Raw genomic sequence first — 106,335 nt, 5'->3', positions numbered from 1 at the left:
GCGCGAGAAAGAGTTTCTGCCCGCCGCGCTGGAGATCTCGGAGACGCCGCCGTCGCCGATCGGCCGGGCCATCCTGTGGACAATCATCGCCGCCGCCCTGATCGCCCTCGCCTGGAGCATCTTCAGCTTCGTCGATGTGGTCGCGGTCGGAGAGGGCCGACTGGTGCCGACCGGGCGCCTACGTAGCGTCGAGGCCGCCGAGGCGGGCGTCATCCGCGCCATCGACGTGCGCGAAGGGCCAGCACGTCACGGCGGGCCAGCCGCTGATCGAGCTGGACCCCACCTTGGCCGACGCCGATGTGGACACAGCCCGTGCGGAACTGGCTTCGGCTCGTCTGACCCGCGCCCGTGCCGACGCGATCCTGGGCTACCTTGCTACAGGGCGCATCCAGTTCGTGGCCCCCGAAGGCGCTGAGCCCGCCGCCGTCGCCGCTGAGCGTCAGGTGGTGGACGCCCGCATCCGCGAGCATCAGGCCAATCTGGCGGCCCTCAGCGCACGCCGCTCCGGCGCGGCGTCGGCCGCCCTGACCTCGGCCGAGAACATCGCTCGTTACGAGGAAGTCCAGCCCTTGGCGCGCCAGCAACTGACCGCCCGCCAGGATCTGGAACGCCGGGGCTACGGCGCCCGGCTTCGTGTGTTGGAACAGGAGGAACGCTACATCTCCGTCAGCCGCGAACTTGCGGCAGAACGTCACAGGGCGGCGGAAGCTCGGTCGCAGGTCTCGATGATCGACCGCGAACGCGCACAGGCTCTGGAGCAGTTCCGTGGCCAGGCGGCGCAGGAGAAGGCCGAGGCCGAGGCCGTGGTCGCCACCCGTACCGAAAGCCTGACAAAGGCCGACCAGCGCCAGTCACTGCAACGCCTGAAAGCGCCGGTTTCCGGCACGATCAACGAGGTGTCTGTCACCACCCTGGGCGAAGTGGCCGAGGCCGGCCAGGCACTGGTCACCCTGGTGCCTGACGGCGAAGACCTAATCGTCGAGGCCCTGATCCTGAACCGCGACGTCGGCTTCGTGCGGCCGGGCATGCGCACCATCGTCAAGCTGGAAGCCTATCCCTTCACCCGCCATGGCAGCCTGACAGGCGTTGTTGAGCATGTTTCGCCCGATGCGACGGTAGACGAAACGCGCGGACTGGTGTTCCCTGCGCGCATACGACTGGTTGCGTCGAGGTTGCGCACCGGAACGGGGGAACAAGCCGTGATGCAGCCAGGCATGGCCGCGACCGTGGAGATCGTCACCGGGCGCCGGCGGGTAATCGACTATGTGCTTTCGCCGATCGCACGAGCTGTCGGGACGGCGGGGAGAGAGCGATGAGAACGCAGCGCGCCTACAAACGGGTCGTTATGATCCCTCAAATTGTACTGATCAAACTGTGCCTGTCTCTGAGCTTACTCAGTGGATGTGCTCACGAAGGTCGGGTAGGCGTTGATAGCTCTCTTCTAGAAAAAGCCATGAGCGTTCAATCTGCGTGCCATTTTGTCGATATCGACGATTACAGCAATAATGCAACGCGATGCATACGCGCATACGCTTCGGTGTCGAACAGCTTAGAAGATCTGGCCGAGCAGGGTACGGCATCTGGAGGTCTTCCCAAGCACGTAATCAGGGAAGTCGTGTTGGTCGCGAACATGCTCATAAAATATGAGCCTTCTCAGTCGGTAAGTACTGTATCCAATACGCGATCATCGATCATTACAATTGTCGATATGGCTGATGATCCAGTTAGACTCGATCCGCACTATAGATCGCCGATCTGGCAGCTTAGTAAAACGCAGTAAAGTCAAATTGTATCATTCATAATGAAATAAGGGGGGCACGTGGGGCTTCGTGAAAATCGGCCGCGTTGGACGGCAGGAACACCTGTAACGATTTCCGCAACTGATACAGCATCCTTGTTCGGCGGCGTAGCGACTATCACAGCGCTGCCTTCAACACTCTCTGGCGTGAGAATGACCTTCGCTCTACCTGCGCCGGCAGGTTGGAGCGGCGCGCGCACGCTGACCGTCGACGTCGTCGGTAATACGAGCAGCTTGTCAGACATCTCTCTCAATACCTGGTTAGGCGCGTTCTTTTCAGACCCTGTAATGCAGTCTCTGATGAACGGCGACACGCCACCAGGCATGCCCGTAAATCAAAGCGGCGGGCAGTACGACCGGCTTGTAATTTATCTCGGCCCAACTGTATCCGGCAACGGTGCAGCAACCCTAAACCCGCCAAGAACAATAAATGGTACTAGAGTTGGTCGGATCGTTGTAGACGTCAACGATTTCAAAGATGGAAATAGTTGGTCATCAGACTCAAGAGGTAGATTACTATATGCAATCGGTCATGAGCTGATCCATCTCGGCGGTCGAAATTACGGCCATGAATATCAGAACGTCTATAACCTTATGGGAAACGTTACGCCGGGTGGCGTGCAAGCTTGGCTTAATCAATATGGCAGCAATTTCAATTTTGCTGCTGACAACGGCTATGCCCATAGTATGCCGCTCATACGAAGGATTGCAAACGAGATTGGCCTTAATGCCTCTCAAAGACGTTTTATTGAAAGGTACTACGAAAAGGAAATTTTAGACTCTGCACGAGTGGGTCTCGCGTTTTCCCGTGAAGCATTTGCGAGAAGAATCTTCCAGACTCCCGGCTTGACTGACGGAGATGTTCAATCGCTACTTCAGGTTGAAGTTTCTGCTGTGGCAAATGACGGCTCTGTGAGCAGCCAAAAGCTGTTTCGGATAAAATCTGGAGTGAATACGGCCGACGGCATTCAGCAGTCCGAAATTGAAGTTCGACCAGGGTTGGTCACACCAAGTAGGCGTGTGTCTGATATGCTGAATAGAACGCCGAGCGCAGTACCGCCATCACCGCTTGAAGTCTCCAGTGATGATGCTTTGGCGGAGTGGAGAATTGACCTTGATTCCGCAGTGCAAGAAGGGAATTGGGAGCGCGTTTCTTATCTTATGAGGGAAGCGGAGCGTTGGTCTGGCTTGGGCCGCATTTTGGGCAGCTCGCTTGGAAAGCTGATCGCTGGAGAAAATCAGGTCGGCGTATTCATTAGCTCAACGGTACTTAGCGCTTATGGTGCCAACCTCGCTCGTGAGTTGGTTTACCAAAGCGGAGGATTGATGAGCGCAATGAACAATGCGCTACGCGTGACCCTCTCCCCGACTGGGCTGTCCGAAGCATTTGTCGGCAGCGGCATCGGTACGGTCAGTGCAATGCTCACAATGGAAATTGCGGACGTACTGGGGTTGGATGGTGATGTCGGAAGCGTATTTTCCGCAGCGACGGGATCTGTCGTCAATCGGGTTGTTCACAACGTCCTGACAACCGGCAACATAGCAAATGCCTTTTCCGGCTTGAAACCAGCTGGATTTTTTGACACGCCCACGATCGGCAAAACCGGGCAAATCTCAGGTGGCGTGGGAGCGTTTGCTGCCTCTGCGGTGGCAGCCTTTATAGGGGCAAAGCTTGGCAGTTACATCGTTTCGCCGACCACTCAGGCAGGCGGTGTATTGTCGAGCCTCGGCAGCGCTGTAGGCGCATGGGCTTTTTCAACGATTGGTGTAAGCGGCCTAGCTGCTTCGGTCTCCAGTAGTTTGCTAGGGTCTGCCACTTCATGGATTGGCCTGAATATCCTGGCGCCGGGGATAGGATCTCTAATTGGTTTTGTAATAGGGGCGTTTGTAGGGAATCTATTTGGCAGAAAGAAACCAAAAGTTCCTACGGCAAATGCGGAAGTTTATCTGGATGGAAGTGGTCAAGTATACACCATTGGAACTATAAGTTCGGCAAATGGCGGAAATGTAGCGCTTGTGAAAGACATGGCGCGTCAATCGTCTTTGACGTTGAATGTTCTGGTGAATACCATCGCAGGCGTAGTTCCTTCGATTGTATCGGGTGGAATCAATCAAATATACGGACACAGCGGCAGTCAGCTTTGGGTTCAACTTGGGGGGTCTTATGCGCAGAAGATCAATTTCAACTCGCCAGATGAAGCGGTCGAGTACGGGGTCGTCAGTGCTATAAAATCTACTACAATCGTAGGGGGGAACATAATTCTAAAAAGGGCTCTGTCGCTATCTGAAGAAAAGTCTATAGTAGGAATTACCGGTGACCTGAAGATTGCAGAAGATTATTCAACTTACTTGCGATACAAGAGTGTTATCGATGCCTCTATACGTGAGCCGTACGAGAGGTTGTCGGTAGCGGATAGATCGTTTTATGATTTAAACCGGGACTTGTTTGCAAAAATCGCGCTCGCCGGCGCTGTTCCATTGTCAGCTCAAGACAACGACTGGCGACAGCAAAATTCCTCTACAGTAGATCGGATTTTAACAGCCTTGCGTCCCACCGACTTTGCGGCTGGGTGGATGCTTACACTTCAGCGCGCCAATGAGTTAGGGCTAGACAAGTGGACTGTGGGGGACTTCAACGGTGGCCTGCAAGGCTTCCTGACCAGCATGGGTCTATCGGCCTACGGCGCGAACTTCGAGGACGTGCGGGTCAGCGACCTACTTGGAGGCATGACCCTGTCGGTGAAAGGACCGACCGTCCAGGACGGTGTCTTCTCCATCCTGCCCCAGGCGCTGGACAAGCCGCTGGGCAACGACCTGTTGAACCCGCACTGGGCTCAGAACTCGGCCGGGTGGTGGATGGCGACATGGCAGGCACCGTCTGCCGAACATGGCGTTAATCTGAATTCCGACTGGTCCGGTTCCGGCAACGATGTGTTCTGGTCGCGCATGAATGGAGCGACGACAAATGGCGCACTCGTCGATGTCCGCTCGGAAATGATCGCGTCTGTTGGCGGGGCCGCCTACGAATTCAGCGTCAAGGCGGCGCAGCATCGCGGGACGGCGCAGATGTTCGTCGAGTTCTACGATGCGAACCAGAATTGGCTCGGCTCGCAGATTATCAACGGGTCAGCCAGGGTCTACGGCGGCTGGCATGGCGACCTCGCCAACTTTGACACGATCAGCGGCCAGATCACTGCTCCGGCGGGTACAGCTTATCGCCGGATCGGCCTGCGGCTCGTGGCAAATGGCGAGAATGACCCCTACGCCTTCTTCACCCAGCCTGTGACGCGAGAAGTCGGCGGCGCCGCCATCGACTGGAGCGCCGACGGCAACGCCATCCGCATCGATGACCTAGCGAAGATCGGCTACACCAAGCTGACCGAAGGCAATACGGCGGGTCGAGACTTCCTGGACTTCTCGCAACGCACAGGGGCGGTGGGCTGGAGCGACTGGAGCGAGCACACGACCGAAGGGCATTGGGAATGGCAGAGCTGGGGGCCTCAACCTGAGGTGCCGACCGTGCCGATGGACCCCGACGGCGGCGGTAACGGCGAATACGTCTGGGTGCCCGGCCAAACCTATGTCGTGTCGGGCGGCGACGACATCGTGATCGGTAGCCGCTACGGCGACTATCTGGCCGGCGCGGCGGGCTGGGACTGGCTGGACGGCGGTGACGGCGACGACACCATAGATGGCGGAGAAGGCAATGACGTCCTCTTGGGCGGCGCGGGCGCTGACCGTCTGATCGGCGGCGCTGGCGACGATTATCTCGTCGGCGGCGCGGGCGACGACAATCCTTGGGATGGCAACCCGAATGCCGGCATGTGGGGCGGGAATGGTAACGACACCTTCGTCTTCGCGGGTGGTCGCGATGCCGCGTTCGGGGAAGATGGAGATGATGTATTCCTGATGGAGCAGGACGGTTACACGCCAGGCCTTGAAGCGAGCGGTAATCATGATTGGTCCAAGATGGACTACGTCGACGCCGGCGCAGGCTCGGACACCATCTCCTATGAACGATTCACGGCTCCGTTCGCCCATAATCTGGATGTGAACTTCTGGCCTTGGGCTACCAACGCAAGCGCGATGCCGGTGGGTGGCATCAACGGAGTTGTCGTCTACCTCGGTAATCACCCCGCGAGCTGGAACAATGGCGACGCATATTGGGCGGACGCCAAATACATCATGGGCGACTGGATAAAGGGCGTCGAAAATGTCACCGGCAGCCGTTTCAACGACTATCTCTGGGGCGACGCCGGAAACAACATCATCAAAGGCGGCGACGGCGACGACTTCCTCGATGGACATGACGGCGCCGACATTTTGGAAGGTGGTGCTGGAGCCGACTATCTTACCGGCGGCGGCGGCGGAAATGACACCGCATCGTATGAAGGTTCGAACGCTGGCGTGTTCATCGACTACACCACGGGCGAAGCCTTCGGCGGCCACGCCACAGGCGACAAATTCCATAACATCCAGAACATCCGTGGATCTCGCTTCGCCGATGAGCTGAAGGGCGACGCTCAGAACAACCGTATCGAGGGCCTAGCCGGCGACGACTGGATCGTGGCGACCAAAGGTGCCGACACCTACGATGGCGGCGAAGGCCTCGACACCGTCGACTATTCGACCGGCTTCTCGTCAGGCAATGCGACATATCAGGTGTGGGTCGAAGGCGGTTACTGGGAGTACGATTGGTGGCTCCAGCAAGACGTCTGGGTTTCGACGGGCGAAGGCCATTACGAGACTCAGACCGGCTATCGTCAGGGCCTGCAAGTTTACGGCGGGGTGGCGAACTGGCGTGCCGATGATGGATCGGGCGGGACGCACAGCCTGATCGGTGTCGAGCACATCATCGGGACATCGGGCGATGACTACATCGCCATGACGGAAACCGACGACTACATCACCGGCGGCAAGGGCAATGACACGCTCGCAGGCGGTGGCGGCGGTGATACCTACTATTTCGACGTGGGCGACGGCGTCGACACGATCAACGACAACAACGTCGGGACTAACGTAGTGTCGTTCGGCGCTGGCATCGGGTTCAACCAGCTGACCTTCTCCGCTCAAGATGGAGCCGGAGGTCATCTGACGATCTACTACACCGCCACGGACTCGGTGCGCATCAACGGCAACATGCCCACGGTGAGCCAGGGCAAGCTGGCCTCTGCCGATGACAACCGGATCAAGACCATCGACATGAACGGCTCTGGCCAACTCGATGTCTCGCAGTTCGAAATCTATCGCGGCGGTTCGGCCTGGGGCGATACGATCAGCGGCATCCGTACGCTCGGCGATTTCATCGCCGGCTTCGGCGGCAATGACACCATCTACGGCATGCAGCCGGGCCAGTGGGAGGACCACGGCAACATCATCATCGGCGGCGCCGGCGATGATACGATCTACACCTCCGCCGGCGATGATCAGTTCGCCTTCGAGCGAGGATCCGGACGCGACACGATCAATGACACCGGCGGCGAGGACACTCTTGTCTTTGGTCCCACTGTTACTGCCGACGATGTAATCTACAAGGTGATCGGAAACGACCTATACATCGGTATCGCCGAGGCTGGCTCACCCAATCTGGAGGCTCACCAGGTCGCCGACTACGTCCGGGTCGTGAATGGCGGCGTGAAGTGGGAGGATGCCTACGTCGGCGGAGCGTCCTTCAACACCGTCGAGTTCATCAACGCGGGCGGAACTTGGATCGACCTTCGCAAGCTCGATCTGAACTGGACAGTCCAGTATTCTTACAACGGCGGCGTCATGCCGATCGTCTTCGACCTGAGCGGAGAGGGTCTTGAGCTCACCGGGGTCGAGTCTTCGAACGTGGTGTCGCGCTTGGCTTCCGGACAATACGCCCGCACCTCCTGGGTCGGTCCGACCAACGGCATCCTGGCCTTTGACCGCAATGGCGATGGTCAGATCAACAACCTAGCGGAAATCTCGTTTGTCCAGGATCGCGAAGGCGCCAAGACGGATCTGGAAGGCCTGCAGGCTTGGGATACCAATGGCGACGGCAAGCTGAACGCCTTGGACGCAGGCTGGTCGAACCTGAAGATGTGGGTCGATCGTAATCAGAACGGCCGCTCAACGGAGCAGGAACTACGAACACTTGAACAGGTGGGCATCACCGAGATCGATTTGAAGGGCGTGGCGACCGGCAATACCGCCGCCACGACGCGCGACAGCTTCGTGCACAACACCCTGTCCTTCACCTGGGCCTCCGGAGAGAAGGGAACGGCCTATGACGTGCAACTCGCGCGTCGCCTGCTCAACGAACTGGGTCTCTCTGCTGAGCAGGTTCGGGCGGCCTGGGGCGATGGTTCGGCCACGGGCGAACTTGGGCGGCTTGCGTCCAATCCAACCGTCGCCGCTGCAGCGCGTGCCGTGTTGGGAACTCCGACCGATCCGGTCAGCCCCCGATCAAACTTCGGATTCGGTCGCGAAAACATGGCGGTGCTTCGCGATGATGCAGACTGGGGCGCAGGGTTCGTTGCTGACCATGCCCTGGATGACGGGGATCAGAGCGTCGATGTCTCCGTCGACTTCAGCGATCACGACGGTCTTTATGCCGACGATGAGGTCCGTTGGTCCGATGTCTTGAACGGCACGATTTCCAATGGGGGAACCATCAACGACACCGACGCGCGTGTTCGAGCGACGCTTGAAGCGCTGCAGCAGTCCGCGGGCCGCGGGGCTTTCGGCCAGTCCTTCGGTCGGCCGGAGATCGAAGACCCCTCGGCTGCCATGGTCCCTGTGGGGGGGCAGTCTGAGGGGCAACGCACTTTCGCCCCCTCTTCTGTTTCGAACGCTCAGATTGGAGCGGCGGAACGTGTCGATGCCTTTGGCGTGGACGGGCGACCGTCCAGCTATGGTCAGCTGTTCGACGTGGACGATGCGGCCAACCTGCTGAGCGCCGTTTCGGACGGCGACGATGTCTGGGCGCCGGCGGAGTTCAGTCGGGCGTCGATTGCGCAAGGACGCGAGTGGTGGCGGTCGGCTGTCGTGTCGCCAGAGGGCCTGCCGATGCTGACGCCCTTCGCCACGCTCGATCAAGCTTCCGAGATCGAAGGCGGAAGTCGTTCGTCGTCGGCGTCGCAGCATCAGCAACTCGTCCAGGCGCTGGCAGCTTTCGGTCCGAAGACCGGAGGCGGAAGCTCGGCGATCTGGAAACGTTCCGGTGAAGTCGATGCGGACGCCCTGACCGGCGTTGCATCCGACAACCGCTGGCGGTTCGCCGGACCGTCGCGTATCCACGCCTAAGCCTTCTGTTCGAGTAGCCGTATGACCGACACCAACCCTGCCCCCAAAACCGTCGCTCAGATGCTGGGCGAGATCACCTGGCTGATGACCCAGTCGCCGATCCACAAGCAGCTGTTCATCGGCGATCTGGAGTGGTTCGCCATGCCGGCCATCCTGGTCGAGCAGTTCCGCATCTTCTATGGCCCCAACAGTCCGGCGGCCGTGGCGCTGTGGGCGATGGTGTCCGAGGACACCGAGGAGCGATTGAAGGCTGGCGCGCACAAGCTTCGCGCCGACGAATGGCAAGGCGGGGATCGACCGTGGCTCATTGAGTTGATCGCCCCGTTCGGCGCTCAGGACGAAATCCTCGCCGACCTCTCCAACACCGTCTTTGGCGGCAAGCCGTTCAGCTTCCATACGGCGACGCCGGACGGTCAGCGCGTGGTGAAAGTCTATGAAGCCCCCGAACCGTCGACGCTCAACTAGGGTCTGGGCCGCCGCCGGATTGGCGACGGCCACAGGCCTGGCCGCCTGCCAGAGCTTGATGACGACCGTTCCCATGTCGGAACAGCTGGCGCCACTGGACATGGCTTTGTCTGAGGCTCCGGACGCCGTGGAAGCGCGCGCCAACAGCGGGGACGGACAGGCGCAACTGGCGATGTCGATCGTCTCCAGGTACGGACTGCATGGTCGAACGCCAGATATTGTCGCTGCAGGCCGGTGGCGAGATCAGGCGCTGGCGAACCAACGGTTCATGCCGATCACCCAGTACACGGCCGCCTTCAACGGTTCGCCATCTCGGGTGAACATCATCAATGTTCCGGTTCAGGCCATCTCGGCCGCCCAGTGGCAGGCAGTCAATCGATGCGTCATTTGGCTAAGCGGCGATCCGGCCGTCACTTCAGCCGCCTGTGGCGGCCCCGCCGAAGCCGAGCGACGCAAGGTTGCGTGGGCCACCTTTGCACGTGGACTACACGGTAGTCGCCAGATTATGTCGGCTCCGGTGGGATCGCCCTCCCGCACCCAAGTTCTAACCCGCTATTCCAACCGGATAGCGGTTTTTTTCACGCCCGGAGTCCACACCTCAAATCCACCCGTGGAAGCCTCGTGGAAGCACCCGGCGCGCAAATCCAGGCAGGGCGGGGGTTCGGATCACGATGGCGAGAGGCTGGTGGCCATCGGCGGTTGCTCTGTGGAGAGCCAAATGCGACGCTTGGCGCGACTGAGGAGCTCATGATGACTGACACGCCGACCGAACATGCCGGCGCAGCCGTTCTGCTGTCCCTGACCTCCGACATCGTCGTGGCGTTCCTGGCCAACAACAAGGTCGATCCAGTTGCGGTCCCTGAGGTCATCAGCGCCACTCACGCCGCCTTGGTCCGGCTAACGGCCCCACAGGTCGAAGCGACCACTGAGACGGCTTCTGAGGTGCCGAACCGTGCTGCCATTCGGAAGTCGGTAACGGAGGAGGGGATTGTCTCCTTCCTGGATGGCAAAATGTACAAGACGCTGAAACGGCACCTCAGCACGCGGGGCTATACGCCGGACAGCTACCGTGAAGCGTTCGGGCTGCCGGCCGACTATCCGATCGTAGCGCCCGGCTATTCAGCGGTCAGATCCGCAAAGGCGAAAGAGATCGGCCTCGGGGTAAAGCGCAAAGGTGCTCCGCCAAAGAAGAGCGCCAGACGAGCGTCCTGAAGCCTACACGGGCAGGTGCCGATGTGCAGATGCTCGAAGCTGTTTGGTATGTTTTTCCATCCGAGCCCGGAGCTAACAGTCGAAACTCGAACCGTTTCGGGCACGCATAACGACAGACAACTCCATTTTAAGGAGCGAGCCCCACTCCTAGGCGGCGGGCCTGAGCGAGCACGGCACTCGCCGATGCGGACGCCTGAGCCCGGTTACACCGCCTTAAGCAAGCGTCACAGCAGCGAAGGGATCGCACTTGGATGACCTTTGCTCGCAGTAGCGATCACTCCTGTTGCGCCATTCCGCCCGCCGATTGCCTAGATCTCTTGACTTGAGAACAAATAAAGAACATTATCTCTGGCCGCCATCAATCCGCGAACGGCGCTCGCTGTGGTGGTGTTTGGGATCAAGTGCTGCAATCTTGCGGTCGGGGTTGGGCCGAATCGGCCCTCGAAAACGACTGGGTCTGGAATGACTAACCAAATCATCAATGTCGCCGTCCACGACCTAGATCGGGGGGAAGACGGCTTTCGGATCAGGATGGGAAACGACCATCTGACCGTCAGCGGGACCACTCAACGGGTGGTCGATGAACTCTACGATCTCTACAGCCGCCGCGCCTCAAAATCTCACGGCAAGTTCTCGACCGCAGAGACCGCTGCTCCGACAGAGCGCCAGCTGAAGGACTATCTGGACGACAAGTCCGACTTCGCCGATCTCACCGGCAAGATGATGGAGACCCTCAAACACCAGGCAGGAACACGAAACGCGGCCCAAGGCGGGCACGTCTTTTTCGCTCATTTTAGCCGCGACGGTCGCCAGTTCCTACTAGTCGCCATCTTGAACGACAAGCTCAGCGCGGCACTCACCAAGACCTATGATGTCGCCGATGTGCAGCACCTCGATATGGAGGGTTTTCGCTTCGCGGGTCGGATCAACCTTGCCGGCTGGGCGGCTGGGGAGGAGCGTTACATCGGCTTCCTCAAGGGGAAGGGTAACGTCTCCGAATACTTCATGGAGTTCTTGGGCTGCGACAACTCCGTGCAGGTCAAGCAGGACACCACCGATCTGGTGAAAGCACTGAAGGGCTACGCCGACGATCAGGGCATGGTTGGGGAGGCCCGCGACGCATTTCTTGGAAAGGCCAAGTCAATCTGTGACCAGGCCTCGCGTAATCGCGAGGAGATCGAATTCGAAGCCTTGGCGAATGAACTTGCCCCCAAGGCGCCGCAGGCACTTCTCGCGGTGTTGACCGATCCGGAGCGCAAGCTGAATGATGGCTTTGTTCCGGATCGCCGCGCGCTCAGCTCGCTGGTGAAGTTCAAGGGCAAGACATCCCAGTGGTCGGTCGAGTTCGAACGAGACGCCTTGACCGGCGGAAAGGTCCAATACAATGCCGCAGAGAATACGCTGACGCTTCTCGATCTTCCCGATGACCTGACGGCACAGCTCAGACACGAGCTGGTGAAAGATGCCTAGGCTTCGCTTCGAAGACCTGCTGGAGCTTTACCGGCACACGGTATTCGACCCCACCGGAGACGAGGGAATTCTGACGATCGCGAGCCCCCACGCGCTCGCGAGCCTGCAGTTGATCGAAACCGATGAGGCAGCGGGCGACGATGCCAATCTGGCGGTGCTGGTCGATGGAGCCAACCTGTCCGTCGGCCAGACGGTCCGGGTTCGGGTCGGCGCGCCCCGGATTGGTTTGGGGCTGCTGGTCCGTTCCGTCAACGACCTCCTCAAGACGCCCGAGGCGCGCGTGGCCGAGCCGGCGGCCTACTTCATCATTAATGGCGGAATCGATGCCCGCAAGACGCCAGAGCCCGCCCTGATCGAGACGTATCGCCAAGTTCTAGCCGTCGTCGATCTGCTCTCAAAGGCGGCGGCCTACCTCGACAAGACGCGGCAGGAGCTCGTGTTCGTCCACGATGGCAAAGTGTCCGTTCCTATCCGGTACGATCAGGCGGTGCTGGAGCGCGTCTCGGCCACGGCGATCAAGGGCTTGCTGGAGAATTTCCGGGACGATGTCCATCAGGATCAAAAGCTCGCAATCCTTGAAGATGCGATCGTCCAGATGATTGAGGGCCAATCGACGACCAAACGGTTTGTCTACCTTCTGGATAACCTGGATGCTCTGACGGAGAGCGTTCGCAAGGGCTACCGCCTGTTCGCGTCCAGTTTCTCCTACAAGAAAATCCGGGGAGAGATCGAGGCCGCGAAGGTCGATTATGTCGGGAAGATCCACAAGACGCTCGTCGACATACAGGTCCAGTTGCTCAGCGTTCCAGTCGCCACGATCATCGTCGCTTCCCAGTTGAAGGTTAGCCCCGGCTGTGGGGTCGAGTTCTGGACGAACATCGCTGTGGTGGCAGGCGCTTGGGTATTTCTCTGTCTGTTATTGATCGCCATTACCAACCAATGGGTGACGTTGAGCGCCATCCATCAGGATGTCAAAGCGCAACAACAAAGGCTTGAGCGGGACTATGCAGCGATTAGCTCAGAGTTTCTCAACATATTTCAGGGCCTTCTCGGGCGCATCCTGTGGCATCGTGTCGCCTTGGGCGGGATCGGCTTCATCGCGGTCTTAGGTGCGTTGTTCGCAACCTACGCCTACGGAAAACTTAACACAGCGCCGGCCGCTTGCCTCACCTCGGCTATAAACGCCAGTCCTCTGAAAACCCCTACACATCCGGCGCCTTCAACGCTGGCCAAACCGCCACTGTTCAGTCCAGTCCCGGTCGGAAATCTGTCCGCGAGTGCGGTGACTGCCCAGCCGTCTGTCTCAGGCGGCAAGGCAGCTAGGATCGGCACGCCTCCCGTCTCTGACTAGCGCCGAGCCCCGATGCGCCTGAAGTAGCCCACCGGCACCAGCAGTGCCAAAACCTTTGTGAATGTCCGATGTTAGGATACGGCCGAACTTCTGCTTCTGGCGCGTCTAAGACATCAGTTCGGGATTGACCTGCTATCAGTTCCTGAGACCTGTCGGTCTTTCAACTCATCAATGCGACGCGACGCTTCAGCCTTCGTCAGGCCTTCCTCGAACGCATCTGGCGCACCCGTCTCTTCTGACAACGTCTTGAGGTAGGACGTTTGGGCACCAGTCATCCCATCGTCTCCTGAAACCCAGTCCGACGGGTCCTTTTCCGTGTTGCCGGTGGGATGGGGGTCCATCTTGGGATTGTGCGCATCTGTCATAATGATCTCCTGTGTTCATGTAATGTTCTTCTTGAGTTAGCGTTCCCCAATGCGGTGCGGTCGCTGAGACGCGGGCAGCCACGTCCGAATGTTCGGGCGAGGCCAAGGGCTCGCCCCAGCCTGAGCCGTCTAGACAGGGTCGCCGAATGGGCGACGTGCTCATGGAGCCTGTCTTGTCGTCTTACTTGCCTGAAGTATCGCTTCCGCGCCGCCGGGGGCGTCGTGCCGACCCGATCATTCTACACCCCGAACCGCTCTGGGCGCTTGAGCAAGACCCTGGCGATTTCCACACGGCGCTAGACGCCCAGATCAGCCGTCACGGCGATTCTTGCTATCGCCTGCACAAAGCCGTCATGGCCGCCGGGGCGCCGATCGACCACCACGCCATCGTCGCCTGGCGGCGCGGCGCCAAAACCCCGCAGACGGCCGCTAGCTTCAGAACGCTAGCCGCTATCGAGCACAGATATCGTCTTGAGCCCGGCTACTTCGTTGGCCGAATGCGGCGACGCGGTGCGATCCGTCATCAAACGCCCAAGATGGTCTCGGCCTCTGAATCCAGAAGGCTGGCTTGGCACCTGCCTGACGACTTCCTGACTAGAAGCGCGACGGAGCAGGCTGAAATCGTGGAGTGGGTCCGTAAGCATATCATCTCGGGCGGGACGGAGTATCGCCGCTACCAGTCCGAGGCGGCCCGCCACCGGTTCGGCTTTCGGTTTGACGGCAATGGCGCGTCATGGCTCCAGGCTCCGCCTCAACTCGCTCAGGAGATCGCTGCCCTTCGACGCTTCAAATCCTCAACCCTCACCGACATCGGGTTCGAAAGGTCGGGCGTTTGGGGAGAGGAGACAGCGGCTCAGCGGACGGAGCATCTTGCCCTGATGTTCGGAGCGATGGCCGCGCCCCGTGAGGGCGATGTGCGGGGTCTGGACGTGCCTCCTGAGATGCTGACGCTGGGCCTGCTCGTCTTTCCGGCGGTGTGGGACTGGTATGTCCAATGGCGTGAGCAGCGGCGCGGCTTCTACACCGGCTGGGAAACGGAGATGCTGCTTCTGGCGGCGGCCTTCACGCGAGAGCGGACGGGATGGCTCAGGCAGAATCCAATTTTCGCCGATCGCCTGGCGCCGATCCAAGGGCTGGTCTCAGAACAGGATATCGCAGCGGCGAAGGCCGATTGGGACGCTGTCTGCGAAGTCGGCCACAGGCATACGCTTGCGCGAGCGCGCGAAGTGCAGCGGGTTGCCCGTGTGCATCGCGATCCCTTCGAACCCATCTTGCCGATCCTGGAGGCGGCAAGCCCGGTCGGAGAATATCGCAAGATCGCCGACGAGGTGCTTCGTCAGATGCCGAATGATCGGCGCTATCCGCGCGTGGCAGCCGAGGCGGTCCGATCATTTCTGCTCATCCGACTAGGTCTGCACCTGGGCCTTCGTCAAAAAAACCTGCGCCAGCTTCTCGTCACGCCGCGCGGCGAAATGGGCCGTACCGAACGAGAGTTGGAGACAAGCAAACGGGGGGAGTTGCGGTGGTCGGCGAGAGATGCCGGTTGGGAGGTCTTCATCCCGTGCGCCGCGTTCAAAAACGCGGACTCTGCCTATTTCTCCAAGCGACCCTATCGAATGGTGTTGCCGGACCTCGGAGGACTTTACGGGTACATCGATCGGTATCTGAAGACGGACCGACCCGCACTCCTTGCGGGCGCGTCAGATCCCGGAACCTTCTTCGTGAAGACCGTCAAGCGGACCAGCCGGGACGCCGCTTTCACACAGTCTGGATTCTATGAAGCCTGGCGTCTGACCATCCAGCGCTATGGTATCTATAATCCCTGGACCGAGCGCGGAGCGATCCCAGGCTTGATGTCGCATGGTCCGCATAGCGTGCGCGATGTCCTGGCGACCCATGTGCTGAAGCGGACAGGTTCCTATGAGCAAGCTAGCTACGCCATCCAGGACACGCCGGCCACGGTCGCGGCTCACTACGGCCGCTTCCTGCCGCAGGACAAGGCGGCCCTGGCCGCCAGGATCCTAAATGAGGTGTGGGCGGAGTAGTCGGGGAGAGGGAGGCTCAACCCTCTTTAAATGTGGCGGGGACAGATTGCAGTGATGAGCCGCTCTCGCCGTCGTCGTCCCCGTCTTCCGTCGCCTCCCATCAAGAGGACACGCCGTCGCAGCCATCCTTGGCGCTTCACAGTCGCCGTCGCCGGCGTCGCGGCGGCGGCGTTTCTGACGGTGGTCTATTGGCCCTTGGACGACAAACTGGAACACCTAGACCCAAGGCTGGAGCAGATGCTGGCGGTGGAGCCAGAGCCGGGGACGGCAGCGCCGACCGCCGACCGGTTCGTCTGCGACGTAGCCTATGTGAACGATGGCGACACGCTCCGCTGTGAGGACGGGACACGCATCCGACTTCATGCCGTGGCAGCGCGGGAGAGCGACGAGACCTGCTCGCCCGGCCATCCCTGTCCCGCTGCATCCGCCGCGTCCGCAACGGCTGAACTTCGCCGCTTGGCCGCGAACCGGACCATCACCTGCGAGCGCATCGGCCAAAGCTACAACCGGGTCACAGCGATCTACTGGACGCCCGCCGACGTGGAGATCAATTGCGCCATGATCCGCAGCGGGACGACGGTGGTGTGGGACCGCTTCAACCGCGAGAGGGCGATCTGCCAGTCCTAAAACGAAGGGCAGGGCAAGGCCTCCCCCATCACTCCAGCGCCATCGCCAGCCGCCCCGCGATCCGCGTCGAGGCCATCAACGGAAAGTCAGGCGTCGTAGGGCTTCAAGAGGCAATAAGAAGCGAAAACGCACAGCGCGAAAACAGTATAGACCGTTCTCATATCTGGCTGGTCGTGATCCTGCCGTTTCAAGGGCGATAGGCGATCTTCCGGTATCGGCTGTTCGCCGGAGCATCCGAATGGCGCTGGCCTAGACCGAGCAGCCGGCGTCAGACCTGCGGTCGCCGTGTCAGCGTCCGGCGACGCATAAATTTGTCGCCGTACGCTGACAACTGAGTTTGTCGCCGTACGCTGACATGATATGTTGTCAGAGGCAGGTGGAGCGCTGGCGTGTTTATTCGTTCGGCGATGGAACTGGGCGCCGCCGTCAAAGCGCGCCGCAAAGCGATCGGAGAAGATCAGGCGGCTTTGGCGGCGCGCATCGGTGTGTCGCGCCAGTGGATCAGCGCCTTGGAAAACGGCAAGTCCACGTTGGAGCTTGGCCTCGTTCTGCAGACTTTGAAAGCTCTGGATATGCCTCAATCCATCTCGTCGGACCAATCGACCCACGCCGGCGCGCCGCTCCCCCGTACCGACCTCAATGCGCTCATCGACGCGGCGCGCCGTCGATGACGGACCCTGTCCTCATCCTGCTGCTGAATGGGCGTCGTGTCGGCGAGGTCCGTAGAAACGGCCAGAAACTCTCGCTCCACTACGATCCCGCGTGGCGCGCCGATCCGGCTGCATACCCCGTCTCTCTATCCATGCCGCTCGCATCGCTGGACCACTCCCACGCCGCGATCACCGCGTTTGTCTGGGGCCTGCTGCCTGACAATGAACAGGTTCTCGATCGATGGGCCCGCCAGTTTCATGTCTCGGCGCGCAATCCCTTCGCACTGATCGGAGCCGTTGGAGAAGATTGCGCCGGCGCAGTTCAGTTCGTGACGCCCGAGCGAGCGGACGCCCTGATGCAGGGCGGAGAGGACGACATTCAATGGCTAGACGACGATCAGATCGAAGACCGGCTTCGAACGCTCCGTCAGGATCAAGCCGCCTGGCGTGATCGACGAGACCACGGGCAGTTCAGCCTTGCCGGAGCCCAGCCGAAGACGGCCTTGCTGCGGCAGGACGGACGATGGGGCGTGCCGTCGGGGCCGCAACCCCACGAGCCATATCCTGAAGCCGCCCACCGGCGCCTTCGACGGTCAGGCGGAAAACGAGCATTTCTGCCTCCGTCTGGCGGCGCGTCTCCGTCTGCCTGTGGCCTGGTCTGAGGTCAGGCGTTTCGGCGAAGAGGTCGCCATCGTCGTGGAGCGATACGATCGACAGGCGGTCGATGGCCGCCTGCTCCGTATCCACCAGGAGGACCTCTGTCAGGCCCTCGGCGTTCCACCCACGCGGAAATATCAGGCCGACCGAGGCCCCGACGTGCGGCGGTGTGTGACTTTGATCCGCGACCAATCGAGCGAACCCGGCGAAGACGTGGATACCTTCATTCAGGCCGTCCTGTTCAACTGGATCATCGGCGGCACAGACGCTCACGCCAAAAATTACGCCTTGCTCATCGCGGAGGAGGGGCAGGTGCGGTTGGCGCCGCTCTATGACGTCTCCAGCGCTTTACCCTATGGCGGTCTTCAGTATCAGCGGCTCAAGCTCGCGATGAAGCTCGGCGGTGAATACTATCTTCGCGATATCGGGCCGCGTCACGTCGCCAAGATGGCGGCAGAAATCCGACAGGATCCCGCCTCCCTGATCGCTCGCGCCAGGGCGATGGCTGACCAGATCGTCGGCGAAGCGCCCTCGGTCGCCGCCGATCTCGCCGCAACTGGCCTGACCCACGCCTTGATCCCGCGTTTGTCGGCCCTTCTCGTCGACCGGGCGACGCGGTTGTCGGCAGATCTCGCGGCCTGGGGCCCGAACTAGACGTCGCCCGAACGGTTCGGCGGGAGGTCAGGCCGATTGCAAATCGGCGGACCTCCCCTTTCAAACAGACGGGGCGTCGCTTTCAATGAGGCGCGGCGCCTCGCAAGCCCCGGGTTTGGGAACGGTCGGCGTCGCTCAAAGTGTCTGGAAAGCCATCTCGCAAACGCGTGGCGACATGGCCGACGCGCCTCCCGGAGGAGATCCGCGCGCGCTGACGGGACGCGGCGACAATATTCATCGAGATCCTGCCGCCGGATCTTCCTCTGTTCGACGACCGTTGAGGTTAGGGCGTTGGGATCGGCGGGACTGAGGCGGCGACGGCCAAAAGGCGTTTGAGTGGGCGACGTCTTAAGACACTCCGCCCACCTGCCGACGAATTCTACCCCGAATGAATCGCCTTCATGCACGACGTCGATTCTGCAAAGAATCGACGCTGGATCATCGCGACAAAAATATATTCGTGGACTGAGTTGACGTCCTGTGGATGGTTTTGCTTGCTGTGAATTGTCAACGCCGATCTCACGGCTTGGCTACAGGAACTCAAACTATGCGACGTTTACTTCAACGTGGCCTGTCGGCCGCGACGGTGACTTGCGGCCTGTTCTTTGCGGGACAGGCCGTGGCCGGCGGTTCCGGCATGCCCTGGGAGGGCCCGCTCCAGCAGATCGTGGAGTCGATCACCGGCCCCGTGGTCCAGGCCGCCGCCGTCGTGGCGGTCGTGCTGTTCGGCGCCGGGGTCGCCATGAGCGAGAACGGCTCGTCCATGCGTCGGGGGCTCGGCATCCTGTTCGGCCTCTCGATCGCCTTCGCCGCCTCGACCTTCTTCCTGCAGTTCTTCGGCTTCGCCGGCGGGGCGGAGATCGCCTGATGTCCGAGACCGCGTCCGATCGTCGACCGCCTGGTTGGGACCTGCCGGTCGCCGGCGCCCTGACCGAGCCCGTGACCCTAGCGGGCATGCCAAGGGACTACGCCATCCTCATGGGCACCGTCGCGGTGGTGCTGGGACTGGCGCTGCGGATCTGGTGGCTGGGCCTGCTGTGGTGGGCGGTCGCCCACGCCGTCGGCCTCTACGCCGCTCGCGCGGACAAGCGGTTCTTCGATGTCTTGAGACGCCACCTGGCCCTCCCGGGCCATCTCGATGCGTGAGGGCTGACATGCGCTTCCTGGACGAACATCGCCGCCGGCCCGCGCTCCTGGCCGATCATCTCCCCTGGGCGGCCATGGTCGCCCCCGGGGTGGTGCTGAACAAGGACGGCTCCTTCACCTGCGGTTTCCGTTTTCGGGGACCGGATCTCGAGTCGGCCTCGGACCTGGAGCTGATGTCGGTCCGGGCGCGGCTGAACAACGCCCTCAAACGTCTGGGCAGCGGGTGGTGTCTCCATGTGGAGGCGCGTCGACGTCCCGCTCAATCCTATCCGCAGAGCGACTTCACGGTCGCGGCGGCCTGGCTGGTCGACGCCGAGCGCCGCGCCCTCTTCGAGACCAGCGAGCCGGCCTATGAGACCGACTATCGCGCGGCCCTGACCTGGCTGCCGCCCGCCGACCAGACCCGTCGGGTGGAGCGGGTCCTGTTCGACGGGGCGGATCCGGCGCGCCGCGACTGGCGCTCCGCCCTGGACGCTTTCGCCCGCGAGACGGCGCAGATCGTCGACCTCCTCTCCGACGCCCTGCCCGACGTCGCCGGGCTCGATGACGGAGAGCTCCTGACCTGGCTGCACGACTGCGTCTCCCCTCGAAGCATTCGGCTCCGGCTGCCCGCGACGCCGATGTTCCTCGACGCCTGGCTGGCGGACGCGCCCCTGCTCGGCGGCGTTGCGCCGACCCTGGATGGTCAGACCCTCAAGGTGGTCTCGGTGCGGGGACTCCCGGCGAGCACGCGGCCAGGCCTGCTCGACGCCCTGGGCGCCTTGCCGTTCCCTTATCGCTGGAGCGCCCGCTGGATCGGCCTGGACAAGGCGGACGCCGAGGTCGAGCTGGTCAAGCTGCGCAAGCGGTGGTTCGCCAAGCGCAAGGGTGTCGGGGTCCTGCTGCGCGAGGCCATCACCAAGGAGGAGGTCCCGCTTCTCGATACGGATGCGGCGGCCAAGACCGACGAGTGCGACGGCGCGCTCGAGGCGCTCGGCGCGGACGCCTGCGCCTACGGCTATCTGACCACGACGATCACGGTCATGGCGCGCGACCCCGAACGGGCGGCGGAACAGGCCCGGGCGATCGAGGCGACGCTCAACGCCCAGGGCTTCGTCGCCCGAACCGAGGACCTGAACGCGGTCGAGGCCTGGCTGGGCTCCCTGCCGGGCGAGCCCTATGCCGACGTCCGCCGCCCGCTCGTTTCCACCCTGAATCTCGCCGACCTTCTGCCGGTCTCGGCGGTCTGGGCCGGTCCGGCCTCGGACCCGCGCCTGCAGGGGCCGCCGCTCGCGGTCGCTCGGACAAGCGGATCGACGCCGTTCAGGCTAGCCCTGCATGTGGGCGATGTCGGCCATGCGATGGTGGTCGGACCGACCGGCGCGGGCAAGAGCGCGCTGCTCGCCTTTCTCGCCCTTCAGTGGTTCCGCTATCCCGAGGGGCGGGTCGTGGCGTTCGACAAGGGCCGCAGCGCGCGGGCCGCGGCCTTGGCCGTCGGCGGGCGCTGGCATCCGCTCCAGCCCGGCGGCGCGTTCACCCTCCAGCCTCTGGCGCGCCTGGAGGACGACGGCGAACGGGCCTGGGCCTCGGAGTGGCTGGCCGACGCGGTCCGGATCGCGGGCCTGGAGCCGACGCCGCGCATCCGCGCGGAAATCTGGGCCGCGCTCGGCGCCCTGGCCCAGGCCCCCGTGGCGCAGCGGACACTGACCGTCTTCACGGCCCTGGTCCAGGACAAGGCCGTGGCCGCGGCCCTGGAGCCCCTGACGCTCAAGGGGCCGCACGGCGCCCTGATCGACGGCGTCGCTCCGGAAGACGGGACGTTCGCCGCCTTCGAATGCTTCGAGCTCGAGAGTGTGATGGCGACCCCATCGGCGGTGGGGCCGGTGCTCGCGGCCCTGTTCCACGAGATCGAGCGCGGCTTCGACGGTCGGCCGACCCTGTTGATCCTCGACGAGGCGTGGCTGTTCCTCGGCGAGACGGGCTTCGCCGCCCGGATCCGCGAGTGGCTGAAGACGCTCCGCAAGAATGGCGTGGCGGTCGTCTTCGCCACCCAGTCGCTCGACGACATCGTGCGCTCGTCGATCGCGGCGACCCTGATCGAAAGCTGCCCGACCCAGATCTTCCTGCCCAATCCTCGCGCCCTCGAGCCGGCCTCGGCGGACCTCTACCGGATGTTCGGGCTGAACCGACGCCAGCTGGAGCTGATCGCCTGGGCCACGCCCAAGCGCACCTACTATCTGCGCCAGCCCGACGGGCGGCGGCTGTTCGACCTCAAGCTCGGCGGAGCCGGGCTCGCCCTCTGCGGGGCCGCGTCCCCCGACGACCAGACCCTTATCGAGCGCGTGCTGGCGGCGCTCGATCCGGCCGATCCGCGACCGGACCGCTTCGCCCGCGAATTCCTCAAAGCCAAGGGAGTCCATCATGTCGACAGCGTCTTCGACAGCTTCGACCCGGCCGTCGCCCCGCGTCTCGCGGCCGAATAGCCGCCGCTGGCTGTGCGGGCTCGCCGCGCTGGCGCTGACGCTCGCGGCGGCGCCCCAACCGGCCCGCGCGCAATGGGCGGTGTATGACGCCAAGGCCGATGTCGAGGCCATGCTCTCGGCCGCGCGGCAGATCGAGAGCCTCGCCAACGAGAGTCGCGCCCTGGCCAATCAGGCCCGCAGCCTCGCGGCGTCGCCCTATAGCCATCTCGCGGAGTCTTCGGAGACCCTGCGCGACATCGGCGCGCTGGCGCGCACGGTCCGGGGCGCGGCCTCGACCCTGGACGGCGTGCAGCGGCAGTTCGCAAATCTGTACCCGGACGATCTGTCCCGCTCGGACCTCGCGGCCCTCGGCGCCGAACGGTCCACGACCGCCCGCCGGACCGCCGAGGACCTGGCGCGCACGGCGGCGCAGCTGGAGCAACTGGCCCGCAGCCGCGACGGCCGGCTGAGAGGCGCCCTGGCCGCGAGCGCGGCGGCGGAGGGCGAGACGGCCGCGATCCAGTCATCGACCCAGATGCTGTCGGTCCTCGCCGAGGACCTGGCGAGCCTGCGGACCGTGCTCCTGGCCCAGTCCCGGCTGATGGCCGAGGGCGCGGCGCGCCAGGCCGCCGACCGCGACGCCGCGGTCGAGGCGCGCCGTCGCTTCTGGGGACGCGAGACCGCCACGCCGGCCGCTCCGACCTTCAACCCCTTGTCCCGCGCCCGGGACTGAGGCGCGCTGTCATGGCCGCCCCCGGAATGGAGACCCCGAACGAGTTGATGGTGGTGTTTTCCAACACCGTCACCGCAGGCTTCGACGCGCTGTCCGGATCGGTCAACGGCGTCTTCGGTCTGTTGATCGCGCTCGTCGTGGCCCTGACCGGGATCCAGTGGGCGCTCTCGCCCAATCGCGAGGTGCTGGCGTCTGGCTTCGGCAAGGTCCTGCTGATCGGCGCCTTCGCCTGGATCATCAACGACTGGCAGGCCCTTTCCGAGACCCTCTACGCCGGGTTTCTGGAGCTGGGTCTGACGGCCGGGGGCGGCGCCCTGTCGCGCGAGGAGTTCCTGAACCCGGGCGCCATCCTCCAGCAGGGTTGGGAGATCGTGAAGGCCCTGGGAGAGACGCCGGCGCCGGTCGAGAACCCGCTCGACGTCATGGGCAATATGGCCGACGCCCTGATCCTCGGCCTGGCGATGATCGGCGTCATGCTGGCCTTCGCCGTCCTGGCCCTGCAGATCATCGTCTCCCTGCTGGAGTTCAAGATCGTCACCCTGGGCGGCTTCGTCCTGCTGCCGTTCGGCATCTGGAACAAGACCGCCTTCCTGGCCGAACGGCCCCTCGGCTATGTCGTCTCCTCGGGGCTCAAGGTGCTCGCCCTGGCCATCGTGGTCTCCGGCGCGCGGACGATCTTCGATCAGCTGCAGCCCTCCGCCAATCCCGACATCTATGAGGCGCTCGCCATTCTGGTCGCCGCCCTGCTGCTGGCGATGCTGGCGATCTTCATCCCCAATCTGGCCTCGGCCCTGGTGACCGGCGGCCCCGCGCTCGGGGCGGGCGCGGCCCTGACCGGAGGGCTCGCCGTCGCCGGGGCCGGGGCCCTCGTCGTCGGCGGCGCCGCGGGCGTCGGGGCCCTGGCCGGACGGGCCGCGGCGGTCAGCGGGTCCTCCCGATCCGCCGCGGGCGCCGCCTCCGGGGCGCGGCCCTTGGGGGGCGGCCCGTCCACCGGAGGCGCGCCTTCGGGCGGCGGACCCCGGCCATCCCCGAGCCCCGGACCCGGATCGGGGTCAGGCGGTCGCGCGCGCGCTCCGGCGCCGTCCAGCACCGACGCCGCACCGACCTCGGACGCTGCGGCCGGCCCCCGGTCTCCCACCCCTGCGCCGTCGGAGGCGCCGCCGCCTCAGCCGGAGCCGTCCGCACCGAATCCGGTCAAGGCCGGCGCCCAGGCCGAGACCCGGTCCCGGCCGTCCCTGTCCGAGGACCGGCCGTTGGGCGGGGCGCCGACGGGGGGACGCGCCGCCGGCCGATCCGCCGCCCTCCAGGCCTTCTTCATCGCCAACGCCGGTCGCGGCCTGATGCCGGCCGGCGAGAACAGCGGCGCCCTCAAGCCCGCCGTCGGATCCGAGGATTGAGCATGCATCCCTTCTTCAAGCCCAAGCGCGCCCTGACCGCGTCGCCCGAGGCGACCCCCTACCAGAGGGCCGGCCAGATCTGGGACGACCGGATGGGCCTCTCCATCGCCCATGCCCGCAACTGGCGCCGCATCGCCCTGGCCAATCTCGCGCTGGCGGTCTTTCTCGGCGCCGGTTGGTGGGTCCAGGCCGATCGGGCCGTGGTCCGGCCCTTCGTCGTCGAGGTGTCCGACTGGGGCCAGACCCAGAAGATCACGGCCCTGGACGGCCGGTATGCGCCCACCGAAGCCCAGACCGGTTATGCGCTCGCCCAATGGATCCGGGACGTCCGGTCCAAATCGATCGACCCGATCGTGATCCGGCAGAACTGGCTGCGCGCCTACGATCTGCTCACGCCGAAGGCCTCGGCCTTCCTGAACGACTGGGCTCAGGCCAACGACCCGTTCGCCCAGGTCGGTCGGGAAGCGGTCAATGTCGAGGTGCTGAACGTGGTCCGCCGCAGCGAGCGCACCTTCGACCTGCAATGGCGCGAGACCCGCTTCGTGAACGGCCGGCAGGCCGGGGCCGAGCGGTGGCGCGCCCTGATCACCGTCGCCCACCAGCCGCCGCGCAACGAGGCCGAGCTGATGCGCAATCCCCTTGGCCTCAAGATCGAGGATGTCTCATGGACCCCCGACGCTTCCTGAGCGTGACCGCCTTGTCGGCCGCCGCCGCGCTCGCGCTGTCCGGCTGCGCCCCGCTGCGAGGGGCGGACGCCGACCCCGTGCCGCCGTCCCAGGCGATCACGTCCGAAATCCCCACATCCGAGGTCGGACCGGAGCCTTTCCCCTCGTCGCAGGCGGACGCGGCTCCGCCGCCCATCGAACCGGTCTCCACGGCCCGCCCCTATCTCGAGGCGATCGCCCAGGCGGAGACGCCGCGTCGGCGTCGGCTCCCGACGCCGGCGCCGGAAACCCCATCCGGACGCGCCGCGATCGCCCAGGCCAACCGATCCGCCCGCGCCGCCTCGAGCGCCGACGGTTTCGTGGGCGGGGTCCAGGTGTTCGGCTGGTCAGAGGGTCGGGTCTACGAGGTCTGGACCGCGCCCCTGAGGGTCACCACCCTCACCCTGGCGCCGGGCGAGACGGTCACCGCCAAGGCGGCGGGGGATACGGTGCGCTGGCAGATCGGCGAAAGCCAATCGGGCGCCGGCGCCGGCGCCCGGACCCATGTCCTGATCAAACCCCTGCAGGCGGGTCTGGAGACCAACCTCGTCCTGACCACCAGCCAGCGAGTCTATCTGCTGACCTTGCGTAGCGGCGGCGCCGACGCCTTCAACGCCGCCATCGCCTGGGACTATGGCGTGGCCGCCCCGGGCCGTCCGGTCGCCGATCCGCCGTCGGGCCTGCCGCCGGTCGATGTGGAGGCCGCGACGCCCAAGGGGCCCCTTGACGCGCGCTACAGGATCGAGGCGCGCGGCCGGGCCCCGCGCTGGGCTCCGACCGCCGCCTTCAATGACGGCGCGCGAACCTTCATCACCCTCTCGCCAGGGGCTGCGATCGACGAGGCGCCGGCCCTCTTCGTCCGGGCCGGCGAGGATCTCCAGCTGGTCAACTATCGGCAGGTCGACGGCGTCCTGATCGTCGACCGCCTGTTCGACCAGGCCGAGCTCCGGCTCGGCGACCGTCGTCCGCAGATCGTCCGTATCCGACGCCTTCCGGGGGCCGCCCGATGACCGGTCCCGATCTCCCTGCAGACAAGCTTGGCGACGACGTCGCGCCGCCGCCGTCCGTGACGGCGCCGACGCCCAAGGCGCCCCCGCCGCCGCTGATGGGCCGGGCGCCGCGGCCCGGCGCGATCCGGATTCGCAAACCGGTCGTCCAGGGTGCGGTGATGGTCGCCGCCCTGCTTGTGTCCGGCTCGCTCGCCTGGGCCTTCGTCGTCCAGCCGCAGATGACGCGTCAGGCCCGGAACGCCGCGAACGCCGAGGGCGCGGGCGAGGTCCGGGGCAGGGTTCGACCGTCGGAGCGGGTCACCGATCAGCCGGCGAGCTATGACCGGCTTCCGCAGGCGGACGTCCTGCCGGAGCGTCGGGGGGCAACGCCAGACGACTCGGCGCCCGCATCGTCGAGGACGTCCGCGCGTGTGCCGGCGCCGTCCTACGCCGCGACGTCGGGCGGGCCGAGACCGGCGGACCAGGCCAGGGCGTCCAGCCTGTTCTTCGCCGGCCTGACAAGCGGAGCCGCCGTTCAGGCGGCAGGCGAGCGATCGGCGGCGCCGCCGTCCTCGACAATGCGGGACTATGGCGCGATCTACAGTCCCCACGGCCTCCTGGCGCCGGTCTCGCCTTATGAGCTGAAGGCCGGCGCGATCATCCCGGGCGTGCTGCTGACGGCGGTGGACACGTCGCGGCCCGGTCCGGTCGTGGCTGCGGTCAGCCAGAATGTGTCCGATTCCGTCACCGGTCGCCATCTCGTCGTGCCTCAGGGGACGCGCCTGATCGGGCGCCACGACGGCGAGAGCGCCCACGGCGATCGGCGGGCCTTCCTGGTCTGGGATCGGCTGATCCTTCCCAACGGCAAGAGCCTGATCCTGTCCGAAGAACCGGGCGTGGACGCGCAAGGCGCGGTGGGCGTGCGGGGAGACGTGGATCGTCGGCTTGCGCCGCTCGGCGCGGCCACCCTGTTCGCGGGCGCCATCACGACCCTGGGCGAACGGGCGCGCGGCGGATCCGAGGATCGGTCGTTCGCCGCCAGTGCGGGGAGCGCCGCCTCGATCGAGGCCGCCCAGGTCGGCGGACGGCTCGTCGATCGCGAGCTCCGCGTCCGGCCGTCCATACGCGTCCGGGCGGGCGCTTCGGTCCGGGTGATGATCACGCGCGACCTCATTCTGGAGCCGTATCGCCGATGACCCGTCTCCGTCGTCTTCTCGTGACGGCCGTGGTCCCCGCCGCCGGCCTCCTCGCCTTCGGCGCGGTCGCGGCGCAGCGTCCCGGCGTCGTCCTGATCAATGAGAGCCCGAGCCTGCCTCGGGGCGTCTATGTCCGCATCGACGCTGGGAACCTCGGGCGTGGCGCGGTGGTCGCCCTTCGTCAGCCCGAGGTCGTGCGGCCTTATCTCGCGCGCCAGGGGATGCCCGCCGAGGTCCGGCTGATCAAACGGGTGGCGGCGACGGGCGGCGACGCGGTCTGTTCGGACGGCCGGCGGCTGATCGCGCCGATGCGCACCGTCCGCATCCGCGCCCGGGATCGCGCAGGCGTCGCGCTTCCGGCCTGGCGCGGCTGCCGCCGGCTCGCCGCCGACGAACGCCTGGTGCTCGGCGATACGCCGTCCAGCCTGGACAGCCGGTATTTCGGGCCGGTGAGGACTGCCCAGATCGAGGGCGTCTATCGGGAGATCCTGACATGGTGAGCCGCAGATTCGCTCTCGCCGCCGTCGTCGCCCTGACGGCGGCGCCGGCGGCGGCCCAGACCCGCCTCGACTGGCGCCCGGCCGGCGGCGACCTGTTCGTGGGCGCCGTCCCGGCGACGCCGCAGCCGGAAGCGCCAAACCTCGAGGCCGTCCGTCTGATGGACCTCGACCAGCCCTTCGCCGACGCCATCGCCGAAGCGGCCGACCGGCATGGTCTGGACCGCAAACTGCTTCACGCCCTGGTCGTGGTGGAAAGCGCCTATCGAACCCGGGCCTGTTCGCACGCGGGCGCTTGCGGCCTGACCCAACTCATGCCGGCCACGGCCGCCGAGCTTGGCGTGCGCGACCGATCCGACCCCTACGACAACCTGCGCGGCGGGGCCGCCTACCTGGCCCGCCAGATCCTCCGCTTCGGCGACCTCCGCCTCGCCCTCGCGGCCTATAACGCCGGACCCGATCGGGTCGCCCGGCTGGGTCGGATCCCGAACATCGCCGAGACCCGGAGCTACGTCGTCTCCGTGGTCGACTGCTACCTCGCGCTCACGGCGGGACGCGGGGTGCGATCGTCGCGGGACTGCGCGCCGACAGGGACCGGGCTATGACTTTCCAGACGGCCGCTCGGGACGGCGCGGAGGCGGCCGCCCCGTCGCTTCGGGAGACGCTGCTGACGCGCGCGGAGGCGTCGGTCTTCCTGGAGGGCAAGGGCATCCGGATGAAGCCGACGACCCTGGCGCGCGCCTATTCGACCGGGTCGGGCGGTCCGCCGTGTCGGCACATCCGCAACAAACCCTACTATCCGCTGGACCTGCTGGAGCGGTGGGCCGAGACCCAGATCACGGCGCCCGCCGCCTCATCGAGCGAGCGTCAGCGGCTGCGGCGCGAGGCCCGGCGCCGGGAGGCGAGCGCATGACCCCTGACCGTCCCAGTCTCGAGACCCTGATCAACGACCCGTCGGTCAGCTATCCGCTCAAGGCCGTGTTGTTGGTCTGGTGGAGCCGGGATCCTCTGGACGCGGCCAACGATGCGGCGGCCTTGGCCTCCGTCATGGGGGATCGCGCGACAGCGCTTCTGGAGCAGCGTCATGGCGCATGACGACGGGCTCGAGCGGTTCCTGGGCTGGCGGCAGGTCCGTGAGTTGACAGGCCTCGGCCGCACGACGACCTGGCGTCTGCGTCAGGCTGGGGATTTCCCGGAACCGGTGGCGATCTCGCCCGGACGAGTGGCTTGGCGCGCGCGCGACATCGCCGCCTGGAACGCGACCCGGGGGGCGGCGATCCCGATGCCTGATCCGGTCGCCAGACCGCTCAAGCCCGCGCCGACGCGCGCACGGGAGAGCCGCGCCATCGCCCCTCCGCCCGCCAAGCCGAACCCGACGCCTCCCTCGGCGAGCGCGAAGCCGACGCTCCGGCCGCGTCGCCGGAGCGGTCCGATCCTTGCGGAGGGTCAGCTGGGCTTCGACTTCTGACGTCGTCCTCAGCGCGGAGCCCCGCGCCGCCAGCGCCGCCGGGCGTTGGAAAGACGTGTCGCCTGACGCCAACCCCAAATGCCGATGCGCCAGGCCGTCGCCTCCAACCCCGCGTCGCCGTCAGCGTTGAGCGGTTGACATCGCCGGAGCACGCAGCGTCTTGCTGGAGCCCTTTGTCGAAACCGCCCTGCGGATCACGCCGGCGCAGCACGTTGTGCGACAACTCTCCTCGGGCGGGCCGTCCGGCGTTCCTGTTGAGACGGGCCGCAGAGCTGGCGCGTCCATCCTGCGGGGACGTTCTCGTCAGCCGAGTTCTCCTGTCGGGGATGCATGATTTCGGGATTTGGGCATCTTTAGCGGCTACAGGGATTCAGCTTGCCGCTAGGCGCGACGGCGTACGAACCCATCTCGCAGAGCCATGGTGTGCTTCAGCCGTTCCGCCCGCGAACCCCAAAGTTTCGGGTCGGTCGCGGTGGCGATCACGCCGACGACGTGTCCCGCCTCATCCTTTAGCGGATAGGAATCGACGAACACGGGAACAGGACCGGTGACACCGCTCAACAGCCAGACCTCGTCAGTGATGGCCTCGCCTGAGATCATCGATCGAACCACAGGAAGATCTTCGGTTCTGGCGACGGCGCCGTCTTGGGTGAAGACCTGAAACCGGTCGGCATAGTCTTCGGGGCGAGCCCCTATCGGATCCATCACCGCCACACCGGGGACGGTCCCCGCCACGATCAGGATTTTGCCGCTCGGGGCGTCGTGGAGGATGACGGCGCCGCCCAATCGGTCGGCCATGAGCTGCATGATGGGGCGAAGGAAAGCGGCTTCGGGAAGATCAGCGTCAGACATGGAAAGGCTCGAAAGTCAGGTCGCCAGGGTTTGCGCCTGATCAATGAATCAAGCTGTAACGCCAGCTTGCGAAGTAAGCCGTTCGACTAAGGTCTGATGCGCCGCTCGCTGCGAAATCGACCGCCAGCTCGAACATGGATCCTCGCTGGCTTTTGTGACCTGAGATCGGTGAGCGGACGTCCGGAATGCCCGCGATGGGTGGAAAGCGGACGCTACTGGACCAGTCGCCAGAGCAGCGCCCCCAAAGCAATCAGCGCAGGACCCGCTAAGTAGAAGATTGCGTTCCAAAGGTAATTATACCCTTGGGCCTGATCGGAGCGGTTGTCGCTTCGAGCCCTAGCATCCTCTCTAGCTATCCATGAAGGAAGCTCATCTTGGCCTGTCGCGGAAGCCGGTGTGGGGTTAACCCGCTCTGTTCTTTCCATCGAGCCAAGGCCCCCTTGTCCAGTAATGGAAGACTGACAGAGTTTGCGAGTGTCCGCTATGGGTCGATTTCAGTCGTTCGTTCCACCACCAAAAGCGGACGCCGGCCTCCGCGCCGGAAGCGGACGATCCGCGCTTCAGCTAGGGGTGGTTAGCAGACGCTGCCGGTCTGCGAAGGGAACCAACAGAGAGCCAGAAGCCGGCGGTGCAGATGCCGTGCTTCTGGCCCAAAAACGAGATTCGTCAGTCCTGGAAGCAGTTTCGTTCGATGAAGCTTCGAGCTGCCGCCTGCGCATTCGAGGGGTTATGACCGCCTTCGAATTCCAAAGCCGCGAACGGGGCTCCCGCTGAACGAAGGGCGTTCACGATCGGGACATAATGGTCCTGGAACGGGGCGGCAGGATCTTGGCGACCGCCAGCTATGAAGACTGGGCGGTTGGCTAGGTCGCGCGCTCGTGTGGTCAATCGATTGCTGTCTGCCGAGGCGGCCGCGCTCGACATGAAACCATCAACACCAGCCGGACCAAATCGAGCCAAGGTCGCGTCCGAAGCGAAGCTTTCGAGATCCGTTTTCCACGCGGACCGGTAATCAGCATCTGTTGACCAGCGGGCTGCGATAACGCCCATGTCCGCTGGCACGAGTGCGGCGACGCACCGGACGCTCTGATCGGAGGCGGCAGCCTGCAAGGCAACCCACCCCCCGTAGCTCACGCCGAGCAGGCCGATTTTAGCCGGATCCGTGTTCGCCAGAGTTCCGGCCTTTAACCAGGAGACAACAGCCGCTCCGTCGGCTCGCGACCCATCGACGCTGATCGTGCCGGCCGATGAGCCTGTTCCACGGTACTGCGGCACGACCACGGTGTAGCCGCTCGCCTGAAGCTCATTGGCGACGCGGGGTATATTGGGCCCTGAAGGAAATCCTGTGAAGAGGACGATCACGGGCCGAGAGCCATCGCCGACGCCGTCGAGAACGCGTGCCGAGAGCGTCTCGGATCCCGAGGGGATGGAGATTTCGCGCACCGAGGTCTGTGCATTGGCCGCGGCGGGCGACAAGAAGGCCACGGCAGCGAGGGTGAGGGCGAGAAACTTCATTGGGCGCTTTCAAAAAGGGTTGACCTCAGCGCCGACCCGCCGCCCCATGTTGCACACCCGACGAAGACTTTAAGCTTAAGCTTGTGTCATGACATCGATTTCATCCGCGCGCCGGGCTTCGCGATCCCGTCTCCTTTTGCCGGCAGCTATCGCGGTTTGATTATGCTCCCCAGCGTACGGCCGAAGGTCCGCTTTGGGTCGGACCACGACATCGACTCCAGCGCGGAAAGCGGACGTCGGCACCACAGCCAAAAGCGGACCCGCCGGACTGCGGCTTGGGTTGGGAAGCTGACTTTGGCGGATCATCGCTGCTCGACCGACCAATCGCTAATACGCCAAACTCCATCTGTCTCCTTGGTCCATCGGACGATGAGCGGCAGTGGATCAGGATTGTTGAAATCGCGAACCCTTCGAAGCTCGGTCTCAACAGTGACGCCACCTCTGTCGCCATTAGCTCGCAAGACACGCAGATATCGTTCTCCAAGCGCTCCGTCTTTGAGCGCCTGCAACACGGCAGTTCGCCCGACAAGGCGCTGACCGTTGACGCCTAATAGGGCAACGCCTGCGGACTGATGTTCTGGCTCATAGATCACCCTCGTGTCGCCACCCACACTTGGCTGCAAGATATTCATTACTTCGGCTGCCGAGAACGGATCGTCACCATCGACGCTCAGACATGCGCGGACACGCCCCAAGCCTCTTCCATATCTCTCGATTGGGAAGTGTCCGCACACCGGGAAGGCGGCCGCAACGTTCTCTGAGATTGCGCGCGCGCGCATAACAGCGTCACTTGCCCCGCAGGTGTTAGGCAGCAAGGAGAAAGTCCGGCACCTCTGGCCCTCGACCATTTGTCCGAGCCACTTCAACCGACGCCGGCAGGAGCAAGAAGCCGAAATCAATCGGGTTCGCTTGCGATAGCGCGATTTCCACGATGTGCGGGATCGCTGCGTATGATGCAGTGTAGACGTCGCCTTGATGGCAAAGGCTCGACCAAAGCGTAAACCACGGCTCGTCGTTTGCGCCTTGCTGCTCTGGCCGTTTCGCCAATGCGTGGAGAAGATCGGGAATGTCCGATGCCGCGCCGTAAGCGTGAGTGAGTTCAGACCAGCGGCTATTGTCGAGTTCAAGCATGGCTTCGAACATTCCACGGCAAAGCACTCATGCCAATGTCCGAGATGGGTCGGAAATGGTCTTGGGCGAGCGGTCAGAAAGCTGACATTCGAGCGCACACTGAATGTCTTCTTTCCGGCACTCCGTGGATGACCGCTGTTGGCGCAGTGAACACGCGCGTGCCCCCCGCTGCGATGTCAGCCGCCGGGCCGCCATTCCGCTAACTGCCGGCCGGTCGATCCATCTTCGAAGGCCAGCTTGTCGACCTGTACAGCGGCGACGCAGGTCGGCCGCGCACCTCGAATTGAGGCCCGACAGTGGATCGACCGTCCGTCTGGGACGGTCTATAAGAAGACTGGTGACCTACGCATCTGCCAGCTTCTTTTCGGTCACCGCAAGTTGGAGCGCACCGTCCGCTGCCTTGGCATCGGAGTTGGCGACGCCTCTGAGCTCTCCGAGCAGATCGATCTCTCACGCAACGGCCGGGTTCTCTGAGCGGAGCCGACATTCGCCCTCAACGGGTGGATAGCCGGACATCTTCCCCCAACTTCGGAATATAGCTCCACCGTTAGCCGGTATCTTCAGTGGTCGAGCCTGGAACAGGTCAACTTCCGAAGCGGCTTGGAGCATGACCGCTATGCGCTATTCCGCATAGATGATTCTTATGACAAAAAACGCATAAAAATATATTATGTTGTAAATCGCATAATAATATACGATGCCAAATCTCGCATAGGAGAGCGATATGGATGGGTTCGCACGCTCACCCCGCCAACTGGGCGTCTTGATACGACATCACCGGAAGGCTCGCGGTCTCAGCCAGACACAGCTGGCCGACCTAGCCGGACTTCGACAGGAGATGGTTTCTAAGATCGAGAGCGGGGCGTCCGGCTCGCGCATCGCGGCCATCTGTAACCTGATGGCCGCGCTCGACCTAGATATAACCCTGACGCCCCGGACGCGACGCTCTCCAGCCGATATCGCGGACATCTTCTGATGGGACGGCGCCGCGCGCATGCGCCGCTTCACATCCTGATCAACGGTCTGACGGTCGGTCGTCTCGAGAAGGCGGCCGACGGCGCCGTGTCGTTCCAGTACGAGCCGTCATGGCTCGATTGGTCCGACAGATTCCCGATCTCCCTCTCCCTGCCTCTGCAACGCGCCGCCTGGAGAGGCGCGGCGGTCAACGCGGTGTTCGACAATCTGCTGCCGGACAATCCGACGGTCCGAAAACAGGTGGCCGAAAAGACTGGGGCAAAAGGTACGGATTCCTACAGCCTGCTGGAGGAGATCGGCCGGGACTGCATCGGAGCGATGCAGTTCCTGCCCGATGGTCTTGATGTCGATACCTCCGGCGCAATCTCGGCGGAGGACATCAGCGACGCGAAGATCGAGACGCTGCTCGACACCCTCGCGCGAGCGCCGCTGGGCCTCGATCCGGAAGAGGGTTTCCGCATCTCCATCGCCGGCGCGCAGGAAAAGACGGCCCTGTTGTTTCATGAAGGGCGCTGGAAGCGGCCGCTGGGCGCCACGCCGACCACCCACATCCTCAAGCCGCAGCTGGGCCGAATACCCACCGCATCGGGCGAGGTGGACATGAGCCACAGCGTGGACAACGAACACTACAGTCTGGCCCTGATGCGCGCCTTCGGTCTACGGACGGCGAATACGGAAATCGCGACCTTCGGGAAAAAGCGGGTCTTGGTGGTGAAGCGGTTCGACAGGGCGTGGCGAGCGGATGGGCGGCTGCTGCGCCTGCCCCAGGAGGACATGTGTCAGGCCCTGTCCACGCCCTCGACACGGAAGTATCAGGAACACGGCGGGCCCGGCGCGCAAGCTATCCTCGGTCTTCTTCAGGAGGCGGATGATCCCGCCCGGGATCGCATGGATTTCTTCCGCAGCCAGATCCTGTTCTGGCTGATCGGGGCCACGGACGGACACGCCAAGAACTTCAGTGTTTTCCTCAAGCCGGGCGGTCGCTTCGAACTGACGCCCTTCTATGACGTATTGACCGCCCAACCGGCATTCGACGCAAAGCGGATCCCCCACAAGCGCTACCGATTGGCGATGTCGGCAGGGGCCTCGCCGCATTACCGGATAGACGACGTCCTCGGCCGGCATTTCGTCCAGAGCGGCAAGGCGGCGGGGCTCGGCCCGACTCTGATGCGGAAGGTCATGGACGAGATTCACGAGGCTGCGGAAACCGCGCCGGCTCGCGCGCTGTCGGAGATGCCGGGCGACTTCCACGCTGAGGCCCACGATGCCATCAAGGTGATCCTGCCGAGGCGGCTGAAGATGCTGGACACCGCCTACGACGTGCTCTGACCCGGCGCGGTTCCTGTCGGTGGCGGCCCCAGGGCGCGCCCTCGAAAGGCCCCGTGCGGCTGGCCTGAGCGGGCGGCGGCGTTTCGCCCATACTCGACGAATACTTCAGCGCCAACGATCGAGCGTCAGGAACGTCCGCATCGGGTCGGAGTCCGACATTGGCGTCAGGCCCGGAACCAGAGTTGAAAGTAGACTGAGAGAACCGCCGCTGGGAGGTGGGTAGCGGGCATTGTTTAGATGACCGTTGGCGCCAGCAACTTATAAGAGATTTCGGGGCGGCGGCTTAATATCGGGGGTCGCCTTCCCAAGCATGACTTCGTGCGAGAATTTCGCGCTTCGTGACTGATCTCAGCGCGCAGTTTCGCGTGCCAATCGTGCGTCCAAACGGGCCGTGGCGCGGTCTGCATACAGGCCGCAAGCGCCAGCGGCGTAGAGGGGGCCACTGTCGCCAGCCTTCAGCGCCGCCAGCTTCTGCGGCAGGTCGGCGTTATCGGGATGGGCGGGTATCAGTACGTCGCAATCCAAAGTGCGGACTTTTTCGATAGAGGCGCGCAAGCGTGCAACGACTTCGGGGTGGCCTGAATAGGTATAGGGCACAGTGGCATAAGCATTCAGGCTGGACGCGAAGACAAAGTTCTTGCAGGACCCGCCCTCACAGGCTCGCCACGTCCAGCTTGTGCTGCCCAGGGTGTGACCGGGGGTGAAGACAGCCGTGAAACCCATGCTGCCCAAGGTGATGACTTCGCCATCGGCTATGGTGCGAAGGCGTGTGACCGGCGCAAAGCCATAGATGTCCGTGGCTTGAGGATCATCGGCATTGACCTGACCGCGCAACAGGGCCTGAGCGGCATTCGGGCTTGTTAAGACGACGGCGCCAGTGTCTCGGGCCAATGCGGCCAGACCGCCAGCATGATCGAAATGGGCCTCTGTATTGAGGATATAGCGTATATCCTCAATGCGGAATCCTTGCGCCCTGACATTGGCCTTGATGGTCTCGACGTTCTGGGGAAGGGCGGCGTCAATCAGCACCAGACCTTCGCCGGTGTCGATCAGCACCACGCTGAGGCCCGCCGAACCCACATAATAGACGGGACCAAACAGCCTCAACGGCGCTTGCGGCTGCATCCAGTTCTCGCTGGCAGGGGGGATGGGTTTGGTCAGGGGATCACGGGCGTCGTGTGCCTGCGCGACAGTAGCGGCCGCGATCGCAACGAAGATGGTAATCGCCGTACACACAGACTTCATTTCATCACGAAGGGTCGGAAGGGGCCAAAGTAACTCCTGTCTGCAATGGAAGCGTGGCCTAAGCGTGGCTGTGAGCCGCCCTCCTTGGTCGCGCGTGCAGTCGTCCGATGAGACGGCCCCCAAAGCACTGGCTCAAGGCGACGGTCGAGGCCGAGTTCATCGCCTAGCCAACTGATCCTGCAGCCATGCCTTTATCCCTTCATCGTCGGCCATGTCGCCGGGATAAGGGATGTCTGGTGTGTAGGGGCCGAAGTCGGGAAGGCCGACGGCGACCTTCTGCAGGGTCGAGAAGTCGCGCAGGCCGGATGGCAGGAGGATTGTACGGACTTCCATGTACCGACTTGATGCATCCGTAGACTCGCCGACATGCAAGGCGCCGAGTTTGCGGAACAGGTCGACGGTCACCAAGCATGAGCTGAAGCAATGACGATCAGTGATGACGACCACTTTGACGTCCGACGGTAGGCGCGCCTCTACTTTCGGCAGCGCCTGATCGACAGCGCAGACTGGCAGCTTCGGCCAGAACGGCTCGCCGTTGGCAAGCGACTGTTCCATCCCTTCAAGGACCTCGCCGAGAGCCGCAGAGGCCTTCGCATCGGTGCGAGCCCGTGCATCACGAAACGACTTCAAGGCGGCGATATTCTCACCCGACGCTCGCCAGAAAGCACCGACGCAGTCTGACCCTTGGGTGGCGACTTCCCTTACGCGATCTGCGCCGAATAGGGTGGTGGCGATGGCGTCGCCATATCGGGAATCACCTCCGCCGTTGCCTCGCAGATCCAGGATCACGTTGGTGGCGTTGCCCAGCTGCGTCTCAGCCTGGTGAACGGATGCGACGACGGCTTCTGCATCGTCGTCCAGCCCACTCAACCGGATCCAATAACCATTGCGCCATTGGGTCAGGGAGTAGCCGTCTTCTGCTCGGCCTTGGAGCGCTTCGATCCGCTCTTTCACAAAGCCAGTCGGCCCTTGGCCCCAGCGGAAGGTGATGTTTTCGCGCGCGCCGACTGCCGTTTCGAACGTGCACTGTTCTGGCCGTTTCAAGAAGGGATTGCCGTCGTCGGTCAACAGACGTCCCGCCGCCTCCGCGCGTTGGGCTTCGTTCGGCTCGCCGGCCACGAATAGCCGAATGCGGGCGTCTGCCCAGTGTTCGGCATCCACGCCGTCGCATTCGACCAACCGAGCATTCTGGATGTCCGGCAGTCGCGCTTCGGGCAATACAGAACCGACCCGCCAAACCTGCCCTTCGCGCTTAAGCAGCACTCCCGTCCACTGCAGGGTCTGTTTCTGCACCCTTGGTCGAGACCATATGTGACCGTCGGCGAAATCGGCTGCCAGACCGGCCATCACTGCGCTGTAGCCGTCGAAACCACGGACTTCGGGCAACCGCTGCTCTACGTGATGCGCGGCGGTGGCCAATCTTTGCTGGAAAGACGCGTCACCCAGCTCTGGCCGCGCTCCAGGATGGTTTTCAGTGATCAGCCGTAGCGCGGCTGCGCTATCCACCTCAGCCATCCGACGCCAGAGACCGGAACTGTCGCTCTCTGCAGCCTGCGAAGGCGCATTCATCAAAGCCAACGCAGTGGCTAGCGCAACGAGCTTGCTCGACATCTCATCTTCCCCAACTCAAACGTGACGTAGATGAAAGACGACCGCTCCGCGGGCGAGTTAATCTTTTGTAAGTGCGTTAAAGTACGACGACGTAAGATCGCAGGCTTCGGCAAGGGCATTCCGAACGGCCAATGTCCGCTCCCCGGCTTGAAGCCAGAGTCCGCTCTTGATTCATCAGGGACATTGAGAGCGGCCGCTTTTGGCGAAAGTGTAGCAGCAGAAGGCGCCCCTGCCGCAACATTCCAGAAAGACAGCAATCAGGTGTGACTATGCAATTCCGGGCCTGTCGACGACCTGCGGATAATAATCAGAAGAAAGACAAGACCTGCCGCTGACGCCCCGGCGCCCGCAAGGCCCACGGCCGGGAAACCCAGCCCCGCGCCGATCACTCCGCCGCCCAAGGCCGCGCCGATGGCGTTGCCCAGGTTGAAGGCGCCGATGTTGGCGGCTGAGGCGAGGTTGGGCGCATCCGACGCCGCCGCCATCACCCGCATCTGTAGCGGCGGCACAAGGGCGAAACTGGCCACGCCCCACAGGAAGATCAGCACCGCGCTGACCTCTGCGAAAGGCATGGCGAAAGCGAAGCCGACCAGAAGCGCGGCCAGCGATCCTAGCGTCACGATCAGGGTCCGGTCCACCGACCTGTCCGCGAACTTGCCGCCCAGCCAGTTACCGACCGTCAGCCCGACGCCATAGATCACCAGCATGACCGTGACGAAGCTGATCGAGGCGTGGGTCTCGGTCTGCAGGATCGGAGCGATGTACGTGAAGACGGTGAACATGGCGCTGGCGCCGATCACGGTCAGGGCCAGGGCCGCTAGCACCGGACCGCGACCCAGCACCTTCAGTTCGGCCAAGGCATTGCCGCCGCTCGGCGCCGCGACCTTCGGCAGGGTCAGGCGCAGGGCGACCATGGCCAGCACGCCCAGCCCTGTGATGCCCCAGAAGGATACCCGCCAGCCGATCTGGTCCCCGGCCCAGGTCGCGAGCGGCACGCCGACGACGTTGGCGATGGTGAGGCCCATGAACATGGCCGCGACCGCGCTCGCCTGTTTGTTCTTCGGCGCCAGACCCGCCGCCACGATGGCGCCGACGCCGAAGAAGGCGCCGTGGTTCAGGGAGGTGATCAGCCGCGCCGCCAGCAGCATGCCGTAGCTGGTCGAGACTGCCGCCAGCAGATTACCAAGGGTGAAGATGGCCATCAGCCCGATCAGCAGACTTCGTCTCGGGACCCGGCCGGTAGTCAGGGTCATCAGGGGCGCGCCCAGCACGACGCCGAACGCATAGGCGCTGATCAGAAGGCCCGCGACGGGGATGGAGACGCCGAGATCGCCGGCAATGACGGGCAGCATGCCCATGGGTGCAAACTCGGTCACGCCGATGCCGAAGGCGCCCACGGCGAGCGCGAGGATGGGGAGGTTCGGTTTCATCGGTCTCTCAGACGAGCGGCGGGTTCAGGCGGGCGAAGCCGGCCTGGCGTGCATAGGGGGTGTGCGGATAGGGCGGCGTAATCGCGCTGGCGGCGTCCAGCGCCGCGATCTGGTCGCGGGTCAGACTCCAGCCGACGGCGCCGAGGTTCTGGCGCAGCTGGTCCTCGTTGCGGGCGCCGATGATGACCGACGACACCGTCGGCCGCTGCAGCAGCCAGTTGATGGCGATCTGCGGAACCGTCCTGCCCGTCTCGGCCGCGACGGCGTCGAGGGCATCGACCACGCGGTACAGATGCTCGTCCTCCACCGGCGGGGCGAAGGCGGCGGTCTCGTGCAGGCGGCTGCCTTTAGGGATCGGCGCGTCGCGGCGCAGCTTGCCGGTCAGGCGACCCCAGCCGAGCGGGCTCCAGACCAGGGCGCCGACGCCCTGATCGACGGCCAGCGGCATCAGGTCGGCCTCATAGTCGCGGCCGATCAGTGAATAATAGACCTGGTGGGCGACGAAGCGCGGGCGGCCGTGGCGGTCGGCGGCCGCTTGCGCCTTCATCAGCGCCCAGCCCGGATAGTTGGAGACGCCCGTGTGCCGAACCTTGCCTGAGGCGACGAGGGTTTCCAGCGTCGCCAGGAGTTCCTCGATCGGCGTCGAGGCGTCGAAGGCGTGGAGTTGCAGGAGGTCGATATAGTCGGTCTCGAGCCGCTTCAACGCGCCCTCGACCGCGCCGATCAGCCGGCTGCGCGACACGCCCCAGTCGCCGGGGCCTTCTCCAATCGGCAGGCCGGTCTTGGTCGAGATCAGGACCTGATTGCGGCGGCCCCTGATAGCCTCGCCCAGCACCCGTTCCGAGGCGCCGTCCGAATAGACGTCGGCCGTGTCGAACAGGTTGACCCCGGCCTCCAGACAGATGTCGATCAGGCGGCGCGCCTCGACGGCGTCGCTCGTGCCCCAAGCGCCGAACAGGGGCCCAGTCCCGCCGAAGGTGCCCGTGCCGAGGCTGAGGACCGGGACCCGAAGCCCCGACGATCCGAGTTGGCGATAATCCATGGGTGCTCCCGTTTGTTGTCGGACGCACAGATGGACAGGCCTGAGGCGCGGCGTTAGGGGTGGTTTGCACCAAGCACCTTTGATCTGGACGCAAAGATGAAGACGATTGGCGTCACGGACCGGGCTCGCGAGCTGGAAGTCTTCGCCGCCGCTGTCGCGGGCGGCAGCTTTTCGGCGGCGGGGCGGGCGCTGGGCCTGACCCCCTCGGCGGTCAGCCGCACCCTCGACCGGATCGAGGCGCGGCTGGGCGTTCGGCTGATGCTGCGTACGACGCGGGTGCTGACCCTGACGGCCGAGGGGCAGGTCTATCTGGGGGCGGCGCGACGCATCCTGGCCGACCTCGATGACGCCGAGCGCCAGATCGCCGATCAGGGCGCGCCGCGGGGGCGGCTGCGAGTCAGCGCGGCCTTGTCGCACGGACGCCTGTGCGTCGTGCCCCTGCTCGGAGCGTTCGCGGACTTGTATCCACACATTCTGGTCGACATCAATCTGACCGACGCCATCGCCGACATCCCAAGCGGGGAGGCGGACGTGGCCATCCGGTTCGGCGTCCTGGCCGACAGCCCCCTGACCGCGCGTCGGATCGGCCAGACCGGCCGGACCATCGTGGCCTCGCCGGAGTATCTGGCTCGGCGCGGGACGCCGCAGATCCCTGAGGACCTGCACGACCACAACTGTCTGAATTTCAACTTCCGCCGCGCCGAACCGGTCTGGCCGTTCAGCAAGGACGGCCGCGACTACGCCCTGACGGTCAATGGAAACATCGAGGCCAACAACGGCGAAACCCTGGGCCAGTTGGCGGTCGCGGGCGTGGGCATCACGCGCGTCGGCAGATTCAGCGTCGCTGACGATCTGGCCGCCGGCCGTCTGCTCCCCGTGCTCGAGGCCTTCAATCCGGGCGATGTGGAACAGATCCACGCCGTCTTTGTCGGCGGGCCGAACATGCCGGCTCGAGTGCGGGTTTTCGTCGATTTTCTCGTCAGCAATCTTCGCTGACAATGTCCGATTCCTGGCACTCGAACGATGAGTGGAGGTGGCGCATTGAACACGCGCGTGATCGCCGCTGCGATGTCAGCCGCCCGGCCGCCATTCCGCTAACTGCCGGCCGGTCGATCCATCCTCGAAGGCCAGCTTGTCGACCTGCACAGCGGCGACGCAGGTCGGCCGCGCATCTCGGGTTGGAGCCCGACAGCGGAACGACCGACCGTCCGGGAAGGCGCCGATCCGGCCTTCGATGAGCACACGCCACCCGCGCGTCGGCGGCTGGACTGGCTGATCGACCTCGCCCCGGATCAGGTGGACATAGGGCTGGCCCTCGCGCCGGCCGATACGCGAACCGTCGACGGGCGCGTAAAGCGCTAGCCCGGCTGTCTCCTCAGACGCAGACGGCGCAATCAGAGGAGGCGGTTCGGACGGCGTCTCATCGTCGGATACTGTCAAGGGACCGGAAGCATGGGCGGGCGGTGGCGGCGGACAGGTGTCCAGAGACAGCCAAGGTCGCGTGATCCATACCCCGTCGGCGTTGGCCCAGGCTGCGGCCAGATCGGCTCCGTCCACGGGGGGCGTGGCCAACCAGTCGGCCGTGTCGAGCCGCAGTTCGATGTCTTTGCCGTCTGTCGTGCGTGACCATGAGGCGACGCCAGGGCGATCCGGCGTCTCCGCCGCGCCCTGACATCCGAATGGCAGGCGCACGACAAAGCGTCGACCGATCAGCGCCTCCTGCGGGGCGTCGCCCGCCGCGTAGGTCGAGGCGGCGCGGGCGAGGGCGGCGATCATCCCCGCACGGTCCAAGGCGACGGTCTGCGGCGGCGGCGAGGCGGCGGGCGCCTCCGGCGCGGGTTCGGGCCGTTTGCGGTCGCACTGGGCGAGGCCGGGCGCGGCCAGGATCAGAAGCCACAGTGCATGTCTGGTCGAGATCATCCGGAACCTTCACCCGTTGTGGGTCGCTGATGCAACTTGGCCGCCGACCTTGACCATAAGCGCGCGGCGGGTGGAAAGGGTTCAGCCGGGATGAGTTTCGACCAGATCGCCGCCCTCGTCGTCCTTGTCTGCGTCGTGGCGGCGATGATCCACGGTAAGCTGCGGCCCGATGTGGTGGCCCTTGCCGGCGCGGCCGTCCTTCTCATCCTGGGCGTTGTGCGGCCGGTCGAGTTGCAGGGCGCCTTCGCCAGTCCGGCCGTCATCGCCTTGGCGGGCCTGTTCGTCATCGCCTATGCGATGGAGCTTTCGGGCCTGCTGGCGTTCCTGATCCGCCAGGCCAAGGGGCTGACCAAGGTGTTCGGTCGCCACGCCATCTGGATGGTGATCGGCCTGTGCGGCTCGGTCGGCGGGTTCCTGAACAATACGCCGGTCGTGGTGCTGGCCGCGCCGGTGATCCGGGACATGGCCTTGTCTCTGGGCCTGTCTCCGAAGCGGTTCCTGATGCCGCTGAGCTACGCCGTCATCATGGGCGGCCTGCTGACCCTGATCGGCACCTCGACCAATCTGCTGGTCAACGACATGGCGCGCAATGCGGGCCAGCCCAGCTTTGGACTGTTCGAGATCACCGGCGTAGGGCTGTCCATCGCCGTGGTCGGCGGGGCTTACCTGTACTTCTTCGGCGCGCGGATGCTCGATAAGACCGCCGCGCGCGAGGAGGCCGAGATGGCGGCAAAGCGCGAGGCGCAAGGCGGCGGCCCGAGACGCCGCTTCTGGCCGTTCGCCCTGCCGAAGCTCGGAGAGCAACGCGCCACGCCCAGCGGGTCGGGCGACGCCGTGCTGGGCGACGTGGACCTTTACGAAAAGGGCGCCGAGCGTCCGCTGGAGCTTAAGCGCGCCCTGGCGTCGCTGGTGGTGTTTGTTTCAGTCGTGGCTGTCGCGGCCTTCGGCCTGGCGCCCATCGCAGCCTCGGCCTTCGCTGGCGCCGTGGCTCTGATCCTGATGCGCATCATTACCGCGGAGGAGGCCTACGCCGGCCTGAGGCCCGAAATCCTGCTTCTGATCGCGGGCATGGTGGTCATCGGCTCGTCGCTCGAGGTGACAGGCCTGGCTCAGGCGGGCGCCGACGCCCTGATCGACGTGATCCGTCCCTATGGCCCGTGGGTGGCCCTGTTCATCTTCTATGGCGTGACGCTGTTCGCCACCGACATCCTGTCCAATGCGACGGTGGCGGTGCTGTTCTCGCCGATCGCCGTGGCCATCGCCGTAGCCTTGGGCGTGGATGCGCGGCCGTTTCTGGTCGCGGTGATGATGGCCGCCTCGGCCGCCTTCGCCACGCCGTTCAGCTATCAGACCAATGTGCTGGTCTTCCAGATGGGCAACTACAGCTACATGGACTTCGTGAAGGTCGGCCTGCCGCTGAATCTGATCACCTGGGCCACCGGCATGGCGGTGATCCCGATCTTCTTCCCGTTTTGAAAGAGCCCGGATGGGGGCTTCGCTGGGTTGTCGGTATTGGATTTGAAAACTGCTGCTGGCGGATATCGCGCAAGGCGGGATCATTCGTCAGCGCTCGACAATCATCCAACAAAAGACCGGCCGCCCCGTGCCGTTCGAGATCACCGAGGCGGCGCGGGAAGCGTTGGTGCAATGGCTCGAACGTCGAGGGGCGACGGCGTGACGACTGGGTGTTCCCCAGCCTTAGCCGAGATGGCGAGCACAAAGGTACGCGGCAAAATGCTCGGCTCGTCGATGCATGGGTGAGGATGATCGACCTAAACCCGAGCACAGATGGCACACATAGCCTTCGACGGACAAAGGTGGCGTTAATCTGCAAGAAGGCCGGCAATCTTCGAGCCTTCCAGCTACTGCTCGGCCTTGGAAAGCTCGAGAGCACCGTCAGGTATCTCGGTATCGAGGAAGGCGACGCGCTGGAAATCTCGGAGCAGATCGACCTTTGAGCCGCGTTGGGGCTGCCTGCCGAAAAGCGAAGCGCCCCATTGTCTCGGAAAGGTGGAAAGCGGGCACCACTCGACTAGGGTCGTTCAGGTCGGATTTCGGGGCTTGGGGTTTAGGCCCAGACAATCAATCACCCACAGGAATCCAGGGCGCCGCAACCAAAGGAATAGCTGCTCGCTCGAGGTCGCCAAGACGGTTTAACTCGCGGCCTCGCCACTGACGGCGCAGTGCACAAGCATATCTCCAGCAGGTCTGCGCCACAGTGCATTGGGCGAGAATGGGCGACGACCCGCCTCGCGACGAAGGCCGATCCGAGCGCGATCTGAAGCTTGTCGCCCGGCGTCCATTCGACGTCCCGGAAATCCGGGCTCTCCAGGGTAATGAGGTGAAAGCGGTCGGCGGCCTGTTCGCACGTCGTGACGATCGCGCGCCGCATGAATACGCGACGCAGCATGCTGCTGAGCCGTCCTTCCGGACGCTGCTTCGACGCGACAAACCCCGCTCGACGGACCTGCTTTTGCATCTCCATGTCGACGGTCGGGGGCTCGGCGGCGCGGCCGCGGCTCGAAGCACTCACAGGATTCCCTTTTCCAAAACGACGCCGGAACGGCCTCGACTGATCCATACCGAAGAGGTATCGGGAGGACGCCTTGGCGTCATTACGAAGACATGCCTGAATCTTATTCATTTGCGCCAGTTGATCGGGAGGCCCGCACATGCCCGTTCTGACCGACACGTCCCCTGCCTCGGAATGGGTCGAGCCGGACGAGGTGGCGCGACCGGTGGTGACCTACGGCGTCGCATCGGAGAAGATCGGCGCGTTCGAAGTGAACATGCATCGCCACCTCAAGGGGCAGTTGATGCTCGTGCAGCGCGGCGCGCTCAGCGTCGAGGTCGAGGGCGGCCTTTGGATCGTCCCGCCCCGCAGCGCCATTTGGGTGCCCGGCAGTGCGCTCCACGCGATCAAGGCCAGCGGCGCGCTGGAGGGCTACAGCGCCTTTGTCTCCCCGGACGTCGCCGCGCCGCTGTTCCGGTCCTGCTGCACCGTCGCCGTGACGCCCTTGCTCCGCGAGCTCCTCGTCCGCGCCGCTCACCTGCCGTTGCTCTACGAGGAGGGCGGAGAAAACTCGCGACTGATCGCGGTGTTGCTGGACGAGATCGCGGCCGCCAAGGTCGAGGATCTGCACCTGCCGATGCCGACGGACGCGCGACTGCGCGCCATGGTCGATTTGATGATGGCCGCCCCCTCGGATCGCGGCACGCTTGCGGGCTGGGCGAGCCGGGTGGGTCTGAGCGAGCGCACCCTCGTGCGCCTAATCATGCGGGAGACGGGAATGAGCTTCGGACGATGGCGCCAGCAGTTGGGCATCGTCTTGGCTGTGAGAGGGTTGGCTGATGGCGCCTCAATTCAGCAGGTCTCGGCCGATCTCGGCTACGAGAGCACACCCAGTTTCGTGACGATGTTTCGTAAGACGCTCGGCACATCTCCGCGGCGATACATGGCTGAACGGCATTCCAGCTGATGGGCAGGCCGGAGCTTGATCTTCATTGGCAATCGAGAGTTGAAGGCTGATGTGGCCAGGGTTCTGGTGGTGCGCATCCGTTCTTAGGGCTGTGATGGAAGGCGGCGTTGACTGCCGCACCGAGTGTGGCGTTCCGGCCTGGTGGCCGATGACCGCTCATGACTCATTGCCGACCTCCGAAGCGTCCGCTCTCAGGCGCGCGCCATAACCTAACTCCGCTGCGTCCGGACCTGACTGATCGCGGCTGTTGGCTGGGTCAACTGCCGGATGGTGGGGCCTCACGATTTCAGGTCGCTTATCGGTCGCGAGGCCGCCGGCCGCGCTTCAATCAACTCCTGCTCCGCTTACGAGCAAGTAGACCTGTGGCGAGATCAAGATTCGGAAGACATCTCCTTCCGACGCTTGGCTGTTTCCGCTTTGACCTCGGCCACGAAGCCGTCGAAGTGGGCCTTGGCCTTTTCGATGGTCGTCGGCGTCGCGAAGCCCTCGCCATACCGGGAAAGCCAGGTGATCAGCAGGTCACGCGCGACCTTCTTGCAAAGGCGGTGGCTTTTCAGGATCTCTGGGTCAGAGGCTGACAAGCTGCCGTGCACGATGCCGGAACGCAGATCATAGGCCCGTCGGACCTCATCCGAGAGCTCCCGAAAGTTCCAGGTCTCGGTCGAGAAGCACAGAGCCGCCGTCCGATCGGAAAGTCGGCGCGTGACCCCTGACCCGGTTTCGCCAGTCCAGAGAAGCCGTTCCATGGCGGTCAGGTATTTGACGATGGCGGCGGGCGTGGCCGCTTCGGTTGCGGCGTCGGCATACCATGCCACCGCATCGAGATAGCGAACCGCGACAAATTCGGCATTCGTTCGGTTGAGCACTGTCGAAATAGCGACGCCCACTGCGTCGAGCATCGCAGCTCGATCCGGTTCTTTGAGCATGGTCCAGAAGCTGGAATGGATGCTCGCGCCCTCCCAGCTCTTGGTAAAGTGAAGGTCAGCTGTGCCGTCAGCGCGCAGGGCGACGTTCGCCGTCTTGATTGAGGGGCGAGCGGGTCCGCCGGCGCGCATCGCTTGGGTGTCATAGACGCCGGCGATCAGATGGACGGTGTGGACCGCGGCCTGCACAGCCTCCTCGGCGGCCTGGCGAGACGTGGTTGGATCGCACGCCGGAACCCTGACCTCAGCGATGTCGGAGAAGGCGTTCAGGTACTCCTCGCACATGTCCGCGAGAAGCAAATCGCTGTCGGGACGTCGCCGGGATTCTTCCGCGCGTGACGCTGCCAAAGCATCGGTGAAACGCGGCGCTATTTCGGCCCTGGCCCCAATGCGCACAGGGCCAATCTGGACCGTTCCGGCACCCTTGAGGCCGATGTTGCAAGGTATGAAGTGGGTAAGCGGCTCACAGTTTTCGCCAGCCGTTGCGATCCAGGCACTGAGGTTGGCGCGATCCTCCGCCGCCCGCGTCTTGCCCCTGCCAGGACGCAGATATTCAGAGGCATACCCTTTGAGAACCGCCTGATAGGCCTCGCGCGGGTCAACACGGCGGCGGAAAGGCGAGTCATCGAGCGCCAGCTCGGTTAGCTCCTTGAGCTCCCGCGCGGCGGCCTCGCCTATGGTCCATTTCGTTCCATCGGCGTCAAGCAGTTGGGGGCTGAGAAAATGGGCCAGGCCCAAGCCCTTCATCTCGCCCCACGACATCTTCGAATGACGAACCAATTCGGTCATCACGAAGTTGAAGGTGCGTTCGGTGCGCCTGGCGGACAGGGACATGAAGGAGCCTTTCCGGAGGTCGTCAGTCCTCTTTCGGATGCATGGAATTGATTAGATTCTTCGCCACGCGGGGATCCGCCACGTCAATCCCAAACTGCGCGGCGAACAGCTCATGTCGCTGGCGGGTCAGCATGATCGACCTGAACCCAAGTGCCTACGGCACCCATAGCCTTCGGCGAACTAAGGTGGCCTTAATCTACAGGAAGACAGGCAATCTGCGAGCCTGCCAGCTACTCCTCGGTCACGGGAAGTTGGAGAGCACCGTCAGGTATCTCGGTATCGAGGTAGACGACGCGTTGGAGATTTCTGAGCAGATCGACCTTTAGCCGGCATGGGGCAGCGCGCCTGAAAAGCGGTCTGCCCCAATGTCCCGAATGGGTGGGAAGCAGACCTTGAGCTGCTGTTATGTCAGATCGCCCAAGGGGCAGGATTGCTCATTTCCGCGATCTGGCCGCGATGGTGACGTTTCCTTACGACGGCCCTTCCGTCAGAATTTGTCCGTCGCCATAGGCTCCATCCAACCGCCCCTTCTTCGCCCAGTCCAGCACGGCCTGATAATAGCCAGATGCGTAGCCTATCGATGTGCGCTTGCCGTCCGGCGCAGTTTCAAACCGAACGATGCCATGGTCGGTGTTCGGATACTCCAACAGAGTGATCGGCCGCCCTTGGCCTGCCAGGTCGATCAGCCGCTGGCGAGTGGCGTCGGGCGGCGCGCCCAGATCGTCCTTGGCCTGAATCCAAAGCATCGGCGTGTTAAGACGGCTCAACACCGGCAGCGGGTCGTAGTCCCACGAGGTTCCAGCGTCGAGCACGGGGGCCATGGCGGTGATTTGTTCGTTCGGGGTAGTTAGTAGAAATCCGGTGAACTCGCCTTTGATGTCGGCGAACCAAGGTTGGGTGCGATACTTGGCCCGCATGGCCTCTAGATGCGCAAACCCGACTTCGCCGTGCGAGGCGATGAAGGCGCCGGTCACGTCGGTGATCTCGCGCGCCTGTTCCAGCACGTCCGCGCCCCAACCCTTGCCCTTGAGATCCAACATCACCTGGTCGCTGTCTTCCGCCAGCGCCCCATAGGCCAAACCAAAGCCAACGATGACGAAGTCCACTGGCGTCTGGCTGGCAGCCAACGGCGCGACCCATCCTCCCTGGCTGGAACCGTGAAGGCCGACCCGGCCCGCGCGACTTCCGGCCAGCCGACGGGCCTCGACCACGGCGGCGGCGGCGTCCTCAGCCAGGACGTGAAAGTCCTGAGTATAGCGCCCCTCCGATCCACCAGAGCCCCGCTTGGCATAGACGAAGACGCCAACGCCCGAGGCTGGGGCGAACCGCTGGAAGGCATTGAAGTCCAGCGCATTGGCGCCTTCCGACCCATGTACCTCGACCATGATGGGGACCGGCCCCTCACCAAGCGGCAGGACCAGCCGGCCGTTCAGGCGCGTCCCGCCCTGGCCAACGAAGGTCGTGTCGCGCACGTCCAGGCTCAGGCGACGGCCAATCTTTCCGTCGAAGACCATCCGACCTTCCTCGCACGACCCCAGTTGCGGCTGCGGGCCTTCGACGCGTGTGGTGGAACCGAGGGTGCTGACCCAGTGCCCCTGCGCGCCCATCAGCATCCTGGCCGTCGTCCCGTCCAGCCGACGCCACCGCAGGCCCTTGTTCGCCAGCGGCGCGACATCCACCCAACTGCCGTCATCCAGCCTATAGACGCCCACATGACAGACCACGGTCGGATCGGGTCGCTCATCGACGTCGGCCCCCGGCGCCTGGGCCATTGCTGGCAAGGCGACGATGGACATGATGAGGGCCAGGGCGGCGGCGAGGCGGGATTGGGGCATGGGTTTTCCAAATCAGGATTGCGAGTTCTCGCCAAACGCCATTGCCGGTCGCTTGGCGGCTCGCTAGGCCCGACTTCGCGAACGGTGCTGTGGGTGCGTGAACGGGACGGCATGGGTCACAAGACGAGAACCATCATCGGGGTGACGACCGGGCGGCGCTGGGCCATCGACGGCGTCATGCTCACCGTCATGGGCATGTTGCTCGGATTTCTCGGCCCCTTCGATTCTGAAAATGCGCCTCTCGTGAGCCGCTACGCGTACTGGACGATCTGCATGCTGGGCGGCGGGTTGATTGCGGTCGCGGTGGACGAAAGCCTGGGCCGTCGCCTGCCGTTCCTATGGAGACGCGTCGCCGTGACCTCGGCGCTCGCCACGCCGCTGGTGACCCTGTTCGTCCTCGTGACCCAGCGTCTGATGTTCTCAGAACATCGCTGGTCGATCTATCTGCCGCTGTTTTGGCAGGTCGGCCCCATCATGCTGGCGGCCATGACGGTCAGGGCCTTGGTCTGGCGCAGGTTGCCCGTGCGGGTCGAGACCCGCATCCTCGTCGTCCCGCCCCTGCCAGAGGCCGAGACGGCTTTCAGGCAGCGGCTGTCAGCCAGGCGGCGCGGTGCCCGCCTGATCGCCATCGAGGCGCACGACCATTATTTGAGAGTGCATACCGATGCGGGCGCGGAGCTGATCACTCTACGCTTTGCCGACGCGCTCGACGAATTGTCGCTAGCGCACGGATTGCGGGTTCACCGCTCATGGTGGGTCGCCGCAGACGCGATTGAAGAGGTGCGTTGGTCGCGCGGCTCGGGGAAGGTGCGCCTCGTTGGCGGCGTCGTGGCGCCGATAAGCCGGACCTATCGCTCCGACGTGTCTGCGGCAGGTTGGAGTTAGACTGCGGACCTGAGCAACGTCTAGCAAAACCCGAAAACGATCGTGGCGGCCTCCGGCATGTCAACGTCCGCAACGAGTCGAAAGTGGGCGTGAAGCCCGCGGCCGGTTGGACGTCCGTTTTTGGGCAGCCAAGCAAGGATCGCTTCTGACTCTTTGCAGATACTCGGAATGTCCGCTGTAGAGCGCGGTTTAGGCGGCAGGCTCGCTGGATTAAGCGTCGAGGTCGCAGGCCGCCTGTTAAGCCGCCCGACCGGAACCTAGCGGCTTGCACTTGCGCGTGAGCATGGCGGTCGATCGCGCACTTTCACCATGAACGAAGCCGTTCCGGCAGGGAGCAGCCGGATGGTATCGAGCGCGGCCGTTAGCTGTCGCCATTCTGCAAGTTGTAGCTATAGTCATCGAGTACGAGGGCGAGGCGCAATTGGCACCTGAGACAAAGGCAAGACTTCTCGCGTCAATGCACGCTGGGCGCTTGGTTGTCGTCTGCGGCGCGGGTCTGTCGATGGCTGCCCCGAGCAACCTGCCACCAGCCTGGCGCGTCGCTGAGGCCAGCTTCGACAAGTATGTGATCGAGACCGATCCGACCTGCGACACGACCATGCGACACGATCTTGAAGCGTTCGCCCAGCACTTCGTTGATCTGCACACCCTCGAAACGGTCTTCATCGAAAGTCTCGTGCCGTGGCAGGCATTCGTCCGGCCTCCCAATGCTGGCCACGCGGCTGTTGCGGACTTTCTGATCACCCGCGCAGCGTCTGCCGCCCTTTCGGCCAACTACGACACCCTGATCGAGCGTTGCGGGATTGAGAGTGGCTTCGATTTCCAGAATTCGCTGGACGGCGACGAGGCGACAGTTCGGTCTCGCACCCAGAGTCCGCTGCTGAAGTTTCACGGCTGTGCCACGCGCGATCGGCTGGCGACCGTGTGGGCACCGTCACAACTTGGCGCGCCGCCGATTGCCGACCGGATCGCGAGGAGCAAGGCCTGGATGGCCGCTAACTTGCGCCAGAAGGATTTGCTGGTCGTCGGGTTTTGGTCCGACTGGGATTACCTGAACACCGTCTTGGGAACCGTTCTCGACGGTTTGGCACCGCAGTCCGTCACGGTGATTGACCCCACCGATGCGGCGGCCCTGGAAGCCAAGGCACCGGAATTGTGGGCGCTTGCTCATGGCCCGGGCGTCGTCTTCACACACGTTCGAGAATCGGGCGCGGAAGCGCTTGCTGAACTGCGCAAGGCGTTCTCTCAGAACTACATCCGAGGGATGCTGTCGGCAGGCAGAGCTTCATTCGAGGCCGCAACCGGCACAGTGTGCGATCCGGCTTGGCTTGAACCACCGGACTTCGAGAATGACGTCCTTTATGGCTGGCGCTGCGACGCGGAGGGCGTTCCGTCAGATCAGCCAGCGACCCGCGCGCAACCGAGCCAGTGCGAAGTCGTCGGCACGTTTCACTTGCTCCTGCGGCAGGCAGGGGCAACGAGCCGTCCGACCGGCTACGAGTTGGGCGGTCGTTCGATACGAGTCGTCAATGGCGCAGGAGCTGTCTTAAGCCAGCTCCAGGTTCGATTTATCGAAGCCCCTGCGATAGCTGCGACCGATATTGTCGTAGCCGCCGGCGCAACTGCCCTGCCGCTTCCGGGTAGCGTTGTGAGGCCCGGGCATGCTGGCAGTTTTATGCGGCCGGCTCCCGTTGGCTCTTGGTATGATCTAGCCGATGGGCGGACGGAGCTGGGTATCTGATGGACATTCCGACACAGTCTGAAGTCATCCTTCGCGAGGCCGGCTACCAGACTTGGGCTTGGACCGGTGCGTCCCCGCCGGTAACCTGCTTTGAAAGCGCCACGCTGATCGGCTTCGTCCATGTTTTCAGCACCGCGAGCGACTTACTGGAAAACTGGGAGGCCGCACAGCAGCGCGTTTTAAGTCGACACGCGCCAGCATTGAAGGCTGCGGGCGCGAAGGCCTGGAACGTCTACTCGGTTCTGCTTACGTCGGAGCTGGCTCCAGGTCTCCAGTGGCGGGTTGAGCGGCTGGAGGAAGATTTCACGCTGACGCGGAAGATTGCGCGTACAGCAATCCAGACCGTTGAGGATCTCGCTAACGCCTTGCTACCGCTTGGGCCTATCCGGGCCCAGCCCATCTTAGAGGACGCCGATATCGCCCGCCGCCTCCGCTCACGCGCGAAAGACATTCCCGTCGAGGCTCTAAATGCCTTTCTCGGCGACATGAACCCCGACGCTGTGGTTGAAATCTTCGGGAGCCGGCCATGAGGCTGGACTATATCGAGGTCTGCGGCTTCCGTGGGTTTCGGGACAAGGTCCGGGTCGATTTTGGTGGCGGCTTCACGGTGATCACCGGCCGGAACGGCGTTGGGAAGAGCACCCTTTGCGACGCAGTCGAGTTCGCCATCATTGGCGAGATCGGAAAGTACGCCGTAGAGTCCGCAGCCAAGGAGACCGTGCGCGACTACATTTGGTGGCGAGGCGACAATGAGCCGGAGAAGCATTACGTCACCGCCGCGTTTGTCGGCGTCGACGGACATGCGTTTTCGATCACGCGGACCCGCGAAGGCGCCGACAAAACGCCTGAGGAGATTGAGGAAGCCCTCTGCCAAGGTGCGGTGCCGGATGATCCCCTCCGCCAACTTTGCAAGACGTCCGTTATTCGCGACGAATGGATTGCCGCGCTCAGCCTGGATCTGAGCGAGACACAGCGCTTCGACCTCGTCAGGGCAGCTTTGGGCTCGATCGAAGGGTCCGATCTCGCGACTAAGGCGAAAGCGGTTGTGGCCATCGCCGAAGCCGCTGCAGAACGCGTGAACACGCAATACGAAGAGGCCAGGTCGGCGCTGTCTGGTGGTCTGGTTCAGTTGTCAGAGGCCAACGACGCTGCAAGCCGTAGCGCCGATGTTTCAGCTGCGATGATCGTTATCGACCGCTTCGTCCCGCCCGCACAAGGTGATCTCGCCCAGCGGTTGGACATCGCCCAGCGCTCACTGCCCCATCAACGGAGACGGTTAGAGGGGCTTAATCAAGCGGTGTTCGAGGGGCGCGAGTTGCTGGCGGCGCAACAACAATACAAGGTGCCTGAAGAAGCTGCCCGCCGCGAGCATCTGCATACCGAGTTGAACGCAGCATCGGCCGAATTCGAACGTCGACAGACGGACCTTGCTGAGGCTCAACGGGCTTACGATATCGAGGCCGCCGCGAGCGAGATCGCAGCCTCGCTTTCAGCGCTCGTCGAGCACGGAGAGGCTGTCGGTCTACACGACGAGCATTGCCCACTGTGCGCCGCCGCACGGACGCGCGATGAGTTCGAAGCTGGCATCGCTCAAGCACGCGCCCGAATCGATAAGCTGGCTGGTGGCGTCAACGCAGCGCGGGAGCGTCTCGCCGCTGCTCGAGGCGCTAGCGCGGTTGCAGAACAGTCATTGACGGCGGCGCAAGCGGCCTGGGCTGAGGTTGATCGAGAACAGCGCGCGCTGCGCGAGCGGGAAACCGCTCAATTGGCCCTCTTCGAGCAGTACGGGTTGAACCCGGCGAACGCCGGGAATCCAGCGGCCTTAGAGGCTGAAGCAGCGGCTGAGCGAGAGCAGCTTATTGGACTTGAGACGGCGTTGAACGCCATGGAGGCGTCGCGCGCCGTGCGCACGCTTAGCTCGGTCGAAGCCCGCGTGGGCGTGCTTCGGAGTCACGCTGAGACTACAGCGGATATGCTCGCAAAGGCTCAGAGCGCAGTTGCCACGGCAAAATCTCTAGAAAAGAGTGTCCGGCGCTCAGCATCCGAAATCGTCGACGAGCGTCTCGCGCGGATAAGCCCCCTTCTAAACGAGATCTATCAGCGGCTACGGCCTCACGCGAACTGGCGTAGTATTGACTACAGCATCAGGGGAGATGTTAGGCGTTTCCTTAGCCTCAAGGTCGGTGATGACCTCAACCCCCAATTCGTCTTCAGTAGCGGCCAGCGGCGCGCCGCTGGCCTGGCGTTCTTGCTGTCAGTTCACATGGCGCGACCGTGGGCTAGGTGGCAGACACTTCTGCTAGACGATCCCGTGCAGCACATTGACGACTTCCGAGCTTTGCAACTTGTCGAAGTGTTGGCGTCATTCCGCCAAGCCGGACGTCAAGTTGTGGTAGCGGTCGAGGACGAAGCGCTTGCGGACCTTTTATGCCGGCGCCTGCTAAGTTCGCCTGAACAGGGCGGTCGGCGATTCGAAATCGACTACGGAGCAAGCGGTGCTGCCGACGTCGTAGATCGCATGGAAATCCCACCCATGCCCCCTAGTATCCTCCGCGCCACTGAGGGAACTCAAGCCACTGCCTAGGCGGCGATCCGAATGTCAGGTTTCGGATCAGGTTCGAAGGTCCGCATCTGGCGCTTCTCGGACACGGGCTTCACCGCCAATCCTGACTCAACGCGGTCTTTAGCGATGTCTGCTTTCGGCCAACCGTGTGCGCTGGCGGAATTGGATACGCGCCACCATTTGCGGGTCAGGGTGGAAACCTTGTCGGCCGATCAGCGGGAGAGCACCATGCCGGTACCCGGCCAGATAACCTTCATCGGCCACGACTTTTACAAAGGCGGACCGGCACCGCGCTTGAGCTTTGGCAGCATGACGCCGCAGCCCCTCGGCTACGACGAACTCTTCGCGACGAAGGCGGGGCGTCCTGTCGATATTCCTGTCGAATGGCGGGACGCGACCGTCCTCGAGACCAACGTCGAAGACCTGGATACGAGCCTGCCATACCGGGTGAGGGGGCGGCTCCAGAGCGAGTTCACGTCTGGGGCGATCGGACTGGTGAAGGGCGGGTGGCTGCCTTCGTTCCTGGCCAGCCTCGCGCCCGACACGGTCATTCTGCTGGACCGCAACATCGTTACGGACATCATCGGTCGGTTCGATAGAGGGGGGCTGAAGGGGCGCGAGCCAGATTTCATTGATCTGTTCGCTGATTACGAGGTGCGGTTGAACCCGATGCCCTTCATTCTGGAGGGCAATCAAAAACGCAGACCTTCGGCGGTCGAAATTCGCGATCAACTCCAGAGGGTCAAGCTTGCGCTGGCCTACGCCCTGCCAAAGGCGCGTCTTATGATCGCTCCGAACGTTGAAACCGGTGCGGTCCGCATGCTGGATGAAGCGGCACCGTGGTTCGAAGCCCATCAGGCTTTCCTGCTCCGGGTGGCGCCTCGGCTGACGTCCACGGTGGGCGCGGGGCGGCGCGACAGGGTTTGGCGGGACTGTCTGGCCGACGCTGATGCCTGCGGGGTCAAGCGGACCTCAATGATCCTGATGGCGGTCCTGAGCGCCCTTGAGGATTCACGGGGCAACGGTCCTGCGCGCTCGATCCTGAAGTTCAAGACGGGCTACGTCGACACTGACGCCTATAATGCGCTTTGCGACTTCCGGGCGATGGAGATGCTTTTGAATCTGGCCGTGCATTTTCCGGACAAGCCGGCGCAGTTTTGCACGAAAGACCGGGGCCTGGCCCTGTTCTGGGCCGGTCTCGGGCTTAAGGGGAGCTATTCGACCGGGGAAGGCATCGTCTCCGATTTCAACTTCCATCCTGCCGTGCTGGCGAACTGGGGTGTTGCCAAGTGGCAAGAGGTATCGCGGTGACACTCGGAGGTCGGATCGTGGGGGCATTTGGGAAGCGCTGAAAGCCGTGGCGCTCAAGAAGGCTTGGCGTATGCTCTAGCGCCCACCTACAGTGGAACCGATGACAGAAAAGCCCTTCAAACCCGTTCGACTTGAGCACGTTGAACTCCGCGGATTCAAATCCATTGGGGCGCTCTCGCTCGATCTCTCCAAGCTGGACCTTCTCATCGGGCCGAACGGGGCAGGAAAGTCTAACCTCATCGACTTCCTGAGATTTCTCGGTTTCATGCTTTCGAGCGAGAGCGGTCTGGCTAATTTCGTGGGCCTGGCCGGAGGCGCGAGCGTTCTGCTGCACGGCGGGCCTAAGCAGACCCGCGAGATTGAGGCCCATCTCAGGATTCGGACCGGGCAGGGGGTGAATGACTATGCCTTCCGCCTGGGACATGCCTCGGGCGACACCCTGATCTTCCTAGAGGAACGCTGCCGGTTTTCGGCCAACGGACGTAAGCAAAATCCGAACTGGATCGATCTAGGCAGCGGTCACAAATTTCCCCAGCTTATGAGGGCGGGTGAAGAAGGGGGCGCCGGTAAGACGCGCCAGACGCTGCTACATCTGCTTCGACGCATCGCAGTTTATCAGTTCCACGACACATCGGCTGAAGCGCCGATGAAGCAGCTCTCACCCGTCGAAGACTGGCGCTACCTACGCAGCGACGGGCGCAATTTGGCGGCTTTTCTGCTTGAGATGCGGTCATCGCAACGCGCCTATTACGACCGGATCGTAGAGACGCTCCGACTGGTTGCGCCATATTTCGATGACTTCGTGTTGGAGCCGGAATACGGCCGGGTACTCCTGCGGTGGCGCGAAATCGGTTCGAACCTGGAGTTCGGCCCGGGACAGATTTCGGACGGAACCCTTCGGGCGATTGGCCTGCTGAGCCTGCTCCTCCAAAGCCCGGATACCATGCCGTCGATGATCATCCTCGACGAACCCGAGCTCGGACTTCACCCCTATGCGATCCGCATCATCGCCGGTGCGATTAAGGCGGTTTCGGAAACGCGACAATGTCTGGTCGCGACACAGTCGCCCCAGTTCCTAAACGCCTTCGAACCGGATAACGTTGTTGTGGTTGAGCGCAAGCAGAGAGGGTCGACCTTCACGCGCCTTTCGCAGGACAGTCTGAAGACCTGGCTAGACGAGTACCAGTTGGCCGAGCTCTGGGACATGAACCTTCTAGGCGGTCGTCCCGAGCCGCTGGCGGCTGAATAGTGCCGGTCGATCGCCTGCTGGTCTTCTGCGAGGGGCAGACCGAAGAGACTTTCTGCAACATCGTTCTGGAGCCTCATCTCAGGGCGCTGGGCGTGCATGATGTGCGTCCTCTGCTGCTTCCCAACAAGGCTGGTGCCACCGCGCGTCGCTTCAAAGGCGGGTGGAACAGCTACGCCGTCGCGCGCCGCTTCATGCGCGCCGTCATACTGGAACAAGGAGGGCCCCGGACGTTGTTCACGACCCTTTTTGACCTCTACGCCATACCTGATGACTATCCAGGGCTGGCGGCGGCTCCGGCGCAGCCGCCGGTCGCCCGTGTCGCTGCTCTTGAACGTGCGATGGAGACCGACCTCGCCGCTGAGGCGGGAGGGCGGCTCTACGCGCGCTTGCAGTTGCATGAATACGAAGCCCTGCTGTTCAGCGATCTGGAGGCCGTGGTCCGGGCCTTTCCCGACAGCGCTGCGGGAGTGAAGAGCTTACGGGCAGATATCGGGAGCTTGGAGCCTGAGGATGTAAACGAAAGGCCCGAAGCCTTACAAGCCGGCCGAGCTGATCGACCGGGTCCAGACGGCGCTTCGCAATGGGGCGAGGACGGGGCCCGGTCGACAGCGGTCCGACTTCGGTCACGCCGAGTCCTGATCTCCGGTGGGCGTCTATGAGATCGGCCGCAGTCTAAGCCCGCCGTCCCAACAAGTATTTTGATCGCGTGCTGAATGTCGTGTTTACGGCCGCCGGTGGACGACCGCCTTTGGCGCGTTTGAGACATAGGCGAATGACTATGCCTCACCGACCTCGGACCCAAGCGCATCTGCTCTGAGGATCGGCTATTCTAACAACCGGCTTGGCGGAACGGCTAAGGCCTCGGCAATCCGTCCAAGCGCCCGAACACTGGGATTGCGGGTGCCTCGCTCAAGGTCGCTTAGATAGCCTCGCTTCATTTGAGCGCGAAACGCCAACTCCTCTTGAGAGAGGCCAGCGTCTGTTCTGAGCCTGCGTACGTTTTTGCCGAGTTGGGCGACCACGTCCATGCCCAACAACAGACCGTCAGTGCGGCAGGTTGGCTGCCCTCTAACCGTGTCATTTTGATCTACTGTCGGGGATGAGGAGGGCGCGTGGGTCGACTCTAAGCGCGGACGCGAGCCTGCCCAACGCGCGGACTGAAGGGTTCCTCTTTCCGTGCTCTAGATCACTGAGGTAGCTTCGCTTCATTCCCGCACGGAATGCGACTTCCTCCTGAGTGAGGTTTTCCGCAGACCTGAGTCTGCGAATGTTTCTGCCCAGAAGTGCGACGAGATCCATCCAAGCAAATGATGGGCTAACGCCACTTTTAGCTGTCCCCCAATCGTGTCATAATGACCTCCAGGCGTGTCAACTGAGCTGCGTGCGGTGGATCGGTCGTCAACAAATGCATTAGAGGCTGAGGTTCTACACCTCGCTGTCTACTACCGTCGCTACGCCGACTGGCTGCGCGCGCGCCTCCGCGTCCGCTTCGGCGCGGACGTCGCTGACGATCTCGTCCAAGAAGCCTATCTCCGCATAGCGCCCTATCAGACGCGCGGCATCCGCTCGCCCAAATCCCTTCTCCTCCGCATCGCCTCCAACCTCGCCCTCGACGGTCTCGCGCGCGAAGGCGTCCGCCGCCGCTATCAGCAGACGGCGCGCCCGGCGGTCGAGGCGCTCGACAGTCCGCACGAGACCCTGCTGCTGAAGCAGATCCTCCAGGTGATGCCGGAAAAGGACCGCGACGTGTTCCTGCTTTCTCGCTTTGAGGGTTTGACTCACGCGCAGATCGCGTCACGACTGGGGATTGCGGTCAAAACCGTCGAGTGGCGCATGGCGCGAGCCCTGAAACACTGCGACGTCCATCTGCGCCGCTGATCGGAGAGGGCCCGCGATGAGCGCGAGTCAGAAACCGGCCGCCACGGCCGACCGCGAAGCGGCGGAGTGGTTCGCGCGCCTGGGCTCCACCTCCGTGCCCACCGAGACCATCCACGCCTTCTTCGCCTGGCGGGCGGCGCCCGAGAACGCCGCCGCCTACAAGCGGATCGAGGGCCATTGGGAGCGGATGGGCCGGCTGCGCGGCGATCCCGAGATCGAAGCCCTGACGGCGGCGATCGGCAAGCCCGGGGCGGGGCGGGCGTCGGCTCGGGCGCCGTTCGGACGGCCGGTCTTCGGCGCGGTCCTCGCCGTCCTGGTGGCGGGCGCGGGGATCGGCGTCTGGTGGGCGCTGAGCCGGCCGCCGGTCTATGCGACGGCGGTCGGCGAGCAGCGCACGGTCCAGCTGGCCGACGGCTCCGCCATCCGCCTGGACACCGACAGCCGCATCCGGGTCCGATTGTCCGACGGCGCCCGGCGCATCGACCTGTTGCAGGGCCAGGCCCTGTTCGAGGTCGCCCACGACGCCAGCCGGCCCTTCGTGGTGTCGGCGGACGCCACCACGGTGACGGCCCTGGGGACGGTGTTCGACGTGCGCCGCGCCGGGGCTGATGTCCGGGTGGTGCTGGTCCAGGGGCGGGTGCGGGTGGACGATCCGCGCGGCGGCCAGACCGTCCTGGCGCCCAGCCAGGCCGCGACCGTCACGCCGCAGGGCGCCCAGGCCCGTTCCGTCGACGCCGCCGTGGCGACCAGCTGGGCCGAGGGCCGGCTGGTGTTTTCCGGCGCGCCGCTGGGCGAGGCCGTGGCCGAGGTGAACCGCTATCTGACCGACAAGGTGATCCTAGACGCGCCGAGCGTCGCCGGCACGCCGATCAGCGGGGCCTTTCGCGTCGGCGACCGGGGCGCCTTCGTCTCCGCCGCGTCGGAGGTTTTCGCCCTGGAGGCGCAGCCGCAGCCGGGGGGCGCCGTCAAACTCGTCCCGCGGCGGACGAAAAATTCCTGACGCCCGCTAGGGGGACGCCGGGTCTGAGCCGTCCTTGGTCCGACGCACCATCGCGTCGTCGGGGAAGTCATCATGAATCCGCACCGCTGTCTCGGTTTAGGAGCCGCCGTCGCCGCCGTCGTCGCCCTGGCGCCGTCCATCGCCGCCGCCCAGGAGGCGCGGGCCTTCGCCATCGCCGCGGGTCCGCTCGAGGCGGCCCTGGCGGCGTTCGCCCTGCAGTCGGACCACCAGATCCTGTTCGCCACCGACCTCGTCGCCGGTCGGACGACGGCGGGGGTCTCGGGGCGGATGACCACGGCGGCGGCGCTGGATCGGCTGCTTTCCGGGTCCGGCCTGATCTGGACCCGGACCCAGCCGGGCGTGATCGTCCTGCGCCGGGCGACGACGCGGGCCGAGACGCCGGACGCGCCGGCCGCCGTCGAGGATGTGGTCGTCACCGGCAGCCTGCTGCGCCAGTCGGGCGAACTGGCCTCGCCCGTCCATATCCTCGACCGTCGCGCGCTGGACCGCAGCGGGCGCGCGACGGTGGCGGAGGTCATCGCCGACCTGCCGCAGAACTACGCCGGATCGGCGACCCCGGCGTCCCTGCTGGGCGGGGTGGACAACGCCGGCTCCAACACCGCCGTGGCCTCGGGGGTCAATCTGCGCGGCCTCGGCCCCGACGCGACCCTGGTGCTGGTCAACGGCCGACGCCTGGCCGGGAGCGGCTATCGGGGGGATTTCGCAGACCTGTCGGCTGTGCCGTCGGCGGCCGTCGAGCGGGTGGACGTCCTGCTGGACGGCGCCTCGGCCCTCTACGGCTCCGACGCCGTGGCGGGCGTGGTCAACGTCATCCTGCGCCGGAACGTCGAGGGCCAGGAGACCCGGCTGCGGGCCTCGGCCGCCAAGGGCGGCGGCGAGGACCTGACGGCGTCCCATCTGATCGGCCGCACCTGGTCGAGCGGCTCGGCGCTGCTGGCCTATGAATACCAGCATCTCCGGCCGCTCAGTTCGTTCGACCGCCCCTATTCGCGGGACGGCGACCTGCGGCCCTTCGGCGGCACGGACTGGCGGTCGATCTTCGCCGCGCCGGCCAATATCGTCGCCTATGACGCCGCCCTGGGCGCCTATGTCCCCAGCTATGGACTGCGGCCTAACGCCAGCGGCCGGGTCCAGACCCCGGCGGACTTCGCGGCGGGGGCGCCCAATCTGGACAGCGTGTCCCAGGGCGTCGACCTGGCGCCGGGCCAGGAACGGCACGGCCTCTACGGCCGGCTGGTCCAGGATGTCGGGGCGCGGCTGTCGCTGTCGGCGGATGTCCGTTTCAGCGCGCGGCGGTTCGACTTTGCCACGACGCCGGTGGCGACGATCTTCCAGGTGACCGCGGCCAATCCCCATTTCGTGTCGCCGAACGGCCAGTCGAGCCACACCCTGGCCTATTCCTTCTACGACGACCTGGGCGCCAGCCCCTATACGGGCGACTCGCGCAGCCTGGGGACGACCCTTGGCCTGGATTACGACCTCGGCGGCGGCTGGTCGGCGCAGGCCTATGCCGCCCTGGCCGAGGAGCGGGGCGCCACCCACTATCCCCGCCAGCTCAATACGACGCGGCTCGACGAGGCGCTCGGCAATGTCCCGGACGATCCCGACACGTCCTATTCGCCCGCCCGGGACGGCTATTTCGACCCGTTTGCGGCCGGCGGAGTCAATTCCCGCGCGGTCCTCGACTTCATCGCCTCCGGTTCTGTCGACAACCTCGACCGGGGGCGGGCGACCTCCGCCAATCTTCTGATCGAGGGGCCTCTGCTGACCCTTCCGGGCGGCCAAGCGCGTCTGGCCCTCGGCGTCCAGGCGCGTCGGGAAAGCTTCGCGACACGGGCCCGGACCTTCACCTCCACCGCGGTCCCGCGCGACCGGGTCGCGCCTGAACAGGCCCGCGACGTCGTCGCCGTCTTCGGCGAGGCGCGCCTGCCGCTGGTGGGCGACGCCAACGCCCGTCCGGGCCTGCAGCGGCTGGAGGTCTCGGTCGCGGGACGGCTCGAGGACTACAGCGACTTCGGCTCCACGGCGAACCCCAAGGTCGGCCTGATCTATGCGCCGACGCCCGATCTGACGCTGCGCGCCAGCTACGGGACGTCCTTCCGGGCGCCGGCCCTGCCGCAGATCTTCGACGACTCCATCGCCGGCGCGACCCTGGTGCCGACCGCCAGCGGCGCCCGACTGCTGTCCATCTATCTGACGGGCGGCAATCGCGATCTCGAGCCGGAGACCGCCAAGACCTTCACGGCGGGGTTCACCTACCGGCGCGACAGCGGGCTGCGGGTGAGCGCCGGCTATTTCGACACGGAATTCTCGGACCGGATCGCCCAGCCGGTCCGCGAAGGCCTGTCGCGGGTCCTGACCGATCCGTCGCTCGCCCCCTTCGTCACGGCGGTGGACCCGGCCGCCAACCCCGCCGACCGCGCCCGGATCCAGGCCTATATCACCACGCCGGGCTTCGCCCTCGGCGGGCTGTTCCCGGCCGAAGCCTATCGCCTGATCCTGGACGCCCGATGGGTGAACGCCGCCTCGGTCCAGGTCCGGGGCTTCGACGCGGAGGCGGCCTATCCCTGGTCCTGGCGCGACCACGGTTTCCGGCTGACCGCCTCGGCCTCCTATATGCTCGACTATCTCAACCAGACCACGCCGACGGCGCCCCGCGAGAACCTGGTGGGGATCGCCGGCTATCCCACGGACCTGCGCGCCCGGGTCGGCGTCGACTGGTCCCGGGGCGACCTCGGCGGGGGGCTGACGCTGAACCATGTCGCGGATTATCGCGACGCCTCGGGGCGTCGCATCGACGCCTGGAACACCGTCGACGCGCGGCTGGCCTGGACCCCGAGCCGATGGGCGGAGGGCCTGTCGGCCGTGCTCAGCGTCCGCAATCTTCTCGACGCCGATCCGCCCTTCTACGACGTCTCGACCGGCTTCGGCTACGATCCGGCCCAGGCGGACGTCTTCGGGCGCGTCGTCGCCCTGCAGCTGATCAAGCGCTGGTAGGGAGCCATGTTGCTCAATCTGCTGCGCGGCCTGCTGGCCGCCGCCTGCGTGCTGTGGGCGGCGCCGCTCGCGGCCGCGCCCCGCCCGTTCGACGTTCATGACCTGGTCCGCATGGAGACGCTCGGCCGGGCGGCTGTGTCCCCGGACGGCCGCACCCTCGCCTTCGAGACCTTTGGCCCTTGGGAGACGGCGACGCGGTTCGACCTCGGCGCCCGCGCCCACTGGACCACGGGCCGGATCCGGCTGGTCGACCGGACCGGCGGCCCCGTTCGCCCGCTGCCCGGGAGCGTCCCAACGGGGCAGGTGCTCGGCGACTGGTCCCCGAGCGGGCGCTATCTGTCGCTGTTCGCCTTCCGCGCGGGCCGCTGGGAGGCCGGCGTCTACGACACGGTCGACGTCGCCGTCCGTTGGACCGGCCTCAGCCCCGAACTGTCCTTCGAAGGCGCGCGGCCGGCCTGGACCGCCGACGACCGCCTGCTGCTGCCGCTCCGGCCGGACCGCCCCTCGGCCTGGTCGCTTCGCCACGACGCCTTCGCCCGCGAGGACACGCTCGCCCGCTGGTCGGCGCGGGACCGGGGCGAGGCGTCCGCGACCGCCCTGGAGACCCGCGGCGGGATCGCCGTCCCCGACGCGCCGAGGCCCCGGGTCGAGGTGCGTCGGGTCGATCCGGCGACCGGACGCTCCGAGGTCGTGGCGGCCGGGCCGATCGACGACTTCGCCCCGTCGCCGTCGGGCCGCTATCTGGCGCTTGTCGAACGGGGCGAGGGCGTGGCCGCCGACGACCCGCTGGTGCAGCTCGCGCCGACCTGGCGGAGCCGACTGCGGCTGGTCGATCTGCGCTCCGGCGCCGACTGGCGCGTTTGGGCGGACCGGGACGTCGCGGCCAATCTGCTGGACTGGGCCTCAGGCTCCGACCGGCTGCTGGCGTGGGCTCGCCCCGACGCAGGCGCGTGGCGGGACGGCGATCTCTGGCTCGTCGACGCCGCCGCGCGCACGGCCGCCCCGCAACTGCGCGGGCGGCTGGATCCGCTCGGACCGGACGCGTTCGACCTCATGACGGCGGTCCGCGCGACCTGGATGGGCGAGATTCCGGTCGTCTTCGCCGCACGGCCGGGCCAGGCGCGGCGGGATTGGCAGGCCGTCCGTCCCGACGGCGTGGAGACCCTGAGCGCCAGGGTCCCGAATCCGACCCCCAGCCTGGCAGGCGTGGCCGCGGACGGACTGATGATGGTCGCCGACGGCGGGGTCTGGCGGCTGAGGCTGGGGGAGGGGGGACGGCGGCTGACGCCGGACGACCAGGTCTTCGCGCGGCGCGAGGCGCGCGACCCCTATGCGCCGCAGCGCCAGCAGCTCAACGCCTATCCCGCCCGGGATTGGGCCCCGGTGTTCGATCCCTCGGGCGGCCTGTGGATCGTCCAGGCCGACGGCGCGCGACGCCGTCTGACCGGACAGGGCGGGACCGCCGCCTGGATGTCCGGGACGGCGGACTGGGGCGTGGTGACGCGGCGGCGGGACGGGGTGACGCGGCTGAGCCTCGAGGGCCCGCACGAGGCGCGGATCCTCGCCACCGCCAACGCCGATCTGGCGCGGGTCGCCTTTCCCCGGATCGTGGATGTGCCCCATCCCGACCGGCTGGGCCGCCCGGCCTCCAGCCGGCTGTTCCTTCCGACCGATCGACCGGTCGAGCGAATCCGCGGCGTGGTCGTGATGACCTATCCGGACAGCGGCGCCACGAGCGGGCTCTACGAGCCCGGCGTTCTGTTCCAAGGCCTCAACCCCCTGCTGCCGCCCGGCGCCGGCTACGCCGTCCTCTGGGCGGCCATGCCCGATGCGCCGCCGCTGGAGCGGGCCGAGGCCTATGCGCGCAACATCGATATCGCCCTGGATGCGGCCGCCGCCGCGGTCCCGGGCCTGCCCGTCGACCGGACGGCGGTCGTCGGCCACAGCTACGGCGGCTACGCGGCCCTGATGGTCGCCTCCGCGACGCGCCGGCACCGCGCCTATGTCTCCTGGGCGGGGCCTTCGGAGCCCGCGGTGATGTGGGGCGAGTTTCAGGGGACGGAGCGGGCGGCGCTGAGCGACAACCTCTTCCTGCTCTACCGCGCTGGCTGGGCGGAGACGCGCCAGGGCGGGTTCGGCGCGCCGCCCTGGCGGACGCCGGAAGCCTATCGCGCCGCCAGCCCCTTCTACCGGGCCGATCGCTTCGCCGATCCCGTCCTGCTCATCACCTCGGATCGCGACGTCGTGCCGATGTCGGCGGCGGAGATGATGTTCTCCGCGCTCCACCGGCAGGGCAAGCCGGCGCGTCTGGTCACCTACTGGGGGGAGGGGCACTGGGCCTTCAGCCCCGCCAATCTGATCGACGTCGATCGGGAGATCGACGCCTGGCTCGACCGGGCCTTCAGGACGTCGACCGAAGATCCGCGATCCGCGTCGTCCAGGTCCGCCACCAGCTCTCCATCGTCGCCGCGACCATGATCTCGCGATAGCCGCCGCGCCAGATCAACTGCTCGGTCGTCAGGGCCTGTTCCGTCCGGCGGCGATCGAGCAGGCCGTGGGCGCAAAGGGCGCCGTCCAGAAGCCAGGGGCGAAGCGCGGGCAGGCTGCGGGCGATCAGGCGGCCGTAATAGGCGGTCAGATCGCCCTTGGAGCGCCGGGCGGCGATCTCCGGCGGGAGACGATCGGCGAAGGCGCGTCGTGCCAGCCCGCGGTCGCGCCCGAGCGTCAGGCGGTCGGTGGGAAGGGACAGGCAGGCCTCCACCACCGGCTGCGCCAGGAGCGGATGGCGCAGGTCCGCGACCGCCGTTTGAGGCGAGGCGGCGCTGAAGCCCGGCCCGTCGATGAGGCCCTCGATCTGGAAGCGGCGGGCGGGCCCCAGGCGCGGGCTGTCGGTCAGCCAGGGATGGGGCGGGGCCGGCGCCGCGAGCGGCGTGAGCCAGCCGTTCGGCCCGGACGGCGCGGTCGACGCCGGTTCGCGTCCGCTGCGGCGCAGGATCGACCAGACCGATCGCCCCTCCCAGCGCGCGGCCGCGACGAGGGTGGGCGACAAGACGGCGGCGAGCCCGCGCCGCCGCCGAAGGTCGTCGAACACCGCCGCGCCGAAGGCCTGGAGGAAGACCGCGTCGCCGCCCTTGCCGGTGAGCAGAACCTTGGCGCCGCGCGCGCGCAGATGGGCGGCGGCGACGGCGTCGTTGAGCGGGTCCATGGCGTTGAAACCGGGCCGCGCCTCGGGCGACAGGGTCTCGAGATCGGTCGTCGACAGCGCCGCGTTCGATCGGGGCAGACAGTCGAGGGCGACGTCCAGGGTCCGGGCCAGACCCTGCGCGAACACACGCTCGTCGGCTTCCGGGTCGGCGCCATAGGTGTGCATCCAGGCGCGGACCGGCCGGCCGGCCGCGATCACGCTGCTTGCGACGATGCTGGAATCGAGCCCGCCGGACGCCTCGACCGCCAGAGGCCGGTCGTCGGCCGACAGAGCGGCGACGGCCTCATCCACGCGCCGCCGAAGCCGGTCGCCGGCGGCAGCGACGCTCAGGCCGCGCGCCCGATCGAGGAAATCCGCAGGTCGCCAGACCGACCGGGCGGCGAGGTCGGGTTCAAGGTCGAGGACGGCCCCGGGGGCGAGGCTGTTCAGACCGGTCAGGAGATTGAGATCCCAGGCCCGCGAGGGGGCGTGAAGCACGGCGTGCACGGTCGCCGGATCGATCGCCAGGGCCGGCCGGGTCGCCTCGAGCATCCAGGGCGTCGCGACGGAGGCGATCACCACGGCGTCGGACCCGCGCCACACCAGACCGTCCACGGCGCCGGAGGCGTCGCGCACCACGGCGTCCGGGCGTCCCGCCGCGTCGCATCGCACGGCGAAGTATCGGCCCCACAGGCGATCAACCACATCCTCCGCCGTCCGCGGCGCGGCGCTGGACAGGCGGTCGGGATGGGCGAAGGCGTCGCCCAGGAGGATCCAGTCCCCCCGGCGGGCGACGGCGGGCGCGGCAGCGGGATCGGCCGCAAGCCACAGGGCGTCGGTCAGGTCGGACAGGACGTAGCCGTTCCGGGCCGCGCCGCGACGAAACCGGCGGAGCGTGTCGGCGGCCTGTGTCGTCGCGGCCCGGGCGGCGATGAGGGCGAAGCGCAGCATCAGACGACCAGGATCGGCGTGTAGCGAACCACCTTGTGCAGGTCGTCGCCGACGACGAGGGGACCGATCTGCACCCAGCAATGGGCGGCGAACGGCCAGGTCCGGACGCCGAACACCCAGTCGGCCGCCACGCCGCGCTCCGCCAGAAAGCGGACGAGCAGGAAACTGCGGTGCAGGCAGACCTCCTGACGGGGAATCCAGGGCAGGCCGGATCGAAACGCCGAGACGCACCGCGCGATCTCGGGCCGCGACGCCGCCGTGGAGGCGGTCTCCGACGCGCTCGCGCCGGCCGGCGGCCTCAGCCGGCGGACCTCTTCAACGAGGGCGAGAAAAGGGCGGCCGTGATAGCGCCGGCTGCTGCGCAGGCCGCTGAGCACGAAGCCCAGGCCGCCGCCGCCCGGCGTCTCGAACGGGGAGACGCAGGCCTGCGGGCGCGCGGCGGTCCGGCGCGCGGTTCCATCCGGGCCGTCCTGCGCCAGACCGGCGTCCCGCAGGCGCGCGAAGACGCCAGGCTCGAGGATCGTCACCCGGCCGTCCGTCTTGTCGTGAACGCCCTGTCCGGCGCCGACGAGGCACAGATAGGCGTCGTTGCGCACGTCGAGGGCGACGATGTCGTCGCCGACCCAGGCGAAATGCACATCGGGGGCGAGGTGAGCCTCCATGGCGAAACGGCGGTGCGGACGGCCGGCCCGGCGGCCGACCGTCCTTCCCGTCAGCCGACCGCGCGGGACGGCTGCAGGGTGGCTTCGATGAAGTCGCCCGGCAGGCCCTGCGTCAGCTGACGCGCTGCGCCCAGGGGCACGATTTGGATGGTTGTCATGGTCTCATCTCCTTTCATCGCCAGGATGGCCTACGGAGGAGACGACGCCGCGCGCCGGGGGTGAAGCTATATCTGGAGTATATTCAAGCCGGGGCCACGGGAGCCGGCCGGCCCGCCGGCCCGCCGCTCGACCGGGTCGCGCGTCCGGTTCGACGGCCCGTTCGGCGGACCCCCAAGAGGACGGCTTGGCCAGGTCCGGTCAAGGCGATCGCGGGCGCCGGCGGGCGGCCTTTCATCGCCGGATCCAGCGGCGAGTTTAGTGACGCCTTTGTCCTTCGCGGAGGCGGCTATATCCGCCGTATATCTACCGCCCGGGTCTGGGCCGGCGCGCGTTCAGGTCGCGTTCGCCCGCTTCGAGCCAACGGCGCGTCTGCGCGTCCCGTTCGTCGGCGTCGCGTCTGAGACGCGCGAACATCCCTTCGACCGCCGCGATCAGGGTGCGCGGATCCTGATCGAGGATGCGATCGCCCATCGCCGCGTCATAGTCCTTCAATCCGATCATCAGGATCGTCATCAGCTTGTTCTCGGCCGTCCGCCGCGCGAAGGCCGGCGACCCGATCATCAGGGCGCCGAGCAGGGCGAAGGGGTCGCTCTGCGTCACCGCGCAGAAGCGATGGATGTATTCGAGATTGGGCTTGTTCCGCCCGGCCTCGAAATGCTGGTAGGTGCGCACTCCCATATTCATGCGGGCGGCGACGTCGCGGGCGCTCAAACCCTTCAGGCGGCGGATGGCTTTGATCGCCTGAGAGAGAAGGCGTCCGTCGCGCAGCAGGTCCGGAGCGGTCTTGGGCATGCGGCGGATCCTCGACGGAAACGAGCGAAGCGGCTCGAGGGACGTGATCAACGCTCAGTTGTGCGCTTATAGCAAAGTTCGCAACGGTCGTGAAACCGGTGGGCGAGGCGACGAACGAAAGCGGCGCGAGAAGCGAACAAGACAGGGCGAGACGGCGCCGAACGCCCGAAGAGGTTTGGCCCGAACCGTCCGTGTGCCGATAATCCGTCGCTCCGACGATCACGAGGACCCTCATGACGCGGAACCGCGATCCGTTCGCGACGGCGCTGCACAGTTTGCGACGACGTCTGATGGACGGCGCCTTCGGCCCCGGCGCGCCGATCGTCATCCTCGACGAGGCGCGCCGCCTGGGCCTGTCCACCACCCCCGTGCGCGAGGCGCTGGCCTGGTTGAGCGGCGCCGGGTTGGTCGAGCATTCCCCGACAGGCGGCTACCGCGCGCCCGGCCTCGACGCCGGCGCGGTGCGCAACGCCTACGCCTTCCGCAACGCCTGTCTGCTGATGAGCCTGGAGCGCGCCAGCCCGACGGCTGTCGGCGACGTCCCGGCGGCCGATCCGCAGGCGGTGTTCGCCTGGGTGGTGGGGCGTTGCGGCGATGCGGCGCTGTCGCGGGCCTTCGAAACGGTGGATCTGCACCTTGGCCGGCTCGTGAGGGCGGAGCGCCAGATCCTCGAACATCCCGCCGCCGCCGTCGCGACCATCCGCGCGGCCCTGATCGAAGGCCGCCGGCGGGACGCCGCCGCCGGGATCTCCGCCTATCATCGCGAACGCATCGCCGCGGCGGCGGCCCTGGTGTTCGAGGCGGTGCGGTCGCCGCACTCTCTCGAGCCCGATTGACGATCCCGTCCGGATCGGATCGGACATGGGAATGGCGAGGGCGAGGGCGCGGGCGCGGCCGGCCGGCGCGGATCGCCGGCTTCACTCGGGGGGCGCGTCCGGTCTCGTCGCGCGACGATCCCCGCGCACCGTGCGCAGCCCCGCCGTTGCCGCCAGACGACGGTGAAGGTCGGCCTCCAGATCCTGGAAGATCGCGGTGAAGGCGCGGATGAGATCGCGGGGGTCGAGCGTCAGCATCCGGTCGCCCGACCGACGTTCGAACTCGCCGAGAGCCTGCAGGAAAATGAGCATCAGCTTGGTGTCCGCCGTGCGACGCGCCAGTTCGGTCGAGCCCAGCGCCGGACCGACCATCAGCGGATAGGGGTCGGCGTCGACGACGGCGGCGAACCGATGGATGTGGTCGAGGTTGACGCGTCCCGCGCCGGCCTCGAAATATTCATAGGTGCGAAGCGGGAGGTCCATGGCCGTCGCGGTCTGGCGCGCCGTCAGGTTCCGCGCCCGACGCACCGATCGGGCGGCTCGACCGATCAGGCGGGCGTCGGTCAGCGTATCAGACGGGTCGTTCAGCATGCGGATCGATCCTTCCAGGCCGAGACTGTCGCCAGTCGCATCGAGATGCAATGCCAGCGGTCGTCCTTGCGGGTCGCCGGACGTCGTCGCCTGCCCGATAAGCGTACCCAGGGGCGGACCGCGTCGAGGCGCGGTCAGGCCGGCCCCGCGACGAGCCCGAGGGTTCGGGCGCACCGTCGGTCGTGGAAAGCGTCGAGGTGCTCCAACAGGCGGGCGATCCGGCCGGCGACGACGGCCTCGACCATGATCGTCACAGACGTCGCCTCATCATCGGCGAACGCCCGTTCAGCCGCGATCACGGGCCGCAACCGGCTGAGCAACCGCTGATGCGCCGCGCCAAGGGCGGCGTTCGAGGACTGGGCGATGATCGCCGCGAAGAGCGCCTGCGGGCCCTCGCGCGGATCGACGGCGACGACAGCCTTGCGCAGGAGCGCCAGCCCGCGCGGGTGCAGCGTCAGGGCGGCATGCACATAGGCGTGCTGCAGCTCGAACAGGTCGATGATCTCGGCGGCCGTCAGCGCCGGGTAGAAATAGCCCCGGCCCCGTCGCCGTTCGATGAGGCCCTGGCCGGCGAGGCAGGCGAGGGCCTCGCGGACCGGCGTGGCGCTGAACCCCACTTCGGCGGCCAGCTCGGTGACGACGATCGGCTCGCCGGGGTTGAACCGTCCGGCGTCCGCAAACCGTCGCACCGCGCCAAGGGCGGCGCCATAGGGGTCTCGAGGTTCGGTGACATGCATGACGTCCCTCCGACAGTTCGACGACGCAGCGACGCCGCGCCGACCCGCTACAGTAATTAGAGCAAATGACGCGCCCAGATTGCAACCAATTTATCAAGTCCGCAAAATAGTTGCGGCTCGTCCGCAAGTTTCCTGTTGTGTTTACTCACATAAACACTGAATCGTTGCTTTCGCCGATCTTGTTGGAGCGTGAAGTCTGGTTCCTTCCGCGCGGAGCGTTCGCCCATCGGCGTGGCGCACTGAAGAGTGGAGCGCTTGGCGTTCGTGAGGCGCAGGGTTTCAATCGCCTGTGCCCGTCTGACGGCGGTGGCCTTGATCCCGGCCTCAACCTCGCCGATCGACGACAGCGTCCAAACCGCGTCCGGGACAGATGTTTCCTTTTTGTTCCGATCTTGGTAGGCAGGCTGGATGTCCGGCGCCGCCCTTCGCAAGATCGTCCATGTCGACATGGACGCCTTCTTCGCCTCCGTGGAGCAGAGGGACGATCCGGCCCTGCGCGGCCGGCCGGTGGCGGTCGGTCACGCGGCCGCGCGGGGGGTCGTCGCCGCCGCCAGCTACGAGGCGCGGCGCTTCGGGGTGCGGTCGGCCATGCCCTCGACGACAGCGTTGCGCCACTGTCCCGCGCTGATCTTCGTCCCGCCGCGCTTCGAGGTCTACCGGGCGGTCTCGGCGCAGATCCACGCCATCTTCGCCGACTACACGGATCTGATCGAGCCGCTGTCGCTGGACGAGGCCTATCTCGATGTGACCGCGGATCGCCGCGATCTGGGCACAGCTTCGGCAACGGCCGAGGAGATCCGCCGACGGATCCTGGATGAGACCGGCCTGATCGCCTCGGCCGGGATTTCCTACAACAAATTCCTCGCCAAGCTGGCGTCGGACCAGAACAAGCCCAACGGCCAGTTCGTCGTGGCGCCGGGGCGCGGCGCGGCCTTCGTCGCGGCGCTGCCGGTCCGACGGTTCCACGGCGTGGGGCCGGTCACGGCCGCCAAGATGGAGACGCTGGGCCTCCACACCGGCGCGGATCTGCGCCGGCAATCCCTGGCCTTTCTCCAGCACCATTTCGGCAAGTCCGGGCCCTGGTATCACGCCATCGCGCGCGGCGAGGACGATCGGCCCGTCAATCCGGATCGAACGCGCAAGTCGAGCGGATCGGAGACCACCTTCGCCTCGGACCTGACCGACCCGACCGCGATCGAAGCCGGGGTGGCGGCCATGGCCGACGAGGTCTGGGCCTGGTGCGAAAAGGCGGGTCGCCGCGGCCGGACCGTCACCGTCAAGGTCAAATGGGCGGACTTCCAGCAGTCGACCCGCAGCCGGTCCCTGTCCGAGCCCGTCGCCTCCCGCGAGGGCTTGCGTGACCTCAGCCGGCTGCTGGTTCGTTCCCTCTATCCGCCAAGCCGGGGCGTGCGCCTGGTCGGCGTGAGCGTGTCCAATCTGGGGACGGCGGGCGGCGGCGCCGATCGGCTGGCCTTGTCGTGACGGCCCCGGACCAGATCGATCTGTTCGGCGCGGCGGGTCCGCCCGAGCCGGTCGTGGCGGGGTTCGACTATTGGGCCGAGGTCCTGTCGGCCTGCGAACAGGCCGCGCTGGTCGGAGCGCTGCAGACCCTGACGTTCAAACCCTATGAGCACAGGGGCTACCTCGGACATCGCCGGATCGCCGCCTTCGAGCGCGGGGACGGCGCCGCCGGATGGCCGGTCGTCCTCTCGGACCTCGTCGCGCGACTGGCGTCGGGACTCGCGTTTGACCCGGCCGCCTTCGTCCAGGTCCTGGTCAATGAATACGCCCCGGGCGCGGGCATCGGCTGCCCGATACGCCTCATGTCCCGAAGCCGGCGTTGGCGATGACGACCGGTCTCGGGCAGGTCTCGGGCTGGTCTCAGGCAGGTCTCGGGCAGGTCTCGGGCAGGTCTCAGGCAGGTCTCGGGGGACGTCGCGGGCCGGAAAGGGCCGCATCGCGCTCATGCCGGGGCGGCGGACCCCGGCCGTGGGTAGGTCAGTTCTGACACCGCGCCGACCGGTCGGCGCTCCAGCGTCCAGCGGCCCTGCAGTTGCTGCGCCAGGCCGCGAATGATGCGCAGGCCCAGGCTGTTCGCCGCGTCGGCCGAGAAGCCGTCCGGCAAACCGCGCCCGTCGTCGGCGACGGCGAGAAGGCGCAGGGCGCCCTCGTCGCGAAGCGTGACGGCGATGCGGCCCGGGCGATCGGGAAAGGCGTGTTCGAGGGCGTTGTTGACGCTCTCGAGGAGGATCAGGATCACCGGGGTCGCCTCGTCGGCGGACAGGACGATGGCGTCGCCGGCCACCTCCACGGTCACGTCGGTGCGACCAGCCGCCTGCAGGGCGTCGGCCGCCACCGTGCGCGCCAGTTCGCCGAAGTCGGGTTCCCGGCCCTCCACCCCCGCCAGCCGTCGCTGGAGGCCGGCGATCAGGGCGGTGCGCGTCGACGCCTCGAGAATGGCCTTGCGCGACGCGGCGTCGGGCGCGCCGCGCGCTTCGATGGCCAGGAGGGCGCTGACGACCTGGAGGTTGTTGGAGACCCGATGCTGAACCTCCTTCATCAAGAGGTTGCGGCTCTCCGCCAGGGCGGCGCTGCGCTCGACCTCGACGGCCAGTCGCCGACGGGCTCCGTCCATGCCCACGATGAAGAAGATGTCGACCGCGACCACGAAGACGTAGAAGCCCAGCGCCACCATCGTCGCCAGGCCGAGGTCGAACCCGGTGGGGCCGATCCAGAACCACCAGGCGGTCAGACCCGACAGAACCGCCGTCAGGATCGCGGGCCTCAGGCCGGCGTAGTAGGCCACCAGGACCACGGCGGGAAAGAAGGTCAGATACGGAAACCCGGGCGGAAACCAGTGGGCCAGGCCGTATCGGATTGCGAAGGCCAGACCCCAGGCGGCGATGGCGAGCGCATACCCGCGCAGGCGAGAGGGTCTGAACAGGTCTTTCGGCATGGCGTCCCTCGCCCGGCGCGAGGGCGACGGAACCCTCTCCCTTCCAGAGCGTGTCAGCGGTGTCCAGCCTTTAACCGGCGCCAGAGGCCGCCCGGTGGAAGAGCGGGCGACGACGCATTCGAAATGCGAGACGGCCCGCGTCGATCCGGGCGATCTCGGCGCGGATCGCGTGAAAGCATCAGGGGGCTGAGGACGCGATCAGGCTTACGACGTCGTCGTCCCTGTTGGCTCTGATTCGGCCGCAGGCGGGGCAAGCCGGATCGGAGCGTCGTTCCGGACGGGTCTGTGGGCGGCGCCATCGCGCGCCCCGGGCGTTGTCGGAGGATGACACGGTCTTCGTCCTATCCCACCACCCCCGACGGTCGGTATTTCGTGGTGCGGGGCCGCCTCTGGCGCTGCGCCGATCCCCGTCTCTCGGCCCAGGCGCGGGACCGTCTCGTCCGCGACCTGATGACGGCGCGCCGGGCGGTGCGCGCGGCCCTGGCGAAAGCGGACGCCGACGCCCTGGCGACGGCGCGGCGGGCCGTCGATGCGGCCAAGGTCGGCCTCGGCGAACGGGGTCCGGTGTGGTGGACGGACGGGGCGCGCGATCTCAATCGTCACATGGCGCGCAACACGCCTTACGCCGCCTGGTTCGAAGGCCTCGGCGAGACAGGCGCATGACGGCGGGTCTGCAACGGTTCGTCGCGGCGCAGGACCCGGTGTTCGAAACGGCGATGGCCGAACTCGCCGCCGGCCGCAAGGCGAGCCATTGGATGTGGTTCGTCTTCCCCCAGGCCCGGTCCCTGGGGCGGTCCTCGACCGCCCTCTTCTACGGGCTCGGCTCCCTGGACGAGACCCGCGCCTATCTGGCCCATCCTCTGCTGGGCGAACGGCTCGTGCGCGCCGCCGAAGCGGCGACGGCGGCTCCGGCGGTCTCGATCCGACTGCTTTTCGGATCGCCCGACGATCTCAAATTCCGCTCGTCGATGACGCTCTTCGCCGCCGTGGCGGCCGATCCGAGCGTGTTCGAGACAGCGCTCGCCCGCTGGGCGTCGCCGCCCGACCCCCTGACGCTGGACCTGGTGGCGTCAGCCCGGACGGGGCCGGATCGCCTTTGATCGCGCCGCGAGATCGCCCACGGACGAGCGCAAAGCGTCCGTCCCATCCCCGATGGCGTGGGGGCGGAACGCTGGCGGCGAAATCTCCCCTCAGCCCCTGGCCGCCTTCAAATCCCCAGACAGGGTTTGGCGCTCGGCCGCATAGCGGGCCTCCGCCTCCCGCCGCGCCGCATCCAGCGCGGCCTGTCGAGTCTCGAAATCGGCCAGGGCGGCCTGGTGGTGCTGGTCCAGATCGGCGAGCGCAGCGTCCAGTTTTTCGATCCTGGCGGCCTTCGCCTTCGACGGCACGCGCGTCTTGACCCGTTTGGCCTTGCCGATCTTGCCGACATCGATCGCAAGACCGCGCGCGACGACCTCGCCCGGGGCGGCCAGGGCGGCGTCATAGTCGGGACCGCCCGTGAGGGGGCGGGCGAGGCCGGTCGCGAAAAGGTCCTGCCTGGAGCCCCAGGCTTCAAGCGCCTTCGGTCGCGACGTCGTGGCGACGGTGAAGGCGTGGAAGCCGTCGGACCAGGTGAACACCTTCAACTTGGCGGCCATATCAGTCGATCAGTCCCCGCCGCTGCATGTCGAGGATGACGGGATCGGTCAAGGCGGCGATCACCTCCATGTCGAAGGCGTCCTCGGCCTCGACCGCGTCCGCAAAGAGGCGCGCGGGGCTCTGGCGCAGCGTCGAGACCCGCCAGGACGCCTGCACGACCTGATGTCGGGCGAACTGCTCGATGCGCTGGAGGCGGACCCCGGCCCGCGATCGGATGAGGGTCTTTCGCGTGGCCATCGTCAGTCCTCCCCGCGCCCCGTTTTCGAGCCGCGCGTCCTGACCGGCCGTGGATGAGAACGGAATTCCCGGAACCGCGCATCGACGTCGGTCGCCGCCCCCTGGCCGACCACGATGACGGTCGGAAAGGCTTGCCGGCGTTCGCGTTCGACGGATCGCATCCGCCGACTTTGATCGCTGGAGTCCGGACCCTCGGTCCTGCGCCGCGCCTGGTCGAACCCTTCCGCCATTGCGTGCGTCATTCACCGTCTCCCTGTAACAGGATTGCTCCTGTTGGTGCGCACCGTGTTGGGGCGCAACTTGAGGTCAATGGCGTCCGGCTGACAAGGGCCTTTCGCCCACATCCGTTGCGGCGACGGCGTCCAGTGGAGGGGTGAAGGTCGCCGGAGGATCCGATGCGGCCGTTGGCGCTCTCGCGCGTCCTGCTCTGAAAACGCCCGCCGTCGCCGTCTTGGCGCGCGGCGGGCGCGGAACGGGTCGGCGTCGGTCATTCCAGGTCGATCCTGGACACCGTTGGACACCGCAAACATCGCCCGAGACGCGCCCCCAACCCCAGGCTCGTCGACGTCGGGAGCGGAACCGCACACAGGAACCAACCGCCGGTCATCGACTTTGACACCCAGGCGTAACGCCATGGACCGATCCGAGGGGGATCGGGTTGTCGGTCACGGACGGCATTGATGCGCATCGGCGTTATCGCCCATCTCAAATATCCGATCGCCGAGCCCTTTGCGGGCGGCCTCGAAATGCACACCCATCTCCTCTGTCAGCAACTGCGCAAGAAGGGGCATGCGGTCACCCTCTTCGCAGCCACGCACTCCGACCCGGCGCTGGGTCTCGAAGCCGTCTGCGATCAGACGGAAATCTCGAAAGTCGGCACCGCCGAGGCGGGCGATGTCGCCTTCTTCAAGGAGCATCACGCCTATCTCTCCCTGATGGGTCGGCTTCGGCGCAGCGCCTTCGACATCATCCATAACAACAGCCTGCACTATCTCCCGGTCTCGATGGCCGAGACCCTGCCGATGCCCATGGTCACCACCCTGCATACGCCGCCCTTTTGCTGGCTGGAGAGCGGGATCCGCGAGGCGCGTGCGCCGATGGCGCGGTTCGTCAGCGTGTCGGAGGCCATGCGCCGACAATGGAGTCACGTCCGCGCCATCGATCGGGTCATTCCCAACGGGATCGATCTCCAGCGCTTCGCCTGGCGCGACCGCGTCGATGAACCGCCCCATCTGATCTGGTTCGGCAGGATCGTCCCGGAAAAAGGACTTCATCTGGCGCTCGACGCCGCCGCGCGCACCGGAATTCCCCTCCGGTTTGCAGGTCCCATTCTGGACGAGGCCTATTTCGCCGCCGAGATTGCGCCGCGGTTGACCTCGAACACCCTCTATCTGGGTCACCTGGATCATGACGCCCTGTCGCGAGAGATCGGAAAGGCCGCCGCCTTCGTCTGCACGCCGCGTTGGGATGAACCCTATGGGCTGGTGGTGGCGGAAGCCCTGGCGTGCGGCACGCCTGTCGCCGCCTTCGCCCGCGGCGCCATTCCCGATATCCTCACCGAAGACTGCGGCGCCTTGGCCCGAGCCGACGACGTCGAGGATTTGGCGCGCGCGATCATGGAGGCGATCGGTCTGTCCCGGTCGGCCTGTCGCGCCAGGGCGGAAGCGGCCTGCGACATGAGACGCATGGTCGACGCCTACGAGCAGCTTTATGTCGAGCTTCTCGAGACGCATCCCGCCTCGGCCGTACGCGCCAATGACGCCGTCGAGCACCGCCTGATCGCATGACGTCGTCTGTGCCTTTTTGCGTTTGCGTGCCCGCCCGCAACGAACAGCGGCGTCTTCCCATCCTGCTCGCGGCGCTTGCGGCCCAGGATCATCGCGGACCCATAGCCGTCGCCCTCTGCATCAATAATTCCGCCGATGGTTCGGTCGAGGTCGTCCAGCAGGCGGCGGACCGCTGGCGGGACCGGCTGGACATCCGCGTCGATGTGGACTGGTTTGCGCCCCATCGCGCCCACGCCGGCGCGGCGCGGCGCGCGGCCATGGACGCCGGTCTTGCGCGTTTGGGATCGGCGCCCAGCGGCGTTCTGATCTCGACGGACGCCGACGCCCGTCCGCCGCGGACCTGGTTATCCGCCAATCTCGCCGCCCTCGCCGCCGGCGCGGACATGGTCGGCGGACGGCTGGTGATCGACGAGGCCGAAGACCTCCCGCGATCAATGGTCGCCTTGCAGCAGCTTTGGGACGCCTATTGGGCCGCCGTCCGCGCCATCGAGGACGACCTTGACCCGTCGCCGTTCGATCCGTCGCCGCGCCATGGCGACCATACCGGCGCCAGTCTCGCCCTCACCGCCGAAGCCTATCGGCAGGCCGGCGGCGTGCCCGAACTGCCGACGGGGGAGGATCGGGGGCTTGTGATCGCGGCGCAGGCCCAGGGCGCGCGGCTTGTCCATCCCCTCTCGGTCTGGACGCGGGTCTCGCCACGCCTGACCGGGCGCGCCGCCGCCGGCATGGCCGACCACATGGCGCGCCTTTTCGTCCAGGCGCGTGACGGCGATCCGATCCTGGCGCCGGACTTCCGGCACTGGCGGCAGAGAGCGGCCTGGCGACACGCTCAGCGCGCCCGCGCCGGAGGCGATCAGGGTTTGTCCCGTCTCGAGGCCCAGCTGGCGCCGATGCCGCTCGATCTGGATCTGCGGTCCTGGGCCGACCGCGCCGATGCAGGCCGGCGTCATGCAGGCGTCGAATGAGCGGTTTGATCGGCTACTACGTCCATCATCAGGGCGACGGGCATCGCCAGCGGGCGCTTGAGATCGCCTCGGCTGCGCCGGACCGGTTCGTCCTGCTCGGCACCGGTTTGACGGGACGCACGCCGGGCGTCGCCAGCATCGACCTGGACGATGATCGACCCGATGCGGACGACGTCTTCTCCGGCCGAGACGACACCTCGGCGAGACCCGACGCCCTGCACTATGCGCCCTATCATCATCCCGGGGTCCGGGCGCGGGCGGCCCGTTTCGCCGGCTGGATCGCCAGAACGTCGCCGGCGCTCGTCGTGATCGATGTCTCGGTGGAGATGGCGATGTTGGCGCGGCTCTGCTCCACGCCCGTCGTCTATGTCCGGCTGTCGGGCGATCGGTCCGACCCCGCCCACCTCGACGCCTTCCGGGGCGCGGCGGCTCTCCTCGCGCCCTTCCACGAAACGCTCGACAGCCTCGCGCCGGACTGGGTTCGACAAAAGACGCATTATGTCGCGCCCCGAGACGCCTCCGGTCGCCGGCAAGGCTCGGGCGTCCTGGTCGTCCACGGCCGGGGAGGGCGGCCGCTGGACGGCGCGCGTCTGGCCGAGGCCGCCGCCATGACGCCCGACAGACGGTGGACCGGCGTCGGCCCCATCACCTCGCCCCCCGTCCTTCCGCCGAACCTCCAGCTTCGCGGCTGGATCGAGAACGTGGCCGAGGAGATGGACAAGGTCGAGATCGTGGTGGGCGCGGCCGGCGATGGTCTGGTGAATGCGGTGATCGCGGCGGGCAAGCCGTTCATCTGCCTGCCCGAGCCGCGCGCCTACGGCGAGCAGGTGACCAAGGCCGCCGCCCTGGCGCGCGCCGGCGCGGCGATCGTGCTCGACCACTGGCCGGAGGCGTCACGATGGCCGGCGATCCTTCAGGACAGTCTGGCCCTGCGGGCATGCGACCGGCAGGCCGTTACGGGCGAGGGGTTGAAGGCGGCCGGCGACTGGCTCCTCGGCCTTGCGTCGGATCTGCGAGGCCGGACGTGAGCCAAGAGACCCGAGAAGTCAGCCGCGCGACGTCGATCGACCTCGAAGGCCAGCTGGCCGATCTCGGCGCGCGTTACGACGCCTCGCCGCATTATCCCGTCGAGAGCCTGGCCCTGCTCGCACGCGAGGGCTGGGGCCGACGTTTCGCACCGGTGGAAAGCGGCGGGACGGCCTACGACGGACCGGCCGACAAGGCGCTTGCCCTGATGGACGCCTTGCGGTGCGTGGGTCGGGCCGATCTCAGCGTCGGTCGGCTCTTCGAAGGCCATGTGAACGCCCTGGCGCTGTTCGATTGGTATGGCGACCCCCGCCAGAAGGCCTGGCTCGGCGCCGTTCTGGCGCGAGGCGGTTGGTTCGGCGTCTGGGCGACGGAGCCGCCGCCGGGCGTCCGTCTCATCGGCGATCGCCTGCACGGCGCCAAGATGTTCGCCACGGGCGCGGGCGGCTTGCGCCATGCGGTCGTCACCGCCCAACCCGAGCAGGGCGAACGCCAACTGATCATCGTTGCGGCGGATGAGGCGGCGCGCGCCGACCTCAGCGGCTGGCGCGTGCGCGGCATGCGCGCGACGACCAGCGGGCGTTACGATCTGACCGGGTTGAAGATCGAGCCCGAACAGCGGCTGGGACGTCCGGGCGATTACGATCGCGAGCCCCGCTTCACGGCCGGGGCATGGCGGTTCACGGCGGTGCAGCTGGGCGGAATCGAAGGCCTCGTCCTGGCGCTCCGCGAGGCCCTGTCCGAGGCGGCGCGGGGCGATCCGATCCAGCGCGCGCGCTTCGCCGATGCGGTCGTGGCCGCGCGAACGGCCTGGCTCTGGGTCCGCGAAGCCGCAAGGCGGGCGGCGTCCGAAGCGCCGGACGCCGAGGATTTCGCACGCGCCACGCGCGGCGTCGTAGAACGCAGCGCCCTGGATGTCATGGAGTTGGCGGCGCGGGCGGTGGGGACGCGGAGCGCCTTCGACGGGGAGCGGGTCGACAAGATCACCCGCGATCTGAGCCTCTATCTGAGGCAGGCCGGACCGGACCATGCCAAGGACCAGGCGGCGAGAACCTGGCTGGACCGCGATCTCTGGGGCGAGGGCGACGCCCTATGGTGACCCCCAAATCCGGCCGGCTGGCGACCCTGGCGCTGGAACGCTCGCCCTGGCGATCCGCGCGTTGGCTGATCATCGCGCCGCACGCCGACGACGAGACGCTGGGCGCCGGCGCTCTTATCCGTCAAGCCGCCGAGACTGGACGCCTGGCGGGGGTCGTGGTCCTCACCGACGGCGCGGGCTCGCACGATCACCCCGACACGGCCTCGCGCGCCCGGTTGGTCCGGCTCCGACGCCTGGAGGAGGGTCGCGCCGTCCGACGTCTGGCGGGGGCGGCGGCCTTGTCGCCGGTCTTTCTGGATTGGAGGGACGCCCGGCCTGCCCCCCCCGGAAGTCCGGTGTTCGAGGCGACCGCGCGTCGCCTCGCCACGCTGTGCCGGGAGCGGCGCGTGGATGCGATCGCCGTCACAGGGCCGGACGACCCCCATTGCGATCATCAGGCCGCGGCCCGGCTCGCGCGCCACGCGGCGGAGAGGGCCCGTCGGCGGGTGGCGGTGTTCGACTACGCGGTCTGGGGGGAGGGTTCGTCCGGAGCGAGGGTGCGGATCACGACACGACCGTTGAGCGCCGGCCTTCGGGCCTATGCCTTGTCGGCCCATCAAAGCCAGTTGACGCCGAGGTTCGGCCGGGGGTTCCGTCTCGAGACGGACAAGAGGCTGAGCGCCGCCTCGGACACCCTGTATCGGCGCAACGCCTATGGCTGAACCCTCGCTTCCCGCAGCCTATTTCGAGGGCATCTTCGCCGGGGACGCCGACCCATGGGATCTGGCCTCCAGCCCTTATGAGGCGGCCAAGTTCGACCGCACCCTGGCCGCTCTGTCGGCGCGGCGAGCGGCTTTTGCGCTCGAGGTCGGCTGTGCGGGCGGCGTCCTGACCGAGCGGCTCAGTGCGGTCTGCGATCATCTGGTGGCGATCGACATCAGCCCGACCGCGCTTGCGCGGGCGCGACAGCGTCTGTCGGGACGGCCGAACGTCCGGTTCGAGGTCGCCGCCTTTCCCCACGACTGTCCGGTTGTGCCGGGCCTGGACCTCGTGGTCCTGTCCGAAGTGGCCTACTACTGGAGCGACGCCGACCTCGACTTGGCGGCGCGCCGCATCGCCGAGACCCTGGTTGGGGGCGGACGCGTTCTCCTCGTGCACTGGACCGGCGAGACCGACTATCCCCAGACCGCCGACGACGCCGTGGGACGCCTCTGGCTTGGATTGTCGGCTGTCATGAACGTGGATCTCGCCGAACGGCATCCGAACTATCGTCTGGATTTGTGGAGCCGCCGATGACGACGCTGTCCGCTCTCACGCTGGTTCGCAACAGGCAAGCGCATCTGGACCGTCTGGTCGAGGGATTGACCCTCAGCGCCTCGCCGCCTGACGAATTGATCGTCATCGACATGAGCGATGCGCCCGTGACGCTGCCGACTCTGGACTTTCCGGTCCGCATCGAACGTCTGGCCGGCGACGCCTTGCCTCTGGCCGCCGCCCGAAATCTGGCGGCCGCCCTGGCCTCAGGCGATATCCTGCTGTTTCTGGATGTGGACTGCATCGTGTCGTCGGCAGTTTGCGGCCGGATGCAGGCCTTGCTCGCCGAGCATGACGCCGTCGTCTGTCCGGAGGTGCTCTACCTACCCGCCGGCGCCATCCCGTCCGGACCGCTCTCGATCACGGACCTGAAGACGGCCGGCCGGCCCCACCCCGTGCGCCCCTTTCCGCAAGAAGGCGAAAGCCTTGAGCGCAATCCCGGCCTGTTCTGGTCTCTGGCTTTCGCGCTCCGTCGCTCGACCTTCGATCGCATTGGCGGATTCGACGAGACCTATGTCGGCTACGGCGCGGAAGACACCGACCTGGGCTTTCGCATCGCGCGAGCTGGGCTGCCGCTCCTCTTCGCCGGCGGCGCGCCGGTCTTCCACCAGCACCATGAGGGCTATGATCCGCCTCTGCAGCACTTCCACGCCCTGATCGCCAACGCTGTTCGCTTCCACAGCGCCTGGTCGATCTGGCCGATGGACGGTTGGCTGAGGGCCATGGCGGAACTCGGGCTGGTTGATTGGTCGCCGGACGGGTTGACCATCCGCCGCGAGCCCACGCCGACCGAAATCGCCGCCGCACGAAAAGACCCTGCGAATCCCTTCTGAGGCGGCTCCGTCGCGCTGCCGGCTGAAATGACAGGTCGGGGTACGAAAGCGGGCGCAACCCTCGGCCGGCCTTGGGGTTGAGCGAGGATGAAATCGTCACCCGCCGAGACCGATCTTTCCGCCACGGGCCAGCAAGTCCTGGTCGATGGTCCAGCCCCCCAGACGGACGACGGCAAGCGCTGGAAAATGCCGGCGGCGGCCGTGGCGGCCGGACTTGTAGAGATGACGGCAAAGCGCTCGCAGGCCCTGGTGTTCATCGCGACCAGCGAACGTCGCGCCGATGAGATTGCAGCCGCAATCTCGCCGATGGTGAAGGACGCCGAGGTGTTGGTTTTGCCGCCCTGGGACTGCCTGCCCTATGACCGCGCCGCGCCCTCTCGAGAAAGCATGGGGCGGCGGATGGCGGTCTTGGCCGCTCTGAACGACGCCAGCGCCAGCCCCGTATTCCTGGTCGCCTCGCCCGATGCGATCGTGCAACGGACGCCGTCGCGTGATCGGATCAAGGCCCGCTTATCGCTCTCGGCGGGCGAGGCGCTGGATCGCGAAGCCTTGGAATCGTTTCTGACGGATACGGGCTATGCGGCGGATGAGCGGGTCGACGAACCTGGCGAGTACGCTTTGCTCGGCGCGGTGGTCGACGTCTTTCCGCCCGCGTCTGCAACGCCTTATCGCATCGCGGTGGATGAGGCGGACCGGATCACCGAGATCCACGCCTTCGATCCCGTATCGCAGCGCCGGGGCGCCGAGATTGAGACGATCTGCCTGACCCCGGCTGCAGAGTGGAGCGACCGGTTGTCCGAGGATGACGATCCCGATGGTCAGGACACGGGGCCGTCGATCGATGCTGAGACCTCGACGACCCTGTTCGACTTTCTAGACAATGCCACGATCCTGACGGACGTGGGCGTCGAGGATCGGTTCGAACGCATTCGCGCGCATGTGGCCGAAGCTTATGACACGCGCCTGCGGTTCAGCGAGGGCGTACGGCCTCCTAAGCCTGACAGCCTCTACTTGACGAAGAAGGACCTTCGTCAGGCGTTGGACGGCGCCAAGTCCTTGAGCGTCGAGGGGTGGGCCCCGACGCCGGCCTTCGCGCTTGAGAAGTCGCCAGGGCGGGCCCTGAAACAGTTCATCGCCGAGCGGCGCGAGGCGGGCGATCGCATCGTCCTGACGGGATTGCCTCACGAGCACAGGATCATCCTGCGCCTGCTGCGCCGCCACGGTATCGATGCCCCCGCGGTGCTGGAGAACTGGAGCGCGATCGCCCCATTGCAGCCCGGGCAGATCGCCGTCGTGACCGCCGATCTGGACACAGGTTTCCGGCAGTCCGCCGCCGGTCTTGTCGTCCTGACGCCCTCGGATATTTTCGGCGGCCGCATCGCGCGCGGGTCCTTCGGCGCGATCGACGCCTTCGGGGACACCGAACTTCGGCTGGGCGATGTGGTCATCCATGAAGACCATGGCCTGGGCGTGCTGAAGGCGCTGGAAGGCGTCGTCGCCGAGGGCGAGGCGCGCGACGTCCTGCGCATTGAATATCACGGCGGCGGCGCGATCCTCGCGCCGATCGAGGAGTTCGGCAAAATCTGGCGTTACGGCTCGGAGCCGGACGCGGTGTCGCTGGATCGACTGAACACCCAGGGCTGGCTCAAGCGTCGCGCCAAGGTCAGCGCCCAGATCGACGAGGCCGCGGCGGCGCTTTCCGCCCGGGCCGAGGCGCGCGCGGCCTTGAGGACCGAGCCGATCACGCCGCCGCGTCAGGCGCTCGCGCGCTTCGCCGCCGGCTTCGCCTTCCCGGAAACGCCGGACCAGGCGCAGGCCATTGAAGCGGTCCTGACGGACCTCGGCTCGGGCAAGCCCATGAACCGGCTCGTCTGCGGCGACGTCGGGTTCGGCAAGACCGAAGTCGCCCTGCGCGCTGCAGCGGCCGTGGCTCTTGCCGGAAAGCAGGTCATCGTGGTCGCGCCGACGACGGTGCTGGCGCGTCAGCATTTTGAGGTCTTCAGGAAGCGGTTCAAGGACGAGGACGTCCAGATCGGACACCTGTCGCGGGCGGCGGATGCTGCGGAGGCGCGGGCGGTCAAGACGGGGCTGGCGGACGGGTCCATGCGGATCGTGGTCGGCACCCAGGCCTTGGCGTCGGAAGGGTTGGCGTTTTCCAACCTTGGGCTTGTCATCATCGACGAGGAGCACCGTTTCGGCGCCCAGATGAAGGCGGATCTGGCGCAAAAGGCGCCGCATCTGCTGTCCATGTCGGCCACGCCGATCCCGAGAACCCTGCAGAGCGCCCTGGTCGGCATTCAGGACGTCAGCCTCATCGCCAGCCCGCCTGCCCGACGTCGCCCGATCCGAACCTTCATGACGCCGTTCGACGCGGGCGCGGTCCGCCTGTCGCTGATGCGGGAGAAGGCGCGCGGCGGGCAGAGTTTCGTGGTCGTGCCGAGAATCGATGACATGGAACCCCTGGCGGACCGTCTGAGGACCTTGACGCCGGAACTGTCGGTGGTTTCGGCGCACGGCGACCTGGGACCGGCCGCGATCGACGATGTCATGAGCCGCTTCTCCGACGGGGAGGGGGACGTGCTTCTGGCGACGAACATCATCGAAACCGGCCTCGACGTGCCACGCGCCAATACGATGCTGATCTGGCGGCCGGATCGCTTCGGCCTGGCCCAGCTTCATCAGCTTCGCGGCCGTGTCGGACGAGGGCGGCGACAGGGTTTCGCCTATCTGCTTTCGGATCCCGATGCGCCGATGGCCGCGACGACGGAGGCCCGTCTCCAGACCTTGGAAGCTCTGGATCGGCTCGGCGCCGGTTTTGCAATCAGCGGACGCGATCTGGACCTGCGCGGCGGCGGCGATCTGGTGGGGGAAGACCAGGCGGGACACGTCAGGCTGATCGGCTCGGCCCTCTATCAGTCCGTTCTGGCGCGCGCGCTCGCGGCGGCGAAAGGCGATCCCGACCCTGATCAGGCCTCTCCCAGTCTGAACGTCGGCGCGACGGGGGGCTTCCCGTCGGACTACATCCCGGACGCGACCGTTCGCATCAATCTATACGCCCGACTGGCGCGCGCTGGGACGGCTGAGGATGTCGATGCCTTGCGAGACGAGGCGGAGGATCGGTTCGGGCCGCTGCCAGACCCCGCAGAGAATCTGTTCGCCGCCCGTCGCCTCGCGGCGCTCGCCCGAGACGCGGGCGTCACCGAGATCGTGTCGGGTCCGAAGGCGACGGCGTTGCGGATCGCGGACGCGCGCCGACACGAGATGGAGACGGCCTTTCCGGACGGCGACGACCGACGCTGGTCCGACGGCCGTCTCATCGTGGAGGCCGCCAACGATCGACCCCATGACGCGGTTTTCATTGAAAGGCTTCTGACCGAACTCGCCGCGGCCTGAGGACCGGAAGCCTTACATCCGACTTCGGCGTCCGAGGTTGGTTTTGTCGGGAGCCATTGCGGTTCTGGCGCGCTGATCGACCGCACCGGATTGCGGTGGTCAGGAGAATGTCCATGAGCCTCAAAGGCCAGATCAAGGAAGCCGCCGGCTTCGTGAAGGAAGAGCTGAACGAACACGGCGACAGCGCCGAAGCCCAGCGCAAGGCCCAGGAAGGTCGCGACCTGCGCAATGAGGGTCGCGCCGAGGACGGCAAGGCGCCGAAGACGAGCGAGCCGGGCGCCGGTCATCCCGAGAACTAAGCTCACGAACCGCCCGCCGACGCCGGCGGGCGGTCTCGCATCTCCGCTCTGAACCCACCGTCTCAATGCGCTCAAATCCTCGCATCACTGTCGTTTTCCTCCATTCCCTGGGCGCCAGTCGTCGCGAATGGGATGACGTCATCGCCCGGTTTTCCGATGATACGCAGACGGTCGCGATGGATCTTCCAGGGTTCGGCGACCGGGCTCGGGAAGGCTATGGCGATGTGCAGGGGGTGCTCGACGATCTTTGCCGCCGTCTGGCCGATCTCGATCTCGGGCTCTGGGTCATCGTCGGCCACAGCATGGGCGGCAAGTTCGCGACCCTGATCGCCGCGCGCGCACGCGATGGAGCGCCGGGTTTAAGCGGGTTGGTCGGCGTGGTGCTCGTCGCCGGATCGCCGCCGTCGCCCGAACCGATGGACGAGGATCGGCGCGCGGAAATGCTGACCTGGTTCGACGATCCCACGACGATCGAGGACAGGGCGCGACAGTTCATCGACGCCAATACCGACGCCGGCCTGCCGCAAGACGCCTTCCAGCAGGCGCTCGACGATTTCCGCCGGTCGTCCCCGGACGCCTGGCGCGGATGGCTGGCCCAGGGATCGCGCGAGGATTGGTCCGTCCAGGCCGGCGTCATTCCGTATCCCGCGCTGATCGTCGCCGGCGCGGAGGACGGCGATCTGGGCGAGACGGCGCAGCGGCGGTGCAACGCGCCTCATTTCCGGTGTCCCCAGGTGGTGGTCGCGCCCAAGGCGGCGCACCTGATCCCCCAGGAACAACCGGAGCCACTCGCAGTCCTGATCCGAGACTTCGCCGAGACGGCTGGTGGGGCCGCGCTGCCGGACCGATTTGTCCGGTTGATGGCGTCCGAGCGGGTGTCGGATCGAACCCGACGCGCGATGCTGCAGCGCCACTTCGGCCCCGCGCCCTCCGATGGCGGCGTCCTCACGCCGACCCAACGCGACCTGTTGACGGCGGTGATCGCCCGCATCCTGCCGGATGTCGGCGAACCCCAAGCTCTGGCGCGCCGTTTGGATGTCGGCTTGGCCAGCGGACAGGCGGACGGTTGGCGTTTCGCCGATCTGCCGTCCGACGCCGAGGCGTGGCGACGCGGCCTGGATACGCTTGCCGCGATGTCGCCCGGGTTCGCGACCTTGGGGCCGGATCGCCGAGACGCCATCCTGCGCGCCCTCTCGACCGGCGATGCCGATGTCGTGGACGGGCCAGGGCGGCTTTCGGCGAAGGCGATGAAGCTCTGGTTCGAAGACGTGGCGTCTGACGCTGCGCGCGTGTGGATGTCGCTGCCGGCCACCTGGGCGCGCATCGGTTACGACGGCTTCGCCACAGGCGGTCAGGACGCCGTCCAGGGCTATGGCGAAACCGCTGCGGACCGGACGGAGTCCTGGCGTCTGCCGACGGAGCGGGGGCGTTGAGCTCTTTCGCAAGCCCGCCCGACGAAACCGACGTCGTCATTATCGGCAGCGGCGCGGGCGGAGCTCCGATCGCGGCGCGGCTCGCCCAGGCCGGCCTGTCGGTCACCGTGCTGGAGGCGGGGCCCGCCTTCGACCCGACGGACCATACGCCCGACGAACCCTCGGCGGATCTCTATTGGATGGAGGAACGTCTCAGCGGGGGACGCGACCCGACGGCGTTCGGCGCCAACAATTCCGGTCAAGGCGTCGGAGGCTCGCTTCTGCACTGGGGCGCCTTCTGCCCGCGACCGGATCCGCGCGATCTGACGCTCGCCTCGGAAACCGGACGGGGGCGGGACTGGCCGTTCGGCTGGGCGGCGTTGAAGCCTTACGTCGAAACCGTCGAGGCGGTGATCGGGGTTTCCGGCCCGGCCGACTATCCTTGGGGCGGGCGACGGTTCGGCTACCCGCCCGTCCGGCGCAACGCCCCGGCGGACGCCATGGCGCGCGGGGCCGAGGCGGTCGGACTGACGGTCGCCGACGCGCCGGCGGCCGTGCTGTCGCGCGACCGGAAGGGCGGCGCCACGCCCCACCGCGGGGCCTGCGTCAACTGCGGCGCCTGCCATCAGGGGTGTCGAACGGGCGCCAAGGGCGGGGCGGACAACAGCTTCCTGCCGATCGCCCAGGCGAATGGGGCCAACATCATCGCCGACGCCCGCGCCGTCGCCGTCGAACGCCATGTCGGCGGGCGGATCAAGGCCGTCGTCTACCGCCGCGAGGGGCGGGAGCATCGTCTGGACTGTCGAGCGCTGTTCCTCTGCGCGGGCGGCGTGGAGACGCCGCGCCTTTTGCTGAACTGGGGCCTGGCCAATGCGGGCGGCGAGGTCGGCCGGAATTTCATGACCCATGTGGCGACCCAGGTCTGGGGCCGGTTCGACGCCGACATGTCGATGAACCGCGGCTATCCCTCGTCCCTGATCAGCGAGCAGATGGTGCGCCCCTCGGATGCGGACTTCGCCGGGGGCTATCTGATCCAGAGTCTCGGCGTCATGCCGGTCACCCTGGCGGGGAGCTTCGCGCGGGGCGCGGGCCTGTGGGGCGCGCCGCTGGTGGAGACGCTGCGCGACTATCGCCGGCTCGCTGGCATCGGAATCAATGGGGAGTGTCTGCCGGCCGACGACAATCGCCTGACCCTGTCCGACGAGGTGGACGCGGTTGGCCTGCGCAAGGCGCGGATCGACTTCGGCTATGGCGAGAACGAGCGGCGTCTGGACGCCCATGCCCGGCGCGTCATGACGGATCTCTGGTCGGCCGCCGGCGCGGAGGACATCTTCGCCGTGGCCCGATCGGCGCATACGATCGGCGGCTGCCGAATGGGGAACAAGGCGGACGGCGCGGTCGTGGACGCCAACGGGTGCAGTGTGGAGATCGACAATCTGTACGTCTGCGACAACTCGGTTTTTCCGAGCGCCCTTTCGGCCAATCCGGCTTTGACCCTCATGGCCGTCGCCCTGCGCACGGCCGATCGCTTCCTCGACCGTCAACGAAAAGGAGAGTTTTGATGGACCTCGGGATCAAGGGGCGCATCGCGCTCATTTCCGGCGCCGATTCCGGCATGGGCAAGGAGACGGCGCGGCTGCTGCTGGACGCCGGCGTGCGGGTCGCCCTGACCGACAAGCCGGACGGCACGCTGGATGAAGCCGTGCAGGACCTTTCGGCATTGGGCGACTGCATCGGCGTGACCGGCGACGTGACGAAGGCTGACGATGTCGAACGTCTGTGGGCGGAGGTCAGAGACCGCCTGGGCGATCCAGACATCTATGTGAACGCGGCAGGCGTGACGGGCGCGACCGGCGACTTCCTGGATGTCGATGACGCCGGTTGGCTGGAGACGCTCGACATCAATCTGATGGGCGCGGTGCGGATGTGCCGCCAGGCCGTTCCCGCGATGCGGCGCGCGGGCTGGGGACGGATCGTCCTGTTCGCCTCGGAGGATGCGGTTCAGCCCTATGTGGACGAACTGGCCTATTGCGCCTCGAAGGCCGGCATTCTCAGCCTGGCGAAGGGTCTGTCCAAGGCCTACGGCTGCGACAATGTGCTGGTGAACACGGTCTCGCCCGCCTTCATCGCCACGCCGATGACCGACGCCATGATGGAGAAGCGCGCCAAGGAACGGGGCGAGACTTTCGACGAGACGATCAAGAGTTTCTTGAAGGAAGAGCGCCCCGGCATGACGCTGGATCGCAGAGGCCGGCCGGAGGAGGTCGCGGCGGCCGTCGCCTTTCTTTGCTCGGAGCGCGCCAGCTTCATCAACGGCGCGGGTCTTCGTGTGGACTCCGGGTCCGTCGCCACGATCGCCGGCTAGCCGCCGGTGGTTCTCGTCAGGCGACGCCCTTGCCGCCGGTGACGCCGAACACTTCGCCCGTGATGTAGCTGCCTTCCTGCGAGGCCAGCAGCACATAGACGGGGGCGATCTCGACGGGCTGGCCGGGACGGCCCAGCGGCACCTGTTCGCCGAACTTCATCACCGCCTCCTGCGGCTGCCCGCCGGAGGACTGCAGCGGCGTCCAGAACGGACCCGGCGCCACCACATTGGCCCGTACGCCCTTTTCGATCAGCTGGGCGGCGAGCGCCTTGGTGTAGGCGACGATCCCCGCCTTGGTCGTGGCGTAGTCGAGCAGGATGGCCGAGGGCTCATAGGCCTGGATCGAGGCGGTGGTGATGACGGCGCCGCCCGCCGGCAGGTGGGGTACGGCCGCTTGGGCGATCCAGTGCATGGCGTAGAGGTTGGTCTTCAACGTCTTGTCGAAGTCTTCCGACGTCACCTGGGAGATGTCTTCGCGATACTGCTGACGCCCGGCGTTGATGACCAGGATGTCCAGGCCCCCCAGGTCCGACACGGCCTGTTCGACCATTTGCCGACACCAGGCTTCGTCGGTGATGTCGCCCGGGAGATCGACGGCCTTGCGCCCTTCGGCCTCGATCAGAGCGATCACCTCGGCGGCGTCCCTCTTCTCCGAGGGCAGATAGGACAGGGCGACGTCGGCGCCCTCGCGGGCGTAGGCGATGGCCGTCGCCCGGCCGATGCCGCTGTCGGCCCCGGTGATCAGCGCCTTGCGGCCTTTAAGCTTGCCGGCCCCCTGGTAGCTGGTCTCGCCATGATCCGGCTTGGGGTCCATCTCGCGAGCCTCGCCGGGGATGGGCTGGGGCTGGCGCGGGAAGGGCGGCTTCGGATATTGCTCGCGCGGGTCCTGCAGGGTCAGGCGGTCAGTCATGGAACGTCTCCGTTTCGGGCTGGGGGGAAGAGGTCTGCGCCTGTCCGACGGCGGTCAGGGCGGTCAGATGGGCGAGGTGGCTGAGGCCCTGCGGCATGTTGCCGAGGTAGGCGCCGCTGTTTGGGTCGATCATTTCGGTGAGCATGCCCCAACGCCCGCCCAGGGCGTCGCGTAGGCCGTCGATGCGCGCCCGCGCCTTTTCCGGCTCGCCCAACCGGGCCCAGGCCTCGGCGATCCAGAACGAGCAGGCGATGAAACAGCCCTCTTCGTCCTTCATGCCGGTGTAGCGATAGTGAAAGACGCCGGCGCCGAGATGACGGTCCAACGCCTCAAGGGTCGCGCGAAGCCGGTCCTCGCCGTCGAAGCGGAACCGCACAGCCAGGGCGAGGGCGGCGTCCAGCTTGTCGCTGCCCGGATACATGACGAAGGCCTGGAGGCTGTCGGACCAGCAGTGGGTCTCGACCCAGTCGAAAATCCGATCGCGCTCCCGGCGCCAGCGGTCCCGGCAGGTTGTCGGCAGCTGTCCGGCGTCGGCCAGTTCCGCCGCGCGGGCCAGGGCTTGCCAGCAGCTGATCTTGGACATGGTGTAGTGCTGCTGGTCCTCCAGCTCCCACATGCCGGCGTCCGGCTGACGCCAGGCGTCCGCGCACTGGTCCGCCAGTTCGGACAGCTGCTGGGCGCTGGCGCTGTCGAGGATGTTGCCGCAGCCGACGAAACGCGACGCCGTCTCGAAGATGTCGCCGAACACGCCGTGCTGCGTCTGTTCGGCGGCGCGATTGCCGGTGACGACGGGGCGCGATCCCCGGTAGCCTGGCATGTCCCACCGGGTCTCCTCGGGGACCGGGCCGCCGTCCAGACTATAGCAGACCCGGGCCTGATGCTGTCGCACCTGCATCAGCAGCCAGCTGAAGGCGGCCTTGGCCTCGGCCTGGGCGCCCGCCGCCAGGAAGGCCTCGATCGTATAGCCGGCGTCGCGCACCCAGGCGTAGCGGTAGTCCCAGTTCTTTTCGCCGCCCAGACGTTCGGGCAGGGAGGTGGTGGCGGCCGCCGCGATGGCGCCCGACGGGGAAAAGAGCAGCAGCTTCAGCGCCAGGGCGCTGCGAACGAAGTCGTCGCGATACAGACCGGGGCAGTTCAATCGCGCCGCCCAGTCCCGCCACTCCTGATCCGATACGTCGATGCGCGCGTCGATCTCGTCGATGGACGGCGCCACGAGAGGTTCATCGCGCCCAGCGACGATGGCGACGGTGCGGCGCTCGCCGGCGGCGACCCGGATCGCGCCGACGATCCCCTCGTCGGACCAGTCGCAGATGATGCGAGGATCATGGACGAAGAGGCCGAGCACTCGCTCGACATGGAAGACCGTGTGGTCGCCTATCTTCGAATGATAGGGATTGGCCGTGTCCCCGCGACGGCCGGGGCGCATCTCCAGGGCGAAGGTGACCTCGCCTTCTAGGCCGTCGATCCGACGCGCCAGCTCGCACCACGGCAGCCGGCCGGCAGTGCCGCTGTTCAGGCTTTCGGTGAGCCGGGCGCGTCCCGTCGCGGTCACGAATTCCGTCTCCAAGACATTGCTGTCGGGACGGTAGCGGCGGGTGGCGGTAAAGGCGTTCTCGGGCGTGAGAGAGAACCGGCCGCCGTCGGGATCGAGCAGGCGATCGAACAAGGGCGGCGCATCCAGGGCGGGCACGCACCACCAGTCGATGCCCCCATCCAGCGCCGAGAGGGCCACCGTCCGGCCCTCGCCGAGCACGCCGTAGTTCTCCAGCGGCGCGTGGCCGTCCCGCCGAAGATCGGTCGAGGCGGCCGCAGGCTGAGGGGTGAAACCTGCCGCGCTCATCCGCGCTTCGATCCCAGCGCAAAGCCGGCCGCCATCGATGCGACGACCAAGGCGCCGAAGGCGGCGGCCTTGGCGATGGCGGTCTGACGGCTCGACACAAAGCCGACCAGCGGCCGAACGACCCGGTCGACATCCGGCCCGTCGATCGCCGCCGGGCCGTCTTCCGGCTGGTCCAGGTTGCCGAGGCGCGGGAGCTGAGGGTCGCCCTGTTGCGCCGCAACCATCCCGGCGGCCTTGCGATCGGCCAGTCCAGGCGAGAGCGTCTGCGCCAGACCCATCAGCCAGGTCGAGCGCCCGACGTAAATCTTGCGGACCGGCCGTTGGACGGCCGACCACACCGCCTCGGCGCACAGACGGGGATCGAACAGCGGGTCGGGGATGACTTGCGCCCTGTCGGTGCGGTTGCGCGACCACAGCGGTTGGGGGGTATTGACGGCGGGGAGATAGACAGTGCTGAGCGTGATCCTGGAGCCGTCGGCGATCAGTTCGGCGCGCAGCGACTCGGTGAAGCCGTCGACCGCCGCCTTGGCCGCGCAATAGGGAGCCTGCAGCGGTGCGGGACGCAGCGCCAGGCCGGACGAGATCTGGACGATGGCGCCGCGGTCGACGAGCCGCATCGCCCGGAGCGCCGCCCGTGTCCCGTAGACCTGCGACAGATAGGTGGTTTCGCCGACGCGGCGGTAGTCGGCGTCCGTCAGGTCCGTGTCGCGGCCGACCACGGTCGACATCGCGTTGTTGACCCACGCATCGATCCCGCCAAAGGCGTCCACGATGTTCTGTCCGGCCCGCTCGACGAATTCGGGATCGGAGACGTCGCCGGCCATGCCGATGGCGCGGCCGCCCGAGCGTGTAAGCAGGTCGACGGCCGCCGCCAGACGCTCGGCCTGCCGGGCGATGATAACGACCTGCCATCCCGCGCGGCCGAAGCGGTCAGCGATCGCCAGACCTATGCCGGCGCTCGCGCCCGTGACGACAATGACCGGCATCCGATCCCTCTTCTTGCGAAAGCGGCGGGTGATAGCGGTCGAGGCCGCTGGGGAGGGTCTGACAACGACACGCCTCCCGGAAGGTTGCGACGTGCGAGGCCGCCGCTAAGGCGGCGCAACAGCGTGATGCGACGGACCTTCGGCCTGATCACCGCAGTCCCGTTCACGGGCCGCCGAGGATGCCTCTTCGGAAGCCGCCAATCTTGCCGCCCGGATTGGAACAGCGCGACCTGACGCTCGTCTGGCGCAAGGACGCGACGTCCTCACCGAACCGTCTTTTCCCATCGCTCGAACTGGATTTGATCGCGGAAGCGATATCGGGGGTCATTGTCATGTTCGTCGGCGTCGAGACGGGCCGATCGACGCGGGCGCTGGCAGACACCGAAGCCTTATGACGCAGGTCGCTCACTCCAGACAGCCTCATGGTCTTGTTGATCCTCACCCGATCAACGGTCAGCGGGCGCGGGTCTGGAGCGTCGGAAAGCTTCAGCGTTGCGTCGGGCGGTCGTCGGGGTCATTGTGCGGCGGCTGAAGAGGAACACATGGCGGACCTGGACCCTATCGACGTCGAGATCGGCGCACGCGTCAAACAGCGGCGCGAGGCGCTGGGGTTGACCCAGCAGGCCCTCGCTTCGGCGATCGGCGTGACCTTCCAGCAGGTTCAGAAATACGAGAAAGGGACCAACCGCATCTCGGCCTCCCGCCTCGTTCGGATCTCGGAAACCTTGCACAGTCCCCCTGCCGCCCTTTTGAGCCGCGCCGACGACGCAGGGCCTATCGCCGCCGGTCTGTTGGACACGCCGGGCGCGGTCCAGCTCCTGGAAGCCTATTGCGCGATCCGGTCGCCGCGTCATCGAGACGGGCTGCTCGCCATGGCCAAGGCGCTTGACGCCGTCTAGCCGCGGGCCGATTTCCCCGAACCGCCGAAGGTCCGACTGACGACGATGGAAATCGCCTGTCTGACGCGTGTGCGCGACGGCTTCCAGTCCAAGGAGATCGCGCTCGAGTTGGGGCGCTCCGCCAAGACGGTCGACAAACATATTGAGAACGCCTGCCGCAAGTTCGGCGTCGGCAGCCGGCGCGAGGCGGCGCGGTTGTTGGAGGCCGTCCTGGTCGCCGGCGATCTACGGCACGGTTCCGTAGAGGCGCCGCTCCCTCTGCCGGAAAATCCCGATGTCGCCTCTCTTCGTCTCCGGAAAGGAGACCTTGATGCCGCACTCGGGACGCCCTCTGCCCTCCATCACCTGGGGGGAGCTGGAGGTGATTTTCGAGGCGTTGACGGTGACGACCGAGGAGTGGGAGACGGCGCGCAAGCTGCTGGATCTCACACGGAGACTGCAGCCGTATCTTTCGCCGCTCGACGTGATGCGCGAGATACTCTGCATCGCGCTCGTTCTGCCCAGCGAGAACGATCGACCGCCCGCGCCGCCCCGGCGGCGGGAGGCCGTCTCCGGAAATTGGCGATGATCCCCGTGATCGCCGCCATCGCCATGGCTGTGCTGGCCGCCTTGCTCGGCGGCGCCGTTCAGCTTCAGCTGGCGGTCCAGGCGCTCGATCATCTGCTGGCTGGCCGATAGGTCTCCGTTTCCGCCCATCAACGAACGTCCTGCGAGACAAGGTCGGCAGGCGAAGGAGCGGACGATGCAAAGACGCGAAATGGCCCAGGCGATCGCCAATGCGCTGTTCAAGGCGGAGGACCAGGCCGATCAAGGCCTGATGGCCGCGAGCGCCCTGATCAGCCTTATGGCCGAGACACGGCTCGATCACCGGCTTTCCGCCGTTCTCGCGGCGGACGCCGTCTCCGAGACCACCGAGGCGATCCGCGCGTTCGGCGAAGCGCGCGCCCGGCTGGTCGCGGCCCACAATGCGCTCGAACAGGCGGCGCCCGCCCTGATCGGCCGCGAGACCCGTCTCATGGGGCCTTTGACCGGGAAACCGGCGGCCGACCGGCCGGCTGCGACAGGTCATCTGTCCGCGGTCGCCTGATGTCGAGCGGCGGCTTGCCTCCAACCGCACGGCCCGCAAGGATGGGCCATGGAACAGCTTCACACCCCGCTGCAGATCACCCTCACGGTGGCGATGGTCGCGTGCCTGGTGCTGGCGTTGTGGCGGGGCGGGCCGTCGTCGCGCCTCGCCGCGGGCGGCATGGTCCTGGGTTCCGTGCTGAGCGCACTGGTTCAGGACCGCGCGCATCTCGAGGCCGCCCAGTGGATCATCATGGGCGTGGACGCCGCCTATCTGGCGTTGCTGCTCGGCCTCGCCTGGCGGTCGCCGGCCGCCTGGTTGATCTGGGCGGCCGCCTTTCAGCTCGCCCAGACCATCACCCATGTGAGCTTCGCGCTCAATCCGGAGGTCCTGGGACGGGCCTATGTCATCGGCTCCTATGTGCTGTTCGCCGCCCTGCTGTGCGCTCTCTTCGCCGGCCTGTGGCCAGGGCTTGGACGCCATGATCCCGACGCGGGAGCCCGTTGACGCCACGGATCGCTATATCGGCGGACGGTTGCTGGCGCGCCGGATAGGCCTGGGCCTGGATCTTGCGGCGGTGGCTGACGCGGGCGCTCTGACCTTGCGCGAGCTTGCGGCGATCGAAGCTGGAGAGGCCAAGGTCTATGTGGCGACGCTCTGGCGGCTGTCTCTCGCCCTGAAGACGGATCTCTCCGACCTGCTGCCGCCCTCGCCGACCGGGGTGATTGGCCGGGCGTGAGATCCGCCCCGAGCCGGTCCGGTTCGACGCAGCGTAGCGCGCAGCGCAGGGTTGTGCGTTTCACGGCGCTCTACGTGGAGGGCGGCTGTCGGCTCTAAGGCGACCTCTTTCGCCAGCCCTAGGAAGCGTGGCTTTAAACGTTGCGCGCCCGTTTGCCGTGACGGCTTACGCGATTGTCCGCGCTCGCCCGGGAAGAGGAGATTAGCCCTGTTGAACGCAACCTCGAATTGCGTAAAGACGGGTGAGAATTCTTGGAGGGGAAGATTGTGGTCGCAAATGTTCAGACGATTGACGCCGCCTTTCAGGCATGCCGCTCCGCCGTGGAGGGGGACGATGAAGACCATATCGAGCAACTTGAGCTGTTGATCCTCAACCATTATCCGCTCGGTCCGCAGGACGCCGGGATCGTGCTCGAGGCCGCTCTGGCGGATCTTCGCCACGGCGGACGGTCCGATGGCCTGGACGTGGCGGCGGTCGAACGGGTGATCGCCTGGATCGGTCGGCAAGCCGACGTCGCAATGAGGCCTTCCGCTTAGCGATGTCCGTATCGCTTCTCGATGACGAGTCCTTCAGCTTGATCGCCGGATATGCGCGAGACCATCCCGCCGTTCTAGAAAAGGGGCTGACGCCGGAGGGGCTTGCATGGGCGCTTCACGCCGCGAACGAGCGGGCGTTCCGGGCGCGCTATCCCGGGTTCGACGAACCGGTGGCGCGGCCTCAACTCGGGCGCCGCGAGGTCGTCGATCCCGTGCGCGTCCTCGAAGCGATCCGGGAGTGGCAGTATAATACGGCGCTCGCCATCGACGATCCGCTGGAGCGGACGCTCCAGCCGATGATCGACCATATCCGTCGTCTGGCGGTGACCGTCTCCGCCTGAGAGCCGTCCGTCGCGCCGCGGAGCCGCGCGGGGCGGCAGGCAAGCGTCGGCCCGCTCGTTCGCCGCTGGCGGATCGCTTTTGCCCGCTAACGCGCGCGCGTCGACGCGGCATGCGCCGATCGGCAGGGCGGCCTAAACCGCGACGGCGTCCCGATCGGCCAACTGCTGAGCCATGGTCAGGACCAGCTTGCGTTTGGCGGCGGTGAGGCCGGGTTCCAGCGCCATGAGGTCGCGTCCCCAAGCCGTCATGGCGACCGGCGCGACGCGGGACGCTGCGACGGCCGCCAAATCCTCGAAGAAGAAGGTCATGGGCGCGTCCAAGGCCGAGGCGATCTCCCAGAGCCTGGACGTTGAGATGCGATTGGCTCCGTTCTCGTATTTCTGGATCTGCTGGAAACTCACGCCTATCGCGCGCGCGAGATCGTTTTGCGTGCGGCCGAGGGCAAGCCGGCGTGTCGTGACGCGTGCGCCCACCGCCTTATCGACCGGGTGAGGGGCTGCAGCGATCCGGGCCATGATACACTCCGTGGGTTGAAGGGGCGTCATTATGCAACCCAGAACTGCAACAGGCAAATGTGCGACCCCGCTGGACGCCCGCGCGCCGCAAGGATCGCGAGAACGAGACAGCGCCAAGGGCGAGGCTCGGCCGGGGATCTTGTGGCGCCGTACGACGTCTGGGGTTCGGCGGTGCGCCAGTCGCTTCCCGAGGCTGAAGCCGCGCCCACACGAAGGCTTGGCGAGAATGGCGACGCGGGATCGAATCCTTATCGCGACGGCCATGAATGGCGGCCCGTGCTATCCCTGGGGACCGAAGCGGGCCGAGGCGCTCCCCGGCAGACCCAATCGGGCCATCGCCTTTCTTCGCGGAAACGCGCGAAGCCTCCGCTCCGTCACACGCAGCGTTGTGTTGAGGCGTCCGCAGGGGGGCTCACCTTGACCTGGTCCCTACCGGACAGGGGGAGAGTCCGGGCTGAAATCCGCAATCGCTTTAACGTCCGCCTCGCTGATGATCGGATTCACTCCGTCAGCGGTTCGGAGCGCGTCCGCACCAACCCTCAGGGCGAAGTAGTCGGCCTACAACGACAGTCCGGAATGTGAGCGTTGCATGCGCAACTTCGGCTGCGACTACAACGATGGCTCTTGGCAATGCCCGTATCCGGACATCGATCAAATCTGCGGCCTCGACCTTTAGACTGTCGCCACTCCCAGGCTTCATGTCTCGGGCCTCTTTCCACCCGTCACGGCCTGCGGCTTCGCTGAAGGGCGCAACCGATACGTGATTATTGACGCACTCGTGAGTTGCTTGTCGTGTTTCGAAGGTGTGCGTGGTCGCTGCGTGCGATGGGTGCGCACATGGGAGCAAACACGATGAAAATCCGCGTTAAAGCCATGGTGATCGGCGCCGGTCTGGTCGCCGCCGCCGGCGTGACCACGGCCTCTGCTCAGATCGATCTGACCGGTTATCACTATGTCTATTACGCCGACGCCGCGAAGACCGAGTACCTCGGCGAGGTGTCGGATCGAGGATGCGGCGGGTGGGGCGCCAACCGTTACGTGCTGCGCGCGTATGTCCCGTCGGGCTATTACGACACGACGCCGATCTTCACCTGCGGCGCGCACGGTCCAGAGCTACCGATAGAAGATTAACCCGCAGGCCCGCCTTCACAAGAGGGCGGGCCAACGGTCAACGCCCAAAATAGCCGCCGACAAAATATGGCGAAACGGCGAGCCAGATCCCATGTCGGTTTATCATGACGTTCCTCGCCCACATCCTAATCGGCGCTGACAGCCTGCTGAAAATCCTGACTCACCGAGAGCGCTTTCTCTAGCCGCTCGACGGGCGACCGAACCACCGCTGCCGCTTTCGCTTGGTCAGGTTCCCCCCTGCCAGCGAACCGCCGCTCGGGAGGGCGGTGTCGATCGGTAACTCGCGCGGCGTGGCGGCAGCGACATCGATGTCGAACGTCCCGAAGCGTCACTCGCCACCGGCGCCATGTCGATGATCGATCCCCGCCCGTCCGTCTGCCGTCGGCCGCTAGAGCGACTTCCCGGTCGCGTGCCTCCGCACGACGATCGTTCTCGGCGTCCACAAAAAAGAATGCGTGGTCGCTCTGAACTCTTGAGCCCTGTTCGGGTTGACCTCCGACAGGGAGCGCCGACCGCCATGACCTCCGTCGATCCTCGCGGCATCGCCCCGATGCCCTCCTTCACGAATGCGGCGGCGCTTGCGGCCATCGCGCTCTTCGATCCGGATGGGCACCATCCGGGGAACCTGCACGATCAGGCGTCGAGACAGATGCTCGTCTCTCGCCTCGCGGCCCTTCTGCGGCTCCCTGTCGTCGACCTCGTGTCGGAGGCCGAAGACATCGGCCCCGACGTCCTTCTGGTTCCACGCGACACCTTGATCGGGGAGGACATGGCGTCACGGACCACCTTCACGCCAGCCAATCTGCTAGGCGGCAAGGTTCCCCTTCGGTTTATCGCCACCAAGGCGATCACGCATGGTTTGATCGACCGGGACGCGGCCTGCCCGGCGGGCTGGTCCACCGCCATGGTCGACCGCCTGGGCGATGCGGCTCTGGAAGGCTACACCGCCTTCACCGTCGCGGACGCAATTGAAGCCGGTCGGCGGCTTCTGGAGACCGGACCGGTCCGCGTGAAGGATGTGCTGGCCAAGGCTGGTCTGGGCCAGACGGTCGTCGAGACGCCGCAGGCGCTTGCCTCTGTGATCGCCGAACAGGACGAGGCGCAGATCGGCGCCTTCGGCGTCGTGCTCGAGGAGAATCTGGTCGGCGTGGAGACCTACAGCGTCGGAACCCTGTCAGTCGGCGGATTGCGCATCAGCTACGTCGGCGACCAACGGGAAACGACGGACCACAGGGGCCGAGAGGTTTACGGCGGCTCCAGGCTCAAATGCGTCAGAGGCGATCTCGACCGCCTGACCCACCTCGGATTGTCGCGCGAGGCGGTCGAAGCGGTGCGTTGCGCGGCCGTGTTCGACGATGCGGCCCAGCGCGCCTATCCGGATCTGATCCTGACCCGGCGGAACTACGACGTCCTCGCCGGCAAGGATGCGCGAGGCCGCAGGCGCGTCGGCGTGCTGGAACAGTCCTGGCGTGTCGGCGGCGCGACCGGCGCCGAGATCGCCGCCCTCGAAGCCTTCGCGGCGTCCCCGGAACTCACGGCGGTCGAAACCGCAACGGTGGAGATCTATGGCCTCGAAGAGGTCGGCCCGGACGATGTGATTTATTTCCGGGGGGTCGATCCAAAGGTCGGGCCGATGACGAAATATGTGACGAGGACAGCGTGATCGCGCCTGAAGAGGTCGATGAGGGGCGGGTTCGTTTGTCGGTCGACGGGCAGCGGTTGACGGGCACCCTCCTGACGCCCGAAGCCCCCGTACCCGGGTTTCTGTTCGTCCACGGATGGGGCGGCGACCAAGACGAAGACCTCGGCCTCGCCGAGAATCTCGCGCGCCTGGGCTGCATCTGTTTCACATTCGACCTTCGGGGCCATGCCGACAGCGATGCGAACCGGGACGAGGTTACTCGGCAGAACGGTCTGGACGACGTGACGGCGGCCTATGATTATCTGGCGTCGCAGCCGCTCATCGATCCTGGCGCGATCGGCGTGATCGGCACAAGCTACGGGGGCTATCTGTCGGCTCTGCTGACGAAGACGAGGGCGGTGCGTTGGTTGGCGCTGCGTGTCCCGGCCCTCTATCCGGATCAGCACTGGGACGTGCCCAAGGCCAAACTCGATAAGGCGGCGGTGCGCGCCTACAGGCGACAGCGCCGGACGCCGGAGGAAGACAGGGCGCTCGCGGCCTGCGCGGCGTTCCAGGGCGATGTCCTGATCGTACAGTCGGGCAGGGATGATCGTATTCCGCCAGAGGTGATCGCGTCCTACCAAGCCGCCTTCAAGGACGTGAATTCCTTCAGCCACAGGATCATACCCGAGGCCACCCACGCGATGCGGGACCCCGCCGATCAGCGGCTGTACGCCACCCTGTTGATCAACTGGGTGGAGGAAATGGTGCGCGCGAGTCGCCGGTCCTATCGCTGAGGATGCCGCCAGCCCTCGGACGGGGAACTTCGCTCGCGGGGTCTCGTTGGTGGGCGGTATACGAAGGAGACCTGCCGTGACCGACCTTTCGAGACTGAGGGAGCCCATGGACGTAATTGGGGCCGATGGCGTCCACCCCGGCGGCATCGACAAGGTTCAAGATGATCGCATCAAGCCCGCCGAGGCCGAGAGCGGATCGCCCGGCGATCACTCCCCCGGCCCTGCCGCAGGTCTGGTCGGCGACCTCGAGGGCGATCAGCGTCCTGATTTCACAGACGCCGCAAACGCTGTGCTCACCGAACAAGGGGATGGCGAGATGATCGCCGAGCCGGACATCGCGTCGGCGACCCCGGACAGCGGCGTCGTCGCCGCCCAGCTTCTGGCGGTTCGCGACCGACTGAAGGCGGAGGTTTGGCCCACGGCGATCGCGGCGGCGCAGTCCGGGGATCACGAACGCCTTCGCGATCTGGTCAAGCTGAAGGTCGACATTGAGGCGATCGATTTCGCGCTTGGACACCGCCCGGCTGGCGTGACGAAGGGAGACCAACAATGATCGACCTCAACACCGCGACCGCCGACGCTTTGGACAGCGTCGATGTTTTGCGAGGCCACGGCTTCGAGATCGTCCGCTATCGTGAGGACCGAGGTCGGTTCACCAGCATCCGCCAGTTGGATGAAGTCCCTGGTTTGGCGGGCAAGACCGATGGTGTCGAGGCGCACGTTTCGGTCAATGCTGCACGAGCAACCTAGCCGCCGGTACTCGGCGGCCTCTCTGTCTGAAAGGCGCGAAGCCAGTCTCTCCGACATCGCTGATGCGCCGCATGCCATCCAGGATCGGAGTAGACGTCCGGGGCCCCGGCGAGAGTGATCGATGGCGGCACAAGGCGCGCTTGGCGATCGGCGATGGGGCCATGCGCTGGCTTCAGGCGTCAGACGTTGGTCGGAATTCGGGGGCGTCGCGCGCGAAGCGACGCTGCTGAGAGCTGAAGCGCTGAGTCGGAGCACGCCGATGGACGAGCTCTTAGCGAAAACCTGCGCAGGCTGCGCTCATGGGCCAGACCGGCTGCGCGTTGGTCGGGCTGCCGCGGGCCAAACAGGCGGGCCTCCGAAGTTCCGCTTGTCGCGCCACGATGGCTGTGGGGGGTCTTCGCGGCGCGCCAGCCGGTTTGAGGTTCGCCGACCTGGCCGCCCGAATTTAACGTCTCGATGTCGCTCTTCGCCGCGTCGAGGGAACGGTTGCCCCAGGACCACATTGGGTTTGCGCACCACGGAAGGGATTTGATGCGCCGTCTCGTTCAACTGGCCGCGAGTTTCATCGCCGGCGCCGCCGCTGCGGAGCTCTTAAGGGGCGTTGCACCCCGTCTCCGCGGCGCCGCCGCAGCGGGACGATCAACCTCGCCGACCGGTCCGGCGCAGGACAAGACTTCGCCAATCAATCTGCAAGAGGCCGATCAGGCCGATCGGGGACGCGACGCCGACCGCCCGGCCGAGATCCCCGCGCGCGGCTGGAAGGATATTCTGGTGCGGACCTCCAAGGAGTTCAACGACGATCAGATCGCCTTGATCGCGGCCGGTTGCACCTTCTACGCCTTGCTGGCCCTCTTTCCGGGCGTCACCGCTTTCGCAGCCCTCTACGGGCTGTTCGCCGATGTTGGCGAGGCCCGGACCCATGTGGAGGCGCTGTCCGGCGTTCTGCCGGCCGGCGCAATCAGCCTGATCGGCGACCAGATGATCAAGGTCGCCGCCGCCGGCGGCGGCGGCCTGTCCTTGACGTTCGTCCTGGGTCTCGTGACCGCCTTGTGGAGCGCCAACAAGGCGATGAAGGCGGTGATCACCGGGCTGAACATCGCCTATGAGGAAACCGAGGCGCGCGGCCTTGTCGTCAAGACCCTCGTGCCGTTGGCCTTCACCTTCGGCTTGATCGTTTTCGCCCTTCTTGCGATCGGCCTGGGCGCGATCGGGGCAGGTGTCGGCGAGCGCTATGGCCTTGCGGCGGGCGCGGTGTGGACCGGCCTTTACTGGCTGATCCTCTTCGCCGGCGTCATCGTCGGAACGGCGCTGCTTTATCGGTTCGGGCCCAGCCGCAGTCGGGCTCGCTGGCGCTGGATCAGTTGGGGCAGCGCGCTCGCCGCCGTCGCATGGGTGGCCATGTCCGCCGCCTTCACCGTCTATGTCTCGAACTTCGGAAACTACGACGAGTCTTACGGCGCCCTCGGTGCGGCGGTCGGGTTCATGACCTGGACCTGGTTGTCCAGCATGGTCTTCCTGATGGGGGCTGAACTCAACGCCGAGATCGAACACCAGACGACCCGCGACACCACAACCGGGGCGCCTCGACCGCTCGGCGCAAGGGGCGCGGTCATGGCCGATACGGTGGGGGCCTCCGCCTAGGACGCCCGGCGCGCCTCGAACCGGACCGGGCTTTTGGTTTCGCAGACGGCGACGACCGGGTCCGAGCCGCACGCGGCCCGGAGTGGCCGCTCCAGACGATGCGCTCGCCCACCCTGGTCTGTCTCCCGGTAGGGTCGGCCACGATCAGATGGCCCTCCTCATCCCGATGGACCGGCACGTCGCCGAATCACCGTCTTTTGGAAGCGTTCGTTCCAGATGCGCGTGGCGGTCTTGGTCACGCCGATCGCCGCGCGGCGGGTCGATCCATCGCGCTGACCGAGCAAGGCCACGCCTCTGTCCTCGCCTCGGAGGCGATCGCAAGTCTTAGGATCAAGCGTCCTCGACCGAAGAGACGGTCTGAGGCTTGCCGAGGCGGATATGTAGCGCTTCCGGACCCAACCGATCCCTTCGAAGGGCTTGGGGGCGACGACGCGAGCGCAAGAGCGTCGGTCTCGCGGCGTTATGGCCGCGACGAGGGCGCTGTTGATCAGTCCTATTGTTCAGAACTCTCAGCGGAGCGGCGGGATGGCGGACCGCCTGTCGTACTGCGGCGTGGGTGTCGGTGGAGACGTCCAGCAGGTCGTGTCCTAATCATTGAGGACGAAGCGCTTGTCGCATTCGGTCAATAGGCCATGATCAGGATACTTCGGCGCTGCCCTGCAACGCCGGCGTGCGGGAGAGAGGGTCTCGCTCGACCGTGACCTGATGAGGATAGGGAAAACTCAGGCCCTCGGCTTCGAACCGTTCCTTGACCACCTTGATAAGATCGCATTTGGCGTCCTGCCAGTCGCCCGGAGTCGTCCAACAGCGAAGCGTCACATTAACGGCGCTGTCGGCCAAGCCGGTGACCCGCGCCCAAGGCGCGGGCGTTTCGAAGATTCTGGCGTCCGCCTTGGCGCAGGAAAGAAGAAGCGTCAGCGCGACGTCGAGATCGTCATCATAATCAACGCCGAAGGTGATATCGACGCGGCGTCGGTCGGACTGATCGACGTTGACGATCAGTTCTCCGAAAATCTTTCCATTCGGGAAGAAAAGGGTCAGGCCGTCGTAGTCGACGACCGTGGTGTTGAAGAGATCCAGGTCGGTCACCTTTCCGGATCGGCCGTTGATCTCGACCCGATCTCCGACACGATAAGGCTTCAACATCAAAATCATGACCCCTGCCGCGACATTGCTCAGCGCGCCCTGCAACGCCAAGCCGATCGCGAGCGACGCCGCGCCCAGCACCGCCAGCACGGAGGTGGCCTGAATCCCGATCTGTTGCAGCACGGCGATCAACCCGACGGCGATGACGACATAGCGGACGACGCCGGCCACGAAATCGCTGAGGGTCGTATCGCCGGGATGGTGATGGTGCGGCACGCGTTGAATGGCGCGTCGTGCGACATTGGCCAGACGTTTGGCCGCCCAGAGGGTGATCGCCAAGATGAGGAAGGCGGCCAGGAGGCGGACGCTGAACGCGCCGATGACGCTCAAAACCTCCCGGATCATCACGGGGTCGCCCTGAAGCGCACGCTCCGCGGCGTCGGTGAACGAGGGCGGGGCTGCAGCAGGTGTCGTCATGAGATCTCCGGAGGGCGGGATATCCAACGCCGCAGCGACCACCATCGTTGCAAAGCTTAGGCATGCCACGTCGGTGTCTGCTCGGTCGGGACGTTGGACGGGGTGTCCCATGCCGCGAGCGACCCGACGCTCTTGAAGCTCTACCGATGATCTCTGCCCGTTGGCGGACGCCATGTATCGGGCGACGTCGATGTCGCTTCGCCAAGGCTTCGACTGTAGTCCCCGGACAAACGCGCTTGGGCGGGTCGTCTATATCGGCGTGTGAATGGCGTCTTCGACCGCCAGCCGATGAAGCAAGGCGACCGCTGTTTGCGCGTCACGGTCGCTCATCTCGACAGCGTCCGACATCTGGTCTTGACGCGCCGGTGTGACCTTTGGAGCGGTCATTGACCAGTCGTCGAACAGACGTTTGTCCACGGGGCGCCGGAGGACGATTTTGATGTCGGTCTGCCGGGGGTCGCGGCTCAGGCGTCCCATCAACCGCTCAAGATCTGTCACCTCGCCCTCGATCACCTGAAAGAAGCTTCCGCTACTATAGACGAGCGCGCCCGTGATCCGGTCTCTGCGGTTGTTTCGAGCGGACACGGCAAGGATGTCGGCGATCACGACAGGGAGTCCATCGAGAGACAGGCTTTACTCCGGTACGCCCATTGCTCGATCATCGTCGCTCTCGCTTCAAGTGTTTGTGGGTCAACCCATGGTGAGCAAGGAGTGTTCCCTGTCTGCAAGCGTGTCCAGCCGCATTCCGTCGCGGCGCGCCTGCGTCTCGGCATTCGGGCGCAGGACGCCGAGGAAGGGCTGGGGCTGTCTAGTTGTTTGTCAGACTATCGATTTCTGGCTCAGCGTATCCCCCGGCGGTGCATCGCCTTTGATCCCTTCCTAGACTAGGTTCAATCGACATTCAG

103 protein-coding genes and 4 pseudogenes are annotated in these 106,335 nt (G+C 66.1%); 77 read left to right on the top strand and 30 right to left on the bottom strand.

Features of this window, described 5'->3' with window-relative positions:
• Window positions 1–213: hypothetical protein (locus B3Z70_RS13285; protein WP_292045759.1), on the bottom strand; the 213-nt coding region annotated here is incomplete at its 3' end.
• Between B3Z70_RS13285 and B3Z70_RS13280 the strand changes: the two genes are divergently transcribed.
• The 7 genes from B3Z70_RS13280 to B3Z70_RS13250 all read left to right on the top strand — a co-directional run bounded on the left by B3Z70_RS13280 (window position 135) and on the right by B3Z70_RS13250 (window position 13,565).
• Window positions 135–1,316: an HlyD family type I secretion periplasmic adaptor subunit gene (locus B3Z70_RS13280; RefSeq protein ID WP_292045758.1), complete on the top strand. Its 1,182-nt coding sequence runs from the start codon at window positions 135–137 to the stop codon at window positions 1,314–1,316. The two genes, B3Z70_RS13285 and B3Z70_RS13280, sit on opposite strands and share 79 nt — an antisense overlap.
• A gap of 635 nt (window positions 1,317–1,951) precedes the next feature.
• The gene (locus B3Z70_RS13275; protein WP_292045757.1) at window positions 1,952–9,067 is read left to right on the top strand and encodes a calcium-binding protein; all 7,116 of its coding nucleotides are present in this window, start codon (window positions 1,952–1,954) and stop codon (window positions 9,065–9,067) included.
• Window positions 9,068–9,088: 21 nt separating this feature from the next.
• Window positions 9,089–9,532: a toxin-activating lysine-acyltransferase gene (locus B3Z70_RS13270; RefSeq protein WP_292045756.1), complete on the top strand. Its 444-nt coding sequence runs from the start codon at window positions 9,089–9,091 to the stop codon at window positions 9,530–9,532.
• Between the two features lie 73 nt (window positions 9,533–9,605).
• Window positions 9,606–10,283 carry a hypothetical protein gene (locus B3Z70_RS13265; protein WP_292045755.1) on the top strand — a complete coding sequence of 226 codons (678 nt, stop codon included), beginning with the start codon at window positions 9,606–9,608 and terminating at the stop codon, window positions 10,281–10,283.
• The gene (locus B3Z70_RS13260) at window positions 10,283–10,744 is read left to right on the top strand and encodes a MucR family transcriptional regulator (protein WP_292045754.1); all 462 of its coding nucleotides are present in this window, start codon (window positions 10,283–10,285) and stop codon (window positions 10,742–10,744) included. Before B3Z70_RS13265 ends, B3Z70_RS13260 begins: the two co-directional genes overlap by 1 nt.
• 462 nt (window positions 10,745–11,206) lie before the next feature.
• Window positions 11,207–12,214, top strand: coding sequence for a nucleoid-associated protein (locus B3Z70_RS13255; protein WP_292045753.1), 1,008 nt, complete (start codon window positions 11,207–11,209; stop codon window positions 12,212–12,214).
• Window positions 12,207–13,565: a hypothetical protein gene (locus B3Z70_RS13250; RefSeq protein WP_292045751.1), complete on the top strand. Its 1,359-nt coding sequence runs from the start codon at window positions 12,207–12,209 to the stop codon at window positions 13,563–13,565. Before B3Z70_RS13255 ends, B3Z70_RS13250 begins: the two co-directional genes overlap by 8 nt.
• Before the next feature lie 113 nt (window positions 13,566–13,678).
• Here B3Z70_RS13250 and B3Z70_RS13245 read toward each other — a convergent pair whose 3' ends face one another.
• The gene (locus tag B3Z70_RS13245; RefSeq protein WP_292045750.1) at window positions 13,679–13,930 is read right to left on the bottom strand and encodes a DUF3072 domain-containing protein; all 252 of its coding nucleotides are present in this window, start codon (window positions 13,928–13,930) and stop codon (window positions 13,679–13,681) included.
• 146 nt (window positions 13,931–14,076) lie between these two features.
• Between B3Z70_RS13245 and B3Z70_RS13240 the strand changes: the two genes are divergently transcribed.
• The 18 genes and pseudogenes from B3Z70_RS13240 to B3Z70_RS13160 all read left to right on the top strand — a co-directional run bounded on the left by B3Z70_RS13240 (window position 14,077) and on the right by B3Z70_RS13160 (window position 29,134).
• The gene (locus B3Z70_RS13240; protein WP_292045749.1) at window positions 14,077–15,975 is read left to right on the top strand and encodes a hypothetical protein; all 1,899 of its coding nucleotides are present in this window, start codon (window positions 14,077–14,079) and stop codon (window positions 15,973–15,975) included.
• 195 nt (window positions 15,976–16,170) lie between these two features.
• On the top strand, window positions 16,171–16,602 hold the full coding sequence (locus B3Z70_RS13235; protein WP_292024185.1) for a thermonuclease family protein: 432 nt from the start codon (window positions 16,171–16,173) through the stop codon (window positions 16,600–16,602).
• A gap of 389 nt (window positions 16,603–16,991) precedes the next feature.
• Window positions 16,992–17,273, top strand: a complete 282-nt coding sequence (locus B3Z70_RS13230; protein ID WP_292024184.1) for a helix-turn-helix domain-containing protein — start codon at window positions 16,992–16,994, stop codon at window positions 17,271–17,273.
• A pseudogene (locus tag B3Z70_RS17265) lies at window positions 17,270–17,572 on the top strand (HipA N-terminal domain-containing protein); the annotation flags it as partial. The gene B3Z70_RS13230 and the pseudogene B3Z70_RS17265, both read left to right, overlap by 4 nt.
• A gap of 127 nt (window positions 17,573–17,699) precedes the next feature.
• Complete coding sequence (locus tag B3Z70_RS13225) at window positions 17,700–18,563, top strand: HipA domain-containing protein (RefSeq protein WP_292024183.1); 864 nt, start codon at window positions 17,700–17,702, stop codon at window positions 18,561–18,563.
• 547 nt (window positions 18,564–19,110) lie between these two features.
• A complete protein-coding gene (locus B3Z70_RS13220) occupies window positions 19,111–19,431 on the top strand; it encodes a TrbC/VirB2 family protein (RefSeq protein ID WP_292024182.1) in 321 nt (106 codons plus the stop codon).
• The gene (locus tag B3Z70_RS13215) at window positions 19,431–19,709 is read left to right on the top strand and encodes a VirB3 family type IV secretion system protein (protein ID WP_292024181.1); all 279 of its coding nucleotides are present in this window, start codon (window positions 19,431–19,433) and stop codon (window positions 19,707–19,709) included. Before B3Z70_RS13220 ends, B3Z70_RS13215 begins: the two co-directional genes overlap by 1 nt.
• Window positions 19,710–19,717: 8 nt before the next feature.
• A complete protein-coding gene (trbE, locus tag B3Z70_RS13210) occupies window positions 19,718–22,171 on the top strand; it encodes a conjugal transfer protein TrbE (RefSeq protein ID WP_292045748.1) in 2,454 nt (817 codons plus the stop codon).
• Entirely contained in the window at window positions 22,110–22,883 is a 774-nt protein-coding gene (locus B3Z70_RS13205) for a conjugal transfer protein TrbJ (protein ID WP_292045747.1), read from the top strand. Before trbE ends, B3Z70_RS13205 begins: the two co-directional genes overlap by 62 nt.
• A gap of 11 nt (window positions 22,884–22,894) precedes the next feature.
• Entirely contained in the window at window positions 22,895–24,280 is a 1,386-nt protein-coding gene (trbL, locus tag B3Z70_RS13200; RefSeq protein ID WP_292045746.1) for a P-type conjugative transfer protein TrbL, read from the top strand.
• 2 nt (window positions 24,281–24,282) lie between these two features.
• The gene (trbF, locus tag B3Z70_RS13195; RefSeq protein WP_292045745.1) at window positions 24,283–24,966 is read left to right on the top strand and encodes a conjugal transfer protein TrbF; all 684 of its coding nucleotides are present in this window, start codon (window positions 24,283–24,285) and stop codon (window positions 24,964–24,966) included.
• Complete coding sequence (locus tag B3Z70_RS13190) at window positions 24,945–25,994, top strand: TrbG/VirB9 family P-type conjugative transfer protein (RefSeq protein ID WP_292045744.1); 1,050 nt, start codon at window positions 24,945–24,947, stop codon at window positions 25,992–25,994. The genes trbF and B3Z70_RS13190 overlap by 22 nt, the downstream gene beginning before the upstream one ends.
• Complete coding sequence (locus B3Z70_RS13185; RefSeq protein WP_292045742.1) at window positions 25,991–27,169, top strand: TrbI/VirB10 family protein; 1,179 nt, start codon at window positions 25,991–25,993, stop codon at window positions 27,167–27,169. Before B3Z70_RS13190 ends, B3Z70_RS13185 begins: the two co-directional genes overlap by 4 nt.
• Window positions 27,166–27,669 carry a S26 family signal peptidase gene (locus B3Z70_RS13180; RefSeq protein ID WP_292045741.1) on the top strand — a complete coding sequence of 168 codons (504 nt, stop codon included), beginning with the start codon at window positions 27,166–27,168 and terminating at the stop codon, window positions 27,667–27,669. Before B3Z70_RS13185 ends, B3Z70_RS13180 begins: the two co-directional genes overlap by 4 nt.
• On the top strand, window positions 27,663–28,271 hold the full coding sequence (locus B3Z70_RS13175; RefSeq protein ID WP_292045740.1) for a lytic transglycosylase domain-containing protein: 609 nt from the start codon (window positions 27,663–27,665) through the stop codon (window positions 28,269–28,271). Before B3Z70_RS13180 ends, B3Z70_RS13175 begins: the two co-directional genes overlap by 7 nt.
• Complete coding sequence (locus B3Z70_RS13170) at window positions 28,268–28,579, top strand: hypothetical protein (RefSeq protein WP_292022439.1); 312 nt, start codon at window positions 28,268–28,270, stop codon at window positions 28,577–28,579. The genes B3Z70_RS13175 and B3Z70_RS13170 overlap by 4 nt, the downstream gene beginning before the upstream one ends.
• Window positions 28,576–28,761 (top strand): hypothetical protein, encoded by a 186-nt coding sequence (locus B3Z70_RS13165; protein WP_292022437.1) that lies wholly within the window; start codon window positions 28,576–28,578, stop codon window positions 28,759–28,761. The genes B3Z70_RS13170 and B3Z70_RS13165 overlap by 4 nt, the downstream gene beginning before the upstream one ends.
• Window positions 28,751–29,134, top strand: a complete 384-nt coding sequence (locus B3Z70_RS13160) for a helix-turn-helix transcriptional regulator (RefSeq protein WP_292022436.1) — start codon at window positions 28,751–28,753, stop codon at window positions 29,132–29,134. The genes B3Z70_RS13165 and B3Z70_RS13160 overlap by 11 nt, the downstream gene beginning before the upstream one ends.
• 381 nt (window positions 29,135–29,515) lie before the next feature.
• Here the strand turns inward: B3Z70_RS13160 and B3Z70_RS13155 are convergent, their stop codons facing one another.
• The 4 genes from B3Z70_RS13155 to B3Z70_RS13140 form a co-directional block, all read right to left on the bottom strand.
• The gene (locus tag B3Z70_RS13155; protein WP_292022434.1) at window positions 29,516–29,986 is read right to left on the bottom strand and encodes a hypothetical protein; all 471 of its coding nucleotides are present in this window, start codon (window positions 29,984–29,986) and stop codon (window positions 29,516–29,518) included.
• A 666-nt stretch (window positions 29,987–30,652) separates the two neighbouring features.
• Window positions 30,653–31,501, bottom strand: a complete 849-nt coding sequence (locus B3Z70_RS13150; RefSeq protein ID WP_292022433.1) for an alpha/beta hydrolase family protein — start codon at window positions 31,499–31,501, stop codon at window positions 30,653–30,655.
• A 302-nt stretch (window positions 31,502–31,803) separates the two neighbouring features.
• Complete coding sequence (locus B3Z70_RS13145) at window positions 31,804–32,196, bottom strand: hypothetical protein (protein WP_292022431.1); 393 nt, start codon at window positions 32,194–32,196, stop codon at window positions 31,804–31,806.
• A 109-nt stretch (window positions 32,197–32,305) separates the two neighbouring features.
• Window positions 32,306–32,632: a hypothetical protein gene (locus tag B3Z70_RS13140; RefSeq protein WP_292022428.1), complete on the bottom strand. Its 327-nt coding sequence runs from the start codon at window positions 32,630–32,632 to the stop codon at window positions 32,306–32,308.
• Between the two features lie 321 nt (window positions 32,633–32,953).
• Between B3Z70_RS13140 and B3Z70_RS13135 the strand changes: the two are divergent.
• From B3Z70_RS13135 to B3Z70_RS13130, 3 genes and pseudogenes are all read left to right on the top strand, one after another.
• Window positions 32,954–33,106 (top strand): annotated as a pseudogene (locus B3Z70_RS13135) (hypothetical protein); the annotation flags it as partial.
• Window positions 33,107–33,356: 250 nt separating this feature from the next.
• Window positions 33,357–33,608: a helix-turn-helix domain-containing protein gene (locus tag B3Z70_RS17260; RefSeq protein WP_409514376.1), complete on the top strand. Its 252-nt coding sequence runs from the start codon at window positions 33,357–33,359 to the stop codon at window positions 33,606–33,608.
• Entirely contained in the window at window positions 33,608–34,936 is a 1,329-nt protein-coding gene (locus tag B3Z70_RS13130; protein WP_292022426.1) for a type II toxin-antitoxin system HipA family toxin, read from the top strand. The genes B3Z70_RS17260 and B3Z70_RS13130 overlap by 1 nt, the downstream gene beginning before the upstream one ends.
• A gap of 348 nt (window positions 34,937–35,284) precedes the next feature.
• On the opposite strand, the gene bla is transcribed toward B3Z70_RS13130, so the two are convergent.
• Together bla and B3Z70_RS13120 are read right to left on the bottom strand one after the other, a co-directional pair.
• Window positions 35,285–36,181: a subclass B3 metallo-beta-lactamase gene (gene bla, locus B3Z70_RS13125; RefSeq protein ID WP_292022424.1), complete on the bottom strand. Its 897-nt coding sequence runs from the start codon at window positions 36,179–36,181 to the stop codon at window positions 35,285–35,287.
• A gap of 156 nt (window positions 36,182–36,337) precedes the next feature.
• Complete coding sequence (locus tag B3Z70_RS13120; RefSeq protein ID WP_292022421.1) at window positions 36,338–37,792, bottom strand: S41 family peptidase; 1,455 nt, start codon at window positions 37,790–37,792, stop codon at window positions 36,338–36,340.
• Between the two features lie 30 nt (window positions 37,793–37,822).
• Between B3Z70_RS13120 and B3Z70_RS13115 the strand changes: the two genes are divergently transcribed.
• Window positions 37,823–38,059 (top strand): hypothetical protein, encoded by a 237-nt coding sequence (locus B3Z70_RS13115; protein ID WP_292022419.1) that lies wholly within the window; start codon window positions 37,823–37,825, stop codon window positions 38,057–38,059.
• On the opposite strand, the gene B3Z70_RS13110 is transcribed toward B3Z70_RS13115, so the two are convergent.
• Together B3Z70_RS13110 and B3Z70_RS13105 are read right to left on the bottom strand one after the other, a co-directional pair.
• The gene (locus tag B3Z70_RS13110) at window positions 38,050–39,222 is read right to left on the bottom strand and encodes an MFS transporter (protein WP_292022417.1); all 1,173 of its coding nucleotides are present in this window, start codon (window positions 39,220–39,222) and stop codon (window positions 38,050–38,052) included. The genes B3Z70_RS13115 and B3Z70_RS13110 overlap by 10 nt on opposite strands.
• Window positions 39,223–39,229: 7 nt before the next feature.
• On the bottom strand, window positions 39,230–40,264 hold the full coding sequence (locus tag B3Z70_RS13105) for an aldo/keto reductase (protein WP_292022414.1): 1,035 nt from the start codon (window positions 40,262–40,264) through the stop codon (window positions 39,230–39,232).
• A 96-nt stretch (window positions 40,265–40,360) separates the two neighbouring features.
• Between B3Z70_RS13105 and B3Z70_RS13100 the strand changes: the two genes are divergently transcribed.
• Window positions 40,361–41,260: a LysR family transcriptional regulator gene (locus B3Z70_RS13100; RefSeq protein ID WP_292022412.1), complete on the top strand. Its 900-nt coding sequence runs from the start codon at window positions 40,361–40,363 to the stop codon at window positions 41,258–41,260.
• A 75-nt stretch (window positions 41,261–41,335) separates the two neighbouring features.
• Here B3Z70_RS13100 and B3Z70_RS13095 read toward each other — a convergent pair whose 3' ends face one another.
• Complete coding sequence (locus tag B3Z70_RS13095) at window positions 41,336–42,184, bottom strand: hypothetical protein (RefSeq protein ID WP_292045739.1); 849 nt, start codon at window positions 42,182–42,184, stop codon at window positions 41,336–41,338.
• A gap of 90 nt (window positions 42,185–42,274) precedes the next feature.
• Between B3Z70_RS13095 and B3Z70_RS13090 the strand changes: the two genes are divergently transcribed.
• The 3 genes from B3Z70_RS13090 (at window position 42,275) to B3Z70_RS13080 (ending at window position 45,663) form a co-directional block, all read left to right on the top strand.
• Window positions 42,275–43,660, top strand: a complete 1,386-nt coding sequence (locus B3Z70_RS13090) for an SLC13 family permease (RefSeq protein WP_292022172.1) — start codon at window positions 42,275–42,277, stop codon at window positions 43,658–43,660.
• 287 nt (window positions 43,661–43,947) lie between these two features.
• The gene (locus tag B3Z70_RS13085) at window positions 43,948–44,142 is read left to right on the top strand and encodes an integrase (RefSeq protein ID WP_292022170.1); all 195 of its coding nucleotides are present in this window, start codon (window positions 43,948–43,950) and stop codon (window positions 44,140–44,142) included.
• 714 nt (window positions 44,143–44,856) lie between these two features.
• Window positions 44,857–45,663: an AraC family transcriptional regulator gene (locus tag B3Z70_RS13080; protein WP_292022169.1), complete on the top strand. Its 807-nt coding sequence runs from the start codon at window positions 44,857–44,859 to the stop codon at window positions 45,661–45,663.
• Window positions 45,664–46,034: 371 nt separating this feature from the next.
• Here B3Z70_RS13080 and B3Z70_RS13075 read toward each other — a convergent pair whose 3' ends face one another.
• Window positions 46,035–47,420 (bottom strand): HEPN domain-containing protein, encoded by a 1,386-nt coding sequence (locus B3Z70_RS13075; RefSeq protein ID WP_292022166.1) that lies wholly within the window; start codon window positions 47,418–47,420, stop codon window positions 46,035–46,037.
• A 125-nt stretch (window positions 47,421–47,545) separates the two neighbouring features.
• Here B3Z70_RS13075 and B3Z70_RS13070 point away from each other — a divergent pair.
• Window positions 47,546–47,746 (top strand): annotated as a pseudogene (locus B3Z70_RS13070) (integrase); the annotation flags it as partial.
• Between the two features lie 144 nt (window positions 47,747–47,890).
• Here B3Z70_RS13070 and B3Z70_RS13065 read toward each other — a convergent pair.
• Window positions 47,891–49,255, bottom strand: coding sequence for an alpha/beta hydrolase family protein (locus B3Z70_RS13065; protein ID WP_292022164.1), 1,365 nt, complete (start codon window positions 49,253–49,255; stop codon window positions 47,891–47,893).
• 111 nt (window positions 49,256–49,366) lie between these two features.
• Here B3Z70_RS13065 and B3Z70_RS13060 point away from each other — a divergent pair, with 111 nt between their 5' ends.
• From B3Z70_RS13060 to B3Z70_RS13030, 7 genes are all read left to right on the top strand, one after another.
• Window positions 49,367–50,140: a LytTR family DNA-binding domain-containing protein gene (locus B3Z70_RS13060; RefSeq protein ID WP_292022163.1), complete on the top strand. Its 774-nt coding sequence runs from the start codon at window positions 49,367–49,369 to the stop codon at window positions 50,138–50,140.
• 565 nt (window positions 50,141–50,705) lie between these two features.
• Window positions 50,706–51,881, top strand: a complete 1,176-nt coding sequence (locus tag B3Z70_RS13055) for an SIR2 family protein (RefSeq protein WP_292022161.1) — start codon at window positions 50,706–50,708, stop codon at window positions 51,879–51,881.
• Entirely contained in the window at window positions 51,881–52,411 is a 531-nt protein-coding gene (locus B3Z70_RS13050) for a hypothetical protein (RefSeq protein ID WP_292022159.1), read from the top strand. Before B3Z70_RS13055 ends, B3Z70_RS13050 begins: the two co-directional genes overlap by 1 nt.
• Window positions 52,408–54,465 (top strand): AAA family ATPase, encoded by a 2,058-nt coding sequence (locus B3Z70_RS13045; RefSeq protein ID WP_292022157.1) that lies wholly within the window; start codon window positions 52,408–52,410, stop codon window positions 54,463–54,465. Before B3Z70_RS13050 ends, B3Z70_RS13045 begins: the two co-directional genes overlap by 4 nt.
• 12 nt (window positions 54,466–54,477) lie before the next feature.
• Window positions 54,478–55,755, top strand: coding sequence for a hypothetical protein (locus B3Z70_RS13040; protein WP_292022156.1), 1,278 nt, complete (start codon window positions 54,478–54,480; stop codon window positions 55,753–55,755).
• Between the two features lie 100 nt (window positions 55,756–55,855).
• Window positions 55,856–57,004: an AAA family ATPase gene (locus B3Z70_RS13035; protein WP_292022154.1), complete on the top strand. Its 1,149-nt coding sequence runs from the start codon at window positions 55,856–55,858 to the stop codon at window positions 57,002–57,004.
• On the top strand, window positions 57,004–57,663 hold the full coding sequence (locus B3Z70_RS13030) for a DUF4276 family protein (protein WP_292022151.1): 660 nt from the start codon (window positions 57,004–57,006) through the stop codon (window positions 57,661–57,663). The genes B3Z70_RS13035 and B3Z70_RS13030 overlap by 1 nt, the downstream gene beginning before the upstream one ends.
• Window positions 57,664–57,828: 165 nt before the next feature.
• On the opposite strand, the gene B3Z70_RS13025 is transcribed toward B3Z70_RS13030, so the two are convergent.
• Window positions 57,829–58,032: a helix-turn-helix domain-containing protein gene (locus B3Z70_RS13025; protein ID WP_292022149.1), complete on the bottom strand. Its 204-nt coding sequence runs from the start codon at window positions 58,030–58,032 to the stop codon at window positions 57,829–57,831.
• A 49-nt stretch (window positions 58,033–58,081) separates the two neighbouring features.
• Complete coding sequence (locus B3Z70_RS13020) at window positions 58,082–58,303, bottom strand: helix-turn-helix domain-containing protein (protein ID WP_292022147.1); 222 nt, start codon at window positions 58,301–58,303, stop codon at window positions 58,082–58,084.
• Window positions 58,304–58,369: 66 nt separating this feature from the next.
• Between B3Z70_RS13020 and B3Z70_RS13015 the strand changes: the two genes are divergently transcribed.
• The 4 genes from B3Z70_RS13015 (at window position 58,370) to B3Z70_RS13000 (ending at window position 65,378) form a co-directional block, all read left to right on the top strand.
• Window positions 58,370–58,882: an RNA polymerase sigma factor gene (locus B3Z70_RS13015; RefSeq protein ID WP_292022145.1), complete on the top strand. Its 513-nt coding sequence runs from the start codon at window positions 58,370–58,372 to the stop codon at window positions 58,880–58,882.
• A gap of 16 nt (window positions 58,883–58,898) precedes the next feature.
• A complete protein-coding gene (locus B3Z70_RS13010; RefSeq protein WP_292022143.1) occupies window positions 58,899–59,882 on the top strand; it encodes a FecR family protein in 984 nt (327 codons plus the stop codon).
• Between the two features lie 72 nt (window positions 59,883–59,954).
• Window positions 59,955–62,900, top strand: a complete 2,946-nt coding sequence (locus B3Z70_RS13005) for a TonB-dependent receptor (protein ID WP_292022141.1) — start codon at window positions 59,955–59,957, stop codon at window positions 62,898–62,900.
• Window positions 62,901–62,906: 6 nt separating this feature from the next.
• A complete protein-coding gene (locus B3Z70_RS13000; RefSeq protein WP_292045738.1) occupies window positions 62,907–65,378 on the top strand; it encodes a prolyl oligopeptidase family serine peptidase in 2,472 nt (823 codons plus the stop codon).
• Here B3Z70_RS13000 and B3Z70_RS12995 read toward each other — a convergent pair.
• From B3Z70_RS12995 to B3Z70_RS12985, 3 genes are all read right to left on the bottom strand, one after another.
• Window positions 65,302–67,035 carry an asparagine synthase C-terminal domain-containing protein gene (locus B3Z70_RS12995; protein WP_292045736.1) on the bottom strand — a complete coding sequence of 578 codons (1,734 nt, stop codon included), beginning with the start codon at window positions 67,033–67,035 and terminating at the stop codon, window positions 65,302–65,304. The two genes, B3Z70_RS13000 and B3Z70_RS12995, sit on opposite strands and share 77 nt — an antisense overlap.
• On the bottom strand, window positions 67,035–67,697 hold the full coding sequence (locus B3Z70_RS12990) for a lasso peptide biosynthesis B2 protein (protein ID WP_292045735.1): 663 nt from the start codon (window positions 67,695–67,697) through the stop codon (window positions 67,035–67,037). Before B3Z70_RS12990 ends, B3Z70_RS12995 begins: the two co-directional genes overlap by 1 nt.
• 462 nt (window positions 67,698–68,159) lie before the next feature.
• A complete protein-coding gene (locus tag B3Z70_RS12985; RefSeq protein WP_292045734.1) occupies window positions 68,160–68,648 on the bottom strand; it encodes a helix-turn-helix domain-containing protein in 489 nt (162 codons plus the stop codon).
• A 233-nt stretch (window positions 68,649–68,881) separates the two neighbouring features.
• Between B3Z70_RS12985 and B3Z70_RS12980 the strand changes: the two genes are divergently transcribed.
• Window positions 68,882–69,484, top strand: a complete 603-nt coding sequence (locus tag B3Z70_RS12980) for a GntR family transcriptional regulator (RefSeq protein ID WP_292045733.1) — start codon at window positions 68,882–68,884, stop codon at window positions 69,482–69,484.
• An 81-nt stretch (window positions 69,485–69,565) separates the two neighbouring features.
• Here the strand turns inward: B3Z70_RS12980 and B3Z70_RS12975 are convergent, their stop codons facing one another.
• From B3Z70_RS12975 to B3Z70_RS12965, 3 genes are all read right to left on the bottom strand, one after another.
• Window positions 69,566–70,054: a hypothetical protein gene (locus B3Z70_RS12975; protein WP_292045732.1), complete on the bottom strand. Its 489-nt coding sequence runs from the start codon at window positions 70,052–70,054 to the stop codon at window positions 69,566–69,568.
• Between the two features lie 134 nt (window positions 70,055–70,188).
• Window positions 70,189–70,791 (bottom strand): GntR family transcriptional regulator, encoded by a 603-nt coding sequence (locus B3Z70_RS12970; protein WP_292045731.1) that lies wholly within the window; start codon window positions 70,789–70,791, stop codon window positions 70,189–70,191.
• 56 nt (window positions 70,792–70,847) lie between these two features.
• Complete coding sequence (locus B3Z70_RS12965; RefSeq protein ID WP_292045730.1) at window positions 70,848–71,240, bottom strand: hypothetical protein; 393 nt, start codon at window positions 71,238–71,240, stop codon at window positions 70,848–70,850.
• On the opposite strand from B3Z70_RS12965, the gene dinB reads away from it, so the two are divergent.
• Window positions 71,200–72,273: a DNA polymerase IV gene (dinB, locus tag B3Z70_RS12960; RefSeq protein ID WP_292045729.1), complete on the top strand. Its 1,074-nt coding sequence runs from the start codon at window positions 71,200–71,202 to the stop codon at window positions 72,271–72,273. The two genes, B3Z70_RS12965 and dinB, sit on opposite strands and share 41 nt — an antisense overlap.
• Window positions 72,270–72,641, top strand: coding sequence for a hypothetical protein (locus tag B3Z70_RS12955; RefSeq protein ID WP_292024243.1), 372 nt, complete (start codon window positions 72,270–72,272; stop codon window positions 72,639–72,641). Before dinB ends, B3Z70_RS12955 begins: the two co-directional genes overlap by 4 nt.
• Before the next feature lie 113 nt (window positions 72,642–72,754).
• Here the strand turns inward: B3Z70_RS12955 and B3Z70_RS12950 are convergent, their stop codons facing one another.
• Window positions 72,755–73,747, bottom strand: a complete 993-nt coding sequence (locus B3Z70_RS12950) for a sensor histidine kinase (protein WP_292024244.1) — start codon at window positions 73,745–73,747, stop codon at window positions 72,755–72,757.
• Window positions 73,748–74,071: 324 nt separating this feature from the next.
• Between B3Z70_RS12950 and B3Z70_RS12945 the strand changes: the two genes are divergently transcribed.
• Window positions 74,072–74,410 (top strand): hypothetical protein, encoded by a 339-nt coding sequence (locus B3Z70_RS12945; protein WP_292045728.1) that lies wholly within the window; start codon window positions 74,072–74,074, stop codon window positions 74,408–74,410.
• On the top strand, window positions 74,407–74,847 hold the full coding sequence (locus tag B3Z70_RS12940) for a DUF1810 domain-containing protein (RefSeq protein ID WP_292045727.1): 441 nt from the start codon (window positions 74,407–74,409) through the stop codon (window positions 74,845–74,847). Before B3Z70_RS12945 ends, B3Z70_RS12940 begins: the two co-directional genes overlap by 4 nt.
• Before the next feature lie 90 nt (window positions 74,848–74,937).
• On the opposite strand, the gene B3Z70_RS12935 is transcribed toward B3Z70_RS12940, so the two are convergent.
• Both B3Z70_RS12935 and B3Z70_RS12930 read right to left on the bottom strand, forming a co-directional pair.
• Window positions 74,938–75,384, bottom strand: coding sequence for a hypothetical protein (locus B3Z70_RS12935; RefSeq protein WP_292045726.1), 447 nt, complete (start codon window positions 75,382–75,384; stop codon window positions 74,938–74,940).
• 1 nt (window position 75,385) lies between these two features.
• Window positions 75,386–75,622 (bottom strand): hypothetical protein, encoded by a 237-nt coding sequence (locus B3Z70_RS12930; protein ID WP_292045725.1) that lies wholly within the window; start codon window positions 75,620–75,622, stop codon window positions 75,386–75,388.
• A gap of 680 nt (window positions 75,623–76,302) precedes the next feature.
• On the opposite strand from B3Z70_RS12930, the gene B3Z70_RS12925 reads away from it, so the two are divergent.
• From B3Z70_RS12925 to B3Z70_RS12870, 12 genes are all read left to right on the top strand, one after another.
• A complete protein-coding gene (locus B3Z70_RS12925; RefSeq protein WP_292045724.1) occupies window positions 76,303–77,409 on the top strand; it encodes a glycosyltransferase in 1,107 nt (368 codons plus the stop codon).
• A 26-nt stretch (window positions 77,410–77,435) separates the two neighbouring features.
• The gene (locus B3Z70_RS12920) at window positions 77,436–78,374 is read left to right on the top strand and encodes a glycosyltransferase (RefSeq protein ID WP_292045723.1); all 939 of its coding nucleotides are present in this window, start codon (window positions 77,436–77,438) and stop codon (window positions 78,372–78,374) included.
• Window positions 78,371–79,402: a glycosyltransferase gene (locus B3Z70_RS12915; protein ID WP_292045722.1), complete on the top strand. Its 1,032-nt coding sequence runs from the start codon at window positions 78,371–78,373 to the stop codon at window positions 79,400–79,402. Before B3Z70_RS12920 ends, B3Z70_RS12915 begins: the two co-directional genes overlap by 4 nt.
• Window positions 79,399–80,499, top strand: coding sequence for an acyl-CoA dehydrogenase family protein (locus B3Z70_RS12910; protein ID WP_292045720.1), 1,101 nt, complete (start codon window positions 79,399–79,401; stop codon window positions 80,497–80,499). Before B3Z70_RS12915 ends, B3Z70_RS12910 begins: the two co-directional genes overlap by 4 nt.
• Window positions 80,493–81,200: a PIG-L deacetylase family protein gene (locus B3Z70_RS12905; RefSeq protein ID WP_292045718.1), complete on the top strand. Its 708-nt coding sequence runs from the start codon at window positions 80,493–80,495 to the stop codon at window positions 81,198–81,200. Before B3Z70_RS12910 ends, B3Z70_RS12905 begins: the two co-directional genes overlap by 7 nt.
• Window positions 81,193–81,774 (top strand): class I SAM-dependent DNA methyltransferase, encoded by a 582-nt coding sequence (locus tag B3Z70_RS12900; RefSeq protein ID WP_292045716.1) that lies wholly within the window; start codon window positions 81,193–81,195, stop codon window positions 81,772–81,774. Before B3Z70_RS12905 ends, B3Z70_RS12900 begins: the two co-directional genes overlap by 8 nt.
• Window positions 81,771–82,625: a glycosyltransferase family 2 protein gene (locus tag B3Z70_RS12895; RefSeq protein ID WP_292045715.1), complete on the top strand. Its 855-nt coding sequence runs from the start codon at window positions 81,771–81,773 to the stop codon at window positions 82,623–82,625. Before B3Z70_RS12900 ends, B3Z70_RS12895 begins: the two co-directional genes overlap by 4 nt.
• Window positions 82,626–82,712: 87 nt before the next feature.
• A complete protein-coding gene (locus tag B3Z70_RS12890; RefSeq protein WP_292045714.1) occupies window positions 82,713–86,018 on the top strand; it encodes a DEAD/DEAH box helicase in 3,306 nt (1,101 codons plus the stop codon).
• Between the two features lie 113 nt (window positions 86,019–86,131).
• Window positions 86,132–86,317, top strand: a complete 186-nt coding sequence (locus tag B3Z70_RS12885; protein ID WP_292045712.1) for a hypothetical protein — start codon at window positions 86,132–86,134, stop codon at window positions 86,315–86,317.
• 65 nt (window positions 86,318–86,382) lie between these two features.
• Window positions 86,383–87,750 carry an alpha/beta hydrolase gene (locus B3Z70_RS12880; protein ID WP_292045711.1) on the top strand — a complete coding sequence of 456 codons (1,368 nt, stop codon included), beginning with the start codon at window positions 86,383–86,385 and terminating at the stop codon, window positions 87,748–87,750.
• Window positions 87,747–89,291 carry a GMC family oxidoreductase gene (locus tag B3Z70_RS12875; protein ID WP_292045709.1) on the top strand — a complete coding sequence of 515 codons (1,545 nt, stop codon included), beginning with the start codon at window positions 87,747–87,749 and terminating at the stop codon, window positions 89,289–89,291. Before B3Z70_RS12880 ends, B3Z70_RS12875 begins: the two co-directional genes overlap by 4 nt.
• The gene (locus B3Z70_RS12870) at window positions 89,291–90,094 is read left to right on the top strand and encodes an SDR family NAD(P)-dependent oxidoreductase (protein ID WP_292020638.1); all 804 of its coding nucleotides are present in this window, start codon (window positions 89,291–89,293) and stop codon (window positions 90,092–90,094) included. The genes B3Z70_RS12875 and B3Z70_RS12870 overlap by 1 nt, the downstream gene beginning before the upstream one ends.
• A gap of 16 nt (window positions 90,095–90,110) precedes the next feature.
• Here the strand turns inward: B3Z70_RS12870 and B3Z70_RS12865 are convergent, their stop codons facing one another.
• The 3 genes from B3Z70_RS12865 to B3Z70_RS12855 are packed head-to-tail and all read right to left on the bottom strand — an operon-like array spanning window position 90,111 to window position 93,830.
• The gene (locus tag B3Z70_RS12865; protein ID WP_292020640.1) at window positions 90,111–91,004 is read right to left on the bottom strand and encodes an SDR family oxidoreductase; all 894 of its coding nucleotides are present in this window, start codon (window positions 91,002–91,004) and stop codon (window positions 90,111–90,113) included.
• Window positions 90,997–92,844 carry a glycoside hydrolase family 15 protein gene (locus tag B3Z70_RS12860; protein ID WP_292020643.1) on the bottom strand — a complete coding sequence of 616 codons (1,848 nt, stop codon included), beginning with the start codon at window positions 92,842–92,844 and terminating at the stop codon, window positions 90,997–90,999. The genes B3Z70_RS12865 and B3Z70_RS12860 overlap by 8 nt, the downstream gene beginning before the upstream one ends.
• The gene (locus B3Z70_RS12855) at window positions 92,841–93,830 is read right to left on the bottom strand and encodes an SDR family oxidoreductase (RefSeq protein ID WP_292020645.1); all 990 of its coding nucleotides are present in this window, start codon (window positions 93,828–93,830) and stop codon (window positions 92,841–92,843) included. Before B3Z70_RS12855 ends, B3Z70_RS12860 begins: the two co-directional genes overlap by 4 nt.
• A 203-nt stretch (window positions 93,831–94,033) precedes the next feature.
• On the opposite strand from B3Z70_RS12855, the gene B3Z70_RS12850 reads away from it, so the two are divergent.
• The 9 genes and pseudogenes from B3Z70_RS12850 (at window position 94,034) to B3Z70_RS12815 (ending at window position 97,411) form a co-directional block, all read left to right on the top strand.
• A complete protein-coding gene (locus B3Z70_RS12850) occupies window positions 94,034–94,225 on the top strand; it encodes a hypothetical protein (RefSeq protein WP_292020646.1) in 192 nt (63 codons plus the stop codon).
• A 147-nt stretch (window positions 94,226–94,372) separates the two neighbouring features.
• A complete protein-coding gene (locus B3Z70_RS12845; RefSeq protein WP_292020648.1) occupies window positions 94,373–94,729 on the top strand; it encodes a helix-turn-helix domain-containing protein in 357 nt (118 codons plus the stop codon).
• Window positions 94,730–94,774: 45 nt separating this feature from the next.
• Window positions 94,775–94,915, top strand: a pseudogene (locus tag B3Z70_RS17255) (helix-turn-helix domain-containing protein); the annotation flags it as partial.
• 88 nt (window positions 94,916–95,003) lie between these two features.
• A complete protein-coding gene (locus B3Z70_RS12840) occupies window positions 95,004–95,297 on the top strand; it encodes a hypothetical protein (RefSeq protein WP_292020650.1) in 294 nt (97 codons plus the stop codon).
• Between the two features lie 174 nt (window positions 95,298–95,471).
• Window positions 95,472–95,816 carry a hypothetical protein gene (locus tag B3Z70_RS12835; protein WP_292020652.1) on the top strand — a complete coding sequence of 115 codons (345 nt, stop codon included), beginning with the start codon at window positions 95,472–95,474 and terminating at the stop codon, window positions 95,814–95,816.
• Window positions 95,817–95,864: 48 nt separating this feature from the next.
• Entirely contained in the window at window positions 95,865–96,302 is a 438-nt protein-coding gene (locus B3Z70_RS12830) for a hypothetical protein (protein WP_292020654.1), read from the top strand.
• A complete protein-coding gene (locus B3Z70_RS12825; RefSeq protein ID WP_292020656.1) occupies window positions 96,277–96,534 on the top strand; it encodes a helix-turn-helix domain-containing protein in 258 nt (85 codons plus the stop codon). The genes B3Z70_RS12830 and B3Z70_RS12825 overlap by 26 nt, the downstream gene beginning before the upstream one ends.
• 251 nt (window positions 96,535–96,785) lie before the next feature.
• The gene (locus tag B3Z70_RS12820) at window positions 96,786–97,070 is read left to right on the top strand and encodes a hypothetical protein (RefSeq protein WP_292020658.1); all 285 of its coding nucleotides are present in this window, start codon (window positions 96,786–96,788) and stop codon (window positions 97,068–97,070) included.
• A 38-nt stretch (window positions 97,071–97,108) separates the two neighbouring features.
• Window positions 97,109–97,411 (top strand): hypothetical protein, encoded by a 303-nt coding sequence (locus tag B3Z70_RS12815; RefSeq protein ID WP_292020660.1) that lies wholly within the window; start codon window positions 97,109–97,111, stop codon window positions 97,409–97,411.
• Window positions 97,412–97,543: 132 nt separating this feature from the next.
• Here B3Z70_RS12815 and B3Z70_RS12810 read toward each other — a convergent pair whose 3' ends face one another.
• Window positions 97,544–97,927: a helix-turn-helix domain-containing protein gene (locus tag B3Z70_RS12810; protein WP_292020662.1), complete on the bottom strand. Its 384-nt coding sequence runs from the start codon at window positions 97,925–97,927 to the stop codon at window positions 97,544–97,546.
• A gap of 852 nt (window positions 97,928–98,779) precedes the next feature.
• Between B3Z70_RS12810 and B3Z70_RS12805 the strand changes: the two genes are divergently transcribed.
• From B3Z70_RS12805 to B3Z70_RS12780, 6 genes are all read left to right on the top strand, one after another.
• On the top strand, window positions 98,780–99,058 hold the full coding sequence (locus tag B3Z70_RS12805; RefSeq protein WP_292020664.1) for a hypothetical protein: 279 nt from the start codon (window positions 98,780–98,782) through the stop codon (window positions 99,056–99,058).
• A gap of 517 nt (window positions 99,059–99,575) precedes the next feature.
• On the top strand, window positions 99,576–100,721 hold the full coding sequence (locus B3Z70_RS12800; protein ID WP_292045708.1) for a DUF3182 family protein: 1,146 nt from the start codon (window positions 99,576–99,578) through the stop codon (window positions 100,719–100,721).
• Window positions 100,718–101,476, top strand: coding sequence for an alpha/beta hydrolase family protein (locus B3Z70_RS12795; RefSeq protein WP_292020666.1), 759 nt, complete (start codon window positions 100,718–100,720; stop codon window positions 101,474–101,476). Before B3Z70_RS12800 ends, B3Z70_RS12795 begins: the two co-directional genes overlap by 4 nt.
• A 76-nt stretch (window positions 101,477–101,552) precedes the next feature.
• Window positions 101,553–102,029 (top strand): DUF2171 domain-containing protein, encoded by a 477-nt coding sequence (locus B3Z70_RS12790; RefSeq protein ID WP_292020668.1) that lies wholly within the window; start codon window positions 101,553–101,555, stop codon window positions 102,027–102,029.
• Window positions 102,026–102,226, top strand: a complete 201-nt coding sequence (locus B3Z70_RS12785; RefSeq protein ID WP_292020670.1) for a ComEA family DNA-binding protein — start codon at window positions 102,026–102,028, stop codon at window positions 102,224–102,226. The genes B3Z70_RS12790 and B3Z70_RS12785 overlap by 4 nt, the downstream gene beginning before the upstream one ends.
• A 531-nt stretch (window positions 102,227–102,757) precedes the next feature.
• Window positions 102,758–103,867: a YihY/virulence factor BrkB family protein gene (locus B3Z70_RS12780; RefSeq protein WP_292020671.1), complete on the top strand. Its 1,110-nt coding sequence runs from the start codon at window positions 102,758–102,760 to the stop codon at window positions 103,865–103,867.
• Window positions 103,868–104,503: 636 nt separating this feature from the next.
• Here B3Z70_RS12780 and B3Z70_RS12775 read toward each other — a convergent pair.
• Window positions 104,504–105,430, bottom strand: a complete 927-nt coding sequence (locus tag B3Z70_RS12775) for a mechanosensitive ion channel family protein (RefSeq protein ID WP_292045707.1) — start codon at window positions 105,428–105,430, stop codon at window positions 104,504–104,506.
• 249 nt (window positions 105,431–105,679) lie between these two features.
• Window positions 105,680–106,036 carry a BLUF domain-containing protein gene (locus B3Z70_RS12770; RefSeq protein WP_292020676.1) on the bottom strand — a complete coding sequence of 119 codons (357 nt, stop codon included), beginning with the start codon at window positions 106,034–106,036 and terminating at the stop codon, window positions 105,680–105,682.
• Window positions 106,037–106,335 lie beyond the last annotated feature (299 nt).

The sequence above is a fragment of the Brevundimonas sp. UBA6550 genome (assembly GCF_002434505.1).
GTDB lineage: Bacteria > Pseudomonadota > Alphaproteobacteria > Caulobacterales > Caulobacteraceae > Brevundimonas.
This window is presented reverse-complemented; position numbering and strand designations above follow the sequence as displayed.

Excerpts from the sequence above, each read along its gene's own strand:
- B3Z70_RS12800 (WP_292045708.1), top strand. The coding sequence starts at position 99,576 with ATGACCTCCGTCGATCCTCGCGGCATCGCCCCGATGCCCTCCTTCACG.
- B3Z70_RS12970 (WP_292045731.1), bottom strand. The coding sequence starts at position 70,791 with ATGCATGTCACCGAACCTCGAGACCCCTATGGCGCCGCCCTTGGCGCG.
- B3Z70_RS13220 (WP_292024182.1), top strand. The coding sequence starts at position 19,111 with ATGCGACGTTTACTTCAACGTGGCCTGTCGGCCGCGACGGTGACTTGC.
- B3Z70_RS13085 (WP_292022170.1), top strand. The coding sequence starts at position 43,948 with ATGATCGACCTAAACCCGAGCACAGATGGCACACATAGCCTTCGACGG.
- B3Z70_RS13010 (WP_292022143.1), top strand. The coding sequence starts at position 58,899 with ATGAGCGCGAGTCAGAAACCGGCCGCCACGGCCGACCGCGAAGCGGCG.
- B3Z70_RS12885 (WP_292045712.1), top strand. The coding sequence starts at position 86,132 with ATGAGCCTCAAAGGCCAGATCAAGGAAGCCGCCGGCTTCGTGAAGGAA.
- B3Z70_RS12945 (WP_292045728.1), top strand. The coding sequence starts at position 74,072 with ATGACACGGTCTTCGTCCTATCCCACCACCCCCGACGGTCGGTATTTC.
- B3Z70_RS12775 (WP_292045707.1), bottom strand. The coding sequence starts at position 105,430 with ATGACGACACCTGCTGCAGCCCCGCCCTCGTTCACCGACGCCGCGGAG.
- B3Z70_RS13035 (WP_292022154.1), top strand. The coding sequence starts at position 55,856 with ATGACAGAAAAGCCCTTCAAACCCGTTCGACTTGAGCACGTTGAACTC.
- B3Z70_RS13045 (WP_292022157.1), top strand. The coding sequence starts at position 52,408 with ATGAGGCTGGACTATATCGAGGTCTGCGGCTTCCGTGGGTTTCGGGAC.
- B3Z70_RS13120 (WP_292022421.1), bottom strand. The coding sequence starts at position 37,792 with ATGTCGAGCAAGCTCGTTGCGCTAGCCACTGCGTTGGCTTTGATGAAT.
- B3Z70_RS12830 (WP_292020654.1), top strand. The coding sequence starts at position 95,865 with ATGGAACAGCTTCACACCCCGCTGCAGATCACCCTCACGGTGGCGATG.
- B3Z70_RS13140 (WP_292022428.1), bottom strand. The coding sequence starts at position 32,632 with ATGCTTGAACTCGACAATAGCCGCTGGTCTGAACTCACTCACGCTTAC.
- B3Z70_RS12785 (WP_292020670.1), top strand. The coding sequence starts at position 102,026 with ATGATCGACCTCAACACCGCGACCGCCGACGCTTTGGACAGCGTCGAT.
- B3Z70_RS13095 (WP_292045739.1), bottom strand. The coding sequence starts at position 42,184 with ATGATCTCGACCAGACATGCACTGTGGCTTCTGATCCTGGCCGCGCCC.
- B3Z70_RS12855 (WP_292020645.1), bottom strand. The coding sequence starts at position 93,830 with ATGCCGGTCATTGTCGTCACGGGCGCGAGCGCCGGCATAGGTCTGGCG.
- B3Z70_RS13185 (WP_292045742.1), top strand. The coding sequence starts at position 25,991 with ATGACCGGTCCCGATCTCCCTGCAGACAAGCTTGGCGACGACGTCGCG.
- B3Z70_RS13000 (WP_292045738.1), top strand. The coding sequence starts at position 62,907 with ATGTTGCTCAATCTGCTGCGCGGCCTGCTGGCCGCCGCCTGCGTGCTG.
- B3Z70_RS13215 (WP_292024181.1), top strand. The coding sequence starts at position 19,431 with ATGTCCGAGACCGCGTCCGATCGTCGACCGCCTGGTTGGGACCTGCCG.
- B3Z70_RS12915 (WP_292045722.1), top strand. The coding sequence starts at position 78,371 with ATGAGCGGTTTGATCGGCTACTACGTCCATCATCAGGGCGACGGGCAT.
- B3Z70_RS13180 (WP_292045741.1), top strand. The coding sequence starts at position 27,166 with ATGACCCGTCTCCGTCGTCTTCTCGTGACGGCCGTGGTCCCCGCCGCC.
- B3Z70_RS13040 (WP_292022156.1), top strand. The coding sequence starts at position 54,478 with ATGTCAGGTTTCGGATCAGGTTCGAAGGTCCGCATCTGGCGCTTCTCG.
- B3Z70_RS12860 (WP_292020643.1), bottom strand. The coding sequence starts at position 92,844 with ATGAGCGCGGCAGGTTTCACCCCTCAGCCTGCGGCCGCCTCGACCGAT.
- B3Z70_RS17260 (WP_409514376.1), top strand. The coding sequence starts at position 33,357 with ATGGATGGGTTCGCACGCTCACCCCGCCAACTGGGCGTCTTGATACGA.
- B3Z70_RS13205 (WP_292045747.1), top strand. The coding sequence starts at position 22,110 with ATGTCGACAGCGTCTTCGACAGCTTCGACCCGGCCGTCGCCCCGCGTC.
- B3Z70_RS12995 (WP_292045736.1), bottom strand. The coding sequence starts at position 67,035 with ATGCTGCGCTTCGCCCTCATCGCCGCCCGGGCCGCGACGACACAGGCC.
- B3Z70_RS12900 (WP_292045716.1), top strand. The coding sequence starts at position 81,193 with ATGGCTGAACCCTCGCTTCCCGCAGCCTATTTCGAGGGCATCTTCGCC.
- B3Z70_RS13260 (WP_292045754.1), top strand. The coding sequence starts at position 10,283 with ATGACTGACACGCCGACCGAACATGCCGGCGCAGCCGTTCTGCTGTCC.
- B3Z70_RS13080 (WP_292022169.1), top strand. The coding sequence starts at position 44,857 with ATGCCCGTTCTGACCGACACGTCCCCTGCCTCGGAATGGGTCGAGCCG.
- B3Z70_RS13170 (WP_292022439.1), top strand. The coding sequence starts at position 28,268 with ATGACTTTCCAGACGGCCGCTCGGGACGGCGCGGAGGCGGCCGCCCCG.
- B3Z70_RS12925 (WP_292045724.1), top strand. The coding sequence starts at position 76,303 with ATGCGCATCGGCGTTATCGCCCATCTCAAATATCCGATCGCCGAGCCC.
- B3Z70_RS12965 (WP_292045730.1), bottom strand. The coding sequence starts at position 71,240 with ATGTCGACATGGACGATCTTGCGAAGGGCGGCGCCGGACATCCAGCCT.
- B3Z70_RS13175 (WP_292045740.1), top strand. The coding sequence starts at position 27,663 with ATGGTGAGCCGCAGATTCGCTCTCGCCGCCGTCGTCGCCCTGACGGCG.
- B3Z70_RS12890 (WP_292045714.1), top strand. The coding sequence starts at position 82,713 with ATGAAATCGTCACCCGCCGAGACCGATCTTTCCGCCACGGGCCAGCAA.
- B3Z70_RS12845 (WP_292020648.1), top strand. The coding sequence starts at position 94,373 with ATGGCGGACCTGGACCCTATCGACGTCGAGATCGGCGCACGCGTCAAA.
- B3Z70_RS13265 (WP_292045755.1), top strand. The coding sequence starts at position 9,606 with ATGTCGGAACAGCTGGCGCCACTGGACATGGCTTTGTCTGAGGCTCCG.
- trbL (WP_292045746.1), top strand. The coding sequence starts at position 22,895 with ATGGCCGCCCCCGGAATGGAGACCCCGAACGAGTTGATGGTGGTGTTT.
- B3Z70_RS13115 (WP_292022419.1), top strand. The coding sequence starts at position 37,823 with ATGAAAGACGACCGCTCCGCGGGCGAGTTAATCTTTTGTAAGTGCGTT.
- B3Z70_RS12870 (WP_292020638.1), top strand. The coding sequence starts at position 89,291 with ATGGACCTCGGGATCAAGGGGCGCATCGCGCTCATTTCCGGCGCCGAT.
- B3Z70_RS13270 (WP_292045756.1), top strand. The coding sequence starts at position 9,089 with ATGACCGACACCAACCCTGCCCCCAAAACCGTCGCTCAGATGCTGGGC.
- B3Z70_RS12865 (WP_292020640.1), bottom strand. The coding sequence starts at position 91,004 with ATGACTGACCGCCTGACCCTGCAGGACCCGCGCGAGCAATATCCGAAG.
- B3Z70_RS12935 (WP_292045726.1), bottom strand. The coding sequence starts at position 75,384 with ATGGCCGCCAAGTTGAAGGTGTTCACCTGGTCCGACGGCTTCCACGCC.
- trbE (WP_292045748.1), top strand. The coding sequence starts at position 19,718 with ATGCGCTTCCTGGACGAACATCGCCGCCGGCCCGCGCTCCTGGCCGAT.
- B3Z70_RS13050 (WP_292022159.1), top strand. The coding sequence starts at position 51,881 with ATGGACATTCCGACACAGTCTGAAGTCATCCTTCGCGAGGCCGGCTAC.
- B3Z70_RS13090 (WP_292022172.1), top strand. The coding sequence starts at position 42,275 with ATGAGTTTCGACCAGATCGCCGCCCTCGTCGTCCTTGTCTGCGTCGTG.
- B3Z70_RS12985 (WP_292045734.1), bottom strand. The coding sequence starts at position 68,648 with ATGCCCAAGACCGCTCCGGACCTGCTGCGCGACGGACGCCTTCTCTCT.
- B3Z70_RS12940 (WP_292045727.1), top strand. The coding sequence starts at position 74,407 with ATGACGGCGGGTCTGCAACGGTTCGTCGCGGCGCAGGACCCGGTGTTC.
- B3Z70_RS12930 (WP_292045725.1), bottom strand. The coding sequence starts at position 75,622 with ATGGCCACGCGAAAGACCCTCATCCGATCGCGGGCCGGGGTCCGCCTC.
- B3Z70_RS13065 (WP_292022164.1), bottom strand. The coding sequence starts at position 49,255 with ATGCCCCAATCCCGCCTCGCCGCCGCCCTGGCCCTCATCATGTCCATC.
- B3Z70_RS13150 (WP_292022433.1), bottom strand. The coding sequence starts at position 31,501 with ATGAAGTTTCTCGCCCTCACCCTCGCTGCCGTGGCCTTCTTGTCGCCC.
- B3Z70_RS13190 (WP_292045744.1), top strand. The coding sequence starts at position 24,945 with ATGGACCCCCGACGCTTCCTGAGCGTGACCGCCTTGTCGGCCGCCGCC.
- B3Z70_RS12950 (WP_292024244.1), bottom strand. The coding sequence starts at position 73,747 with ATGCCGAAAGACCTGTTCAGACCCTCTCGCCTGCGCGGGTATGCGCTC.
- B3Z70_RS12835 (WP_292020652.1), top strand. The coding sequence starts at position 95,472 with ATGCAAAGACGCGAAATGGCCCAGGCGATCGCCAATGCGCTGTTCAAG.
- B3Z70_RS13025 (WP_292022149.1), bottom strand. The coding sequence starts at position 58,032 with ATGGACGTGGTCGCCCAACTCGGCAAAAACGTACGCAGGCTCAGAACA.
- B3Z70_RS12840 (WP_292020650.1), top strand. The coding sequence starts at position 95,004 with ATGTCGCCTCTCTTCGTCTCCGGAAAGGAGACCTTGATGCCGCACTCG.
- B3Z70_RS13130 (WP_292022426.1), top strand. The coding sequence starts at position 33,608 with ATGGGACGGCGCCGCGCGCATGCGCCGCTTCACATCCTGATCAACGGT.
- B3Z70_RS13165 (WP_292022437.1), top strand. The coding sequence starts at position 28,576 with ATGACCCCTGACCGTCCCAGTCTCGAGACCCTGATCAACGACCCGTCG.
- B3Z70_RS12990 (WP_292045735.1), bottom strand. The coding sequence starts at position 67,697 with ATGGAGGCTCACCTCGCCCCCGATGTGCATTTCGCCTGGGTCGGCGAC.
- B3Z70_RS12880 (WP_292045711.1), top strand. The coding sequence starts at position 86,383 with ATGCGCTCAAATCCTCGCATCACTGTCGTTTTCCTCCATTCCCTGGGC.
- B3Z70_RS13005 (WP_292022141.1), top strand. The coding sequence starts at position 59,955 with ATGAATCCGCACCGCTGTCTCGGTTTAGGAGCCGCCGTCGCCGCCGTC.
- B3Z70_RS12805 (WP_292020664.1), top strand. The coding sequence starts at position 98,780 with ATGAAAATCCGCGTTAAAGCCATGGTGATCGGCGCCGGTCTGGTCGCC.
- B3Z70_RS13060 (WP_292022163.1), top strand. The coding sequence starts at position 49,367 with ATGGGTCACAAGACGAGAACCATCATCGGGGTGACGACCGGGCGGCGC.
- B3Z70_RS13105 (WP_292022414.1), bottom strand. The coding sequence starts at position 40,264 with ATGGATTATCGCCAACTCGGATCGTCGGGGCTTCGGGTCCCGGTCCTC.
- B3Z70_RS12780 (WP_292020671.1), top strand. The coding sequence starts at position 102,758 with ATGCGCCGTCTCGTTCAACTGGCCGCGAGTTTCATCGCCGGCGCCGCC.
- B3Z70_RS13100 (WP_292022412.1), top strand. The coding sequence starts at position 40,361 with ATGAAGACGATTGGCGTCACGGACCGGGCTCGCGAGCTGGAAGTCTTC.
- B3Z70_RS13255 (WP_292045753.1), top strand. The coding sequence starts at position 11,207 with ATGACTAACCAAATCATCAATGTCGCCGTCCACGACCTAGATCGGGGG.
- B3Z70_RS13110 (WP_292022417.1), bottom strand. The coding sequence starts at position 39,222 with ATGAAACCGAACCTCCCCATCCTCGCGCTCGCCGTGGGCGCCTTCGGC.
- trbF (WP_292045745.1), top strand. The coding sequence starts at position 24,283 with ATGCATCCCTTCTTCAAGCCCAAGCGCGCCCTGACCGCGTCGCCCGAG.
- B3Z70_RS12825 (WP_292020656.1), top strand. The coding sequence starts at position 96,277 with ATGATCCCGACGCGGGAGCCCGTTGACGCCACGGATCGCTATATCGGC.
- B3Z70_RS13245 (WP_292045750.1), bottom strand. The coding sequence starts at position 13,930 with ATGACAGATGCGCACAATCCCAAGATGGACCCCCATCCCACCGGCAAC.
- B3Z70_RS13275 (WP_292045757.1), top strand. The coding sequence starts at position 1,952 with ATGACCTTCGCTCTACCTGCGCCGGCAGGTTGGAGCGGCGCGCGCACG.
- B3Z70_RS13160 (WP_292022436.1), top strand. The coding sequence starts at position 28,751 with ATGGCGCATGACGACGGGCTCGAGCGGTTCCTGGGCTGGCGGCAGGTC.
- B3Z70_RS13020 (WP_292022147.1), bottom strand. The coding sequence starts at position 58,303 with ATGGATCTCGTCGCACTTCTGGGCAGAAACATTCGCAGACTCAGGTCT.
- B3Z70_RS13250 (WP_292045751.1), top strand. The coding sequence starts at position 12,207 with ATGCCTAGGCTTCGCTTCGAAGACCTGCTGGAGCTTTACCGGCACACG.
- bla (WP_292022424.1), bottom strand. The coding sequence starts at position 36,181 with ATGAAGTCTGTGTGTACGGCGATTACCATCTTCGTTGCGATCGCGGCC.
- B3Z70_RS13240 (WP_292045749.1), top strand. The coding sequence starts at position 14,077 with ATGGGCGACGTGCTCATGGAGCCTGTCTTGTCGTCTTACTTGCCTGAA.
- dinB (WP_292045729.1), top strand. The coding sequence starts at position 71,200 with ATGTCCGGCGCCGCCCTTCGCAAGATCGTCCATGTCGACATGGACGCC.
- B3Z70_RS13155 (WP_292022434.1), bottom strand. The coding sequence starts at position 29,986 with ATGTCTGACGCTGATCTTCCCGAAGCCGCTTTCCTTCGCCCCATCATG.
- B3Z70_RS12975 (WP_292045732.1), bottom strand. The coding sequence starts at position 70,054 with ATGCTGAACGACCCGTCTGATACGCTGACCGACGCCCGCCTGATCGGT.
- B3Z70_RS13075 (WP_292022166.1), bottom strand. The coding sequence starts at position 47,420 with ATGTCCCTGTCCGCCAGGCGCACCGAACGCACCTTCAACTTCGTGATG.
- B3Z70_RS12895 (WP_292045715.1), top strand. The coding sequence starts at position 81,771 with ATGACGACGCTGTCCGCTCTCACGCTGGTTCGCAACAGGCAAGCGCAT.
- B3Z70_RS12980 (WP_292045733.1), top strand. The coding sequence starts at position 68,882 with ATGACGCGGAACCGCGATCCGTTCGCGACGGCGCTGCACAGTTTGCGA.
- B3Z70_RS12905 (WP_292045718.1), top strand. The coding sequence starts at position 80,493 with ATGGTGACCCCCAAATCCGGCCGGCTGGCGACCCTGGCGCTGGAACGC.
- B3Z70_RS13280 (WP_292045758.1), top strand. The coding sequence starts at position 135 with ATGTGGTCGCGGTCGGAGAGGGCCGACTGGTGCCGACCGGGCGCCTAC.
- B3Z70_RS12810 (WP_292020662.1), bottom strand. The coding sequence starts at position 97,927 with ATGGCCCGGATCGCTGCAGCCCCTCACCCGGTCGATAAGGCGGTGGGC.